Source organism: Streptomyces sp. NPDC033221 (assembly GCF_055577005.1).
This window is the reverse complement of sequence record NZ_JBVIQN010000015.1, coordinates 114,482-200,928: the sequence shown is the minus strand read 5'-3', so window position 1 is coordinate 200,928 and position 86,447 is coordinate 114,482. Positions and strand designations below refer to the sequence as shown.

77 protein-coding genes, 1 other RNA gene, 2 pseudogenes and 1 riboswitch are annotated in these 86,447 nt (G+C 73.0%); of the genes and pseudogenes, 42 read left to right on the top strand and 38 right to left on the bottom strand.

Annotated features, from left to right (window positions below):
• Positions 1–382: 382 nt before the first annotated feature.
• Positions 383–1,363, top strand: coding sequence for a helix-turn-helix domain-containing protein (locus ACZ53K_RS21575; protein ID WP_468838874.1), 981 nt, complete (start codon positions 383–385; stop codon positions 1,361–1,363).
• Positions 1,364–1,553: 190 nt separating this feature from the next.
• Entirely contained in the window at positions 1,554–2,039 is a 486-nt protein-coding gene (locus ACZ53K_RS21570; RefSeq protein WP_468838872.1) for a rhodanese-like domain-containing protein, read from the top strand.
• A 429-nt stretch (positions 2,040–2,468) separates the two neighbouring features.
• Here ACZ53K_RS21570 and rnpB read toward each other — a convergent pair.
• Positions 2,469–2,869, bottom strand: an RNA gene (gene rnpB, locus ACZ53K_RS21565) — RNase P RNA component class A.
• Positions 2,870–2,946: 77 nt separating this feature from the next.
• Here rnpB and ACZ53K_RS21560 point away from each other — a divergent pair.
• Positions 2,947–3,849, top strand: a complete 903-nt coding sequence (locus ACZ53K_RS21560; protein WP_468838870.1) for a MerR family transcriptional regulator — start codon at positions 2,947–2,949, stop codon at positions 3,847–3,849.
• On the top strand, positions 3,842–4,507 hold the full coding sequence (locus ACZ53K_RS21555; protein ID WP_468838867.1) for a hypothetical protein: 666 nt from the start codon (positions 3,842–3,844) through the stop codon (positions 4,505–4,507). Before ACZ53K_RS21560 ends, ACZ53K_RS21555 begins: the two co-directional genes overlap by 8 nt.
• Here ACZ53K_RS21555 and ACZ53K_RS21550 read toward each other — a convergent pair.
• On the bottom strand, positions 4,494–5,957 hold the full coding sequence (locus tag ACZ53K_RS21550; RefSeq protein WP_468838864.1) for an RNB domain-containing ribonuclease: 1,464 nt from the start codon (positions 5,955–5,957) through the stop codon (positions 4,494–4,496). The two genes, ACZ53K_RS21555 and ACZ53K_RS21550, sit on opposite strands and share 14 nt — an antisense overlap.
• Before the next feature lie 200 nt (positions 5,958–6,157).
• On the opposite strand from ACZ53K_RS21550, the gene yaaA reads away from it, so the two are divergent.
• Positions 6,158–6,955 carry a peroxide stress protein YaaA gene (gene yaaA / locus ACZ53K_RS21545; RefSeq protein ID WP_468838862.1) on the top strand — a complete coding sequence of 266 codons (798 nt, stop codon included), beginning with the start codon at positions 6,158–6,160 and terminating at the stop codon, positions 6,953–6,955.
• Between the two features lie 77 nt (positions 6,956–7,032).
• Complete coding sequence (locus ACZ53K_RS21540) at positions 7,033–7,677, top strand: bifunctional 4-hydroxy-2-oxoglutarate aldolase/2-dehydro-3-deoxy-phosphogluconate aldolase (protein WP_468838860.1); 645 nt, start codon at positions 7,033–7,035, stop codon at positions 7,675–7,677.
• A gap of 52 nt (positions 7,678–7,729) precedes the next feature.
• Here the strand turns inward: ACZ53K_RS21540 and ACZ53K_RS21535 are convergent, their stop codons facing one another.
• From ACZ53K_RS21535 to ACZ53K_RS21520, 4 genes are all read right to left on the bottom strand, one after another.
• Positions 7,730–9,781: an alkyl/aryl-sulfatase gene (locus ACZ53K_RS21535; protein ID WP_468838857.1), complete on the bottom strand. Its 2,052-nt coding sequence runs from the start codon at positions 9,779–9,781 to the stop codon at positions 7,730–7,732.
• A 373-nt stretch (positions 9,782–10,154) separates the two neighbouring features.
• Complete coding sequence (locus ACZ53K_RS21530) at positions 10,155–11,348, bottom strand: bifunctional RNase H/acid phosphatase (RefSeq protein WP_468838854.1); 1,194 nt, start codon at positions 11,346–11,348, stop codon at positions 10,155–10,157.
• Between the two features lie 3 nt (positions 11,349–11,351).
• Positions 11,352–12,095: a zinc ribbon domain-containing protein gene (locus tag ACZ53K_RS21525; RefSeq protein ID WP_468838897.1), complete on the bottom strand. Its 744-nt coding sequence runs from the start codon at positions 12,093–12,095 to the stop codon at positions 11,352–11,354.
• The gene (locus tag ACZ53K_RS21520) at positions 12,092–12,958 is read right to left on the bottom strand and encodes a Nif3-like dinuclear metal center hexameric protein (protein ID WP_468838851.1); all 867 of its coding nucleotides are present in this window, start codon (positions 12,956–12,958) and stop codon (positions 12,092–12,094) included. The genes ACZ53K_RS21525 and ACZ53K_RS21520 overlap by 4 nt, the downstream gene beginning before the upstream one ends.
• Before the next feature lie 297 nt (positions 12,959–13,255).
• Here ACZ53K_RS21520 and ACZ53K_RS21515 point away from each other — a divergent pair, with 297 nt between their 5' ends.
• Both ACZ53K_RS21515 and ACZ53K_RS21510 read left to right on the top strand, forming a co-directional pair.
• Positions 13,256–14,626 carry a hypothetical protein gene (locus ACZ53K_RS21515; protein ID WP_468838848.1) on the top strand — a complete coding sequence of 457 codons (1,371 nt, stop codon included), beginning with the start codon at positions 13,256–13,258 and terminating at the stop codon, positions 14,624–14,626.
• 150 nt (positions 14,627–14,776) lie between these two features.
• The gene (locus ACZ53K_RS21510) at positions 14,777–14,944 is read left to right on the top strand and encodes a hypothetical protein (protein ID WP_468838845.1); all 168 of its coding nucleotides are present in this window, start codon (positions 14,777–14,779) and stop codon (positions 14,942–14,944) included.
• 114 nt (positions 14,945–15,058) lie between these two features.
• Here ACZ53K_RS21510 and ACZ53K_RS21505 read toward each other — a convergent pair whose 3' ends face one another.
• Genes ACZ53K_RS21505 through ACZ53K_RS21495 form a run of 3 tightly spaced genes read right to left on the bottom strand, consistent with a single transcriptional unit; the run spans position 15,059 to position 18,078 of the window.
• Positions 15,059–16,012: a 3-oxoacyl-ACP reductase gene (locus ACZ53K_RS21505; RefSeq protein ID WP_468838842.1), complete on the bottom strand. Its 954-nt coding sequence runs from the start codon at positions 16,010–16,012 to the stop codon at positions 15,059–15,061.
• A gap of 55 nt (positions 16,013–16,067) precedes the next feature.
• Complete coding sequence (locus tag ACZ53K_RS21500; protein WP_468838839.1) at positions 16,068–17,153, bottom strand: Zn-dependent alcohol dehydrogenase; 1,086 nt, start codon at positions 17,151–17,153, stop codon at positions 16,068–16,070.
• A gap of 58 nt (positions 17,154–17,211) precedes the next feature.
• A complete protein-coding gene (locus tag ACZ53K_RS21495; RefSeq protein WP_468838837.1) occupies positions 17,212–18,078 on the bottom strand; it encodes a MaoC/PaaZ C-terminal domain-containing protein in 867 nt (288 codons plus the stop codon).
• Between the two features lie 378 nt (positions 18,079–18,456).
• On the opposite strand from ACZ53K_RS21495, the gene ACZ53K_RS21490 reads away from it, so the two are divergent.
• From ACZ53K_RS21490 to ACZ53K_RS21480, 3 genes are all read left to right on the top strand, one after another.
• Positions 18,457–19,776 carry a sensor histidine kinase gene (locus tag ACZ53K_RS21490; RefSeq protein WP_468838835.1) on the top strand — a complete coding sequence of 440 codons (1,320 nt, stop codon included), beginning with the start codon at positions 18,457–18,459 and terminating at the stop codon, positions 19,774–19,776.
• Between the two features lie 159 nt (positions 19,777–19,935).
• Entirely contained in the window at positions 19,936–21,333 is a 1,398-nt protein-coding gene (locus ACZ53K_RS21485) for a condensation domain-containing protein (protein ID WP_468838833.1), read from the top strand.
• A 90-nt stretch (positions 21,334–21,423) separates the two neighbouring features.
• Entirely contained in the window at positions 21,424–22,062 is a 639-nt protein-coding gene (locus ACZ53K_RS21480) for a response regulator (protein ID WP_468838831.1), read from the top strand.
• Positions 22,063–22,085: 23 nt separating this feature from the next.
• Here the strand turns inward: ACZ53K_RS21480 and gcvH are convergent, their stop codons facing one another.
• The 5 genes from gcvH to ACZ53K_RS21455 all read right to left on the bottom strand — a co-directional run bounded on the left by gcvH (position 22,086) and on the right by ACZ53K_RS21455 (position 28,432).
• Entirely contained in the window at positions 22,086–22,481 is a 396-nt protein-coding gene (gene gcvH / locus ACZ53K_RS21475) for a glycine cleavage system protein GcvH (RefSeq protein ID WP_468838829.1), read from the bottom strand.
• 64 nt (positions 22,482–22,545) lie between these two features.
• Positions 22,546–23,355 carry an SDR family NAD(P)-dependent oxidoreductase gene (locus ACZ53K_RS21470; RefSeq protein WP_468838827.1) on the bottom strand — a complete coding sequence of 270 codons (810 nt, stop codon included), beginning with the start codon at positions 23,353–23,355 and terminating at the stop codon, positions 22,546–22,548.
• Positions 23,348–24,796 carry an MFS transporter gene (locus tag ACZ53K_RS21465; protein WP_468838825.1) on the bottom strand — a complete coding sequence of 483 codons (1,449 nt, stop codon included), beginning with the start codon at positions 24,794–24,796 and terminating at the stop codon, positions 23,348–23,350. The genes ACZ53K_RS21470 and ACZ53K_RS21465 overlap by 8 nt, the downstream gene beginning before the upstream one ends.
• A 119-nt stretch (positions 24,797–24,915) precedes the next feature.
• Positions 24,916–26,112 carry a lipid-transfer protein gene (locus tag ACZ53K_RS21460; protein ID WP_468838823.1) on the bottom strand — a complete coding sequence of 399 codons (1,197 nt, stop codon included), beginning with the start codon at positions 26,110–26,112 and terminating at the stop codon, positions 24,916–24,918.
• A 55-nt stretch (positions 26,113–26,167) separates the two neighbouring features.
• Positions 26,168–28,432: an acyl-CoA dehydrogenase family protein gene (locus tag ACZ53K_RS21455; RefSeq protein ID WP_468838821.1), complete on the bottom strand. Its 2,265-nt coding sequence runs from the start codon at positions 28,430–28,432 to the stop codon at positions 26,168–26,170.
• Between the two features lie 244 nt (positions 28,433–28,676).
• Here ACZ53K_RS21455 and ACZ53K_RS21450 point away from each other — a divergent pair, with 244 nt between their 5' ends.
• From ACZ53K_RS21450 to ACZ53K_RS21435, 4 genes are all read left to right on the top strand, one after another.
• Positions 28,677–29,327 (top strand): class I SAM-dependent methyltransferase, encoded by a 651-nt coding sequence (locus tag ACZ53K_RS21450; protein WP_468838819.1) that lies wholly within the window; start codon positions 28,677–28,679, stop codon positions 29,325–29,327.
• Between the two features lie 21 nt (positions 29,328–29,348).
• A complete protein-coding gene (locus tag ACZ53K_RS21445) occupies positions 29,349–30,326 on the top strand; it encodes an N-acetylmuramoyl-L-alanine amidase (RefSeq protein WP_468838817.1) in 978 nt (325 codons plus the stop codon).
• 176 nt (positions 30,327–30,502) lie between these two features.
• On the top strand, positions 30,503–31,366 hold the full coding sequence (locus tag ACZ53K_RS21440; protein ID WP_468838815.1) for a hypothetical protein: 864 nt from the start codon (positions 30,503–30,505) through the stop codon (positions 31,364–31,366).
• Between the two features lie 198 nt (positions 31,367–31,564).
• A complete protein-coding gene (locus ACZ53K_RS21435; protein WP_468838813.1) occupies positions 31,565–32,575 on the top strand; it encodes an LLM class F420-dependent oxidoreductase in 1,011 nt (336 codons plus the stop codon).
• A gap of 24 nt (positions 32,576–32,599) precedes the next feature.
• Here the strand turns inward: ACZ53K_RS21435 and ACZ53K_RS21430 are convergent, their stop codons facing one another.
• Positions 32,600–33,403 (bottom strand): maleylpyruvate isomerase N-terminal domain-containing protein, encoded by an 804-nt coding sequence (locus tag ACZ53K_RS21430; protein ID WP_468838811.1) that lies wholly within the window; start codon positions 33,401–33,403, stop codon positions 32,600–32,602.
• A gap of 110 nt (positions 33,404–33,513) precedes the next feature.
• Here ACZ53K_RS21430 and ACZ53K_RS21425 point away from each other — a divergent pair, with 110 nt between their 5' ends.
• Positions 33,514–33,819 (top strand): hypothetical protein, encoded by a 306-nt coding sequence (locus ACZ53K_RS21425; RefSeq protein ID WP_468838809.1) that lies wholly within the window; start codon positions 33,514–33,516, stop codon positions 33,817–33,819.
• Between the two features lie 16 nt (positions 33,820–33,835).
• Here the strand turns inward: ACZ53K_RS21425 and ACZ53K_RS21420 are convergent, their stop codons facing one another.
• The 3 genes from ACZ53K_RS21420 to ACZ53K_RS21410 form a co-directional block, all read right to left on the bottom strand.
• Complete coding sequence (locus tag ACZ53K_RS21420) at positions 33,836–34,906, bottom strand: prenyltransferase/squalene oxidase repeat-containing protein (protein ID WP_468838807.1); 1,071 nt, start codon at positions 34,904–34,906, stop codon at positions 33,836–33,838.
• Positions 34,903–35,691: a class I SAM-dependent methyltransferase gene (locus ACZ53K_RS21415; RefSeq protein ID WP_468838805.1), complete on the bottom strand. Its 789-nt coding sequence runs from the start codon at positions 35,689–35,691 to the stop codon at positions 34,903–34,905. Before ACZ53K_RS21415 ends, ACZ53K_RS21420 begins: the two co-directional genes overlap by 4 nt.
• A gap of 103 nt (positions 35,692–35,794) precedes the next feature.
• Positions 35,795–37,204 (bottom strand): glycosyltransferase family 4 protein, encoded by a 1,410-nt coding sequence (locus tag ACZ53K_RS21410; RefSeq protein ID WP_468838803.1) that lies wholly within the window; start codon positions 37,202–37,204, stop codon positions 35,795–35,797.
• A gap of 285 nt (positions 37,205–37,489) precedes the next feature.
• Here ACZ53K_RS21410 and ACZ53K_RS21405 point away from each other — a divergent pair, with 285 nt between their 5' ends.
• Entirely contained in the window at positions 37,490–38,122 is a 633-nt protein-coding gene (locus ACZ53K_RS21405; protein ID WP_468838801.1) for a TetR family transcriptional regulator, read from the top strand.
• Between the two features lie 121 nt (positions 38,123–38,243).
• Positions 38,244–38,834: pseudogene (locus ACZ53K_RS21400) on the top strand (response regulator transcription factor); the annotation flags it as partial.
• On the opposite strand, the gene ACZ53K_RS21395 reads toward ACZ53K_RS21400, so the two are convergent.
• The 6 genes from ACZ53K_RS21395 to ACZ53K_RS21370 form a co-directional block, all read right to left on the bottom strand.
• Positions 38,760–40,625 (bottom strand): ATP-binding cassette domain-containing protein, encoded by a 1,866-nt coding sequence (locus ACZ53K_RS21395; RefSeq protein WP_468838799.1) that lies wholly within the window; start codon positions 40,623–40,625, stop codon positions 38,760–38,762. The pseudogene ACZ53K_RS21400 and the gene ACZ53K_RS21395 overlap by 75 nt on opposite strands.
• Positions 40,618–42,324, bottom strand: coding sequence for an ATP-binding cassette domain-containing protein (locus ACZ53K_RS21390; RefSeq protein WP_468838797.1), 1,707 nt, complete (start codon positions 42,322–42,324; stop codon positions 40,618–40,620). The genes ACZ53K_RS21395 and ACZ53K_RS21390 overlap by 8 nt, the downstream gene beginning before the upstream one ends.
• Positions 42,325–42,443: 119 nt before the next feature.
• Positions 42,444–42,560: a SapB/AmfS family lanthipeptide gene (locus ACZ53K_RS21385; protein ID WP_063726143.1), complete on the bottom strand. Its 117-nt coding sequence runs from the start codon at positions 42,558–42,560 to the stop codon at positions 42,444–42,446.
• Positions 42,561–42,701: 141 nt separating this feature from the next.
• Entirely contained in the window at positions 42,702–45,350 is a 2,649-nt protein-coding gene (gene lanKC, locus ACZ53K_RS21380; RefSeq protein WP_468838795.1) for a class III lanthionine synthetase LanKC, read from the bottom strand.
• A gap of 151 nt (positions 45,351–45,501) precedes the next feature.
• Positions 45,502–45,783 (bottom strand): ferredoxin, encoded by a 282-nt coding sequence (locus ACZ53K_RS21375; RefSeq protein WP_468838793.1) that lies wholly within the window; start codon positions 45,781–45,783, stop codon positions 45,502–45,504.
• Between the two features lie 8 nt (positions 45,784–45,791).
• Entirely contained in the window at positions 45,792–47,243 is a 1,452-nt protein-coding gene (locus ACZ53K_RS21370; protein ID WP_468838791.1) for an aldehyde dehydrogenase, read from the bottom strand.
• A gap of 159 nt (positions 47,244–47,402) precedes the next feature.
• On the opposite strand from ACZ53K_RS21370, the gene ACZ53K_RS21365 reads away from it, so the two are divergent.
• From ACZ53K_RS21365 to ACZ53K_RS21335, 7 genes are all read left to right on the top strand, one after another.
• A complete protein-coding gene (locus ACZ53K_RS21365) occupies positions 47,403–48,518 on the top strand; it encodes an MBL fold metallo-hydrolase (protein ID WP_468838789.1) in 1,116 nt (371 codons plus the stop codon).
• A 40-nt stretch (positions 48,519–48,558) separates the two neighbouring features.
• Positions 48,559–48,698: riboswitch (cobalamin riboswitch) on the top strand.
• A 285-nt stretch (positions 48,699–48,983) separates the two neighbouring features.
• Positions 48,984–50,324, top strand: coding sequence for a prenyltransferase/squalene oxidase repeat-containing protein (locus tag ACZ53K_RS21360; protein ID WP_468838787.1), 1,341 nt, complete (start codon positions 48,984–48,986; stop codon positions 50,322–50,324).
• Entirely contained in the window at positions 50,324–51,067 is a 744-nt protein-coding gene (locus ACZ53K_RS21355; RefSeq protein WP_468838785.1) for an SCO2322 family protein, read from the top strand. Before ACZ53K_RS21360 ends, ACZ53K_RS21355 begins: the two co-directional genes overlap by 1 nt.
• Positions 51,040–52,170 carry a CbiQ family ECF transporter T component gene (locus ACZ53K_RS21350; protein WP_468838782.1) on the top strand — a complete coding sequence of 377 codons (1,131 nt, stop codon included), beginning with the start codon at positions 51,040–51,042 and terminating at the stop codon, positions 52,168–52,170. Before ACZ53K_RS21355 ends, ACZ53K_RS21350 begins: the two co-directional genes overlap by 28 nt.
• Complete coding sequence (locus ACZ53K_RS21345) at positions 52,167–54,020, top strand: ABC transporter ATP-binding protein (RefSeq protein WP_468838780.1); 1,854 nt, start codon at positions 52,167–52,169, stop codon at positions 54,018–54,020. Before ACZ53K_RS21350 ends, ACZ53K_RS21345 begins: the two co-directional genes overlap by 4 nt.
• Positions 54,017–54,883, top strand: a complete 867-nt coding sequence (locus ACZ53K_RS21340) for an ECF transporter S component (RefSeq protein ID WP_468838778.1) — start codon at positions 54,017–54,019, stop codon at positions 54,881–54,883. The genes ACZ53K_RS21345 and ACZ53K_RS21340 overlap by 4 nt, the downstream gene beginning before the upstream one ends.
• A gap of 326 nt (positions 54,884–55,209) precedes the next feature.
• A complete protein-coding gene (locus ACZ53K_RS21335) occupies positions 55,210–55,650 on the top strand; it encodes an aggregation-promoting factor C-terminal-like domain-containing protein (RefSeq protein ID WP_468838775.1) in 441 nt (146 codons plus the stop codon).
• Positions 55,651–55,741: 91 nt separating this feature from the next.
• Here the strand turns inward: ACZ53K_RS21335 and ACZ53K_RS21330 are convergent, their stop codons facing one another.
• Positions 55,742–56,911 carry a steroid 3-ketoacyl-CoA thiolase gene (locus ACZ53K_RS21330; protein ID WP_468838773.1) on the bottom strand — a complete coding sequence of 390 codons (1,170 nt, stop codon included), beginning with the start codon at positions 56,909–56,911 and terminating at the stop codon, positions 55,742–55,744.
• A gap of 357 nt (positions 56,912–57,268) precedes the next feature.
• Here ACZ53K_RS21330 and ACZ53K_RS21325 point away from each other — a divergent pair, with 357 nt between their 5' ends.
• From ACZ53K_RS21325 to ACZ53K_RS21310, 4 genes are all read left to right on the top strand, one after another.
• A complete protein-coding gene (locus tag ACZ53K_RS21325) occupies positions 57,269–58,501 on the top strand; it encodes a cytochrome P450 (RefSeq protein ID WP_468838770.1) in 1,233 nt (410 codons plus the stop codon).
• A gap of 316 nt (positions 58,502–58,817) precedes the next feature.
• Complete coding sequence (locus tag ACZ53K_RS21320) at positions 58,818–59,438, top strand: DUF6230 family protein (RefSeq protein WP_468838767.1); 621 nt, start codon at positions 58,818–58,820, stop codon at positions 59,436–59,438.
• Positions 59,429–59,902: a DUF6114 domain-containing protein gene (locus ACZ53K_RS21315; RefSeq protein ID WP_468838765.1), complete on the top strand. Its 474-nt coding sequence runs from the start codon at positions 59,429–59,431 to the stop codon at positions 59,900–59,902. The genes ACZ53K_RS21320 and ACZ53K_RS21315 overlap by 10 nt, the downstream gene beginning before the upstream one ends.
• Before the next feature lie 301 nt (positions 59,903–60,203).
• The gene (locus ACZ53K_RS21310; protein WP_468838762.1) at positions 60,204–60,914 is read left to right on the top strand and encodes a hypothetical protein; all 711 of its coding nucleotides are present in this window, start codon (positions 60,204–60,206) and stop codon (positions 60,912–60,914) included.
• Positions 60,915–61,042: 128 nt separating this feature from the next.
• Here ACZ53K_RS21310 and ACZ53K_RS21305 read toward each other — a convergent pair whose 3' ends face one another.
• Positions 61,043–61,384, bottom strand: a complete 342-nt coding sequence (locus tag ACZ53K_RS21305) for a hypothetical protein (protein WP_468838759.1) — start codon at positions 61,382–61,384, stop codon at positions 61,043–61,045.
• Positions 61,381–62,994: pseudogene (gene ctaD / locus ACZ53K_RS21300) on the bottom strand (aa3-type cytochrome oxidase subunit I); the annotation flags it as partial. The pseudogene ctaD and the gene ACZ53K_RS21305, both read right to left, overlap by 4 nt.
• 93 nt (positions 62,995–63,087) lie before the next feature.
• Between ctaD and ACZ53K_RS21295 the strand changes: the two are divergent.
• Both ACZ53K_RS21295 and ACZ53K_RS21290 read left to right on the top strand, forming a co-directional pair.
• On the top strand, positions 63,088–63,810 hold the full coding sequence (locus tag ACZ53K_RS21295) for an RNA polymerase sigma factor (protein ID WP_468838756.1): 723 nt from the start codon (positions 63,088–63,090) through the stop codon (positions 63,808–63,810).
• Entirely contained in the window at positions 63,803–64,891 is a 1,089-nt protein-coding gene (locus ACZ53K_RS21290) for a CU044_5270 family protein (protein ID WP_468838753.1), read from the top strand. Before ACZ53K_RS21295 ends, ACZ53K_RS21290 begins: the two co-directional genes overlap by 8 nt.
• Before the next feature lie 42 nt (positions 64,892–64,933).
• Here ACZ53K_RS21290 and ACZ53K_RS21285 read toward each other — a convergent pair whose 3' ends face one another.
• On the bottom strand, positions 64,934–65,935 hold the full coding sequence (locus ACZ53K_RS21285) for an aldo/keto reductase (RefSeq protein WP_468838750.1): 1,002 nt from the start codon (positions 65,933–65,935) through the stop codon (positions 64,934–64,936).
• Between the two features lie 293 nt (positions 65,936–66,228).
• Positions 66,229–66,795 (bottom strand): superoxide dismutase family protein, encoded by a 567-nt coding sequence (locus ACZ53K_RS21280; protein WP_468838747.1) that lies wholly within the window; start codon positions 66,793–66,795, stop codon positions 66,229–66,231.
• A 490-nt stretch (positions 66,796–67,285) separates the two neighbouring features.
• Between ACZ53K_RS21280 and proP the strand changes: the two genes are divergently transcribed.
• Complete coding sequence (gene proP, locus ACZ53K_RS21275; protein ID WP_468838744.1) at positions 67,286–68,848, top strand: glycine betaine/L-proline transporter ProP; 1,563 nt, start codon at positions 67,286–67,288, stop codon at positions 68,846–68,848.
• Between the two features lie 120 nt (positions 68,849–68,968).
• On the opposite strand, the gene ACZ53K_RS21270 is transcribed toward proP, so the two are convergent.
• Positions 68,969–69,232: a hypothetical protein gene (locus ACZ53K_RS21270; RefSeq protein ID WP_468838741.1), complete on the bottom strand. Its 264-nt coding sequence runs from the start codon at positions 69,230–69,232 to the stop codon at positions 68,969–68,971.
• A gap of 229 nt (positions 69,233–69,461) precedes the next feature.
• Entirely contained in the window at positions 69,462–69,986 is a 525-nt protein-coding gene (locus tag ACZ53K_RS21265) for a nitroreductase family deazaflavin-dependent oxidoreductase (protein WP_468838738.1), read from the bottom strand.
• A gap of 120 nt (positions 69,987–70,106) precedes the next feature.
• Between ACZ53K_RS21265 and ACZ53K_RS21260 the strand changes: the two genes are divergently transcribed.
• Positions 70,107–70,613, top strand: a complete 507-nt coding sequence (locus ACZ53K_RS21260; RefSeq protein WP_468838735.1) for a DUF2000 family protein — start codon at positions 70,107–70,109, stop codon at positions 70,611–70,613.
• Positions 70,614–70,682: 69 nt separating this feature from the next.
• On the top strand, positions 70,683–71,012 hold the full coding sequence (locus tag ACZ53K_RS21255) for an antibiotic biosynthesis monooxygenase family protein (protein WP_468838733.1): 330 nt from the start codon (positions 70,683–70,685) through the stop codon (positions 71,010–71,012).
• Between the two features lie 78 nt (positions 71,013–71,090).
• Here ACZ53K_RS21255 and ACZ53K_RS21250 read toward each other — a convergent pair whose 3' ends face one another.
• Both ACZ53K_RS21250 and ACZ53K_RS21245 read right to left on the bottom strand, forming a co-directional pair.
• Positions 71,091–71,645 (bottom strand): hypothetical protein, encoded by a 555-nt coding sequence (locus tag ACZ53K_RS21250; RefSeq protein WP_468838730.1) that lies wholly within the window; start codon positions 71,643–71,645, stop codon positions 71,091–71,093.
• Entirely contained in the window at positions 71,642–72,391 is a 750-nt protein-coding gene (locus ACZ53K_RS21245) for a hypothetical protein (protein ID WP_468838727.1), read from the bottom strand. Before ACZ53K_RS21245 ends, ACZ53K_RS21250 begins: the two co-directional genes overlap by 4 nt.
• A gap of 218 nt (positions 72,392–72,609) precedes the next feature.
• Between ACZ53K_RS21245 and ACZ53K_RS21240 the strand changes: the two genes are divergently transcribed.
• Entirely contained in the window at positions 72,610–73,161 is a 552-nt protein-coding gene (locus tag ACZ53K_RS21240) for a GNAT family N-acetyltransferase (protein WP_468838725.1), read from the top strand.
• A gap of 42 nt (positions 73,162–73,203) precedes the next feature.
• Here the strand turns inward: ACZ53K_RS21240 and ACZ53K_RS21235 are convergent, their stop codons facing one another.
• A complete protein-coding gene (locus tag ACZ53K_RS21235) occupies positions 73,204–75,255 on the bottom strand; it encodes an MDR family MFS transporter (protein WP_468838722.1) in 2,052 nt (683 codons plus the stop codon).
• A 188-nt stretch (positions 75,256–75,443) separates the two neighbouring features.
• Between ACZ53K_RS21235 and ACZ53K_RS21230 the strand changes: the two genes are divergently transcribed.
• A complete protein-coding gene (locus ACZ53K_RS21230; RefSeq protein ID WP_468838719.1) occupies positions 75,444–76,529 on the top strand; it encodes a peptidoglycan-binding domain-containing protein in 1,086 nt (361 codons plus the stop codon).
• A 225-nt stretch (positions 76,530–76,754) separates the two neighbouring features.
• Positions 76,755–77,417 (top strand): HAD-IA family hydrolase, encoded by a 663-nt coding sequence (locus tag ACZ53K_RS21225; RefSeq protein ID WP_468838717.1) that lies wholly within the window; start codon positions 76,755–76,757, stop codon positions 77,415–77,417.
• A gap of 110 nt (positions 77,418–77,527) precedes the next feature.
• Here the strand turns inward: ACZ53K_RS21225 and ACZ53K_RS21220 are convergent, their stop codons facing one another.
• Positions 77,528–78,109 (bottom strand): TMEM165/GDT1 family protein, encoded by a 582-nt coding sequence (locus ACZ53K_RS21220; RefSeq protein ID WP_468838714.1) that lies wholly within the window; start codon positions 78,107–78,109, stop codon positions 77,528–77,530.
• Positions 78,110–78,349: 240 nt separating this feature from the next.
• Complete coding sequence (locus tag ACZ53K_RS21215; protein WP_468838712.1) at positions 78,350–79,108, bottom strand: ABC transporter permease; 759 nt, start codon at positions 79,106–79,108, stop codon at positions 78,350–78,352.
• Positions 79,109–79,361: 253 nt separating this feature from the next.
• Between ACZ53K_RS21215 and ACZ53K_RS21210 the strand changes: the two genes are divergently transcribed.
• From ACZ53K_RS21210 to ACZ53K_RS21200, 3 genes are all read left to right on the top strand, one after another.
• Positions 79,362–80,006, top strand: coding sequence for an HNH endonuclease family protein (locus tag ACZ53K_RS21210; protein ID WP_468838709.1), 645 nt, complete (start codon positions 79,362–79,364; stop codon positions 80,004–80,006).
• A 216-nt stretch (positions 80,007–80,222) separates the two neighbouring features.
• Positions 80,223–81,944: an alkaline phosphatase D family protein gene (locus ACZ53K_RS21205; RefSeq protein ID WP_468838706.1), complete on the top strand. Its 1,722-nt coding sequence runs from the start codon at positions 80,223–80,225 to the stop codon at positions 81,942–81,944.
• A gap of 202 nt (positions 81,945–82,146) precedes the next feature.
• On the top strand, positions 82,147–82,620 hold the full coding sequence (locus ACZ53K_RS21200) for a DoxX family protein (RefSeq protein ID WP_468838704.1): 474 nt from the start codon (positions 82,147–82,149) through the stop codon (positions 82,618–82,620).
• A gap of 95 nt (positions 82,621–82,715) precedes the next feature.
• On the opposite strand, the gene ACZ53K_RS21195 is transcribed toward ACZ53K_RS21200, so the two are convergent.
• Positions 82,716–83,465 carry a superoxide dismutase family protein gene (locus ACZ53K_RS21195; protein ID WP_468838701.1) on the bottom strand — a complete coding sequence of 250 codons (750 nt, stop codon included), beginning with the start codon at positions 83,463–83,465 and terminating at the stop codon, positions 82,716–82,718.
• 357 nt (positions 83,466–83,822) lie between these two features.
• Between ACZ53K_RS21195 and ACZ53K_RS21190 the strand changes: the two genes are divergently transcribed.
• Together ACZ53K_RS21190 and ACZ53K_RS21185 are read left to right on the top strand one after the other, a co-directional pair.
• The gene (locus tag ACZ53K_RS21190) at positions 83,823–84,527 is read left to right on the top strand and encodes a DedA family protein (RefSeq protein WP_468838894.1); all 705 of its coding nucleotides are present in this window, start codon (positions 83,823–83,825) and stop codon (positions 84,525–84,527) included.
• A 193-nt stretch (positions 84,528–84,720) separates the two neighbouring features.
• The gene (locus ACZ53K_RS21185) at positions 84,721–85,287 is read left to right on the top strand and encodes a GNAT family N-acetyltransferase (protein ID WP_468838698.1); all 567 of its coding nucleotides are present in this window, start codon (positions 84,721–84,723) and stop codon (positions 85,285–85,287) included.
• Between the two features lie 169 nt (positions 85,288–85,456).
• On the opposite strand, the gene ACZ53K_RS21180 is transcribed toward ACZ53K_RS21185, so the two are convergent.
• Entirely contained in the window at positions 85,457–86,410 is a 954-nt protein-coding gene (locus ACZ53K_RS21180) for a universal stress protein (RefSeq protein ID WP_468838695.1), read from the bottom strand.
• Positions 86,411–86,447: the final 37 nt, after the last annotated feature.

Below are 86,447 nucleotides of genomic sequence, written 5' to 3'. Positions count from 1 at the left end.
TCAGCCCACCACCCTGCGCATACCTCATGCAGACGGCATACCGCCGCGACCATCAACTGTCAGCCCCTGAGACACCACGCTTTGAAGGTCAGTAGTTCGGAGAAGTGCGCACCCGCGCCAACATCCTGGAAGCCCTGAACCGGGGCATCGGCCTGCGCGTCGGCATGGTCGACGTACTGCCGGGCCAACGGATTGCCGAGGGCCGCGCCGAACTGGAAGCCATGGGCGTTCGCCGGATCAAGACGCGGACTCGGGCGGCCCCCCTCGGCCGTCCGTGCAGGGCCGTCAGCCGACGGCCCCTGGTCGCTCGCGCGCCGAAGCGCTCCCCTCCGGCGCGGCCGGTGCGGTCTGGCCGGAAGCTGCTGATGGTTAACATCCAGCCATGGCGAAGACGCAGGTGGTGGCTGTACTGGCGTTCGACGGAATGGCGCCCTTCGAGCTGGGCGTGGTGGTGGAGGTCTTCGGCCTGTCCCGGCCCGAGCTGGGTGACCTGCCCTGGTACGAACTGCGGGTGTGCGCCGAGGAACCCGGCCGGGATCTGCGGGCGGTCGGCGGGTTCACGGTGCGCGCCGAGTACGGGCTCGACGCGCTGGCCGCGGCGGACACGGTCATCGTGCCGGGCGTGGCCGAGGCCGGGGCGGAGGTTTCGCCCGCCCTGGTGGAAGCACTGCTGCGGGCCCACGCGCGGGGAGCGCGCCTGGTCTCGATCTGCTCGGGGGCGTTCGCGCTGGCCGCGACCGGCCTGCTGGAGGGCCGGCGCGCCACCACCCACTGGCGCTACGCCCGCACGCTGGCCGAACGGCATCCCGGCGTCGAGGTGGACCCCGACGTGCTGTACGTCGACAACGGCGACGTCCTCACCAGTGCGGGCAGCGCGGCCGGTATCGACCTGTGCCTCTACCTGGTGCGGGCCGATCACGGTGCGGCCGTCGCCAACGCGGTGGCGCGCCGCTTCGTGGTTCCGCCGCACCGCGGGGGCGGACAGGCCCAGTTCATCGAGGCGGCGGTGGGAGAGATCAGCCCCGAGGACGACGGTGTCACGCGGAGCATGAACTGGGCGCTGCGCCATCTGCGCACCCCGCTGTCCGTGCCCACCCTGGCCCGGGCCGCGCGCATGTCGGAACGCTCGTACTCGCGGCACTTCACCCGCCGCAACGGCGTGAGCCCCATGCGCTGGGTCATCGCCCAGCGGGTGGCCGCCAGCCTGCCGCTGCTCGAATCCGGCGAGGGGACCGTGGACGAGGTCGCCGCCGCGGTCGGCTTCGACAGCACCGCGACGTACCGGCACCACTTCACCCGCCGGATGCGCACGACGCCGACGGCCTACCGCAAGACGTTCAGCCGCGTCCCCGCGCACTCATGAGGGTCACTCCGTACGACTGGCGGAATTTTGGCTGGCGGAATCTGGCTGGCGGAATCTTGGCGACCGCAGGCGGTCACGTCACTCGTGGGGCGGGTCCGGGGACCGGAGGATGGAGCCGCAGCCAGCCGGGGACACCCGGCACGGCCCCCGGAATCCTGTCCTCTGACCAGCAAGAACAAGAGGTGCCCCCATGCCTGCCACCGCTCCCGCCGATATCGCCGGCGCCGTCCTGAGCGTGCCCGCCGCCGCCCCGGCCGAGGCCGCCGCCCACTACACCGCCCGTCTCGCCTTCGAGGCGGACGTCTCCGACGTCCACGCCGATCTGGCATCCGGCGCACCCGGCGTCGTGGTGGTCGACACCCGCGACGATGCCGCCTGGGAGCAGGGCCGCATCCCCGGCGCCCTCCACATCCCCACCGCTCGGATCGCCGACCTGGCACCGCAGCTGATCGAGCCGGCCCAGACCGTGGTCACCTACTGCTGGGGCCCTGGCTGCAACGGCGCGACCCGCGCGGCGCTGGCCTTCGCCCACCTCGGCTATCAGGTCAAGGAAATGCTCGGCGGCTTCGAGTACTGGGTACGCGAGGGCTTCGCCTACGACTCCGCCACCGGTGCGGAGCAGCGCCCCGTCGACGACCTGACCGCCCCGCGCTCGGGTGTCTCCTGCGCGTGCTGAAGGACACCGCACGGCCGGACGGCGTGATCCGACCGGCCGTCGCGGCCGACCTGCCAAGGACAGGAAGCCGCCGGCTTGGCCCTCTCCGCTGTCCTGGTCAACATCTCCTCCAACAGCGCCCGGATGCGCACGCCGGGCCCGTCACCTTCCTCGCCTCACCACTGGCGTCCGGCCTGTCCGGTACGGACCTGCTGAGCGACGGCGGCTCCGTCAAAACCGTCTGACGCGACGGGCCGTCCGTTCTGCGATCCAGCAACGCCGGGCCAGACGGCTGGGGGCTCGATTCGTTCTCGGGTGAACCGGTGGCGGATGCTGCGCAAGGCCGACCAGCACCGCGAAGGGGGTAGTCGCACCCCGGACAGTCCGAAGCCGGAGGGCCCTCCGGTCTGGCGTTCTGCCAGGTCGGAGGGCCTTGTGACGGCTGGGCAGCGGACGAGTCGACCTATACGCCGGGTTTTGTCACCGAAGGGCCTTGCGGCCCGTCGGGAGACGGCCATCCATCTAGGGCTGCCGTTGCCGGCAGCCTCGTGCGGTCTACCCGCGGACTCGGGCGGGCAGCCCTCGGTCGTCCGCGCAGAAACACCGGGGTGTTTCCTCTTGACCTTGCTCCGGGTGGGGTTTACCTAGCCCTCCGAGTCACCTCGGAGGCTGGTGGTCTCTTACACCACCGTTTCACCCTTACCGAGGACCGGAGTCCTCGGCGGTTTGCTTTCTGTGGCACTGTCCCGCGGGTCACCCCGGGTGGGCGTTACCCACCACCCTGCCCTGTGGAGCCCGGACGTTCCTCGGGGGGATGCGGTGCATCCCCACGCGGCCGTCCGGCCGGCTCGTCCGCCGTGCGGACCATGGTACCTCCCGGCCGGCTGAGGCTTGACCTTGTCGTAGCGGCAACGTTTCTACTGGCCGTATGAGGATCGGAGAGCTCGCGGCGCTGGTCGGCGTCACCACCCGGACCGTACGGCACTACCACCACCTCGGACTGCTCCCGGAGCCCGAACGCAGGGCGAACCGGTACCGGGAGTACGGGCTGCGCGACGCGGTGATGCTGGCGCGGGTGCGGCGGCTGACGGAGCTGGGGATCGGGCTGGGCGAGGTGCGCGACGTGCTCGCGGACGACGCCGGGCGGGATCTGCAGGAGGTGCTCGCCGAGCTGGACGCGGACCTGGCGCGGCAGGAGGAGATCCGCGGCCGACGGGAGCGGCTCGGGGCGCTGCTGCGGGAGGTCCGGGAGAACGGGGAGCTGCCGTACGAGGGGCCGTACTCGGAGCAGCTGGCGGCGCTGGCCGGCGAGATGAAGCGGGTTTCCGCCGGGTTGCCGGGGCCGGAGCCCGCGATGGCGGTCAAAGAGCGGGAGTTCCTGTCGCTGCTGGAGACGGCTTCCGGGGAGGAGGGCGGGCAGCGGGTGATGTCGGTGATGAGCGACGCGCTCACGTCGCCGGGGGCCATGGAACGGGCTTACGAGGTCTACGCGTTGCTGGACGGGCTGACCGCGGCGGAACCCGGTGATCCGCGGGTGGAGGAGGCGGCCCGCGCCCTCGCCGCGAGCATCCCGGACGGGCTGAAGGCGGAGCTGCGCGGGCTGGAGGGCCTGGAGCGGGCGGAACCTGCGGGGCGTGGGGCGCGGGCGCCGGCCAAGTTCCTGGATTCGTACTTCGCGGACTTCGCGGGCTTCGCACCGGCGCAGGAGGAGGCCGTACGGCGGGCGATTTGTCTGGCGTTGGATCGCGGGGAGAGGGAGATGGAGGAGATGGGGGAGATGGAGGCGCAGGGTGGGGCTGGAGAAGGTGGAAGGGAGCGGGGGCATGGGTGAGGGGACCGTCGGGAGCGGGGCCGGAGCGGGGGCCGGGCGGCTGCTGCTGGCTCATGAAGGGCGGTGGATGGCCAGTCTGGGGCTGTGGGTGGCGCGGCGGCGGGACGGTGTGGGGGCCGGGGAGCGGGAGCTCGGGTACGCGCGGGCGCAGGCGCCGATGCTGTATGGATTCATGTTCGTGTGCGTCGTGGAGGCGGTCGGCGTCGCGTTTCTGCTCGCGAAGAATCCGGTCGCGCACTGGATCATGCTGGTGCTGGACGTCTACACGGTGCTGATGGTGGTGGGCCTCCAGGCCGCCGCCGTGACCCGGCCGCACGTCGTGGGGCCCCGCGGGCTGCGGGTCCGCGCCGGTGCGCGGATGGATGTGTGGATACCGCTGGAGCGGATCGCGTCCGTCCGTTACGACCTGCGTTTCCCCAAGACGGAGACGGCCGGGCGGGAGGCCCAGGAACGGAATGGGGTGCTGGAGCTGGCGGTGGCGGCGCAGACCTGTGTGACCGTTGAGCTGAGCGAGCCGGTCACCGCCGTGAAGCTGCTGGGGCAGCGATTGAAGGTCCGTACCGTGCGGTTCCACGCGGACGAGGGGCGGGAAGCGGTCGCCGCCATCAGGGAGCAGCTGGCGGCGGTGAAGGGGCAGGGCGTGGTCACACCGGTGTGAAGCGGACGGGGGCGTGGCCGGGGTCGGCTTCGGTGAGGCGGACCCGCAGGCTCCGGCCCAGCGGCAGCTCCGGGACCGCTTCGCCGCCGTCGACGCGGCCGATCACCGCCGGGTCGTCCAGGTGCACCGTGCCCCGGTCCGGCCGGGTGTCGTGGACATCGACCACGTACCCGTCGAAGACCTCGCCGAGCCGGTCCTGCATCAGGGCCGCCTCGACGAGGTCGACGCACTCCCGCTCGACCCGCCCGGCCCGGCGGCCGCCCTCCGTCATCTCGCCGGGCAGTGCGGGCAGTGCCGTACGGACCCAGTCCGGCGCTTCCTTGCCCGCCGCCGCGGCCAGGCACAGTTCGGCGCCGTAACGGTCGGCGAGGCGGCGCAGCGGTGCGGTGACGTGGGCGTACGGGGCGGCGACGGCGGCGTGCCGGGCGTGTTCCGGGGCGGGCGGATCGCCGTCGAAGACGGTGTAGCCGGCGCCGCGCAGCAGGGCCGTGCAGTCCTGGAGGAAGGCGGCGTGCGGGGCGCGGGAGGGGTCGAGGGTGCGGACGAGGGCGGCGTACGAGGTGTGGGGCGGCCAGTCGACGCCCAGGGCGCGGGCGGTGCGGCGCAGGCGGGCGACCGCGCCGTCCGGGGCGGTGGGGAGCGTACGCAGGACGCCGGTGCCGGAGGCGAGCATCAGCTCGGCCGCGGCCATGCCGGTGAGCAGGGAGATCTGGGCGTTCCAGGCGTCGGCGGGGCGGGGCGCGCGGTAGGCGAGGGTGTAGCCGTCCGGGTGCTCGATGATCTCCTGTTCGGGGACGTTGAGGGAGATGCCGCCGCGGGCGGCCTCCAGGTCTTCGCGCAGGCGGCCGATCGTGCGGAGGAGGGCCAGCGGCTCCTCGGCGGCGCCGGTGTCGATGGCGCGCTGTACGCCCTCGTAGTCCAGCCGGGCCCGCGAGCGGACGAGGGCGCGGCGCACGTCGGTCGAGCGCAGCGCGCCGTCCGCGTCGAGGTCGAGCCGCCACAGGACGGCGGGGCGGTCCTCGTCGGGCAGCAGGCTCGCGGCGCCCTCGCCGAGGACGGGCGGGTGCAGGGGGATGTGCCCGTCGGGGAAGTAGAGGGTCGTCACGCGGCGGTGCGCCTCGGCGTCCAGGGCGCCGCCGGGGGTGACGAAGGAGGCCACGTCGGCGATGGCGTAGTCGACGCGGAAGCCGCCGCCGGGGCGCCGGGACAGGTACATCGCCTGGTCGAGGTCCATGGAGCCGGGCGGGTCGACGGTGAACAGGGGGATGTCGGTCGCGTCGGTGGCGGCCGTGTCGGCGGGCGGGTGCGGCCAGCGCGCGGCACTGTCCGCCTCGGCCTGCGCGGACAGCGGAAAGGTCTGCGGGACGTCCAGCCGCGTCCGCAGCTCCCGCAGCGCGGCCCGCACGGGGGCCTCGGCTGCGGCGGTCACGCGGAGGTGGCGGCGGGGCATGTTTTTGAGCGTAGGGGGGTTGGGGGGCGGGGGCACGTCAGGGTGGGGAGGCGGGAGGGGGAGGGGGAGCGGCTCAGGGCCGGAGGCCCCTCGCAGTCGGGCCGCCCCGCCGCCCGGGCCGCCCGCCCACACCGTGCGGTCCGCCCCGGCCCGAACCGTAAAGTGGCGGGGCCAGTGCACAGAAGGGTAAGGAGAAGCGCGTGCTCGTGTTGTTGCCGCCGTCCGAAGGGAAGGCCGCGTCCGGGGGCGGGAAGCCGTTGGACCTGGGGGCGCTGTCGCTGCCCGGGCTGGGCCCGGCGCGGGAGGCGGTTCTCGAAGAGCTGGTCGGGCTGTGCGCGGCGGACGAGACGAAGGCGCAGGAGGTCCTGGGGCTGAGCGACGGTCTCCGGGGGGAGATCGCCAAGAACGCGGGGCTGCGCGAGGCCGGGACGCGGCCGGCCGGGGAGATCTACACGGGCGTGCTGTACGACGCGCTGGGGCTCGCGACGCTGGACGCGCAGGCGCGGCGGCGGGCCGAGTCGTCGCTGCTGGTGTTCTCGGGGCTGTGGGGCGCGGTACGGGTCGGCGACCGCATTCCGTCGTACCGCTGCTCGATGGGGGTCAGGCTGCCGGGTCTGGGCGCGCTGGGCGCGTACTGGCGTGCGCCGATGGCCGAGGTGCTGCCCGCGGCCGCCGGGGACGGGCTGGTCCTGGACCTGCGGTCGGCGGCGTATGCGACGGCCTGGAAGCCCAAGGGCGAGGTCGCGGGCCGTACGGCGACGGTGCGGGTGCTCCAGTCGAAGACCGTGGACGGTGTCGAGAAGCGGTCGGTGGTCAGCCACTTCAACAAGGCGACGAAGGGGCGGCTGGTCCGTGACCTGCTGACGGCGGGGCGCGCGCCGGAGGGCCCCGCGGAGCTGGTCGAGGCGCTGGGTGACCTCGGGTACGTGGTGGAGGCCGAGGCGCCGGCGAAGGCGGGCAAGGCGTGGGCGGTCGATGTGGTGGTGAAGGAGCTGTAGAAGGGCGAGAATCGACAGGCGTTGCAATATTTGCAACGATCGTTGCGGATGTTGAAGGACGGGCGCACTATGGGCCCGTGACTAGCGCTGCCCCCTCCCCCGCCGCCCCGCCCTCCGTGCTGGGCCTCGCCCCCGTGATCCCGGTCGTGGTCCTCGACGACGCGGCCGACGCCGTCCCGCTCGCCCGCGCGCTGGTGGCAGGCGGACTGCCCGCCATCGAGGTGACGCTGCGCACGGCGGCCGCCCCGGAGGCGATACGGGCCATCGCCGACGCGGTCCCGGAAGCGGTCGTCGGCGCCGGGACGGTCCTGACCCCCGGGCACGTGGACACGGCGGTCGCGGCGGGCGCCCGCTTCCTCGTCAGCCCGGGGTGGTCGCCGCGGCTGCTGGCCGCGATGAAGTCCTGCGGCCTGCCGTTCCTGCCGGGTGTCTCGACGGCGTCGGAGGTGGTGACGCTGCTCGACGAGGGCGTGACCGAGATGAAGTTCTTCCCCGCGGAGGCCGCGGGCGGCACGGCGTACCTGAAGTCCCTCGCCTCGCCGCTCCCCCACGCCCGGTTCTGTCCGACCGGCGGCATCGGCCTGAACTCGGCCCCCGACTACCTGGCGCTGCCGAACGTGGGCTGCGTGGGCGGTACGTGGATGCTGCCGGGCGACGCACTGCGCGCCAAGAACTGGGGACGGGTCGAGGAACTGGCCCGCGAGGCCGCGTCGTTGCGCTGAGGCGCTGAGGCGACCACGCGGCCGGGCGGGCGGGCGGGCGGGCGGGCGGATGCTACGGCGTGACGATCGGGAACGACGGGTCCGGCACCGTCAGGTAGCCGAAGACGGTGTCCGCCGCCGGCTGGTCGTCGACGCGGAGGTTGCCCGCCTTCACCGCCGCGTCGAAGTTCCGCTGGAACAGCGGGCCTTCGAGGAGGAGCGAGTCGAAGGCCGCCCTGGTCAGGATGATGGTGGCCTGCGGCTTGCCCGCGTACAGGTCCTTGCCGTCCACGTACACCAGGACGCCGTTGCGCAGTGTGGTGGTGCACTCCTGGCCGGTGTCCGTGAACTGCCACTGGAGGACGATCGCGGCGCGCTGTTCCCGTGCCGCCGCCGGCCCGTCCACGCTGCGGGCCATCGCCGCGAAGACCTGCTCCAGGGTCATGCTGCGGACCAGGTCGGGGGCGCCCTTGCTGGTGGGCTCCTGCGGGCCGTGGCGCAGTTCGTCCGCGCCGGTCAGGAAGAAGTTGCGCCACGGGCCGTTCCCGGCGCCGTAGCCGAGCTGGGTGAAGGCCTTTACCTGGAGGGCCTTGGCATCCTGCACGGCCTTTTCGGAGACGGTGGCGGGGTCGGCGAAGATGACGTGGTTGAGCAGTTCCACGACCCAGCGGTACGCGTCCGGGTCGCCCTCGTGCCCGTCGTACGTCTCTTGCGCCTTCCGTACGACGGCTTCGGCGCCGCCCATCGCCGCCACGTACCGCGTTCCGGCCTCCGTCGGCGGCAGGTTCCACAGGTGGGCGGGATTTCCGTCGAACCAGCCCATGTAACGCTGGTACACGGCCTTGAAGTTGTGGCTGAGCGAGCCGTAGTAGCCCTGGTTGTACCAGTGCTCGGCGAGACCGGCGGGGAGGTGCTGGAGTTTCTCGGCGATCTCGATGCCCGTGTATCCGCGGTTGATGAGCCGCAGCGTCTGGTCGTTGAGGTACGCGTACATGTCCCGCTGATTGCTGAGGAATTCAAGGATGCTCTCCTTACCCCAGCGCGGCCAGTGGTGCGAGGCGAATTCCACTTCGGTGTACTCGCCGAAGGTCTGGATCGCGTCGGTGAGGTATTTCGCCCAGGCGTGCGCGTCCCGTACCTGGGCGCCGCGCAGGCTGAGGATGTTGTGCAGGGTGTGGGTGGCGTTCTCGGCCATGCACAGGGCCCGGAGTTCGGGGAGGTAGATGTTCATCTCCGCGGGCGCCTCGGTGCCGGGCGTCAGCTGGAAGAGCAGCCGTACACCGTCGATGACGCGGCGGTGCAGCCCCGCCCGCCACGGAATGACGTCGGCGGGCGACCAGTCGTCGCTGGTGACGGCCTGGGCGCTGCCGATGTAGTCGGTCGGCGGCAGCAGGGTGACCTCGCCGGTGGAGACGGTCAGCCCCAGGCCCGAACCGACCTGCGCGTACGGGCTCTTGTCCAGTTCCGCCGCGTACATGTACCCGGCGCGGCGCTGCATCGCCGGGCCCGCGTAGACGTTCTCGCTGACGGCGTGCTCCAGGAACCCGTCGGGCGCGATGACCGGGAGGCCTGCGGGGATCTCGTCGTTGTGCTCGGCGAACAGGCCGCGGGCGCCGCCGAAGTGGTCGACGTGGCTGTGGGTGTAGATCAGCGCACGGATCGGGTTCCGGTTCCCGGTGCTCTCGCGGTACAGCTTCAGGGCCGCCTGCGCGGTCTCGTAGCAGGCCAGCGGGTCGATGACGATGATCCCGCCGTCTCCCTCGATGATCGTCATGTTGGACAGGTCGTAGCCGCGCACCTGGTGGACGGCCCTCCGCGCGTCGGAGACGACCTGGAACAGGCCGGCCGTCGCGGTGAGCATCCCCTGGCGCCACAGGCTCGGGTCGACCGTCGGAGGTGCCTGCTCCTCGCCGTCGGTGAGGAAGTCGTACGCGGCGAAGCTCCACACCTCCTTGCCGCTGTCCGACCGGGAGTAGACCGTCGGTACGTCCGGCACCGCCAGCAGCCCCCGCTGCGCGTCCTCGAAGTCCTGCGAACCGCGCTCCCGTAGGCGCTCCGCGGCCTTCCGGTTGGCTTCCGCCACGGACGGGGAAATCTCGACGGGTCCGGTGTACTCGCTGGGCATACCAACCTCCGTACAGGCATGCGGAATTCACGCATGCGGCGGGGAAAAGGCGCCGATCGCGCCCCGGTGTGCGAGCGACGTTAGGAAACCGGTGTGCGCGGTACAAGGAACCAAACAAGCCAGCCGCGCGATCCGGCGCCGCACCGGCGAAAAGCGCAGGAATCACGCCAGAAGGAAGGGCTGGAAAAGTGGGGAACCTCGACCGGAAACGGGCCGGAGAATCCTGACCGGTGATACGGAAACCCGCCCGCAGCCTTTGCGGGCGTACGGGCGGGCATACGGGCGGGCGTATGGGCCGGCGTACGTTCAGGCGTACGGGCGGGGACCGGAGCCCGGAACCGGAATCCCGGCCCCCGGCGGGCGCCCCGGTCCCTCAGCGCAGATGCGCCGTCTCGTTCAGCAGCCGTACCGACGCGTTCCCGTCGGTGTAGTACGCGACGGCCGACAGCGACGCGGCGGAGAGTTCCATACGGAACAGCGACTCCGGCGGGGCGCCGAGGGCCAGCCGTACCAGCGTCTTGACCGGGGTGACGTGGGTGACCACCAGCACCGTACGGCCCGCGTACCGGGCCAGCAGCTTGTCGCGGGAGAGGGCGACGCGGCGGGCGACGGAGGCGAACGACTCGCCGCCGGTGGGCGCGGCCTTGGCGGACCCGAGCCAGGCGGCGAGATCTTCGGGGTGGCGTTCCTGGACCTCGCCGAAGGTCAGACCCTCCCAGGCGCCGAAGTCGGTCTCCCGCAGGCCTTCCTCGACCCGTACGTCCAGGCCGAGGCGGGCCGCGACGGTCTCGGCCGTCTGCCGGCAGCGCTTGAGGGGCGAGCTGACGACGGCCTGGACGGTGCCGCGGGCGGCGAGCGCCGCGGCGACCGCTTCGGCCTGCCGGTGGCCGGCCCCGGACAGCTCCGGGTCGGAGCCGCCGCTGCCGGAGAACCGCTTCTGCGGGGTCAGCGCGGTCTCGCCGTGCCGCAGCAGGACGAGGGTGGTCGGCGCGCCCAGGTCGGCGGGCGCCCAGCCGGCCGGCGACACCTTCGGCGCGGTGTCCGGCCCGGCCTCCGCGGCTTCGGCCGCCGCGTCGGCCGCGCGGGCCGCTGCGCTGCGCGCGGGGCCGCCCGCGTCGAGTTCGGCGCGCGAGTCCCGCGGCTCCCACTGGCGGCCCGCCTTGCCCGCGTCCATCGCCTCGTTGGCGAGCCGGTCGGCGTGCTTGTTCCGCTCGCGCGGAATCCACTCGTACGTCACCTGCGAGGGCGGGAAGATGCTCCGCGCCTGTGCCGCCAGCGGCCGCATGTCCGGGTGCTTGATCTTCCAGCGGCCCGACATCTGCTCGACGACCAGCTTGGAGTCCATCCGGACCCGGATCTCCGCCTCCGGGTCCAGCGCGTGCGCGGCCCGCAGCCCGGCCAGCAGGCCGCGGTACTCGGCGACGTTGTTGGTCGCCGTGCCGATGTACTCGGCGGCCTCCGCGAGCGCCTGCCCGGTCTCCGGGTCGATGACGACCGCGCCGTAGCCCGCGGGCCCCGGGTTGCCCCGGGACCCGCCATCGGCCTCGACGATGAACGTACGGGACACGGACTACAGGCCCGAGTCGGGCGTGCGCACCAGGATGCGGCTGCAGTTCTCGCAGCGCACGACCTTGTCAGCGGGCGCGGTGCGCACGTCGTTCAGCTCGGTGATGTCCAGCTCCAGGCGGCAGCCCTCGCAGCGGCGCTGGAAGAGGCGGGCGGCACCGAGGCCGCCCTGCTTCTCGCGCAGCCGGTCGTAGAGCTTGAGCAGGTCGGCCGGGATGTCGGCAACGGTCAGCTCGCGCTCCTTGCGGACCGTGTCGGCCTCGGCGTCGATCTCGCCCCAGGCGGCGTCCCGGCGGGCGGTGGCGTCGCTGACCTTGGCCTGGACGGACTCCACGCGCCCGGTCAGCTCGGCGACCCGCTCCTGGGCGGACTCGCGGCGCTCCATGACCTCCAGGACGACGTCCTCCAGGTCGCCCTGGCGCTTGGCGAGGGAGGCGATCTCCTTCTGGAGGTTCTCCAGGTCCTTGGGTGAGGTGATGGCACCGGAGTCCAGGCGCTGCTGGTCGCGGGCGGCGCGCTGGCGCACCTGGTCCACGTCCTGCTCCGCCTTGGTCTGCTCGCGGGTGGTGTCGCTCTCCTCGGTCTGCGCGGCGACGAGCAGGTCGCGCTGCTGGGTGAGGTCGCCTTCCAGGGTCTGGATCTCGGCCAGCTCGGGGAGGTTCTTGCGCTTGTGCGCGAGCTGGCTGAGCCTCACGTCCAGGGCCTGGACGTCGAGGAGGCGGATCTGGTCGGCGGGCGCGGCGTTCAGCGGGGGGCTCCTGATGTATTCGTCGGGGTCGTGCGGGCGTCGGACGCCGCGTGGGCGGTCCAGGGGTCGGTGACCGTGCGCGACACGTGGGTGCGCAGGTTCCAGCCGTGCCGGTCGGAAATCTCGTCGAGCTGGGCCGCGGCCTGCTCGCACCAGGGCCACTCGGTGGCCCAGTGGGCGGCGTCCAGCAGCGCCAGCGGGCTCTTCTGGGTCGCCTCGGAGGCGGGGTGGTGGCGCAGGTCGGCGGTGAGGAACGCGTCCACACCGGCCGCCCGTACGTCGTCGAAGAGGCTGTCGCCGGAGCCGCCGGAGACGGCGACCGTGCGGATCGTACGGTCCGGGTCGCCGGCGATCCGGACGCCCTGCGCGGTGGCGGGCAGCCGGGCGGCGGCGTACGGGCCGAACTCCGCGAGCGTCATCGGGTGCGGCAGCTCGCAGATCCGGCCCAGGCCGCGGCGGCCGTGGGGGTCCGTGGCGTCCGGCACCAGCGGACGCAGGACGCGCAGGTCCAGGGCGCCGGCCAGGGCGTCGGAGACGCCGGGGTCGGCAGTGTCGGCGTTGGTGTGCGCGACGTGCAGCGCGATGTCGTTCTTGATCAGCGTGTGCACGACGCGGCCCTTGAAGGTGCCGGCCGCGACCGTGGTCGTACCGCGCAGGTAGAGCGGGTGGTGCGTGACCAGCAGGTCGGCGCCGATCCGGACCGCCTCGTCGGCGGTCTCCCGCACGGGGTCGACGGCGAACAGGACCCGGCGCACCTCGGCGTCCGGATCACCGCAGACCGTGCCGACGGCGTCCCACGATTCGGCCCGCTCGGGGGGCCAGAGGGCGTCGAGCGCGGCGAGGACTTCAGACAGTACGGGCACGGGTGGAAGGTTACCTCCCAGCCGTACCGGTATGCCGGGCCGCTTCGGGCGGCGGCCCGGCCGGGCGGGAGCGCCATGGCCACCGGGGCGTACGGCGGGCCCCCGGACCCCGGGGCGGCCCGGCGCCACGGCCGCTTCCACCGCCGCCCCCGCCCCGCTTCAGGAGGCACAAGCTCCCCCCACGTCTCAGGCGAACCGGACATCCGCCACTCATTTGCGTGAAGTGCCGCAACCTTCGCTGCTCGTTTGAGAGTGCGAAAACTAGCTTCGACCGCACTGACTGGAGGTGAGCACTCGATGACAGCCTGTGTCACCGAGGATGCCGCGACGCCGGACACCCGGCAGCACAGCGCGGCGCTGACGATCGCCGCCGACGGCTCCTACGCCGCCCGGCTCGCGCGGCACGAGAGCACCGGGAGCTGGTACCCCGAGCGCTGGACGCTGGCGGGGCCCGAGCCGTACACGGTCCCGCTGCCCGGCCGCCGACCGGAGGAGCCGGGCACCGGGCTGCTGCCCCTGGTGGACGGCCGGGTCCTGATCCGGCGCCGGGTCGCGGACCGGCACGCGCTCGGCCTGCTGTACCCGACCGGCCCCGGCACCGGCGAACTGCCGCTCGGCGCGGTGGAGGCCGCGGAGCTGACGCTGCTGCCGGCCGCGCCCTGCGGCGCGCGGGCGTACGCACTGGCGCCGGGCGGGCACTCCACCGTCCTGTGGCTGGTGCACGACGGACGGCAGTCCACCGTGCCCGGCCGGGCGCGCTCCGTGCCCGCCTGCGTCGCCGAGATCGAGGGGCGCTGCGCGGGCGGCGTCTGGCTGGACCGTACGGGCCGGCTGCTGGCCCTCGACCAGGAGCTGGGCGGGCGCACGAAGACGGTGGTGGTCGACCTGGAGCGCGGCGGCGAGGTCAGCCCGCTGCTCCAGATCACCGAGGAGAGCAACGACCGGCTGCTGCTGGCCGACCCGGACAGCGGCCTGCTGGTGCTGCGGTCGGACGCGGCCGGGCACGACCGGCTGGGCTGGGGCGTGCTGGGCAGCGCGCTGCCGGTGCGCTTCCCGGAGTGCCTGCGGCTGCCGGACGCCGCGCTCCGGCCGTTCGCCGTGCAGTCGGGCCAGGCGCTGGCGCCGGAGAGCAGTGCGGTGGCGTTCCGTATCGACGCGGCCGCCGGCACCTGGCTGGGCGTGTGGCGGCCCGCGGAACGCCGGCTGCGGCAGTTGCCGCCACCGCGTGGCTGGCTGGCGGGCACCGGGCTGTGGACGCCGGACGGCGAGCTGCGGCTGCCGTACGAGACGCCGGCGGTGCCGTGCGGGGTGGCCCGGCTGCCGGCGTCCGCCACGGGTGCGCCGTATCCGGAGGCCGAGCCGTGCGGTCCGTCCGCCGGGGCCGGGGGTGGTGCGGACGCGTCCGCCGCGCACGCTTCCGCCCTGGTTCTTCCCGCCGGGGACCGTACGTCCGCCGGCTTTCCGGTCAGAACCGCACGATGGGTACGAGTCCCCTCAACTCCCCCGTCGATGTACGTGCATACGCAGCCACCACCGCCCGCTGCCTCCACAGCATCCTCACAAGTGGAACCCGTGACCCAGGAACCGTACGGCGCGTCCGCGCATCCCTCTCCGTGCAGACCGGTGCCACTGCAACAGGCGCCGCTGGCGGCCCGGGAGGCCCGGTAGAGCAAGATCTTTCGCTTCGTTAGTATCGGGCGGGGGCTGCGCGGCCGGTCGGCCGGCCACCGACGGCAGGTGCCGCGGCACATCCCAGCTGCCGCTGGGAGAGGTCCCGACGCGTACAGCCGCAAGCGATCCGACGGAGTGACTCCTCTCATGTCCGAAGCCCGAACCGATACGACCCAGGCGCGCCCGCAGGACGCCGACCGGGCCGCCGCGGCGGCGGCAGGCGCCGGCAGGCACCGCGGTCCGGCCGCCTCGGAGGACGCCGACGCGTCCCCGAACGGCCGGCACCGCCGGAGCAAGCAGACGCAGGACGCCTGAGCCCCCCGGGGGGGGGACCGCCCCGGGCCGCGCCCCGCACGACGGCCGTGGCTCCCGTACTGCCCGGTCAGGGGTACGGAAGCCACGGCCGTCGCCGTGTCTGGTACCAGGGCCTCAGCGCCGCTTGAGGGCGAGCACCTCCGCCGCCGCGAACGTCTCCTCCGGCGGGCGTTCCGCGTAGTACGGCGTCAGTACGCCGTCCAGCTCCGCGTACGTGAACGCGTCCTTCGCGGTGTCGAACTGCGCGGCCACCCTGGGCCGTTCGACCACCGCGACCATCCCGCCGTGCACCACGAGCAGTTGACCGTTGACCCGCGCCGCCGCGGGCGAGGCCAGATAGCCGACCAGGGGCGCGACGTGCTCGGGGGCCAGCGCGTCGAGGGCCCCCTCCCCCGGCACTTCGAACCCGGCGAAGACGTCCTCGGTCATCCGCGTACGGGCGCGCGGGCAGATGGCGTTGGCGGTGACCCCGTACTTGGCCAGCGCGAGCGCCGACGACGTGGTGAGGCCGACGATGCCGCCCTTGGCCGCCGCATAGTTGGGCTGGCCCGCCGAGCCCGCGAGGAACGCCTCGGACGAGGTGTTGACGAGCCGCCCGTACACGGCGGCACCGGCGGCCTTGGAGCGCTCGCGCCAGTGGGCGGCGGCGAAGCGCGTGGTGTTGAAGTGACCCTTGAGGTGGACGCGGATCACCGAGTCCCACTCGTCCTCCGTCATGGAGAACACCATCCGGTCGCGCAGGATGCCCGCGTTGTTGACCAGGATGTCCAGCTTGCCCCAGCGGTCGACGGCCTGCTGGACCAGGCCGCGGGCCGTCTCGTGGTCGGCGACGTCACCGGCGTGCGCGACGGCCTCGCCGCCCGCCGCGCGGATCTCGGCGGCGGTCTCCTCGGCCGGGCCCGCCGACGCCGCGCCGGAGCCGTCCCGGCCGGGCCGGCCGTGGTCGTTGACGACGACGGCCGCGCCGAGCCGGGCGAGTTCCAGCGCCTCCGCCCGGCCCAGGCCGCGGCCCGCCCCGGTGACGATCGCGGTCAGGCCGTCGAGCGGCCGTTCGGTGGGAGCACTCACGTTCTCGGCTTCCTCTCGTCCGTCGGGGCCGGGCCGCCACACAGGGACGGCCGTCTCACATCTCGATGCACGTACGCAGGGCCGTACCGGTACGCATCTGCTCCAGCGCATCGTTGATCTCGGAGAGCCGGACCCGGTGGGTGATCAGCCCCGCCAGGTCGATCCGGCCCGCCCGCCACAGCGCGATCGCCCGCTCGTAGGAGCGCAGCGTGTCCTGGCCCCCGTACAGCGACGGCAGGATGCGCTTCTCGTCGAAGAACAGCTCGAACATGTTGACCTGGAAGTGGTCGTCCATCGCCCCGGCACCGACGATGCAGAGCGTGCCGCCGCGCCGTGTCGCCTCGTAGGCGGTGCGGGCGGTGGCGGACCTGCCGACCACCTCGAAGACATAGTCGAAGCCCTCGCCGCCGGTGATCCGCTGCCGCGCGTCGGCCAGCTCCTCCGGGGCCACCGCTTCGGTGGCCCCGAAGCGCAGCGCCGCCTCGCGCCGCGTGGCCACCGGGTCCACCGCGACGATCTGCGCCGCGCCGCACACCCGCGCGCCCTGCACGGCCGAGATGCCGACCCCGCCGCAGCCGATCACCGCGACCGACGCGCCGGGCGCCACCCGCGCGGTGTTCATCGCGGCCCCCAGCCCCGTCGTCACCCCGCATCCGATCAGCGCCGCGATCCCGTACGGCACATCGTCCGGGATCGGTACGGCGCAGTTGGCGGCGACCACCACCTCCTCGGCGAAGGTGCCGGTGCCCGCGAAGCCGAAGACGTCGGACGGGTCGGCGCCGGGCCGCCGGAAGTTGGGGGTGCCGGCGTTCATGAACCCGGCCAGGCACAGGTGCCGCTGACCGCGCTTGCAGGACGGACACGTACCGCAGGCGGGCAGCCAGCACATCAGCACCCGGTCCCCCGCCGCGAGCCCCTGGACGCCGTCCCCCACCTCCACGATCTCGCCCGCGCCCTCGTGCCCGGGGACGAACGGGGCGGGCTGCGGCAGCACCCCGCTCATCGCGGACAGGTCGGAGTGGCACAGCCCGGTCGCCCGGATGCGGATGCGCACCTTCCCCGGCCCGAACCCCACCGCCTCGACCCCGTCGAGGACTTCCAGCTTCTCCTGCCCTGTCTGGTGCTGTATCGCTGCGCGCATGGTGCGCTCCCTTCGCGGGGCGGCGGATCGGATGGCCGAGCGCTGGACGACGGGGCCCTCACCCGCCGTTCGGGACGGTGCCGACGACCGTGCCCGCCAGGACCGGCGCGTCCTCGCGGTCGGCCGCCGTGACCGACACCAGGACCCGCTCCGGCTCCTGCCACATGCGCACGCGCAGCGTCTCGCCGGGGAAGACCACCCCCGCGAACCGGGTCGTGTACGCGGCGACGCGCGCCACGTCGCCGTCCAGCACCTCGTCCACCACCGCCTTCAGCGTGATGCCGTAGGTGCACAGCCCGTGCAGGATCGGCCGGTCGAAGCCGGCCAGCTTGGCGAACTCGGGGTCGGCGTGCAGCGGGTTCCAGTCGCCGGACAGGCGGTAGAGCAGCGCCTGGTCCTCCCGTACGTGCCGCTCGACGGTACGGTCCGGCGCGCGCTCGGGAAGTTCCCGCCGGCCGGACGGGCCCCGCTCCCCGCCGAAGCCGCCCTCCCCCTTGACGAAGATCTGCGTGTCGCACGTCCACAGCGGCCCGTCGTCGTCGGCCGTCTCGGAGCGCAGCACGATGACCGCGGCCTTCCCCTTGTCGTACACGGCGGGCACGGTGGACGTCTGCACGGCCCGTCCCCGTACGGGCAGGGGCCGGTGCACGGTCATGGTCTGGCCGCCGTGCAGGACGGCGGCGAGGTCCACATCGATGCCGGGCGCGGACAGGCCGCCGGCCAGCGCCATGCCGCCGCCCGCCACCGTGGCGAAGCTGGGCAGCACGTGCAGGGCGCTCTCCAGGGTGTAGCGCAGCTCACCGGGGTCGATGGCGGGCACGCCGGCGCCGATGCCGAGGTGGTAGAGCAGGACGTCCTTCGGCTCCCAGGCGAGTTCGGTGGTCCGCGGCTCGGCGGAGGTGGCCTTGGCGGCGTCGATGGGCATGGGGCTGCTGCTCCTTCACCACGGTGTGAAGACCCCGGCCCGGCCGTCCGCACCGTCGGCCGTGCCGGGGTCGCCTGCGGTCGGCGGTGCGCGCCGGCGGTCCGGGCGGTGCGGGGACGGCAACCGGCCCGGCCTTCCCGTTCTAGAACGCGTTCTATCCGACGGCATCCATGTATAGCCGATCCGGCAGCAGCCCGGAACCCCTGACGGCCCGTCAGGCGGACGCGCCGCACCCACCCGCCCGGCTCCGTGACATTTGTCCACCCCGACCGCGTACATTCGCGTCTGCCGGAGCCGCCGACGGCGCCGGTAGCGTCGCGAGCAGGGCCGAGCAGAGCGCTGACAGCGGCGCGGAACAGGAAAGAGGCAGTACCGAACGTGCGCAGGAACCGGCAGACCGAACAGAACACCCAGGACGGGCGGGGCAGCGGGCGCGGCCCCGGCCGGCGGTCCCGCGCCTGCAAACCGGCCGCGCCGGGCTGGTCCGGCCTGCTCGACGTGCCCATCGAACCGCACCAGGGCGCCGGGACCGGGGAAAGCGGCGGACGCGGCCCCGCCAAGGGCGAGGGGCCGCGCGGCTACACCTTCCTGCCCTGGCTGCTGATGGGCGTCGGCGCACTGTCCAACATCATCAGCGGCAAGTCGCAGGACACCTGGCTGGCCGGCCTCGGCCTGCTCGCCTTCAACTCCATCTACATCTTCGTCGTCTTCTCGGCCTTCAACCCCCGCTACCGCGACTCTCGCGTCCCCGTGTACGGGCTCGCCGCCCTGACCGCCGTCACCTACGCCATCTCGATCACCTTCGGCCACGCCTGGCTGCTCTTCTTCCCGCTCCTGTCCCTGGCCTCCGGCGCGGTACGGACGATCCGCGGCAAGCCCCACTTCGTCCTGCTGCTCGTCCTCAGCGGCTCGGCGGGCATCATCGCGGGCCGGCGCTTCGGCGACCACTGGATGGCCGCCGCCATCGGCTACGGCACCTTCTTCTCCGGCATGGTCGCCGCCACCGTCATCAGCCTCTTCGACACCGTCAAACAGCTCGACGCGACCCGCGAGGAACTGGCCCGCACCGCCGTGGAGAAGGAGCGCCTGCGCTTCTCCCGCGACCTGCACGACCTGCTCGGCCACACCCTGTCGGTGATCGTGGTCAAGGCCGAGGCGGTACGGCGGCTCGCGCCGCGCGACCTCGACGCGGCGCTGGCCCAGGCCGCCGACATCGAGGCGGTGGGCCGCCAGGCGCTCACCGAGATCCGCGAAGCCGTCACCGGTTACCGCGAGGGCAGCCTGGGCACCGAGCTGGACCGCGCCCGCTCCGCCCTGGAGGCCGCCGGCATCGAACCCGTCGTCCGCGAGTCCGGCCCGCCGCTGCCCCCGCAGACCAGCGTGCTGCTCGGCTGGGTCGTACGCGAAGGCGTCACCAACACCGTCCGGCACAGCGGCGCGACCCGCTGCGAGATCGAGGTCCGCACCGACGCCGCCGGCGACCGCGCCCGCCTGACCATCACCGACGACGGCCACGGCCCCACCCCGTCCGCGATACCGCCCGCCACCGGCGGCACCGGCCTCAAGGGCCTCACCGAACGCCTGGCCACCGCCGGCGGCACGCTGGACACCGGGCCGGACGGGCGGCGCGGATTCCGGCTGGTGGCGGAGCTGCCGGTGGACCGGGACGAAAGCGGTCCGGAAGGCGCCGGAAGCTAGGAGCCCTTCCCGCGCACGGCTCAGCACGGCACCGTACTGCACCACAGCGCTCCGCCCCGCAACTTCGCCCTCAAGGGATAACTCCCGCCCCGTACGGGACAACCTCTAGGACACGCCCCGGCGGAGTCCCGGGGCCTACGAACGGAGAACCCCGTGCGCATGACCGACATCCAGCGTTGCGAGATCCGGCCCGGACGGCTCGTGGAATGGACGCTGCACCCGGAGGTCGTCGAGACCGCCATGAGCCTGCCGCACGACACCCGCCCGCCCGCGTACATCCAGGAGTCCCACGTCCGTACGGCGCGCTCGGTACGCCAGGACGGCCTGTTCGTACCGACCTGGCTCGGCACCGCCTTCGACCTGCCGGGCAAGGCCGACCTCGACGTCCTCCAGGAAGCACTGCGGACCTGGACGCTGCGGCACGAGACACTGCGCAGCGGATTCCGCTGGGCCGACGACGAGATGCGAAGATTCACGCTCGCCGCCGACGCCGTCGTGCTGCACCGCGCGGAGATCGGCGACTTCCCCGACGCGGCGGCGCTGACCCAGCATCTGCAGGATCGTTTCGACGCCGCGGCGGACGCGCTCAGCTGGCCGAACTTCATCTTCGCCGCGGTCGTCCGGGACGACAGCACGAGCGTCTACATGGCGTTCGACCACAGCAACGTCGACGCGTACTCGATCCAGCGCATCACCGCCGAGATCCACGAGCTCTACACGGCCGGCCTCGAAAGCCGCACCCTGGACACCGCCCCCGTCGCCAGCTACGTCGACTTCTGCGCGGCCGAACGCAGCAACGCCGACCAGGTCGACGACACCCACGAGATCGTCGCCCGCTGGCGCAAGTTCATCGCCCAGTGCGACGGGAAGCTGCCGAACTTCCCGCTGGACCTCGGCCTCGCCCCCGAAGGGCCGCTGCCCACCCAGAAGTTCCTGCACGAGATGCTCGTGGACGACACCGCGGCGGCGGCCTTCGAGGAGTACTGCCGCCCGTACGGCGGCAGCTTCATCGGCATCCTCGCGGCCACCGGCCTGATTGTCCGCGACCTCGGCGGCCGGCAGGTGTACCGCACCGTCGTGCCCTTCCACACCCGGGCGAAGTCCCAGTGGTCGGACTCCGTGGGCTGGTACGTGGGCGGCGCGCCGATCGAGATCCCGATAGGGCAGGCGGCGGACTTCGACAGCGCCATGCAGATGGTCCGGGTCTCCTTGCGGGAGAACCGGTCACTGTCCCGGATCCCGCTGGCCCGGGTGCTCCGGCTGCTGGGCTCGGACTTCCGGCCCACCTCCCCGGACCTGTACTCGATCGTCTCCTTCGTCGACGCGCGCGGCGTCCCGGGCTCCGAACAGTGGCAGCACCGCAAGGCGTACGGGCTGATCCGGGTCTCGTACGGCGACCAGGTGTGCGCGTGGATCACCCGGCTCCACGAGGGCCTGCAGTTCGCCGGCCGCTACCCGGACACCGAGGCCGCACACGACAGCCTGCGTCAGTACATCGAACGGCTGCGCGGACACATCCTCTCGGTGGCCCGGGAGAGCACCGCGGCGCGCGCCTGACGACCTGGGTCCGGGCGGGGCGGTTCCTCCGGGAGCCGCCCCGTCCGGCCGCGTACCCGGGCAGGGCACCGCGCTGACTAGGCTGGTGCCATGACCAACCCGGGCGGCGAGCAGGCCGAAGCGTGTGTGAAAGTCCTCCTCGCCGAGGACCAGGGCATGATGCGGGGCGCGCTCGCGCTGCTGCTCAACCTGGAGGACGACATGGAGGTCGTCGCCCAGGTGTCGGCCGGGGACGAGATCGTGCGGACGGCGCTGGAGGCGCGGCCGGACATCGCGCTGCTGGACATCGAGCTGCCGGGCCGCAGCGGGCTGGACGCCGCGGCGGAGCTGCGGGAGGCGCTGCCGTCCTGCAAGGTGCTGATCGTGACGACGTTCGGGCGGCCCGGCTATCTGCGCCGGGCGATGGAGGCCGGCGCGTCCGGGTTCCTGGTCAAGGACGGGCCGGTGGAGGACCTGGCGGCGGCGATCCGGCGGGTGCTGGCCGGGGAGCGGGTCATCGACCCGGGGCTGGCCGCCGCCGCGCTCAGCGCGGGGCCCAACCCGCTGACCCAGCGCGAGCGCGACGTCCTGACCGCGGCCGTGGACGGGGCGACCGTCGCCGACATCGCCGGGAAGCTGCACCTCTCACAGGCGACGGTGCGCAACTACCTCTCCGGCGCCATCGGCAAGACCGGCACCCGCAACCGCATGGAGGCGGCGCGCGCCGCCCGGCAGAACGGCTGGCTGTAGCCGCGACGGGACGCGGGCGGGGATCAGCCGCCCGCCTCCTCCTGGAGGTGGCTCTCGTAGCCCTTCGCGTCCAGCAGTCCGTCGAGTTCGGCCTGCCGGGTCAGACGGAGGACGATCAGCCAGCCCGCGCCGTACGGCTCGTCGTTGATCTGTTCCGGGGCGTCGTTGACGGTGTCGTTGACCACCAGGACCGTACCGGTCAGCGGTACGTAGACCTCGGTGACGGCCTTGACCGACTCCAGCGAGCCGAACGCGTCACCCGCCTCGAACCGCTCGCCCTGCTTGGGCAGTTCGGCGTAGACGATGTCGCCCAGCTGCCGCTGCGCGTGGTCGGTGATGCCGACGGTGACCTGATCGCCTCTGACCCGGACCCACTCGTGGTCCTTGGTGTACGAAAGATCCGCGGGGATGTTCGCCATGCCGCGGACGGTGCCACCGCACCCGGCCGGAGGGAAGGCTTCCGGCGCGGGGACCGGGCGGCGCTCACGTACGCAAGTGCGACGCCCCGTTGAGGTCCAGTACCGCGCCCGAGCTCCACTGGGCCTCGGGGGAGGCCAGCCACCGTACGGCTGCCGCGACCTCCTCCGGGGCCGCCACCCGGCCGTACGGGCTCTGCGCGCGGATCGCCGCGCCTTCGGGGCCGGTCAGGCGGTGGGCCACCCGGTCCGTGTCGATGAAACCGGGGGCCACGGAGGCCACCGCGATGCCGTACGGGGCGAGGGCGACGGCCAGCGACTGGCCCAGCGCGTGCACGGCGGCCTTGGTGGCGCCGTAGGCGGGGTGGTCGGGTTCGCCGCGGAAGGCGCCGCGGGAGCCGATGTTGACGATCCGGCCGCCGGTGCCCTGCGCGATCATCGCCTGGGCCACGCCGTGGCTGAGGTGGGCCGTACCGAGCAGGTTGACCGCGACATGCTGCTGCCAGGCGGCGGTCCACGCGTCGTACGGGGTGGTCGCGGGCGGGTGCGGGGTGTTCACGGCGGCGTTGTTGACCAGGACGTCGATGCCGCCGAGGGCCTCGACGGCCGCGCCCGCCAGGGCGGCGGCGCCGGACGGGTCGGCCAGGTCGGCGCCGAGCAGGACGTGGCCGCTGCCGGGCAGTGACGCGAGGGTTTCCTCGGCGTCCGCGCGCCGCGATCCGTAGTGCACCGCGACCCGGTCGCCGTGCTCGGCGAAGGCGTGGGCGACGGCCCGGCCGAGGCCGCGCGAGGCGCCGCTGACCAGGACGCGGCGGCCGGTGGCGGGAAAGGCGGGGAAGGGGGCGGTGACGGGCGCGGCGGGTGCGGGATCAGTCATGGTGGGCGTCCTCGGGGCGGCGCGGCAGGGCGAGCACCATCAGTAGCACGCTCGCCAGCAGGATGACCGTGCCGACCTGGAAGGCGAGGCCGTACCCGTCGGCCATCGCCGCCGGGCCGCCGTGGCCCGCCGCGATCCGGGTGGCCGCGACCGTGGACAGGATCGACAGGCCGAGCGCGCCGCCCATCTGCCGCGAGGTGTTGATCAGCCCGGAGACCAGGCCCTGGTCGGAGGGCGCGGCTCCGGAGGTGGCGATGGAGGCGACCGGGGTGGCGGTCAGGCCCGCGCCGAAGGCCATCAGGATGCCGGGGCCGAGCAGCGTGCCGAGGTAGGTGCCGTCGGCGCCCATCTGCCCCTGCCAGAACATGCCCGCCGCGGAGACCAGCGCGCCGGTGACGGCCAGGGACTTGGCGCCCACCCGGTTCATCAGGCGCGGCCCGATCTTGGAGCCGAGCACGATGCTCAGCGAGTGCGGGATGAAGGAGAGGCCGGCTTCGAGGGGCGTGTAGTCGAGGACGTTCTGCACGTAGAGGGAGAGGAAGTACCACATGGAGAACATCGCGGCGCCCGCCAGCACCATCGCGCTGTTCGCCGCGTACACCGAGCGCAGCCGGAAGAGCGAGAGCGGCATCAGCGGCGCCTTCGTACGGGCCTCGACGGCCACGAACACCAGGAGCACCAGCAGGCCCGCCAACAACGGCAGCAGCGCGCTCGCCGAGGTCCAGCCGTCCGACTCGGTCTGCACGATGCCGTACGCCACCAGCGCGAGGCCCGCCGTCACCAGGAGCGCGCCCGGAATGTCGAGCCGCCGCCCCGCGCCGCGCCGGCTCTCGGTGAGCCACAGCAGCGCGCCGGCCAGCACCAGCGCGCCGACGGGCACGTTGATCAGCAGCACCCAGCGCCACGTCAGATACTCCGTCAGCACGCCGCCGACCAGGCCGCCGACGGCGCCGCCGCCCGCGCCGACCGCGGTCCAGGTGGCGATGGCGCGGGTGCGCGCCGGGCCCGCGGGGAACGCGGTGGTCAGGATGGTGAGGGTGGCCGGCGACAGGATCGCCGCGCCGACGCCCTGGACCGTACGGGCCGCGATCAGGTGCCACGACTCCTGCGCCAGGCCGCCCGCCAGGCTGGCGACGGTGAACAGCGTGAGCCCCACCACGAATATTCGTTTACGCCCGAAGATGTCCGCCACCCGGCCGCCGAGCAGCATGAACCCGGCGAAGGTGATCACGTAGGCGTTGACGACCCACTGCAGCCCCAGCTCGCTGAGCCCGAGGCCGGTACGCATACTCGGCAGCGCGACATTGACGACCGAGACGTCCAGGACGACGAGGAACTGTCCGGCGCAGACCAGCAGCGTCACCAGCCAGCCGGGCGACGGGGTGCGGCGGGTGTTTTCGGGCAGCGTGGCGGGGGTGGCTGTCGGGGGCATGGGCTCCATAGTTGCAGCTGACACGCGTCAGCGGCATCGGAATATCGGACCGGAAGCCGCCGGTCACCGGTCCTAGGCCGAAGGGCCCGGGGCTCCGCCCGAAGCCCCCCTGCCCGTCACCGCGTCCGTCACCCCCTCCGCAGCAGCGTCACCACCGCCGCCCCGCCCAGCCCGATGTTGTGCGCCAGCCCGACGCGGGCCCCCGGCACCTGGCGGGCGCCCGCCGTGCCACGCAGCTGCCACACCAGTTCGGCGGTCTGTGCCAGGCCTGTCGCGCCGAGCGGGTGGCCCTTGGAGATCAGGCCGCCGGACGGGTTGACCACCCACCGGCCGCCGTGGGTCGTGGCGCCGTCCTCGGCCAGCTTGCCGGAACCGCCCTCCGCGCACATGCCCAGTGCCTCGTACGTCAGCAGTTCGTTGACCGAGAAGCAGTCGTGCAGCTCGATGACGTCCACGTCCTCGATGCCGAGTCCGCTCGCCTCGTACGCCTGCCGGGCGGCCGCCCAGGACATCGGGCGGCCGACGACGTCGATGCAGGACCCGGCTGCGAAGCTGTCCGGTGTGTCCGTGGTCATGGCCTGGGCGGCGATCTCCACCGCCCGGCCTTCCAGGCCGTGGTCGCGTACGAAGCGTGCGGAGGCGACGACGGCGGCGGCCGAGCCGTCGGAGGTCGGTGAGCACTGAAGCTTGGTCAGCGGCCGGTGGACGGTTCTGGCGGCGAGGATCTCTTCGACCGTGTACACATCCTGGAACTGGGCGTTCGGGTTGTCTGCCGAGTGCCGGTGGTTCTTCGCGCCGACCGCGGCGAGCTGCCGTTCCGTCGTGCCGTACCGGTCCATGTGCTCGCGCGCGGCGTTGCCGAAGATCTGGGCGGTGGGCGGGGTCATCTCGAAGCCGTGGGCGGCGGCCATCACACCGTAGTGGCGGGCCACCGGGGAGGTCGCGAAGTCGCCGCTGTCCGCGCCGCCGCCGAGCGCGCCGCGTTTCATCTTCTCGAAGCCCAGGGCCAGCACGCAGTCGTTGAGGCCGGAGGAGACGAACTGCCGGGCCATCATCAGCGCGGTGGCGCCGGTCGCGCAGTTGTTGTTGACGTTGTAGACGGGGATGCCGGTCAGGCCCAGTTCGTAGACGGCGCGCTGGCCGGCCGTGGAGGGCTGGTAGCAGTAGCCGACCGCGGCCTGCTCGATGTCGCCGTACGGGATTCCGGCGTCGGCGAGGGCCTTTCCGCCCGCTTCCTTCGCCATGTCCCAGTACTGCCACTCCCGGCTCTCCGGCTTCTCGAACTTCGTCATGCCCACGCCGATGATGTACGCCTTGCCGGTCATGTCCGTCCTCCTCGTCGGTGGCGCCCGGGGCCGGGCCGGCGGGCGCGGCTCGGGGTCAGATCAGCGGGCGCGGCTCGGGGTCCCTCGGCAGGCCGAGCAGCCGTTCCGCCACGACGTTCAGCTGCACCTGCGTCGTACCGCCCGCGATCGTCAGGCAGCGCGACATCAGGAAGCCGTGCAGGGCGCGTTCCGCCTCGCCCTCGCCGGTCGCGCCGTCCGGGCCGAGGAGTTCGAGTGCCAGCTCGGCGACCTTCTGCTGGTGTGTGGTCTGCACCAGCTTGCGGATGCTGGCACCGGCGCCCGGCTCCCGGCCCGCGACCTGCTGAAGGGTCGTCCGCAGACCGATGCAGGCCAGCGCGTGCGCCTCGGCGGCCAGCGCGCCCACCCGTTCGCGTACCGCGCCGTCCAGCCCGGCGGACCGTTCGATCAGCGCTTCGAGGCCGGTGTCGAAGGTCACCTGGTCGGCCATGTGGACGCGTTCGTTGCCGAGGGTGTGCCGGGCCACCTGCCAGCCGTCGTCCACCTCGCCCACCACCGCGTCCGCGGGCAGCAGTACGTCGTCGAAGTACACCTCGCTGAACAGCGCGTCGCCGGTGATCTCCCGCAGCGGCCGCACCTCGATACCGGGTGCCGACATGTCGACCAGGAAGAAGGTCAGACCCCGGTGCTTGGGCGCCTGCGGGTCCGTCCGCGCGAGCAGGATGCCGTACCCCGCCCACTGCGCCGCCGAGGTCCACACCTTCTGGCCGTTGACCCGCCAGCCGCCGTCCACCCGCTCGGCCCGGGTGCGCAGCGCCGCCAGGTCGGAACCGGCCTCCGGCTCGGAGAACAGCTGGCACCACAGCGTCTCGCCGCGGAGCGTCGGCAGCAGGTGGCGCTCCTTCTGCTCCGGGGTCCCGTAGGTGATCAGGGACGGTACGACCCAGGTGGCGATCCCCAGGCCGCTGACGCTGACGCCCGCGTCCCGCAGTTCCCGCTGGACGGCCAGCTGCTGTACGGGGCCGGCGCCCAGGCCGTACGGGGCGGGCAGGTGCGGCGCCGCGTACCCGGTGGGCGCCAGCTCGCGGCGTACCGCGCCGGGGTCCAAGCCGCGCACCTTCGCGATCACCTCACGGGCCTGCTCGCGGTACCGGTCCGCCTCCCGCGACCGCTCCGCCGGCAGGTCCATGCGCAGCTCGCGCCGGGCACCCCCGGCGCCGTACCCGGCCGCGCGCAGCCGGTGCCCGGTGCCGCTGCCCAGCAGCTGGCGGGCCACGGTCGCCCGCCGCAGGTACACATGCGCGTCGTGCTCCCAGGTGAAGCCGATGCCGCCGAGGACCTGGATGCAGTCCTTGGCGCAGGTGAAGGCGGCGTCCAGGGCCGTGGCGGCGGCCAGCGCGGCGACCAGGCCACGGGTCGCGGGCGCCTCGTCCGCCGCACGCGCCGCGTCCCACGCCAGGGCGCGGGCCTGCTCGACGCGTACGAGCATGTCCGCGCAGAGGTGCTTGACGGCCTGGAACTGGCCGATCGGCCGCCCGAACTGCTCCCGTACGGCGGCGTGCCCGGCAGCGGTGCGCAGCGACCGGTCCGCCGTGCCGCACGCCTCGGCGGCGAACAGGGCCGCGGCCAGGTCCTCTACGAGGGCGGAGTCGATGTCCAGCACCCGCGTGGACGGGACCGTGACGCCCTCGGCCGTCACGCGCGCGGTGGGGCGGGTCGGGTCGGCGGCGGACGGCACCTGTATGGAGAGGGTGTCGGCGTCGACGGCGAACCAGAGGGTGCGCGGCGGCACGTCGGCCGAGGCGGTGGGCGAGTCGGCGGGCGGGCCTGCGGGCGGGTTGTCGGGGGCGGCCGCTTGCGCCGCTTCCGCCGCCAGGATGATCAGGTCGGCGTCACCGCCGCCGAGGACGGGCGGCGCGGCGCCGTTCAGCACATACCCATCCGCCGTCCCGGCCGCCCGGAGCGTACCCGCACCGAGCGCCACCGCGCCGATGCGTTCGCCGGTGGCCAGGGCCCGCACCAGGTCCGGAGCGCCGCCGCGCCGCAGCAGTTCGGAGGCGAGCACGCTGGGCAGGTACGGGCCGGGCAGCGCGGCACGGCCGCCCTCCTCCAACACCACGGCCAGATCGAGCAGTTCGCCGCCGCCCCCGCCGCACTCCTCCGGCAGGTGCGGTCCGAGCAGGCCCATCGCGGCGAGCTCATCCCAGTACGCGGGGCGGCCGCGCCGGGCGGGCCCGGCGTCGAGCAGCTTGCGCAGCTCCTCCGGAGGCGCGGCCCGGGCCGCCCATCCCCGTACCGCCTCGGCCAGTTCCCCGTGCTCCGGTGTGATTCCGATGCCCATGCCGGGCAGACTAGAACACGTTCCAACCTGACGGTAGGTCAGACGGGCCCTCTCCCGGGGGCCGACAGGGTGGGCCGGAAGGACGGCCGCACCCCCATTCCGCACGCACGCCCGCCCCATTCCGCCGGGGCACTCGCACCGCCGCATTCGCCCCGGAATTCCGTACCCCATTCCGGCACGTACGATCCGTCGTTATGAGTCACCGCCGTACACCCGGTGACCGTACGACAGAGGAGGAATCCCCATGGCCGCCGCGAATACCCCCAAGCCGGAGATACTCGCCGCGTTTCAGGCGGCAAAGGGTTTCATGCCGCTCGACGAAGGACTGGCCCTTTACGCGGCCGCCCGCGAGGCGGCGGCACTGGGGCTGCCGCTCGTCGAGGTCGGCACCTATTGCGGGCGTTCCACGATTCTGCTCGCCGACGCCGCGCGCGCGGCGGGCGTGACGGCCGTCACCGTCGACCACCACCGCGGCAGCGAGGAGCAGCAGCCCGGCTGGGAGTACCACGACCCGACCGTGGTCGACCCCGAGGTCGGCCTGATGGACACCCTGCCCGCCTTCCGCCGCACGCTGCACGCGGCCGGGCTGGAGGACCACGTCGTCGCCCTGGTGGGCCGCTCCCCGCAGGCCGCCGCCCTCTGGGGCACCCCCGTCGGCCTGGTCTTCATCGACGGCGGCCACACCGACGAGCACGCCACCGCCGATTACGAGGGCTGGGCGCCACACGTCGCGCCCGGCGGGCTGCTCGTCATCCATGACGTCTTCGCCGACCCGGCGGACGGCGGCCAGGCCCCGTACCGCGTCTACCGCCGCGCCCTGGAATCCGGCGCCTTCACCGAAATGTCGGTACACGGATCGCTGCACGTCCTGCGTCGTACCGGCGAAGGGCACTGATCCCCCCACTACGATCGCGATGTGTCGAACGGCAGTACTTTCCCCCCGCGCCGCCGCTTCGGCGGCACCCTCGTCGTCGTCCTGGCCGCGCTGCTGGCCGCCTGCGCCGCGGGCTGGCTGATCTGGCGGTCCACGAGCGGCCCCGGCGGCGACAAGCCGCCCAAGGCCCTGCCCGCGGCGAGCCCCGACTCCCCCGGCGGCCCGCCCGGCAAGGACGGCACCCACGGCGGGGACGGCGCGGGCAGAGCGGACGGTGGGGACCCCGCGGGCGGCCGGAGCCACGACGGCAAGGGGGACGACGCCGGGCCCGGCGACCGCGCCGGCACCCGCCTCAAGGGCAAGGTCGTCCTCCTCGACCCCGGCCACAACCCCCGCAACCGCGACCACACCCGCGAGATCGCGCGCCAGGTGGACGTCGGCAACGCGCACAAGGAGTGCGACACCACCGGCACCTCCACCAACGACGGGTACGCCGAGGCGTCCTTCACCCTGGACGTGGCACGGCGCGCCCGTACCCTCCTCCAGGCCGAGGGCGCCAAGGTCGTCTTCACCCAGGACGGCGACCGCCCGTACGGCCCGTGCGTGGACGAGCGCGCCCGCGCCGGGAACGAGGCCAAGGCCGACGCCGCGGTGTCCGTACACGCCGACGGTGCGGGCGACGGCAACCGCGGCTTCCATGTGATCATGCCCGCACGCGTCACCGCGGGCGCGGCCGACACCTCCGCCATCGTCGGCCCCTCGCGGCAGCTCGGTGAGCACCTGGCGGGCCGCTTCGTGGCGGCCACCGGCAGCGCGCCGGCCAATTACCTCGGCGGCGGGACCGGGTTGGTCGTACGGTCCGACCTCGGCGGCCTCAACCTCTCCGCCATTCCCAAGGTGTTCCTGGAGTGCGGCAATATGCGGGACCCGAAGGACGCCGCGCAATTGACCGATCCGCAATGGCGGGAAAAGGCGGCCCGCGGGATCGCCGAGGGCATTACGGGCTTCCTGACCCGGTAGCGGCCGGCGCCGATACCGACTCGATACCTGACCGATACCGACAAGACGGCCCACAGGATCCGGCGGTAGGTTCCCCCTTACGATGGGGGGCCACCCCGTGCCTCGCCACGCGCCCACCAGCGCATACGGCAGCGACAGCGAAGACCAGAACACCGGAACCGACAAAGGACCCTTACGTGAACATCCGCTCCCTCACTAGAGGCGACGGCGTGGTGATCGGAGCAGCGGTGTTGCTGTTCATCGCCTCGTTCCTCGACATCAGCTCGTACGACGGATCGGACTGCACCGGCAGCTTCTGCCCGAAGCTCACGTCCACGAACGCCTGGGACTCGCTGTCCCTGCTGATGGGCATGTTCCTGGCCGGCGTGCTCGCGGCCGCCCTGATCATCGTGGCACGCGCCCTGCCGCAGCCGCTGAAGGTCGCCGGGCTCGACCTCGGACAGTTCGGCGTCGCGTGGACCGTGTTCGTCGCCTGGTTCGCCTTCTGGACGACCGTCAACAGCGGCGGCGCGGGCGCCGGCCTGATCCTCGGCCTGATCGCCGCGCTCGTCCTCGCGGGCGCGGCCGTGGCCACCCCGCTCGTACCCGCCCTCAAGGCCGGCCTCGTCCCCGCCCCGCGGCCGCAGACCCCGTCCCCGTACGGCGCGGCACCGGGCAGCCAGGGGTACGGCTACCCCGGCGCCCACCAGCAGCAGCCGGGCCACGGCGGATACGGCTACCCGGGCGCCCAGCAGCCCGGCCAGGGCCAGCCGCAGCCGGGGCAGGGCCAGCCCGGCCCGCAGTCGTTCGGCGGCCAGCAGCCCTCGCCGGCCGCCGCGCAGCAGCAGCCGGCGCCCGCCACGGACTTCGCGCCGTTCTGGTTCGCGGTGCCGGTGGCGCGTCCGCTGTACGGCGAGGACGGCGCGCCGACGCCGATCGCCGAACTGGCGCCCGGCACGTGGTACCTGGCCGTGGACCAGCGCGGCCAGGCGCTCATCGCCCAGACGCAGGACGGGCGCCGCGGCGTCCTCCAGGACACGACCGGCATCCAGCGCGGCTGACACCGCCCGCGCCGCCCGCACCACAGGGCCCCTCCCCCACCCAGGGCGAGGGGCCCTCGCCATACCTGCCCTTCTCCGCCCTTCCCCTCCCCCTCCCCACCTCCTACGCTGCCCCGACACGCCTGACGCAGCATCAGCCCAGCCACCCACGGCGGAACACCGGACCGACCCCACCGACCCCCAACGGAGGCCCTCCCCATGCGACTCGGTCTGGCACTCGGCTACTGGGGCCGCGGCCCCGACCCCCGGCACGTCGAGCTCGCCCAGGAGGCCGAACGGCTGGGCTACGACTCCGTATGGACCGCGGAAGCCTGGGGCTCCGACGCCTTCACCGCCCTCACCTGGATCGCCGCCCACACCACCCGGATAAAACTGGGCACCGCCATCGCCCAGATGGCCGCCCGCACCCCCACCGCCACCGCGATGCAGGCCCTCACCCTGGACCACCTCTCCGGCGGCCGGATGCTGCTCGGACTCGGCCTGTCGGGCCCGCAGGTGGTCGAAGGCTGGTACGGCCGCCCGTTCCCCGCGAGCCCGCTCACCGCCACCCGCGAGTACGTGGACATCGTCCGCCAGGTGCTGCGCCGGGAAGCCCCGGTGACCCTCGACGGCCGCTTCCACCCACTCCCCTACCGCGGCCCCGACAGCACCGGCCTCGGCAAAACCCTCAAACCCATCACTCACCCCCGCCGCTCCGGCCTCCCCGTCCTCCTGGGTGCCGAGGGCCCCAAGAACATCGCCCAGACCGCCCGCATCGCCGACGGCTGGCTCCCGCTCTACTGGTCCCCGTACCGCACCGACGCATACAAGTCAGCCCTCGCCGACGCCCCCGAAGGCTTCCTCGTCGCCCCCATGGCCCGCGCCCGGCTCTGCGACGACGTCGCCGAAGGCCTGCTCCCCGTCAAGGCCATGCTCGCCTTCTACATCGGCGGCATGGGCCACGCGGCCCGCAACTTCCACGCCGGCCTGATGGCCCGCATGGGCCACGAGGAAGCGGCCCACCGCATCCAGGACCTCTTCCTCCAGGGCCGCCGCGACGAAGCCGTCCAAGCCGTCCCCGACACCTTCGCCGACGGCATCTCCCTCATCGGCCCCCGCTCCCGGATAGCCGACCGCCTGGCGGCCTGGCGCGCGGGCCCGGTGACCGACCTGCTGGTCACGGCCCCGGACGTGACGACACTGCGGGTGCTGGCGGAGCTGAACAGCTAGAGCGAGGCCCTGTCGGGCCGTCCGTCAGGCGAACGTAGCCGCCGCCAGCCACTCCTCCAGGAATGCCCGGTCGCCGGTGACCTCGACGCCCGGGGTGTCGAGCGGGAGGCGGCGGTAGTAGACGCGGAGGAGGTCGGCGGCGGGGGCCTGGAGGGTGACGGTGGGGTGGTCGGGGGTGTGGTGGTAGGTGGGGGCGGGGGCGGTGAAGTCGAGGAGCCAGTCGGCGGGGATGTGCGGCGGGGTGTCGGTCGCGTGCAGGTGGAGGGTCCGGCCGGTGTTCATGAAGGCGCCGAGCTGGTGGTCGGGGCGGATGGCGCTGATCAGGCAGATCAGCTGTGTCCACTCCTCGATGGTGTCGGCGGCCATCTCGGGGGCGAGGGGGAAGTCGGCGCCCGTGGCGGCGACCGCGTCCGCCCGGTGGATGATCGTCTCGTGGACCATCCGCCGGGGCCAGAAGGCGGAGGTCTGTCCGGGTGCCCAGGACCAGATCGCGGCGTCGGGGCCCGCCTCGCGCATCGCCTCGGCGGCCAGGCGCGCGCCTTCGGCCAGCCAGGCGTCCAGGGCTGCCGGGTCGCCGGCCGGCGGGCCCGCGTGTTCCGGGACCGCTTCAAAGGGCAGCATCTCGGTGGCTCGCGTCCGTACGGTTTCGCCCGCCCAGCGGTACGCGCCGCCGACGTGGCGTACGAGGTCTTCCAGGGTCCATTCCGGACAGGTCGGTACGGGCGTCGTCAGGTCGGCGCCGCGTATGGCCTGCCGGAACCGGTCGCCTTCGGCGAGGACTTCGGCGCAGTAACGGTCGTGGTCGAATATGCCGGTCAAGGTCGTCATGGGGGCACAGTAATGGGTGGGGGGAGCGGCCCGCCTCCGGGTGTCGCGGTGAACGGGCCGCCGGCGAGGGGCAGTTGTTTATGGCGGGCTTATGCGGCTACCCGGCCGTCATGTCCAGGAGACACCGGTACGGAAACGGAAGCAGTCACGCGGCCAAGGCCGTCATCGTCATCGCGGACGTCATGGCCGTGATCCTCGGCCTGTGGATCGTGATGTATCTGCTCGACGCGAACCGCGCCAACGACCTGGTGCACTTCGTCCAGGGCGCGGCGCGGTGGCTGGCGGGCTGGTCCTACAACCTCTTCACCTTCGATGCCGCCTGGCTGCGGACCCTGCTGAACTACGGGCTGCCGGCGCTCGTGTATCTGTTCGTGGGGCACGCGCTGGCGGCCCGTATCCGGCGGATCGAGCACTGAGAGCCCTGCCCGGCGGTCAGCGGCAGCAGTCCGGGTCCAGCCCCGTCGGCAGGCGTTCGCCGCCGAAGACGGCCGTGGTGGCCTCGTCCCCGCCCAGCGCGGCCACGGCGAGCAGCATCGAGCCGGCGGTCCAGGAGGTCTGTTCCTCGGGCCAGACCGCGTCGTCGTCGAAGACGTAGCCGGTCCAGTACATGCCGTTGTCGGCGCGCAGGTGCTGGACCCATTTGAGGATCTGTACGGCGCGGTCCGATTCGCCCATCGCCCAGAGGGCGAGGGCCAGTTCGGCGCTCTCGCCGCCGGTGACCCACGGGTTGGGCAGCACGCAGCGTACACCGAGGCCGGGGACGACGAAGTCCTCCCAGGCGGCCTCGATGCGGTCCTTGGCGGCGGTGCCGCGCAGGGCGCCGCCGAGGACCGGGTAGTACCAGTCCATCGAGTAGCGCGCCTTGTCGAGGAAGCGCTCGGGGTGGTGCTGGATGGCGTGGCCGAGGCGCCCGAGGGCCAGTTCCCAGTCGGGCTGGGGCTCTTCGCGCTGTTCGGCGATGGCGAGCGCGCAGCGCAGCGCCTGGTAGACGGAGGAGGAGCCGGTCAGCAGGGCGTCGGTGACGGGGGTGCCGTCGTCCTCGCGCTTCCAGCCGATCTCGCCGCCGGGCTGCTGGAGTTCCAGGACGAACTCCATGGCCGCGTAGACGGCGGGCCACATGCGGTCGATGAAGGTGTCGTCGCCGGTGGACAGGTAGTGGTGCCAGACGCCGACGGCGAGGTAGGCGCAGAAGTTGGTCTCGCGGCCGCGGTCGGTGGGGGCGGTGGCGTCCCCGTCGGCGTAGGCCGCGTACCAGGAGCCGTCCGGGTTCTGGATCCGTGCGAGCCAGGCGTACGCGGCCTCGGCGCGCTCGTGCTCGCCGGCCGCGTCCAGGGCCATGGCGGCCTCGGTGTGGTCCCACGGGTCGAGGTGGTGGCCGCGGAACCAGGGGATGGCGCCGTCCTCGCGCTGGGTCGCCAGGATGCCGGCGACGGTGCGGGCCGCCTGTCCGGCGGTCAGCACTCCGGGCAGGACCAGGCGTTCGGTACGTCCCGGTGTGGTCACTTGGCGGCCCCGGCGGCGGCAGTGCCAGTGGCGGCGTCGGCGGTGGCGGCGTCCGACGCGTCCTGTGCCGGCAGGTGCGGCTTGGTGGCGTACGCGACGAAGCTCTTGCCGATGACCGGGTTGAGCAGCTGCTCGGCCATCCGCGTGGCCAGCGGCTTCTTCATGATGTCCCAGACCAGCAGCTTGTGGTACGCCTTGACCGGCAGCGCCTGGTCGTTGTCGACGCCGAAGGCGCACTTGAGCCACCAATAGGGGCTGTGCAGCCCGTGCGCGTGGTGGGTGCCGTACGGCTTCAGGCCCGCCTCGCGCATCCTGCCGAGGAGTTCGTCGGCCTTGTAGATGCGGATGTGGCCGCCCTCGACCTCGTGGTACTCGTCGCTGAGCGCCCAGCAGACCTTCTCCGGGCCGTAGCGCGGCACGGTCACCGCGATCCGCCCGCCGGGCCGCAGCACCCGCACCATCTCGGCGAGCACCCCCTTGTCGTCGGGGATGTGCTCCATGACCTCGGAGATGATGACGACGTCGAAGCTCTCGTCGGGGAAGGGCAGCGCCAGCGCGTCACCTTCCATGGCGGTGGCGGTGGCGCCCGCCGGTGCCTCCCCGGCCTCCTTCATCGCGGCGAACCACTTGGCGACCTCGCGGATCTCCTCGGCGTTCTGGTCGAGCGCCACGACCTGCGCGCCGCGCCGGTAGCACTCGAAGGCGTGCCGGCCCGCGCCGCAGCCCAGGTCCAGGACGCGGTCGCCCTGCGCCAGCGGGAATCGGGAAAAGTCGACGGTCAGCAAGGGCTCTCTGCTTTCGTCCTGGGGGTCCGCGGCAGCTACGGCCGACGGCGGCGGGTCATGGCGGTGGTCACGGTGGTGCGGGTCGGTGCCCGGCCGGGGCGCATCAGGCGCGGCCGGCCGGGGACGGTGCGGTGGCGGGCGCGGTCCCGCGGGCGGCGCGCCCGCTCCGGGACTGCACGGCGATGGCCTCCCGGTAGCGTTCGGCGGTGCCGATGGCGGCCTGGCGCCAGGTGAAGCGGGCGAGGACGCGTTCGCGTCCGGCGGCGCCGAGCCGGCGGCGCAGGGTGTCGTCGTCGAGCAGCCGGGTCAGTCCGGCGGCCAGCGCGTCCGCGTCGCCGGGCGGTACGGACAGGCAGGTCTCGCCGTCCGGTCCGGAGACCTCGGGGATGGCGCCGCCGGTGGTGGCCAGCAGCGGCGTACCGGTGGCCATGGCTTCGGCGGCGGGCAGCGAGAAGCCTTCGTAGAGGGAGGGGACGCAGGCGATCTGGGCGCCGCGGACCAGGTTGACGAGTTCGGCGTCGCTGATGCCCTTGACGAACTCGACGGCGTCGCCGAGGCCGTGCCGTGCGATGGCGGCGGCCACCGGCCCGTCGTCGGCGCGCTTGCCGACGACCACCAGGTGGGCCCGTGGGTTGCCGGTACGGACCTTGGCGAGGGCTTCGACCAGGTGGATCAGGCCCTTGAGGGGGACGTCGGCGCTGGAGGTGGTGACGATCCGGCCGGGGATCTCGGGGACCGACGGATCCGGCGAGAAGAGGTCGGTGTCGGCGCCGATGTGCACGACGTGGATACGGCCGTCGCGTACGCCGAGGTGGTCGACGATCTCCTGGCGGGAGGAGCCGGAGACGGTCAGCACCGACGGCAGGCGGCGGGCGACGCGCTTCTGCATGCGGGTGAAGCCGTACCAGCGGCGTACGGAGGCGCGGCGCTTCCAGCCGGTGGCGGCGTCCAGGTCGAGCTGCCGGTCGACGGTGATGGGGTGGTGGATGGTGGTGACCAGGGGCGCGCCGAGGTCGCCGAGCAGGCCGTAACCGAGGGTCTGGTTGTCGTGCACGACGTCGAAGTCGCCGCGGCGGGCGGCGAGGTGGCGGCGGGCGCGCAGCGAGAAGGTGAGCGGTTCGGGGAAGCCGCCGGTCCACATCGTGCCGACCTCGACGGCGTCGATCCAGTCCCGGTACTCGCCGCGTTTGGGCGTACGGAACGGGTCGGGCTGCCGGTAGAGGTCGAGGCTGGGCAGTTCGGTGAGGGTGATGCCGCCTCCGGTCTCCGTCCGGGGAGTGGCCACCTCGTCGAGGACGGGGTAGGGCTGGGCGCCGATCACTTCGACGGTGTGGCCGAGGCGGGCCAGTTCGCGGGAGAGGTGGCGGACGTAGACGCCCTGGCCGCCGCAGAACGGGTTGCCCTTGTAGGTCAGCAGGGCGATGCGCAGGGGGCGGTCACCGTCCGGCCCCGGGGAGGCGGCGGGGGCCTCGGCGGGGTGCGGCGCGGCTGCCTGGACGGCCTCGGCGGACACTCTCGGCCCCCTTCTCGCTGGACTTTCGCCGGAGCGTAACCGCTGGCGCTAATCTAGAACAAGTTTCAGTACGGTTCGGCCGCGGCCGGCCGGCGACCGTTCCGCGGGCCACGGCGACCGGCGGGCTACTGATCAGTTCAAGAAGCTTCGAATCTACCGGCCGGGAACCCGGCGAAAAGAGCCGCACCAGGTGATTCGCGCCACCACCGGCGCCCCTGCCATGCTGTGCCGATCGCATGACCGGTACGCGCCGCACCGCGGACGGACTGTCACGGAATGGGACATATGACTACGGACTCCACAGCGGCCGGAGCGGCGCTTCCCGCCAGTCCTCCCCTGACCGCGCGTCAGGAGGCCCGCCGCCGCCGCATCCTGCACGCCAGTGCCCGGCTGGCCAGCCGGGGCGGGTTCGACGCCGTGCAGATGCGCGAGGTCGCCGAGTCGTCCGATGTCGCGCTCGGCACCCTCTACCGGTACTTCCCCTCCAAGGTGCACCTGCTCGTGGCGACCATGCAGGACCAGTTGCAGCACATGCACGAGACACTGCGCAAGCGCCCTCCGACGGAGCGGGAGCCGGGCGCGCGGGTGGCGCAGACCCTGATGCGGGCCTTCCGGGCGCTCCAGCGCGAGCCGCATCTGGCGGACGCCATGGTGCGCGCCCTGACGTTCGCCGACCGTTCGGTGAGCCCGGAGGTGGACACCGTCTCCCGGCTCACCACGGCGATCATCCTGGACGCGATGGGTCTGGACGGCGCGCCGACGCCGGAGCAGTTGTCCGCCGTACGGGTCATCGAGCACACCTGGCACTCGGCGCTGATCACCTGGCTCTCCGGGCGCGCCTCGATCGCCCAGGTGAAGATCGATATCGAGACGGTCTGCCGGCTCATCGACCTCACCGCGCCCCGGCGCCGCACCTGACCGGAAAGCTACGAACGGGTAACCCCTATTGCGGCGCATTCGGGGCGCGCACAACCCCAACGCGCGCCCCCACGCCTCCGCTTGGCCAATTCTTCGGGTCCATGTCAGCGGCATTGCCGGTATGAATTCCGGGTACTCGCAACGGTGCCGGTACACGGGGGTCTGGAGGGGGACTGCAGTGATCCGGGTGCTACTCGTGCATGACATCTGTCTGTTCCGGTGGGCATTGGCGGAAGTGCTCGACCGGGAGAACGACATCGACGTCTCCGCCGCCACCACCCGAGACGCGACCGAACGGGTGCGCGCATTGCGCCCCGACGTCTGCGTGGTGGACGCGGAGAGCCCGGAGCCCACCGGGCAGGGCATATTGCGCAAGTTATCCAAACTCGCGAAAGGGAAGGGTCTGGGAAAGTCGCCGGCCCTGCTGGTGCTGGGCTCGGCACACCGGCCCGGTCCGCTGCGCCGGGCCTTCGAGGCGGACGCCCTCGGTTACGTCGACAAGGAAGCCTCACCGGTGCAGCTGACCACCGGAATACGGCAGGTGGCGGAGGGGAAACGGTTCATCGACGGCTCGCTGGGCTTCGGCTTCCTGCAGGCCGCCGACATCCCGCTGACCCGGCGCGAGCTGAGTGTGCTGTCACTGGCCGCCGAGGGCTCCTCGGTCTCGGAGATCGCCGGCGTCCTGCATCTGTCGACCGGGACCGTGCGCAACTACATGTCCGCCATCACCCGGAAGACGGGCGCCCGCAACCGCGTCGACGCCATCCGCATCTCGCGCGGGGAGGGCTGGCTGTAGGGGCGGGGCGGCCGGGGGCCCCTCGTGCGCCCACCCGCCCGCCAGCTCGCGGTAGAGCGCGGACCGCCGCAGCAGCTCGCCGTGCCGGCCCGTCCGTACGTGCGTCCCGTCCATCACCAGCACCCGGTCGGCCCGCAGCGCCGAGCTGATCCGGTGCGCGACGACGATCAGCGTGCCGCCGGGCCGGGCCGCGAAGGCGCGTTCGGCGCGGGCCTCGGCCTCCGGGTCGAGATGGCAGGTCGCCTCGTCCAGGACGATCAGCGGCGCGGGCGCCAGGTAGGCACGCACCAGGGCGAGCAACTGCCGCTCTCCCGCGGAGAGTTCGGCAGGGGCGAGGGCGGCGTCCGGCCCGCCCAGCCGGGTCAGCAGCGCGCTCGCGCCGATCTCCCCGGCGGCGGCCTCGATGTCCGCGTCGGTGCCCCGGCCGTCGGGGCACAGGTAGCGCAGGTTCTCCCGTACGGTGCCGGAGAACACGTACGCCTCCTGCGGTACGAGCACCCGGTCCGCGGTGGCGGGCCGGCGGGCCTCGCCGCTGTCGGGCTCCAGCATGCCCGCGACCAGCCCGGCGAGGGTGGACTTGCCGATGCCGCTCGGCCCGACGACGGCCAGGTGCCCGCCAACCGGCACGGTCAGGTCGAGGCCGCGCACCACCGGGTCGGCGTGCGGGCCGTACGCGAAGGTCACGCCGGTGAGTTCGACGGCGTGACCGTCGCGGGGCGTGCGGTGCGGCGGGGCGTCCGCCGGTTCGGTGACCGGCTGGGCGGTGAGGCGGCGCAGCACCACGCCCAGGCGGGTGCCGGCCGTGCCCAGCCCGTGCATCAGGCTCTGCAGCGCGGGCAGCAGCGACTGCGTGAGGTAGGCGAGGGCGCCCACCAGCGCGCCGGGTGTCACGCCCCGGCCGAGCAGCCAGGGCGCGGCGACCAGCAGCAGGACGATGGGCAGCCGGCCGCTGATCCCGAGGGCGAGCACCCGGATCATGCTCCAGCGGGCCAGGGCGCCGGACGCCCGCGCTTCGGCGTCGAACCGCTCGCCCGCCGCGGCGGCCACCGTCCGCTCCGCGCCCGCCGCGGTGATGTCGCGCAGCCCGCCGACCGCCGTCCCGGTCTCCGCCGCGATGGCCTCGTCCGCCGCGAGGAACGTCTCCTGCCGGCGGGCCATCGGCCGCAGCGCCCCGGCGAACAACGCCAGGCCGAGCACCAGCGGCGGCAGCACCAGCAGCAGGAGTACGGGGGCGAGCGAACAGAGTCCGACCAGCGCCCCGGCGGTGACGAAGACGAACGAGCGGGACACCAGCACCAGTCCGGCGAAGGTGTCGCGGGCGATCTCCACCTGGTGGGTCAGCCGGGAGACCGCCGCGCCGTCCGGGGCGTACAGCCCGCGGGTGACCACCTTGCGCACCAGGGTGTCGCGCAGCGGTTCCACCAGGTCGGCCACGGCCCCGTAGACCCGGGCCGTGCCGTACGCGCCGGCGCCGACGCAGACCGCCGCGGCGGCCAGCCAGGCCGCGCCGACGACCGGGGCGCCGCGCAGGAACCCGTCGTCGAGGGCGTGCGCGAGCGCGTACCCGAACAGGAAGGTCTGCGCGGACTCCACCAGCGACCAGCCCGCGAGCCGTCCCAGGACCGCGCGCCGCCGCTTGAGGAAGCGCAGTCCGGACCGCCGGAGGGGGGCTCCCGGGACGATCCCCCGCCGCTGGGCTTCAGACATGCGCGGTCTCCTTCGGGGCCGTGGCGAACAGCGCCCGGTATGCAGGCAGCTGCCACAGTTCGGCGTGGGGCGCAAGGGCGCGAATCCGCCCGTCGTCGAGCCAGGCCACCAGGTCGGCGCGGGCGGCGGTGGCGGCGCGGTGCGCGATGACGATGCGGGTGGCGGCCTTGACGTCGTGCAGCAGGGCGCGGGTGACGTTCAGTTCGGTGACGGTGTCCAGGCTGGACGTGGCGTCGTCGAGGATGAGCAGCCGCTCGGCGTGCGCGAACGCCCGGGCCAGGCCGAGGCGCTGCGTCTCGCCGCCGGACAGCGGGGCGTCGGCGCACGGCGTCGCGTAGCCGTCGGGCAGCCGGTGGATGAAGGGCGCGGCGCAGGCGGCTTCGGCGGCGGCCTCCACCTCCTCGCGCCCGGGGGCGTACGAGCCGAGGGCCAGGGTGTCGCGGAGGGTGGCGCCGATCAGGGCCGGGCGCTCGAAGGCGTAGCCGACCGCGCGGCGCAGGGCGTCGTGCGAGAGGTCGGGCAGCGGTACGTCGTCGAGGGTGATCATGCCGGAGTCGGGGTCGGCCAGCCGGCCGGCGACCGCGGCCAGGACGGACTTGCCGGTGCCGGAGCGGCCGACGACGGCGATCGAGGTGCCGCCGGGCACCGTCAGGTCCAGGCCGCGCAGCACGGCACGGTCGCCGCGCCGCACGGTGACGCCGTGCAGCTTCAGCGTGCCGCTGCCCGCGCCGAGCCGCCGCCTCCCGTAAGGCATCGCCGGTGTCTCCAGGGCCTCCGCGATGCGCCGGGCGGCGGCGCGGGCGTGCACCAGGCTGTTCAGCCGCCCGACGACCTGGCCGACCCCGGTGGCCAGTGCCGCGTACCGGGAAGCGGCGAGCAGCGCGCCGACGGTCAGCGCGCCCTGTGACAGCCGGACGCCCGCCACGCACAGCACGGCGATCTGGAGCAGCGGTACGAGCATGGCGGCCTGGGCCGTCGACCGCCCCAGGACGTGCCACATGCGGTGCCCGTGCCGGGCGAGTCCGGGCAGCGGGGCGAGGATGCGGGCGGCCTCGCGGTGCTGGGTGCCGGCGGCGGCGATGGTCCGGGTGCCGCCGACCGCTTCGACGAGGCGTCCCGCCATGTCGCCCTGGCTCTCCTGGTACCGCCCGACGCAGTCGCCGGTGTCGCGGGCGAAGGCGCGCAGCAGGAGGGCCAGCAGCGGCATCCCCAGGAGGAAGGCGACGGCGGTCCACACGTCCACGAGCGCGAGGGCGGCCAGCGCGCCGACCGGGGTGAGGACGGCGGCGAGTGAGGCGGCGACGGCGGTGGGGGCGGTACCGGCGTGGGTGGCGTTGCCGACGACGCGGGTGACCAGGTCGCCGGTCCCGTACCGCTCGGTGGCGCGCGGCCCGGCGGCGAGCAGGTGGTGGGTCAGGTGTCGTCGTACCCAGGCGGTGCCGCGGGCGTCGGTGGTGCCGGTGAGCAGCCCGTCGAGGGCGTCCAGCAGGACGATCAGGCAGGTCAGCACCGCGCAGGCGGTGAGCCAGCCGGCCGCGGGCCGGTGTTCGAGCAGCAGGTCGAGGGTGCGGCCGAGGGCGGCGGGCAGGGCCAGGCCGAGGCCGGACGAGGCGACGGTGAGCAGCAGGAGCGCGGTGGCGCGCAGGGCGCTGTGGCGCAGAGCGCTGGCCAGCAGCCGGTCGGCGGGGGTCACGGTCACAGCCTCTCCGACGGGGTGTGCGTGCGGCCCGCGCAGGGGCCGCACGCACGTCCGGATCACAAGTCCCGGATCTGGGCTACCGGTTCAGGCGTTCCGGCAGCGGTGTCCGACCGGTACGGTCAGAGACACAGGACGATGCTGGCCTCGCTCCAGCAGAGCAGCAGGCTGGCCTCGCTGCCGCCACCGCCGCCGCCGTGCTCCGGAGCGTCCATTGCCTGCAGGTCGAGAAGCGCCATGACACTTTCCTCTCACTATGGGGACGTTGTCGTGCTGGTGTTGCTGTGGTGCTGGTGTTGCGGGTGTTGCTGCGGTTCCGGGTGGCGGGTCTCCCCGTGGCACCCGGTGGTACGGCTCCGGCACGGCGGCCGGGGCCGGCTTCAGGGCCGCCGGGACTCCGGGGAGGGCGGCGGCGGGAGGAAGGGCAACTGGACGGGCCGGTCGTGCAGCGCGGCACCGAGGGCCAGCAGGCAGCCCGCCGTCCCGGTCGCCAGGTCCATCGACAGGCGCATCATCTGGTCGCCGGGGAAGGCGAGGTGCTTCTGGTAGGGCATGGCGTACCAGCCCAGGTAGGAAATCTGGGCCGCCAGCTCACCGTCCAGGTCGGCGCCCGGCGTGGTCGTGCGCGCCAGGTGCAGGACGCATCCCGCGCGGCCGCGGAAGAGGCCGGGCTGTGCGTAGAAGCGGGACCTGGCGGCGGGCAGGATCGCGGTCCGCGCCTCCTGGAACTCCTCGTCCGGCCGGTGCGCCAGATAGTCGTCCAGGACCGCCGCGATACCGACACTGCCGCCGCCGAGGTACGGCAGGGTCCGCCAGCCCTCGTCGACGACCAGGGTGCCGTTCTTGTTCCGTACGCAGCGGGCCAGGTCACGCCGGAGCGCCTCGGCCGCGAGGTCGAGCAGGCCCGGGTCGCCGGTCGTCTCGTACAGCCGCAGGAACAGCAGTGCGGGACCGCTCGCGCCGCGCAGCAGGCCGGCCCGCTTTCCGCAGGCGTCCAGCCGGTCGGCGGTGTGCCCGGCGGCCTCCAGGGCCCGGTCGCGCAGCTCCCGTTCGCCGCGGGTGCGGGCGAGGTGGTCGAGGGCCAGGCCGACGCCCGCCAGCCCGCCGTGCAGGTCGGGGGCGAGGCGGTGCCACTTCTCGGCGAGCACCCGCTCCATCAGTTCCAGGGCCCGCTCGGGGTGGCCCAGCCGGTCCAGTACGCAGGCGACGCCGGCCAGCCCGTCGTAGAAGCCCAGCGAGGTGCCGGGAGGAGGCGGGGCGGTCTGCCGCAACAACCACTCCTCGCCTTCCCCGTACCTCCCGGCACCGGTCTCGGCGAGCGCGTACAGGACGCCGGCGGCGCCGTACGCGATCCCCAGTCCGCCGCCGTCCGTGAACTGGGCGATGTCGCCGGGGAAGAGCCGGTCGGTGCGTTCGGGTGTGGCGGAGGCGAGGATGCCGGCGACCATCGCGTCGCGGCTGTGCGGCCAGTCGGCGGGTTCGGCGGGAAGGTAGGGCGTGGCGCCGGTACGCCGCTTCGCGGGCGGTGCCGTCGCGGGAGTCTGCGGCGCGGCCGAAGGCGTCGCCTGGGCCTTCGGCGGCCCCTGGATCACGTCCACCGCTTCGGCCAGGAACTCCGCCGGCACGTCGGGGAACTCGTGCGCCACGAGCTCGGCGAGGTGCGCGGCCTTGTCCCGGTCGATGACCAGCAGGGTGGTCATCGGCAGGAACAGCGCGAGGCGCAGACAGGCGAGCGCGTATCGGTCCACCTCGAAGCCGGTGCGGTCGGCGGGGGCGATGAAGCCGGGGTGGGCCAGCGTCTGCCGCTGTGCCTCGCCGGCCTCCGCGGCCGCCTCGAAGTCCAGGAGCCGCACGCTCTTCTCGTCCGGCGCGACCATGATGTTGAACATGTGCAGGTCGTTGAAGACGACGCCGCGGCGGTGCACGGCGGCCACCACGTCCTCGACCGCGGCGTGGATGCCCAGCGCCCACCGGGTGTATCCGGCCAGCGCGGACGGCTCCGGCGCCGGCCCCATCAGCGGGTGCCGCTCGGCGAAGAACGAGTTGAGGGTGCGCCCCTCCAGGAAGTCCATGACCAGGAAGCGGTGGTCGTCCAGGGTGAACCAGTCACGGACCTCCGGCGCGACGCCGAGTCCGGACAGCTTCTCCAGGGCGGCCCGTTCGCGCTCCAGGCGGGTGACGGCGTCGGCGCGGTCGGCGGCCAGTCCGGCGTACGGGCGGGCTTCCTTGAGCACCACCTTGTCGCCGGTGCGCCGGTCGCGGCCGAGGTAGACGCCGCCGCCGTTGGAGAAGTGCAGCGCCGACTCGATCTGGTACGGCAGGCCGGTGACGGTGGTGGAGTTGCGGGCGGCGAGCTGCGGGGCGAGGAAGTCCGGCAGCTCGATCCACTCCGGTACGTGGAACCGCGGCTCGCGCCGGTCGGGGACCAGCTTGCCGTCGGCGTTCTCGATCGCGCCGACCAGGTTGCCGTGCTCGTCGACGCAGTAGCGCCGGGTGAATCCGCCGTACCGCACGTAGAGGGGGCCGTCCTGCCAGCGCAGGTCACTGAGGATGTACGGGCCCGGCTCGCCGGCCAGCAGCGCGCCCAGCTCCCGCAGGACGGTGTGCAGCTGCCGCTCGTCCGACGGGTAGATGGTGGCGAACTTGCCGCTCCCGCCGCGGTCGGCGTACTTGGAGTTGCGCAGGTGCAGCGGGCGCGGCCCCGGCACGAACTTGAACGGGATCTGCCGGGCGACGCAGTAGTCCCACACCTGGGAGGCGAGCTTCTCGGCGTTGTCGGTGGCGGCCGAGACGTGGATCTTCCAGCCCTGCGGGGGCAGTCCGGGACGCGGCTGTCCTTCGGCGTCGACCGGATTGACGTGGAGCCAGTCCCCGGAGAGGAAACACCGCCACCCTTCGGGGACGGCGCGCTGCGCCGCTTCGTACAGAGGCCCGTGGCCCGATGCGGCTCCGGTCCCTGCGGACAGACGGTCCGGGGTCTCGTAGAAGAATCTGTCGGCGAGACAGTAAACCTCGTACCGCTTGTCCATCGTCTCCCCCCTCGGCGGCGTGGCACAGAGATTTCCACGCCGCCGGGGAGCGTTAACAGTCGCAGATGTCATGAGGTCCCCGTGAGAAGTTCACGGGTTACTGACGGTACGTACCGGTGGGCGCGGGCCTCGCACCCGTACCGCGCGGTGTTCACTCCTCGGGCGGGAAGACGGCCTCCCCCGTGACGGCGTCCGTCACGGTGATCGCTTCGACGGGGCAGCCCTCGGCCGCCGCGAGCACGTCGTCGGACGCGTCGCACTCGGGCCGTACGGGGTGTGACTGGCGGGCCGCGTCCAGCGCGAAGCCGCCGGGCGCGGTGGCCGCGCACAGGCCGGAGCCGATGCACGCCCCCCGGTCCACCTCCACGTGCCAGCGGGGCCCGTCCGGCCCGGCCCCCGCGCCCTTCCCGCCCTTGCCCGCCGTACCGCTCATACCGTCCCTCACCCCTCCGCCGGCAGATGGATCGTCTTGTGCTCCAGATACTCCCCGAAGCCCTCGGGGCCGAACTCCCGCCCGATGCCGGAGTTCTTGTAGCCGCCGAAGGGGCCCAGCATGTCGATGCTGAAGGTGTTCACGGAGAATGTGCCGGTCCGCACCCGCCGCGCGATGTCGATGCCGTGCGCGGTGTCCGCGGTCCACACCGAGCCGGACAGCCCGTACTCGGAGTCGTTCGCGATCCGGACCGCCTCGCCCTCGTCCTCGTACGGCAGCAGGCAGATCACCGGGCCGAAGATCTCCTCGCGGGCGATGCGCATGGCGTTGGACACCTCGCCGAACAGCGTCGGTTCCACGTACCAGCCGGTCTCCAGGCCCTTCGGCCGACCGCCGCCGGTGAGCACCTTCGCGCCCTCGCGCTGCCCGAGGGCTATGTAGTCCAGCGAACGCTGCTGCTGGCGCCGGGCGACCAGCGGGCCGACCTCGGTCGCCGGGTCCAGCGGATCGCCCACGCGCAGCGCGGACACGGCGGCGGCGAAGCGTTCGGCGATCTCGTCGTAGCGTTCGCGCGGCGCCAGGATGCGCGACTGCGCGATGCACGCCTGCCCGTTGACCAGGTAGGCGTACGGCACGATGCCCGCCACCGCGGCGTCCAGGTCGGCGTCCGGCAGGATCACGGCGGCCGACTTGCCGCCCAGCTCCAGCGTCACCCGCGTCAGGTTGCGCGCCGCGACCTCCATGACGCGCTTGCCCGCGGCGACCGACCCGGTGAAGGCCACCTTGTCCACATCCGGGTGCCCGACCAGGTACTCGCTCACCTCCCGGTCCGCCGGGAGGATGGACAGCACGCCCGGGGGCAGTCCGGCCTCGCTCGCGATGTCCGCCAGCAGATAGGCGTCCAGCGGCGTCTCGGGCGACACCTTGAGGACCACCGAGCAGCCGGCCAGCAGCGCGGGCGCCAGCTTGGCCGCCGCGGTGAACTGCGGCACGTTCCACGGCACCACGGCCGCCACCACGCCCACCGGCTCGCGCCGCACCAGCAGCGGCCCGAGCGCACCGGCCCGGCGCTCCTCGAACGGGAAGTCGCGGGCCACGGTGAGCGCCGCGTCCCACGCCATCATCGCGGCCAGCGCCTGCACCATCACGCCGGAGGTGTACGGGGTGCCGTTCTCGGCGCTGATGACCCCGGCGATCTCCTCGCTCCGTACGGCGAAGGCGTCCTTGATACGGGTGACCACCGCGATCCGCTCGGCGAGCGGCGCATCCGCCCACGCCCCGGAGCCGAAGGAGGCCCGGGCGGCGGAGACGGCCCGGTCCACATCGGTCCGCGAGGCGTGCGGCACCCGGCCGATGACCTGCTCGGTGTGCGGCGAGACCACCTCGATGGTGCCGCCGCCGGCCGGGTCGGCGAACTCGCCGCCTATGTAGAGCTGTCCGTACTCGACGAGTGCGCTCATGGCTGCCGCCTCCTGCGGGTCGACCGGTGGGTGCTCACGTACGGGGGCCGTGCGAAAAGTTTCTGACGCCGCATCAGGACTGATACCAGTTCTAGTTATGCTGGGCAATGCCCGGCACGGGGGGCGCGGCCCGTCCGCGCGGAAGCGGAGGTGCGGCGGATGACGGCAGCAGCCCGGACCGGGACGGCGGAGGGCGGGCCCCGGGTGACCGACCACCGGGGCGGCGTGTGGTCGATCGCCGTCCCCATACCGGACAACCCGCTCGGCCACACCCTCGTCCACCTCCTGGAGACCGGCAGCGGACCGGTCCTCGTGGACACCGGGTGGGACGACCCGGACGCCTGGGACACCCTGACCGCCGGAATCACCGCCTGCGGCTTCGAGGTCACCGACCTGTACGGCGTCCTCATCACGCACCACCACCCCGACCACCACGGTCTCTCCGCCCGCGTGCGGGAGGCGTCCGGCGCGTGGATCGCCATGCACGCGGCGGACACCGCCGTCGTACGCCGCACCCGGGAGGCCGAACCCGGCCGGTGGCTGGATTACCTGATCGCCAAGCTGACCGCGGCCGGCGCACCCGACAGCCACCTGGCACCCCTGCGCCGGGCGCGCGCCAAGGGTCAGGTACGCGACCTCCCCGGGCAGCGGGCCGCGCTGCCCGACCGCGAGATCGCCCCCGGCGCGCTCCTCGACCTGCCGGGCCGCCGGCTGCGCGCCGTCTGGACACCCGGTCACACGCCCGGCCATGTGTGCCTGCACCTGGAGGAGGAGCATCCGGCGCGGCGGCCCGGCCACGGCCGGCTCTTCTCCGGCGACCACCTGCTGCCGGGCATCAGCCCGCACATCGGGCTGTACGAGGACCCGGACGAGGCGTCGGGAGGGGCATCGGGAGCGGCCACGCCCGGCGATCCCCTCGGTGACTATCTGGCCTCCCTGGAACGCGTCGCCCGGCTCGCGCCCGCCGAAGTGCTCCCCGCCCACCAGCACGCCTTCACGGACGCGGCGGGCCGGGTACGCGAGCTGCTCGCCCACCACGAGGAGCGGCTCGCCGGGCTGCGCGCGCTGCTCGCCGTACCCCGCACACCGTGGCAGCTCGCCGAGGCCATGGAGTGGAACCGGCCGTGGGAGCGGATTCCGTACGGGTCGCGGACCATCGCGGTCTCGGAGGCGGAGGCGCATCTGCGGCGGCTGGTCCGGCTGGGGCTGGCGGAGGCGGTGCCGGGGTCCTCGGGGACGTCGGGGGCGGAGCCGGTCAGGTACCGGGCGGTGTGAGGGGCTGACGGGAGCCCCGGGCAGCCCGTGCCCGGGGCTCCCCCTACCCGCCGGTTAAGGTGTGCGAGACAATTTCATCTTGTGCCCGAACGGGGGAAGCCGGTGGAAATCCGGCGCTGACCCGCAACCGTGAATCGGGACGTACGGCACCGGCACACCGGCCGCCGCCGGGACCTCCGGCAGGTCCCGCGCCCGGCCGCCCGCACCGGGTTCCGTACGCCCGATGAGCCGGAGCACCCGCTGGGGCACGACCAAGGCTCCCGCCACCGCAAGGCCGCGCCTCCTCGCGCGGACGACCGGTGCGCGGCACCGTCGAGGTATGCGGAGCTGAGCCCGGTGCCACCGCGGCCGATCACGATCGGCGGGCGGCGGGGCGTCCGAGTGCGGCTGCGCACCCACCGCAGCATGCGCCACCGACCCACCGCAGACCCACCGCGGCGAACCGACCCGAGAGGCACCGACCCGATGGCCACCACGGCTTCCCAGGCTTCCCTGACTCCCAGGGCTCCCCTGGCCCCCACGGCTTCCACGGCCCCCACCTTCGCCGCCCTGGCGCGCCGCGCCGCCGCGGCGCTGGCCGGGGCCGCCGTGCTGTGCGCGGCCGGTGCCCCCGTGGCGGCCGCCGACTCCCCCGCGCCGGCCGCCAAGGCGTCGAAGCTGCCCGACGGGCTGTACGGCACCAAGGACCCGCAGTACGACGGCGTGTGGCGGCAGTCGCTGGCCCTCCTCGCGCAGCGCACCGTGGGCGTGCGCCCCTCGGTGACGGGCGTCGACTGGCTCGCCGGGCAGCAGTGCTCCGACGGCGCCTTCGGTGCCTACCGCGCCGACCCGGCCAAGGCGTGTGACGAGAAGACGATGCGGGACACCAACCAGACGGGTGCCGCGGTACAGGCGCTGGCCGCGCTCGGCGGGCACGACGACGTCGTACAGAAGGCCGTGAAGTGGCTGAAGTCGGTGCAGAACGACGACGGCGGCTGGCCGTCGATGGCCGGCTCCCCCAGCGACGCCAACTCCACCTCCGTGGTGATCGGCGCGCTCAAGGCGGCGGGCCAGAAGCCGGAATCCGTGCAGAAGGGCGGCAAGTCCCCGTACGACGCGCTGGTCGCCTTCCAGCTCGGCTGCGCTGCGAAGGAAGGGGAGCGCGGCGCGTTCGCCTTCCAGCCCAAGGACGGCGCGCTGGCCCCGAACGCGGACGCCACGGCCGCCGCCGTGCTCGGCGGGCTGGGTGACGGGTTCGTGGTGGACCCGGCGGGCAAGACCGCCGACAAGCCGGTCAAGCCGCTCGGCTGCGCCGAGGACAAGGACGCCGGGCGCGACCCGAAGCAGGCCGCCGAGGGCGGCGCCGCCTACCTGGTCTCGGTGCTCGACGCGAGCGGCCAGCACCTGAAGTCCGCGATGCCCGGCGCCGGGGACCAGCCCGACGTCGGCAACACCGCCGACACCGTCGTGGCGCTCGCCGCCGGCGGGCACGGTGCCGCCGCGCGGAAGCCGCTGCAGTGGCTGGAGAAGAACTCCGCGAACTGGGCCAAGGAGGCCGGCCCGGCCGCGTACGCGCAGCTGGTGCTCGCCGCGCACGCCGCGGGCGCCGACCCGCGCCACTTCGGCGGCGCCGACCTGGTCGCGCAGCTGAACGCCACCGGCCCCAAGCCCGCCGGCAGCTCCGCGCCGTCCGCCGCGCCCGAGAAGGACGCGCAGGACAAGGACGAGCAGGGCTCCGGCGTGTGGTGGATCTTCGGCATCGTGTTCGTCGCGTGCGTGGGCGTCGGCTTCCTGCTCAGCGGCCGCCGGAAGAAGAACGACCTCTGATGCAGCGCCCCCTGATGCGGCGGCCCCCGATGCGGCGTCCGCCGCGGTCCCGCTCCGCCCGCCTCCTCGGCGCCCTGGTCCTGGCCGGTACGGTCACGGGCCTGGGCGCGGCGCCCGCCCAGGCCCAGGAGTACCGCTACTGGTCCTTCTGGGACGGCCCCGCCGCCAACGCTCCCGCGTCCGGTGACGGCGGCTGGTCGTACGCGACCGAAGGGCCGGCCACCAGCCGCCCCCGGGACGGTGCCGTGACGGGCTTCCGCTTCACCGTCGGCTCCGACGCGGCGGCGGCCGGCAAGCCGCGTCACGCCGCGGACTTCGACGCGATCTGCGGGAAGACCCCTGCCCAGGACGGCAGGAAGCGCGTCGGTCTGGTCCTCGACTTCGGCACGAAGGCGGAGGCCGCGGCCGGGGAGAACCCGCCGCCGGTACGCACGGAGTGCGTACCGCTGCCCGAGGACGGCACGGCCGGTGACGCGCTGGCCGCCGTCGCGAAGCCGCTGCGGTACGACGCGAACGCGCTGCTGTGCGCGATCGCCGGATACCCGAAGGCAGGGTGCGCGGAGAAAGCGGGGCCGGGATCCGGTTCCGGTTCGGCCTCCGCCTCGCGGCAGCCCGGGGACTCCGAGGAGCAGGCGGACGAGGACGACTCGGGCGGCCCCTCCGCCGGACTGGTCACCGGCATCGCCGCCGTGGTCGTCCTGGGCACGGCGGCCGGGTGGCAGGCCCGCCGGCGCCGCCGGTGAGCGCCCGCGCCCCCCGCGCCACCCGCTCCACCGCGCTGCACGCCGGCGCCTGGTGGCTGTGGGCGCTGGGCCTGGCCGCCGCGGCGTCCCGGACGACCAATCCGCTGCTGCTGGCCCTGCTGATCGGTGTCGCCGGATACGTCGTCGCGGCGCGCCGCACGGACGCACCGTGGGCCCGTTCGTACGGCGCGTTCCTCAAGCTCGGCCTGCTGGTGATCGTCATCCGGCTGGTCTTCGCGTTCTTCCTCGGCTCCCCCATCCCCGGCACGCACACCCTGGTCACGCTGCCGGAAGTGCCGCTGCCCGAATGGGCGCGCGGCGTGCGCATCGGCGGGCGGGTCACCGTCGAAGGCATGCTCTTCGCCTTCCACGACGGGCTGAAGCTCGGCACCCTGCTGATCTGCGTGGGCGCCGCGAACGCGCTCGCCAGCCCGGCACGCCTGCTGAAGTCACTGCCGGGGGCGCTGTACGAGGCGGGCGTCGCGGTGGTCGTCGCCATGACGTTCGCGCCCAACCTCGTCGCCGACGTCCAGCGGCTGCGGGCCGCGCGCCGGCTGCGCGGCCGCCCGGACCGGGGCTTCAAGGCGCTCCTCCAGGTCGGGCTGCCGGTCCTGGAGGGCGCGCTGGAACGCTCGGTGTCGCTGGCCGCGGCGATGGACGCGCGCGGTTACGGCCGCACGGCCCAGGTACCGCCCGCCGTACGGCACACCACCACCGCACTGACCCTCGGCGGCCTGCTCGGGGTCTGCGCCGGTACATACGGGCTGCTGGCCGACACCGGCGCGGCCTACGGCCTGCCGGTGCTGCTCGCCGGACTGATCGCGGCCCTCGGCGGACTGTGGCTGGGCGGCCGCCGGTCCGTACGCAGCCGCTACCGTCCCGACCGGTGGGGCGTGCGCGCCTGGCTCGTGTCGGGCTCCGGCATCGCGGTGGCCGCCCTGATGATCTGGGCCAACTCCTACGACCCGGCCGCCCTGCACCCGCCCGCCGTCCCGCTCACCGCCCCCGCCCTCCCGCTGTGGCCCGCGGCCGGTGTCCTGGTGGGACTGCTCCCGGCATTCGTCGCGCCCCTGCCGCCGCACCCGAAGGAGTCCCCCCAGTGATCCGCTTCGACCAGGTGTCGGTCACCTACGGGGACGCCGCACAGCCCGCCGTCCAGGGCATCGACCTGACCGTGCCGGAAGGCGAACTGTGCCTGCTCGTCGGCCCTTCCGGCGTCGGCAAGTCCACCGTGCTGAACGCCGTCTGCGGCCTCGTGCCGCACTTCACCGGCGGCACCCTGCGCGGCCGCGTCACCGTGGCCGGCCGGGACACCCGCACCCACAAGCCGCGCGAACTGGCCGACGTCGTCGGCACCGTGGGCCAGGACCCGCTCGCCCACTTCGTCACCGACACCGTCGAGGACGAGCTGGCGTACGGCATGGAGTCACTGGGCCTGGCCCCGGACGTCATGCGGCGCCGCGTCGAGGAGACCCTCGACCTCCTCGGCCTCGCCGACCTGCGCGACCGCGCCATCACCACCCTCTCCGGCGGCCAGCAGCAGCGCGTCGCCATCGGCTCGGTGCTCACCACCCACCCCAAGGTGCTGGTCCTGGACGAGCCGACCTCCGCCCTGGACCCGGCCGCCGCCGAGGAGGTGCTCGCCGTACTGCAACGCCTGGTGCACGACCTGGGGACGACGGTCCTGCTGGCCGAACACCGCCTGGAGCGCGTCGTCCAGTACGCGGACCAGGTCATCCTGCTGCCCGCACCCGGCGCGCCCCCGGTCGTCGGCGCGCCCGCCGACATCATGGCCGTCTCCCCCGTCCACCCGCCGGTGGTGGCCCTGGGCCGGCTCGCCCACTGGTCGCCCCTGCCGCTGTCGGTACGCGACGCCCGCCGCAAGGCGTCGTCGCTGCGGGAGCGGCTGGCGGGGGTGGAGGCCGGGAGCGGCGCCGGGACGTCCGGTACCGGCGTCGGCATCAGCCCTGGCTCCGGCGTCGACTCCGGGTCCGGGCCCGGCCCGGAGGACGGTGGTTCCGCCCGTAAGCGCTTCGGACTGTGGCGCCGCCGCGAGGACCGCGGCCGGACGGGGGCGGCCGACGGGGCCGGGACGACGGCCGAGCCCGGACGTGCGTCTGCGCCCTCACCGGCACCGGGGGCACCGGTATTGGCTTCGGCTTCGGCAGCGGTGCCTGACGGCCCCGGGGGTCCGCTCGCCGCCGAGACCGTCGGGCTCTCCGTACGGCGCGGCCGGATCGACGCCCTGCACCGCGTCGGCCTGACCGTACGCGCCGGCGAGACGATCGCCCTCATGGGCCGCAACGGCGCGGGCAAGTCCACCCTGCTCAGCACCCTCGTCGGAATGCACGAGCCGGCCGCCGGCTCGGTACGCGTCGGCGGCGCGGCCCCGCACCGCACCGGCCCGCGCACCCTGCTGCGGCACGTCGGCCTCGTACCGCAGGAGCCGCGTGATCTCCTGTACGCGGACACCGTCGCCGCCGAGTGCGCCGCCGCCGACCACGACGCGGACGCCGCCCCCGGCACCTGCCGCGGCCTGGTCACCCGGCTGCTCCCGGACGTACTGGACGACACCCACCCGCGCGACCTCTCCGAAGGCCAGCGGCTCGCCCTCGCGCTGGCCGTCGTACTGACCGCCCGGCCGCCGCTGCTCCTGCTCGACGAGCCGACCCGCGGCCTGGACTACGCGGCCAAGGGCCGTCTCGTGGAGCTGCTGCGCGGGCTGGCCGCCGAGGGGCACGCGATCGTCCTGGCCACCCATGACGTCGAGCTGGCCGCCGAACTCGCCCACCGGGTCGTCATCCTCGCGGACGGCGAGGTCGTCGCGGACGGCCCGACCGCCGAGGTCGTCGTCTCCTCGCCCGCCTTCGCCCCGCAGGTCGCCAAGGTGCTCGCGCCGCTGCCGTGGCTCACCGTGCCCCAGGTCGCCCACGCCCTGGAGGCCACGGCATGACCCGTACGCTCCCCGCTCCGCCGGACCGGCAGGCGCGGGCCGTGCGGCTGGGCCCGCGGGCCGTCACCGCACTCGTCCTCATCTCCGCCGTCGGTGTGATGGCCTTCGGCTGGCCGCTGCTGGCCGACTCCGCGTCCGGTCTCGCGCACTCCAAGGACGCGCCGTGGCTGTTCGCGGCGCTGCTGCCGCTGCTGCTCGCCGTCGTGGTGGCCACCATCGCCGACACCTCGGCGTCGCACGCGGCGGGCGGCGCGCCCGGCCTGGACGCGAAGGCCATCGCCATGCTCGGCGTGCTGGCCGCCGCGGGCGCGGCGATGCGGCCGCTGGGCGCGGGCACCGCCGGCATCGAGCCGATGTTCTTCCTGATGGTGCTGTCCGGGCGGGTCCTAGGGCCGGGCTTCGGGTTCGTGCTCGGCTCGGTGTCGATGTTCGCCTCCGGGCTGCTGACCGGCGGCGTGGGGCCGTGGCTGCCGTTCCAGATGCTCTCGATGGGGTGGGTGGCGATGGGCGCGGGCCTGCTGCCGGGCCCGGACCGGCTGCGCGGCCGCCGCGAACTGGCCATGATCGCGGTGTACGGCGCGGTCTCCGCCGTCCTGTACGGCCTGGTCATGAACCTCCAGGGCTGGCCCTACATCGGCGGCATGGCCACCGGTGTCTCCTTCGTGCCGGGCGACCCGCTGCCCGACAACCTGGCCCGTTTCGTGGCCTACTGCCTGGCGACCTCCCTGGGCTGGGACCTGCCCCGGGCCCTGGTCACGGTCGTCCTCACCCTCACCCTGGGCGGCACCCTCCTCAAGGCCCTGCGCCGCGCCACCCGCCGCGCGGCGTTCGACGCACCGGCGACGTTCGACACCACACCGTAACGCCCGAGCCCGTAACGCCTGAGCTTCACCCTCACCCCTTACCTACCGGCCGCCCCCCCGCCTCCCCCTGTGACCCCACCCACAGGACTTCCGTCCCGTACGACCGCCTTTCGTAGACCCGGCCCTTCCGTCGATCCGCTCCCCCTCGGACTGGTACGGGCGGGACCTTGCACCTTTCGTGCGAGATCCACTAGTACGTACGGGGATTGCCAACCCGCCCGAGCACTTCCCATGGTGAATGTGTCGCCGAGAGCAGCGTGCTTCTTCCCCCCTGGCCCGCAGCCTCGGCGGCGCCACTCGCACCCCACCGGAAGGCTTCTTCTCCCGTGAGCGTCACCCCGTCCACGATCACCAGCCGTCTTGCCCTCCACAAGAAGGCCGTCGTCGCCGCCGGTGCCGTCGCCCTGGGTGCTTCGGCCTTCGCCGCCACGCCGGCCCAGGCCGCCGCTCCCGCGCAGGCCCCGTCCTCCGCGAGCGCGAGCGACGCCAAGGCCGCGGCGCACAAGCTGATCCCGGACCAGGCGCAGTACCAGTGCTTCAGCAACATCGTCGAGCGCGAGAGCGGCTGGGACCCGACCGCCACCAACCCGTCCAGCGGCGCCTACGGCCTCGTCCAGGCACAGCCGGGCTCGAAGATGGCCTCCGCGGGCTCGGACTGGAAGACCAACCCGGAGACCCAGATCAAGTGGGGTCTGGACTACATGAACTCCACCTACGGCAGCCCCTGTGACGCCTGGAACTTCTGGCAGTCCCACAACTGGTACTGAGCGGCCGACCCCCAGCAGCCGACCTCCCCCGAAGCGGCCGGCGCCTCCCCGGCGCCGGCCGCTTCCGCGTGCCTGCCCCCGCACCCCGCCCTCACAGCCGCTGAATGATCGTCCCCGTCGCCAATCCGCCGCCCGCGCACATCGTGATCAGCGCGAACTCCTTGTCCGTACGTTCCAGTTCGTGCAGCGCCGTGGTGATCAGCCGGGCGCCCGTGGCGCCGACCGGGTGGCCCAGGGCGATGGCGCCGCCGTTCACGTTGACCTTCGCCAGGTCCTGGTCGAAGACGCGTGCCCAGGACAGGACGACCGACGCGAACGCCTCGTTGATCTCGACCAGGTCGATGTCCTTGAGCGACATCCCGGCCTTGCCCAGCACGGCCCGGGTCGCGTCGATGGGTCCGTCGAGGTGGTAGTGGGGGTCGGCGCCGACCAGTGCCTGCGCGACGATGCGGGCCCGTGGCTTGAGTTTGAGCGCGCGGGCCATCCGCCTGGACGCCCACATCACCGCGCACGCGCCGTCCGAGATCTGCGAGCAGTTGCCTGCCGTGTGCACGGCGGTCGGCATGACCGGTTTGAGGCCGCCGAGCGCCTCCATGCTCGTGTCGCGCAAGCCCTCGTCGCGGTCCACGAGCCGCCACATGCCCTGTCCGGCGGCCTGTTCGTCCTCCGTCGTGGGCACCTGTACGGCGAATGTCTCGCGCTTGAAGCGTTCCTCGGCCCAGGCCGCCGCGGCCCGTTCCTGCGAGCGCAGTCCGAGCGCGTCGACGTCCTCGCGGGTCAGCCCGCGGTTGCGGGCGATGCGTTCGGCGGCCTCGAACTGGTTGGGGAGGTCCACGTTCCACTCGTCCGGCCAGGGCTTTCCGGGGCCGTGCTTGGAGCCGCTGCCCAGCGGCACCCGCGACATGGCCTCCACACCGCATCCGATGCCGATGTCGATGACGCCGCCCGCGACCATGTTGGCGACCATGTGGTTGGCCTGCTGGGAGGAGCCGCACTGGCAGTCCACGGTGGTGGCGGCGGTCTCGTACGGCAGGCCCATGGCCAGCCAGGCGGTGCGGGTGGGGTTCATGGACTGTTCGCCGGCGTGGGTGACCGTGCCGCCGACGATCTGTTCCACGCAGTCGGGCTGGATGCCGGTGCGGGCGAGGAGTTCGCGGTAGGTCTCGCCGAGGAGGTAGGCGGGGTGGAGGTTGGCGAGCGCGCCGCCGCGCTTGCCGATCGGGGTGCGTACGGCTTCCACGATGACGGGTTCCGCGGCCATGACTGACTCGTCCTCTCCTCACGCCCCGCAGGACGTCCCGGCACCCCCGACGACGGAACTGGTACGCGTTCTAGTTCCTCGGCCAGTCTCTTTGAGCCGCGGCCGGGGGCGCAAGGGTCCTGCACGGGCCTTCCGCCGCCAACGGACGTACTGTGTCAGCAGTTGACGGCCCGCACCCCCTTGCCACGTAGAGAACTCGTTACTACTTTCACCGCCATCAGCTGACGGCCCGTCAGGACCGCCGGTCGGCATCCGCACGACGACGAGCCGCCGGAAGCCCCGACCGGCAGCCGCGCGACGGCAGGCCGCCAGGACCCCGGACCGGCACCGGGCCGGACCAGAGCTGGAGTCGCCGAGATGCCATGTCCCGCGCTGCCCGACGGATTCGACTTCACCGACCCCGACATCTACCACCACCGCGTACCGCTGCCGGAGTTCGCCGAGCTGCGGCGCACCGCCCCCGTCTGGTGGAACGCCCAGCCGCACGGCGCCGCCGGCTTCGGCGACGACGGTTACTGGGTGGTGACCCGTCACGAGGACGTCAAGGAGGTCTCCACCCGGCCGGAGGTCTTCTCGGCGAACCTCAACACCTCGATCATCCGCTTCAACGCGGCCATGACCCGCGACAAGATCGACATGCAGAAGCTGATCATGCTGAACATGGACCCGCCGGAACACACCCGGGTCCGCCAGATCGTCCAGCGCGGCTTCACGCCCCGCGCGATCCGCGCCCTCGAAGGCGCCCTCCGCGACCGGGCGCGGGCCATCGTCGCCGGGGCCCGGCGCAAGGAGTCCGGGGACTTCGTCACCGACATCGCCTGTGAGCTGCCGCTCCAGGCCATCGCCGAGCTGATCGGCATCCCCCAGGAGGACCGGGCCCGGATCTTCGACTGGACGAACAAGATGGTCGCGTACGACGACCCCGAGCTGGCCATCACCGAGGAGGCCGGCAACACCGCGGCGGGGGAGCTGATCTCGTACGCGATGAACCTGGCGGCGGCCCGCAAAGAGTGCCCGGCCCGCGACATCGTCAGCCGGCTCGTCGCGGCGGAGGACGAGGGCAACCTGGCGTCGGACGAGTTCGGGTTCTTCGTCCTGCTGCTGGCCGTCGCGGGCAACGAGACGACGCGCAACGCGATCACCCACGGGATGCACGCGTTCCTGACCCACCCCGACCAGTGGGACCTGTACAAACGGGAGCGGCCCGGCACCGCGGCCGAGGAGATCGTGCGCTGGGCGACGCCCGTCGTCTCCTTCCAGCGCACCGCCACCCAGGACACCACCCTGGGCGGCGCGCGGATCGGCAAGGGCCAGCGCGTCGGCCTCTTCTACGCCTCCGCCAACCACGACCCGGAGGTCTTCGAGAACCCGGGGACGTTCGACATCACCCGCGACCCCAACCCCCACCTCGGGTTCGGCGGGGGCGGCCCGCACTTCTGCCTCGGCAAGTCGCTCGCCGTCCTGGAGATCGACCTGATCTTCCATGCCATCGCCGACGCCACGCCGGACATCTCGCCGGCGGGCACACCCCGCCGGCTGCGGTCGGCCTGGCTCAACGGGGTGAAGGAGCTGCAGGTCCGGTACGTGTAGGCCGTGCGGATCAGGTAGCCCGGGTGGCCCGCGCAGCCCGGGTGGCCCGTACGCGGCTCCGAGCCGGGCCGGCGGCGGCGCGTTCCGCCGACGGGCCGGGCCGCCGCGTCTCTTTTGCGTCTCCTGTGGTTCCTTCGGTCCTCAACCTTGCCAACGGCTACTGGCAGACTTACATTCAACTCGCCAGTAACACCGGCCAGTTCTTCACACCCTCCACGCAATCACCACGCGCCATCACCTTCTGGCCAGGTGCCCAGCACGTCCCCCCACATCTCTCGGCTGCGCGATCCACCGCACATCGAAGGGGACCACTCTCATGAAGGACGCACACGGCAGACACGTCACGGGGCGGGTCAGCTGGCGCAAGTTCGCCGTGCTGTCCGTCCCGGCCCTGGCCGGGACCGCCGCGCTGGCCATCGCCCTGGCCAACGGGGCGCTGGCGGCTTCGTTCGCCGTATCGGGACAGCAGTTCAAGGTGTCCGCCACCTCCCTCAAGGGCGACGGCTTCGCCCAGTACGGCGGCGTCGACCAGAACGCCAGGGGCGAGCTGCTGCCGGTGGCCGTGACCGCCATCAAGAAGGCCGAGCTGAAGAGCCTGTGCCAGTCGGTCGTCACCACCCTGCCGGTCATCGGCGACATCTCGCTCAACCTCACCGCGGGCCGGGGCAGCACGCCGGTCAAGGCGACCGACCTCTTCGTGGACGCCACCCAGCTCTCCGGCAACGCGGACTTCAACAACATCGAGATCGGCCGGGACGCCTCCACCCTCGACAAGGGTCCGGCGACCGCCCAGGGCATGCAGGACCTGTTCGCCCAGCAGGCCGACGACGTCAGCATCACCAACCTCAAGCAGACGGCCTGGGCCACCAACGCCGGTACCTTCCGGCTGGCCGGCCTGAGCATGAACATCTCCAAGGGCAAGAAGGAATGCTTCTGACCGGGCAGGGCCGCTGGCGGCGCGGGCGGGCGGCCTGGCGGCGCTGGCGCAAGGGCCGCCCCTTCTGGGGCGGGCTGGCGGCCGTCGTCGCCGGTGCGGAGATCTGCGCCCTCCCGCTCGCGCCGCTGAAGGTCATGCTTCAGCAGGGCATCGCCGGGATCCCGTCCGTTCTGATGGGCCTGGTCATGATCCTGATGGGCCTGTCCGCGTGGTTCGCGCCGCACTACCGGGGGCTGGCCGGCATCCTCACCGTCCTGGTCGCCACCGCCGCGCTGGTGATGTCCAACCTCGGCGGCTTCCTGTTCGGCACGATCGTCGGCATCCTCGGCGGTGGCATGATCTTCGCCTGGCAGCCGCGCCCGCTGCCGGACCCGGAGCCGCATCCGGGTACGGGCCCGGGGCCGGCGCCGGAGCCCTCCGACGGCGAGCCGTCCGCACCGCCCCGCGCCCAGCCGCAGAGCTGACCCGGCCGCACGGCAGGACCGTCGTACGCGTACGGCAGTGCTTCCGTACGCGTGCGACGGCGCCCCCGGACGGGTTCGGCGGCGCCTCCGTATGCGTACGAAGGCGCTGCCGTACGCATACGAAGGCATCCGCCGCCCCGCGCGGGCACCGCTGCCGCTCCCCGGAACCGCGGCCGACCGCCGCACCCCCATGATCCGCAGGTGTTCGCAGGCACCTGCGTAGCCCCGCAAGCACCAGGGGCTCCATCAGCACAACCAGCACCACCGCCCCACCAACACCGCTCGCAGAAGGAGATTCGCGATGACGCACAGACCCGCACGCTCTCGCGCACATCACCCCGTCGCCCGGCGGCCGCGCGCCCTGCTCGCCGCCGGTACGGGGATCCTCGCGACCGCGTCCCTCACCCTGGCCCTGACCGGCTCGGCCACCGCCCAGCCCACCGGAGCCCCGCTCCCCGAAGGTCCGACCACCGTCACACCGGCCGGTCACACCTACGCCGCCACGCTCAGCGGCAAGGCCACCTTCAAGGCCGGTTCGGTGACCGTGACCTGCACCGTCTCGAACGCCAGCGGCCAGGTCCCGGACGCCCCGGACAACTCCAACGCCTCCGGCCCGGTCAGCAACGGCATCTCGGCGCCCACCTACACCTCGTGCACCACCAGCATGCCGGGCGTCAGCGCCACCATCCAGACGTCCGGCGCCTGGGGCGTCACCATGCAGAACGGCGCGCCGAGCACCGCCGGGCTGACCATCCCGACCGGCGGTTTCGTCCTCAGGACCAGCGGTCTGGCCAGTTGTACGGTGACGGCCGCCCCGACCGGCGCGGCGACGGTGACCGGTGCCTGGGCGAACGGCGCGCCGTCCACCCTGACCTTCACCAATGCCTCGGTGCCGGTCAAGGTCGTCGGCGGCTTCGGCTGCCCGACCAGCGCGACGACGTCGGCGTTCAACGCCGTCTACAAGGTCGCCGACACCACCGACCCGGCGTCGCAGATCACCGTCACCGGCTGACGGCCGGTTTCCGGCCGGAGCGCGGTCCCCGACCGACGCCCGGCCCGGTTCCCGGCTGACGGCCGGGAGGCGCCCGACGGCCGCCCCCTCAGCCGCGGGCGCCCCCGGCCGTCGTCAGTCCGTTGCCCTCACCCGCCGGTGAGGGCAACGGCGGCCGCCACCAGCACCGCGGCGGCGGCCAGGCAGCCCGTCACCAGCCGTCGCCGCAACACCCGGTACACGCCCTCGTATTCGGCGCGCAGTTCTCCGCTGCGTGCCGCGATCCGCCGCAGATACGCGCGGGAGAATTCCAGCTGGTCGGCCTGGTACTGCCGCTCGACCGCCTCCTGCTGCGCACGGGTCAGCCACGGCAGCCGGGCGCTGAATTCGCGGGCCCGGGTGCGTGCGCGGTCCTTCTCGGCCTCCCAGAGCAGATATCCCTCGATCTCGTTGATCGCCTCGGCCGTGCTCACCGGCGTACCGCCGCTCATACCAGCGCACCTCGTTCCTTTTCAGGGTTCAGCCCGGGCGCGCCGACCCCGGGGTGGTGCAGGTCGAATGCCGGGGATTCGGAGCGGATACGCGGCAGGGCGGTGAAGTTGTGGCGGGGCGGCGGACAGGAGGTCGCCCACTCCAGTGAACGTCCCCAGCCCCACGGATCGTCGACGGTGACCTTTTCCCCGTACTTCGCGGTCTTCCAGACGTTGTAGAGGAACGGCAGTATCGACAGGCCGAGCAGGAACGAGGCGATCGTCGAGATCGTGTTCAGCGTCGTGAAGCCGTCGGCGGCGAGATAGTCGGGGATGCGGCGCAGCATTCCTTCGGCACCCAGCCAGTGCTGGACGAGGAAGGTGCCGTGGAAGCCGGCGAACAGCGTCCAGAACGTGATTTTCCCGAGCCGTTCGTCGAGCATCTTTCCGGTGAACTTGGGCCACCAGAAGTGGAATCCGGCGAACATCGCGAAGACGACCGTGCCGAAGATGACGTAGTGGAAGTGGGCGACGACGAAGTACGAGTCGGTGACGTGGAAGTCCATCGGCGGTGATGCCAGGATCACGCCGGTCAGGCCGCCGAAGGTGAAGGTGATCAGGAAGCCGACCGCCCACAGCATCGGCGTCTCGAAGGAGAGGCTGCCCTGCCACATCGTGCCGATCCAGTTGAAGAACTTCACGCCCGTCGGCACCGCGATCAGGAACGTCATGAACGAGAAGAACGGCAGCAGGACGCCGCCCGTCGCGTACATGTGGTGGGCCCATACGGTGACGGACAGGCCCGCGATGGAGATCGTGGCGGCGATCAGCCCGATGTAGCCGAACATCGGTTTCCGGGCGAAGACCGGGATGACCTCGGAAATGATGCCGAAGAACGGCAGCGCGATGATGTACACCTCAGGGTGCCCGAAGAACCAGAAGAGGTGCTGCCACAGCAGTGCGCCGCCGTTGGCCGCGTCGAAGACGTGCGCTCCGAATTTACGGTCCGCCTCCAGGGCGAAGAGCGCCGCCGCCAGTACCGGGAAGGCGAGCAGGACCAGTACGCCGGTCAGCAGCACGTTCCAGGTGAAAATGGGCATCCGGAACATCGTCATGCCGGGCGCGCGCATACAGATGATCGTGGTGATGAAATTGACCGCGCCCAGGATCGTACCGAAGCCGGACAGCGCCAGACCCATGATCCACATATCGCCGCCGATTCCCGGGGAATGCACGGAGTCGGAGAGCGGCGCATAGGCGAACCAGCCGAAGTCGGCGGCCCCCTGCGGGGTGAGGAATCCGCCGACCGCGATCAGCGAGCCGAAGAGGTAGAGCCAGTACGCGAACATGTTCAGCCGGGGAAAGGCGACGTCGGGGGCGCCGATCTGCAGCGGCATGATCCAGTTCGCGAAGCCGGAGAACAGCGGCGTCGCGAACATCAGCAGCATGATCGTGCCGTGCATCGTGAACGCCTGGTTGAACTGCTCGTTCGACAGGAGCTGGTGGCCCGGCCTGGCCAGCTCGGCGCGCATCAGCAGGGCCAGCAGGCCGCCGACGCAGAAGAACGCGAACGAGGTGATCAGGTACAGCGTGCCGATGGTCTTGTGGTCGGTGGTCGTCAGCCACTTCACGGGGGACTTCATGCACCGTAGGTGTCCGGGGCCGCCGGAAACTTCACCGCGGAAGGGTGTGAAGATCGCAGGTGTGCCGGACACCAACAGATCATGAGCAAGGAAGCAGCCGCCGAGGACGGCCCCGGCGGAGACTCTGGCGCGGCCCTCGACAAGGACGTCGACGCAGCCTTCGCCGGCGCCTATCGCGCGCACTACTGGGCGGTCAGCCGCTTCGTCGCCCGCCGGCTGGACAGCGGGCAGGCGGACGACGTCGAGGAGGTGGTGGCGGAGGTCTTCTCCATAGCCTGGCGGCGGCGCGCCGAACTGCCGCCGTCGCCGCTGCCCTGGCTGTACGGCGTCGCCCGCAACTGCCTGTCGAACACGGTGCGCGGCTTCGGCCGCTACCGGCGCCTGCTGCACCGCCTCGGCAACCACGAGGCCGCGCACCGCCGCCAGACCGTGGACAGCCCCGACACGGAACGGCCGGGCTCCTGGGTGCACGACGCCCTGGACCGCCTCTCCCCCGCCGACCAGGAAGTGCTGCGCCTGACGGCCTGGGAGGAACTGACCCTCCAGGAACTGGCCGTCACCCTCGACTGCAGCCAGAGCGCCGCGGCGATGCGGCTGCACCGGGCGCGCAACCGCCTCCGTACGCAGATAGACCGCCTCCGCCCGAAGGGGGCGCCGGAACCCGGCCCGGAGCGCGAACCGGACCACACACCACACCGCGTCCCCCCTCCCCCACCCCGCCCGCGCGCACGCCGTACGACCGCACACCCGCCCCTGACCGCTCCCGCGGTGCCGACCCGAGCCGGAGGCCGCAGCCTTGACTGACGAACTGGAGCTGCTGCGGCAGGCCGACCCCGTCCCCTCCGACGAGGGTCCCTGGCGCGACCGGCCGCTCGACGCCCGCGCGGAGCACCGGCTGGCCGCGCTGATGAGCGCCGGCACACCGTCTTCCACGCCGGCGCGTGCCACCGAGCACGCCCCCGCGCCCGCCTCCCGGACCCACCGCCCGCGCCGCACCCGCCGCCTGCTCATCGGCGCCACCGCCGCCTCGGCCGCCGCGATCGCGGCCCTCACCCTCACCTTCTCCGGCGTCGGTACGGCACCGGCGGCGGCCTCCCCCACCGCACTCGTCGTCCAGCCGGACGCCCCGGCCCTCCCGCTGGACGAGGTCGCGCGCCGGGCGGAGGCGTACGCCCGCGCCCTGCGCGACGCCCCCAAGCCGCACCGGGGCAGCCACCTCCAGAGCTGGTACCTGAGCATGCAGACGGGCCCCGACGCCAAGCCGCCGGTCACCGTGCCCGAGGAGCGCATCACCCGCTGGAACCCGGACGGCAGCGGCTCCGAACTCGTCGTCGCCACCGACCCCCGGCACCCCGGCCGCCCGGTGATCAACGACGCCGACGGCGCATGGCGCACCGTCAACGACGGCAAGGTCCTGCACCGCAAGACGTACCCGGCGGGCACCCGCCTGGACGACCCGGTCACCGGCGACGGCACGCTGCCCGCCCGGCCGCCCGCCGACCCCGACGACCTGCGCTCCTACCTGTCCACCTTCTACAGCGGCGCCGGCACCGAGACGCAGCCGCTGCTCATGGCCCTCTCCTCCTACCTCCAGGAGTGGACGCCGGGCCCGCGCGAGTCGGCGGCGCTGGCCCGGATGCTGTCCCGTACGAAGGACCTCCGCCCGGCCGGACAGGTCATCGACCGCCTCGGCCGGCGCGGCCAGGCGTACGCATACCGCGGCACGGACGCGTCGAAGGGGTCCATGGACGGCACCCTGCAGCTGGTCATCCTCGATCCGGAGACCGGCCGGCTCCTGGGCATGGAGACGACGTTCACGAAGGACGTCCCCGACTTCAAGATCAAGTCGGGTGATGTGCTGTCGTACGAGGCGTGGATGCCGTGAGGTGAGGGCGGGCGGGTGCCCTGGCGAGTCCGCGCCCGCCCTTCAGTGACCGAGCCGGTCCAGGGCCTGCTGCGGGTAGCGCGCGCCCGCCACGGCGTCGGCGGGTACCGCCGCGCGCAGCCGGTCCGCCTGCTCGGCGGTGAGTGTCAGTCCGGCCGCGGCGGCGTTCTCCGCCACGTAGCGCGCCCGCTTCGTACCGGGGATCGGCACGATGTCCTCGCCCTGCGCCAGCAGCCAGGCGAGGGCGGCGCGCGCCGGGGGTACCCCGATCTCGTCGGCGATGCGGCGCACCGCGCGGACGAGCGTGAGGTTGCGTTCCATGTTCCCGTCGGTGAAACGCGGCCAGCGGCGCCGGTTGTCGTCCTCGCCCAGCTCCTCGCGCGAGGCGAGCGCGCCCGCGAGCATCCCGCGCCCGAGGGGCGAGTACGCCACCACCGTGACGCCCAGTTCGCGGCAGGTGGCGAGCAGTTCGCCCTCGACCACGTCCCGGGTGAACAGCGAGTACTCCACCTGTACGGCGCTGATGGGGTGTACGGCGTGCGCCCGGCGCAGCGTCTGCGGGCTGACCTCCGACAGGCCCAGGTGGCGCGCCTTCCCCGCCGTGACCAGCTCCGCCATCGCGCCGACGGTCTCCTCGACCGGTACGGCCGGGTCGCGGCGGTGGGCGTAGTAAAGGTCGACGTACTCGACGCCGAGCCTGCGCAACGAGGCGTCGCAGGCGACCGGTACGTACGCGGGCGAGGTGTCCACGGTGTCGACCCGCCCGGTCACGGGGTCGTGCCGCAGCCCGAACTTCGTCGCGAGGACCGTCGCGTCACGCTTGCCCCGGCCGCGCAGCCAGCCCCCGACGAACTCCTCGTTCGCGCCGCGCCCGTACGCGTCGGCCGTGTCGAGAAACGTCACGCCCAGTTCGGCGGCCCGGTCCAGCGCCCGGCGTGCTTCCGCCGGATCGGCCGGCCCGTAGGCGACGGACATGCCCATGCATCCCAGCCCGACCGCGGAAACACCGGGCCCTCCAGGGCCGCCCAGGCGCCGGTACCTCACAGGTTTCCTCCAGGATGCGTCCGATCAACGCCGCCGAACCATGAGGATCAGCGCGGCAGCCTGCGAGTGATCGTAACGAAGCGAATCGAAGCGAAACGAAGTGAACTGAAACGGAAGCTGTCGGATGAGCCACGGCCGGGCCCGTCTTGTCCGCGCCGCCGAGCACGGCACGCGCGTACGCCGCCGAGTGGCAGGGCGCGGCCGGATCGCCGATGCTTGACGGGCGCGACGATCCAGCGGCGCGGCAGTGGGGCAGGCAGCCCGCCGCCGCGCCGCCCGCATACCGGCGGATCTCAGGCCAGCGGTACGTTGACGCAGGCCAGGCGGGCGCCCGCGGTTCCCGCATGGCCCGGTTCGGTGTGCGTCCGGTGTTCGTGGACGACCACGGAGCGGGCTTCTCCGTGGCGGACGTGCCAGTTGACCTTGGCGGACGAGGCGCCGTCGCCGTCCTCGTCCGTCTTCAGGTCGAGCCACACCTCGTTGCGCGGGTTGGCGTAGGCGGGGTCGGTGGAGGGCTGAACGGGGTCGGGGACGTTCTGGTAGTGCGGGCCGGAGTCGGCCGGTTTGGGCCCGCACGGCTTGGTGTGGACATGGGCACCGTACGTACGGTCCGGGACCAGGCCGGCCAGGCGCAGTCCGACGACCGTACGGCCGTGCCCCGCGGGCCCGTACCGCTTCTCCACGACCGTGACCCGGCTGCCCTCGGGCACCAGGACCGGGTCGTAGGTGACGGCCTCACCCGTCGGTGACGAGGTGAAGTGGGCGCGGACGGTCACGCTGGTGCACTGCACTCCCATGGATGGCGCGGCGGCCGGCGCCATCGCCAGTGACGCGGTCAGCACTGCCGTAGCGATAGACATGCGAGGCACCTTCGCGCCCCGGCGCGCCGACCGGAACCGGGTATTCGGTCAGGCGGGGTGTACGGGGACGTTATGGACCGGAGGATGGGGACGGAATTCGCGGGGCACACGAAGGCGATCCGCGAGCGCTCCATGAGCTGTCCGCGAGCCGGCGCGAGCGATCCGCGAAGGCTCTGAAGTGGGCCGGGTGAATACCGCGAAAATTGTTCGGCGTGGTCTGCATACATCCGTGCGGAGTGGGCAGGGTCAGGTCCGTGCCGTGCATATGTGGCGCACAACAGGGCAATTCGGTTGCGATGATCGCAGCGAGATGGATCACATCCATAAAGGCCGGATAAAGACCCTCCGGGTGCCGCTTCCCCTGGCAGGAGCAGGGATGCGCGCTGTTGCGCTGTCGGCCGTGCACTGTCCGTGATGAGCCACTCTGCCCCTATGGTCGACCTTTGCCCGTCACGCCATGGCGGGCCGGACCCGCCACCGCGGGTGTTCCATGCAGTCGTCCCAGAGAGCGCAGGCGAGCGAGCACGTGCCGACGCAGTCACCCGTCGCACCGCGGACCCGTACCGGTGGTCCCGTACCCGATCCGGCCGAGCCGGAAAAACCGGAGAAGCGGGGGCAGGGCGGCGGCGATGTCACCGTCGTCGAGCCGTCCATGGTCAAGCGGGCCGTCACGGCAGCCGCCGTCGGCAACGCGATGGAGTGGTTCGACTTCGGCGTCTACAGCTACATCGCGGTCACGCTCGGACAGGTCTTCTTCCCGTCCGGCAACCCGACCGCGCAGTTGCTGTCGACGTTCGGCACCTTCGCCGCGGCCTTCCTCGTCCGCCCCATCGGCGGCATGGTCTTCGGGCCGCTCGGTGACCGTATCGGGCGGCAGAAGATCCTCGCCATCACCATGATCATGATGGCGGCGGGCACCTTCGCGATCGGCCTGATCCCCTCGTACGCCTCCATCGGCGTCGGGGCCCCGATCCTCCTGCTGGTCGCCCGTCTGGTGCAGGGCTTCTCCACCGGCGGCGAGTACGGCGGTGCCTCGACCTTCATCGCCGAGTACGCGCCCGACAAGAAGCGCGGCTTCATGGGCAGCTGGCTGGAGTTCGGCACGCTCGCCGGTTACGTCGGCGGCGCCGGTCTGGTCACGCTGCTGACCTACCTCTTCCGCCACGACCACGACGCGCTGCTCTCCTGGGGCTGGCGCATCCCGTTCCTGGTCGCGGGCCCGATGGGCATCATCGGCCTCTACCTGCGGATGCGGCTGGAGGAGACCCCGGCGTTCGCGCAGCTGGAAGCGGAGGCGCGGACCAAGGAGAAGGAGCGCCGGGAGGCCGAGAAGAGGATCGGCCTGCGCGAGATGATCTTCGGTCAGTGGCGCGCGATGCTGCTCTGCGTCGGCCTGGTCCTGGTCTTCAACGTCACCGACTACATGCTGCTGTCGTACATGCCCAGCTACCTGACCTCGGAGCTGAAGTACGACGAGACGCACGGACTGCTGGTCGTGCTCGCGGTCATGGTCGTGATGATGTGCGTGCAGCCCTTCGCGGGCCGGCTCACCGACCGCTTCGGGCGCCGCCCGGTCATCGCGACCGGCTGCGTCGGCTTCCTGGTGCTGTCCGTACCGTCGCTGCTGCTCATCCGGCAGGGTTCGCTGGCCGGCATCGCGCTGGGCATGGCCGTACTGGGCCTGCTGCTGGTGTGCTTCACGTCCACCATGCCGTCCACGCTGCCCGCGCTGTTCCCGACGAAGGTGCGCTACGGCTCGCTGTCCATCGGCTTTAACGTCTCGGTCTCCGTCTTCGGCGGTACGACTCCGCTGATGGTGACCGCGCTGATCGGCGCCACGGGCAACAAGATGATGCCCGCGTTCTACATGATGGCCGCCGCCGTGGTCGGCGGGATCGCCGTCCTGCTGATGTCGGAGAGCGCGCGCAAGCCGCTGCCCGGCTCGCCCCCGGCGGTCGAGACGGAGTCGGAGGCGCGCGCGCTGCGCAAGGCCGCGGCGTCGAAGCCCGCCGCGGGCAAGAAGCGGCGCGTGGCCGCGGAGACGCCTGCCTGACCCGGCCGGTCCACGAGCCCCCGGTCACCTGACCCCACGACGCCTGTGCGCGAGGACTTCTCCGTCCTCGCGCACAGGCGTTTCCGGTGCCGGCGGCGTCCGTGCAGCGCGTCCGGTACCTCAGGTGTCGCTCGGGCGGTACGGACGCTCCCACCCGCCGTTGTCACACGTACGCCCCGACGGGTCCTTCTGGCCGTGCGCGTAGACGCCCTCCCCCGAGGTCGCCCCGGACGGCGAGGGGAAGAAGCTGGTGTACGCGACACGGCAGCTCTCACCGCGCGCCGCACGGTCGTGCGCGGGACAGGCCGACGCGACGGGAACGGCGGCCAGGACGGCGCCGGCCGCGGAGACCGTCACCACCGCGGCACGGGTGAACTTCCGCATGGGGATCAAGAGGTTCCCTTTCGTCACCGGGCCGCGCCCTCGCGCGTCCCGGTGGCCATGCTGGCGGGAAACCACCGCCCGGACCCGGCCACACTCCGGCGCCCCGGCGGCTGCAACTCCAACAGCCGACACAGCCATTACCGCCGGACCGCCACCCCGTTGAACCCCTGGCCCGTCACTGCTCCACGAGCGCGGCACTGCTCCACGAGCGCGGCACTGCTCCACGGGCTCACTGCTCCACGAGCCGTACGAACGGTATGTTCTCCCCCGCCTGCCGGTAGCCCTCGACCGTGCCGTCGACCTCGAACCCCATGTACGCGGTCAACTGCCTGGCCGCCTTCGGGTGCTTCGGCGCGTACCGCGCCATGACCCGGCCGCCCTCCTCGGCGGGAAGGAAGTTCGCGACGACGGCACACCGTCTGCGGCCGACCTGGATGGTGGCCCTGGGCTGCGCCTGGAGGTTGCGATACCACTGCGCTCCCGGACCGAAGCCGGAGGCCAGCGTCCACGTACGGGCCTGCCGGTCGTACGCCACCACCTCCAGGACAACCCGCCGGGTCTTGCCCGACGTACGGCCGAGGTGCTCCAGAAGCAGCAGCCGCTTGCCGAAGAGGCCACCGAGGCCGAGCCGGTAGAGGTGGATCGGAGCACGGAAGGCAAGCCGTTTCCAGCCGGTCGGCCGCGCCGGCCTGTTGACCCGCCGCGCCGCCCGCGGCTTCTCCGACGGCCCCTGTCCCGCTTCTGAGTTCGACATACTCCGACGTTAGCCCCGACCACCGACAACGGGAGTGCGGCAACCGGCCGAGCCGGTTCGCCGCGTCCCGCGCGCACCAGCGTTCAAGACGGCATTCCGCTTGCGGGCCAGACTCGCCCCATGAGCACCGACACCGACCTGACTGCCGGAACACCTGCCGGAACGCCTTCCGGAATACCTGCCGAGGAAGCCACCGGGGAAGCCGCCGGAGCAGCCGACCGTTTCCCCACCAAGATCGCCATCGTGGTCCGCGAAGACCTCGCCACCTGGCAGAAGCTGAACGTGACGGCCTTCCTGGCGAGCGGCATCGCCCACGCGTCCGACGACATCATGGGCAAGCGGTACGAGGACGGTTCGGCCAACGACTACCTGGCGCTGCTGCGGGAGCCGGTCCTGTGCTTCGCCGCCGACTCCGCCGGCCTGGCCCGTACCCACACCCGCGCCCTCTCCCGGGAGTTGCCCACCGCGCTCTACACGGCGGACATGTTCACCACCGGCAACGACGACGACAACCGCGCGGTGGTACGCGCCGTCCCTGTCGCCTGCCTCGACCTCGTCGGCCTGGCGGTCTACGGCCCACGGAAGGTCGTCGACAAGGTGATCAAGGGGCTGAAGCTGCACGGCTGAGAGCCGTCAACGGCGCGGCAGGTGGCCCTGGCCGCCATTCGCCGGACGGTATGGGGCACGATGTTCGGTATGAGCATCGTGAAGATCAATGTGCTGACCGTACCCGCCGAACAGCGGGAGGTGCTGGAGAAGCGCTTCGGAGCGCGGGCCGGTGCCGTCGAGTCGTCGGACGGCTTCGAATGGTTCGAGCTGCTGCGCCCGGTGGAGGGCACCGACCAGTACCTCGTGTACACCCGCTGGCGTGACGAGGAGTCGTTCCAGGCCTGGATGGAGGGGCCGATGAAGGCCGCGCACCAGGGCGGCGGTGGCGCGGAGGACGGCGAGCGGCCCAAGCCGGCCGCTTCCGGGTCCACGCTGTGGTCGTTCGAGGTCGTGCAGCAGGCGAGCCCGAAGAAGTAGGACCGTACGAGGTACGCACCGCGAGCGGCGGACCGGCCGACCCTCTTCGGTCGCCGGTCCGCCGATTCGCGCGCGGCCTCAGAAGTCGAGCAGCCGCTGGGCGGTCTCCCGGTAGTGGCGCAGGGCGACGCGCAGCTGTTCGGTGTCGGTGCCGCCCTGTTCCCAGGACGTGTGCAGGGCGCGGCGGCGGGCGGCCAGGGCCTCCGGGAGGAGGGCGGCCAGCTCTTCGTAGATGCTGTCGGCTTCCTCTACTGCCTCACGGGGGCGGTCGACGAAGCCGTTGACGGCGTGGTCGAGCCGCTGCCGCAGCTTGTCCCGGGCGTCGGCGGGCAGCAGGGGCTCGGAGGCTCCCGTACGGCCGTGGCCGGGCGTTTCGGTCGCCGGGGCGGACGAGGGAGCGTCGGGCGTGCCCGCGGGGTAGTCGGTTTCGGTGCCGGGCAGGCCCGCGTACGCACCGGGTACGGACTCGGTGGCGCCCGACGTGGCGGTGGGCGGCGGCGCGGTCGGCTGCTGCCCGCTGCGGTGGCCTTCGTACGCCGCGGCTCCGCGCTCCGGGGGTGGCATCCCCTCGCTCGCCGCGCGCTCGCGGGGCGTCTCGACGGGACCGGTTCCGCGTTCGTCGAAGGTGCTCATCGCGCACCGCCTTCCGCGGTGTCGTGCCCGTGGCCGCGGCCGTGCGTCCAGGGAGAACGCATCCGGTCGCCGAGCCGCCGGGCGGTGGGCTTGTGGTGCCGGGGGCCGTGGTGACCGGCCGCCGGGTCGTGACCGTCGTGCGACGGGTCGCCGCGGCCGTGGTCGCGGGGGCCGTGCGAGGCGGAGCGGCCCGATCCGGCGTCGAGCAGTTCGGTGAACAGGGCGCGCGCGTACACCACGGCGGCGCGCAGTTCCTCCGTGCCGGCGGCGTTCTCGGGCCGGTTGTTGCGGGCGCGTACGGCCGTCTCGTGGGCCTTGCGGTAATCGTGGACGCCGTGCGCGTGGTGGACGGAGAGCGCGTCGGTCTGCTCGTCGTAGGTGTCCGCCGGGTAGCCGCGCTCGCGGGCGAGCCGGCCGATCAGCAGGTCGGCCTCGACGACGGCCTGTTCGGGCTCGTCGACGAACTGCCGCTGTACGGCCTCCCACCGCTCCTCGTACTGCAGGCGCAGCTCGGCGGTGAGCGGCAGCGGACGGAAGGCGCCGTGCCGGTCCAGCCGCTGGTTCAGTTCGCGTTCGGCGGCCACGGTGTCGCCGTCGTGTACGGCGACGGCTCGTTCGTACTCGGGGCCGAATCGTTTGCGCAGTCCTCTGCTGCCGCTGCGGGCGACCTTGGCGCGGGCCATGAGGACGAGAGCGGCGATCACCAGGAGCGCCACGACAGGGACGATGATCAAGGTGATGGACATACAGGGCGGGTTGCCCCGCCGCCGGAGGCCAAACCCCGCCTGGTGACGGGCGGGTTGGAGGCGGGTTGGAGGCCGATTGGGGTCCGGCCGGGGGCCGGTTAGGGGCCTGCGGGGCGCGGCGGAGGGGGGCGGCGGGGCCGTACGGTGCGGGACCGGCCGGTGACACGACGGGCGATATTCGCGGGCAGCGGTCCGCCCTGTAGCGGCACAATGCGGCCATGACCGACGCCGCCATGACCGATGCCGCCACCAGGACCATGCCCGGGGCCTGGCAGCTCTCGGTCGAGCCCGACGACTCGCCCGCCGCCACGGCCTTGTTCCGTGAGTATTACACCGAGGTCGCGCAGCGCTATCACACCCTGCACGGACATCCGAGGATCACGCCCGAGGAGATCGACGAGGGCGTGGCGGAGTACCCGGTCGGCCAACTGGTGCCGCCGACGGGCGTGTTGTTCGTCGTCCGGCAGGCGGGCGAGGCCGCCGGGTGCGCCGGGCTGCTGCTCATCGACGGCGGGCGTACGGCGGAACTGAAGCGGGTGTTCGTCCGCGAGCCGTGGCGCGGGCGGGGCGCGGCGGGCGTGCTGATGCGCGCCGTCGAGCGGCGGGCGGCGGAACTGGGCACCGAGCGCCTCCGGTTGGACACCCGGCGGGATCTGACCGAGGCGGTCGCGATGTACCGCGCGTACGGGTACGGGGAGATTCCCGCGTACAAGGAGGACCGGTACGCGGAGCTGTTCTTCGAGAAGCGGGTGGTGGGCGGGGGCGCATAGCGCGGCGCCGCTTTGTGGGGCGGTTCCGGCACGGCCCCCGGTTCAGCGCGGCGCCGCCGGTGGCGGACGTCTGCGGGCGTCGCCGTTGTGCGGGCTCTCCGCGTCCGAGCCGCACAGTTCCGCCGACAGCTCGTCGACCAGCTTCGTGAGATCGGTCGGCCGGTCCTCGGTCCACCAGTCGCCGAGGAGTTCGGCCAGCGAAGCGCGGCGGGCGGCGGCCAGCCGTTCGGTGACCGCGCGGCCCTTGTCGGTGAGGACCAGCGGCAGCCCTTCCCGTACGGCCAGCCCGCGCTCCTCGATCTGCCGGGTCGCCTCGGCGATCACCCGGAACGGCACGATGCTGCGTTCGGAGAGCAGCGCGGGCTCCACCGAGCCATAACGGTTGATGCGCAGCAGCATCCAGCTCGCCGCGGGCTTGAGGTCCAGCCCGGCCTGCTCGGTGATCCGCTCGTAGACCGCCTTGCGGCCCTCCAGGCTGCCCAGTTTGGACAGCGCGCGGCAGACCTCCTCGTACGAGGAACGGTGCACGGGGTTCGAGGAGAGCACCTCGGACGTGTCGGGCGCGGTGACGCCGCGGCGCAGCGGCTCCTCGCGGAGGAACCAGGCCAGGACGAAGGCGACCAGTACGACCGGGACCGCGTACAGGAAGACGTCGGTGATGGAGGTCGCGTAGGCGTCGAGCACGCCGGACGCGGCGTCGGGAGGCAGCTGCCCGACCGTCCGCGGGTCCTCGGCGATTCCGGACGGGTCGGTGCCGGGCGGCAGCTGCTTGCCGGCGAGGGCGTCGGCGATCCGGGGCCCCAGCTTGTTGGCGAAGACCGTGCCGAAGATGGAGACGCCGAAGGAGGAGCCGATCGAGCGGAAGAACGTGGCGCCCGAGGTGGCGACGCCGAGATCCTCGTAGGCGACGGCGTTCTGCACGATGAGGACGAGGACCTGCATGACCAGGCCCAGCCCGAAGCCGAAGACGAAGAAGTACAGGCTCATCACGGCGACGCCGCTGGACGGGCCGAGCTGGTGCAGGAGCAGCAGGCCGACGGCCGTGACGGCGGTGCCGGCGATGGGAAAGACCTTGTAGTGCCCGGTACGGCTGACGAGTTGCCCGGACGCCGTCGAGGACAGCAGCATGCCGATGACCATCGGCAGCATGTGCACCCCGGACATGGTCGGCGAGACGCCCTGCACCACCTGGAGGAAGGTCGGCAGGTACGTCATCGAGCCGAACATCGCGAAACCGATGACGAAGCCGATGACCGCGGTGAGGGTGAAGGAGCGCAGGCGGAACAGGCGGAGCGGCAGCACCGGTTCGGCGGCCCGGCGCTCGACGGCGACGAACACCGCCAGCAGGACCAGGCCGAGCGCCCCCAGGCCGATGATCTGCCAGGAGCCCCAGCCGTAGCTGACGCCGCCGAGCGACGTCATCAGCACGAAGCACGCGGCCACCGCGGCGATGAGGAGGGTGCCGGGGTAGTCGATGCGGTGCGGGGTGCGGCGGACCGGGATGTGCAGCACCGCGGCGATGACGGCCAGCGCGACGATGCCGATGGGCAGGTTGATGTAGAAGACCCAGCGCCAGCTGAGATGGTCCACGAACAGGCCGCCGAGCAGCGGCCCGAGCACGCTCGTCGCGCCGAAGACCGCGCCGAACAGGCCCTGGTAGCGGCCCCGGTCCCGGGGCGGCACGATGTCGCCGACGATCGCCATCGACAGCACGATCAGACCGCCGCCGCCCAGGCCCTGGACGGCGCGGAACGCGATCAGCTGCGGCATGTCCTGCGCGATGCCGCACAGCGCGGACCCGATCAGGAAGATCACGATGGCGGTCTGGAACAGCCGCTTGCGCCCGTACTGGTCGCCGAGCTTGCCCCACAGCGGGGTCGCGGCGGTCGAGGCCAGCAGATACGCGGTGACCACCCAGGACAGATGGTCCAGGCCGCCGAGATCGCTGACGATGGTGGGCAGCGCGGTGGCGACGATGGTCTGGTCGAGTGCCGCGATGAGCAGCCCGAGCAGCAGCGCGCCGATCGCGACGAGGACCGTCCGCCGGGACTGCCCCTCGCCGGGGACGGCCGGAGCGCCGGTGTCCTGCGCCATGAGCGTCTCTCTTCGTGCGGGTCTCTTCGAGCGGGCGGGGTCGGACTTTCTTCCATCCTGATCGTTTCGGTGGGATACGGCCTGCTGAGAGCCGTGGGGCCCGGTGGCTCCCGGATGCTCCCTGTGCAGGAAGGGGCCAGACCGGGATAATCACTGACCGATCGAGGGCTTCAGGAGGGGGAACGCTCGTGACGGCGCAGACCTGCCCGCACTGCTCGGCACCCGCGCGCGACGACGGCCGGACGAGGTGCCTGTGCGAGGCGGCCGGCGCCGCGGACTTCGATCCGCTGCGGGTACGCCCGTACGTGCCGCTGCCGGAAGGGGCGGACGCCACCGGCGCGGCGGCGGACTCGACGGCGGAGCTGATGCGGCCCGATCCGCGTCCCGCCCCGCGCTTCGGCTCCCGTACGGTGCCGCCGGCCGGGTCGCGGACGGGGGCTCGCGCCGGATCCCGCGCGGGACCGCGCTCCGGAGGGCGGGCGGATGCGGACGCCGGAGGACGGACCGGCTCCCGCGTCGGTCCGCACGCCGGTCCGCTCGATGGGCTGCCCGCCGGGGCGGAAGCGGGCGCGGCGGGCGGGATGCGACCCGGCGCGCACGCGGACGTACACGCGGACGCGCGGGCCGGGGCGGACTCCGGTACGTACGACGTGTCCCGCCGCCGCAGGAAGCAGGCGGCCCTGGCCGCCATGGCGGTCTCCGCGGCGTCCCTGGCCGCGGGCGCGGTACTGCTCAGCGGCGCCCTGCTGTCCGACACGGACCAGGACCGCGCCCTGCCGGACAACCACCGGCACATGCCCAGCGCCGCCCGGCCGTCCGGCAGCGGCGACGACAGCCCGGGAGGCGGCGGCCCCGGCCGCCGCGCCGCGCCGCCGGCCGCCGTCCCCACACCGGGGCCGCACCGGGTGACCAGGGCCCAGCCGCCGCCCGGCCCGTCGGGCACGCCGTCCCCGTCGTCCAGCCCGTCGTCGGCCTCGGGCACGGCCACGGCGTCCGGCAGCATCACCAGCGCCCCGGAGAGCCGGACGCCGAGCAGGCCGCCGGACGGGCCGATCGTGCTGCGGGAGGGAGCCAGCGGGCCGGAGGTCGTGGAGCTGCAGCGGCGGCTGGAGCAGGTGGCCACGTACCCGGGCCCGGAGGACGGCCGCTTCAGCAGTGCCGTACGCGAAGCCGTCGCCGCCTTTCAGCGGTTCTACGGGCTGCGACAGGACCCGGCAGGGGTCTACGGGGTGCAGACCCGCCGGTCGCTGGAGGCCCGTACGGTCGAACCGTGAGGCGGGGGCGGGCCGCCGGGCAGGAGCCCGCCGAGGCGGGGGCGGGCCACCGGACACGAGCCTGCCGAGGTGGATCCCGGCCACCGGGCACGGGCTTGCCGAGGGGGCGGTTGGCCTCGAACGGGGTGTTCTTTGTATCGTGTAGGAACAAAGTGGTTCCGCCCGCACTCCCTGACCGGCGGGCGGAGCCGCTTGACTCTTTCCTCAGCGCCCAGGAGCCCGCCGATGCCGGCAACCACCCCGCTCATAGCCCGCGCCCTGCTGCTGGACATGGACAGCACGATCGTGAACTCCGAGGCCGTGGTCGAGCGCTGCTGGCGCCGCTGGGCCGCCGAGCAGGGCCTGGACGCGACCGAGGTACTCAAGGTGGTGCACGGCCGGCAGGGCTGGGCCACGATGGCGGCGCTGCTCCCCGACCGCCCGATGGAGCTGAACCACGCGGACAACCGGCGGATGCTGGAGCAGGAGACCGCCGACGTGGACGGCGTCGTGCCGGTGCCCGGCGCGCCCGCCTTCATGGACGCGCTCGCCCGGCTGCCGCACGCGCTGGTGACCTCCGCCGACATCGCCCTCTCCGACGCCCGCATGGGCGCGGCCGGGCTGCCGATGCCGGCCGTACGGATCACCGCCGAGTCGGTCAGCGCCAGCAAGCCGGACCCCGAGGGCTTCCTCAAGGGCGCGGCCGAGCTGGGGTACGCGCCCGAGGACTGTGTGGTCTTCGAGGACTCCGAGGCGGGTATCGCGGCCGGGCGCGCGGCGGGGATGCGCGTGGTCGGCGTCGGCGAGCGGGCCGGGGCCTTCGGTCCCGACGTCCACGTACGCGATCTGGAGCAGGTCCGGGTCGAGGCGCTCGCGGACGGATCGATCGCGCTGCACATCGACGCCTGATCCTCGGCACCCGAAGACCGACGACGGCCGCTCACCGACGGCTGACCAGGACCGACGGCTGACCAGGCGGGAGACTCGGGGCGGGCCACCGGCCCGCCCCGAGTCCGTTTTCACCCCACGATCGCCTCGTACAGGCTGAACCCCGCCAGCAGCACCATCACCGCGGCCGCCACCTTCGTGATCAGCTTCAGCGGTACGTACTTCATGAGCGTGCGGCCGCCGAGGATGCCCAGGCCCGCCACCGCCCACAGGGCCAGCACGGCGCCGACGCCCACCGAGACCGGGTCGTCGTAGCGGGCGGCGAGGTTCGCGGTCATGATCTGGGTCAGGTCGCCGAACTCGGCGACCAGGATCATCATGAAGCCCGCCCCGGAGACCTTCCAGAAGCTCTGGTCGGCGGGCTTCCTGACCTCCTCCTCGTCGTCGTCCTTCTTGAAGAGCAGGACCGCCGCGCCCGCGAGGAAGAGCACGCCGACGACCGCCTGGACGAGGCGGTGCGGGAGCAGGGACAGCACGCTGCCCGCGGCGATGGCGAGCGCGACGTGTACGGCGAAGGCCGCGGCGACGCCGGCGAACACGTACGAGGCGCGGTAGCGGGTGCCGAGCATCAGCCCGGCCAGGGCGGTCTTGTCCGGCAGCTCGGCCAGGAAAACGACGCCGAAGACGACGGCGGCGACGGTGAAACTGAACACGGGGTGTCTTACCTCGATCGGTCGGGCCGCACCGAGGGGCCCGGAAAAGGGGTCGCTTCGGCACGGCAGCGTCTCTTGCGCAGACGTGCGTCTGCGCAAACACTGCGGCCGAAGGTCTCGCTGGCGCGGCAGGGACACCGGTCACCTGCCACGCTCCGGGCGCCGGCCCACCGCGGGCGGCCTGTCACCTGGGCGGTGGCGGCCGACGGGCGGGCAGTATGTCGACGGTCCGGCGAAGAGCTACTCCCCTTCTGCTGCGGTCAAGGGTACGCGGTGCAGCCGCCCGCGGGCCACCAGCTCCAGTACCACCGCCACGGCCGCGGCCTGTACGGCGAGCAGCGCGACCAGCACGAACATCTGCACCGCGCCCGCCTGAACGGGTGACGCGCCGCCCAGCAGCATCCCGACGAAGGCGCCGGGGAGCGTGACGAGCCCCACGGTGCGGGTCTGGTCCAGGCCCGGCAGCAGCGCGTCGGACGCGGCCGGACGGGCGACCTCCATCCGGGCTTCCCGGTCGAGCAGCCCGAGCGCCAGCCCCGCCTCCACCTCCCCGTGCCGCGTCTCCAGCTCGTCCAGGGCCCGCCGCCCGCCGAGGACGGTGGCGGTGAGGGCGCCGCCGATCAGGATGCCGGCGACGGGGATGAGGGTGATGCCGCGCGGCGGGACCAGGCCGGTCAGCAGCAGGGCGCCGACGACCGGTACGACCCCGGCGGCGAGGGGCGCGGCCGCCCACCACCAGGTGCGGTTCGGGGTGAGGCGGCGGCCGGCGGTCCGGACGGCCACCGTGAACATCAGTACGAGGAAGCAGAGCAGCCAGGGCAGGGACCGTACGACCCAGCCGATGAGGTACGAGACGGCGGCGAGCTGGAGGGCGGCGCGCAGACCGGCGAGGGCGACGGCCCGCGCGTGGCCGAGGCGGGCGAGCGCGACGGCGGCCACGGCGGCGGCGAGCAGGACGGCGAGGACGACCCCGAAGGTGGCGTTGACCGGCAGCAGCACGCGCTCACTGTAGGGCGGGGGCGCAGCCGCGGAGCGCGTACGCCACGGCGGAGTCCGGCGCTCCGGAAGGGGCGCACGCGCCCGCGCGAGCCACATTCCGGCCCGCCGGGGCCGGGTGACGTGTTGTCAACCCCTTGAACTGACGTGGGCATGTCGTCACTCTGTTACCTGGAGCCCGCCCGGTGGTAACCCCACGGCGCCACCCTGGGCTCCGTCCCGCACCTCAACTTCCCCCCACTTACAGGGAGTTTCGATGCCCAAGGTCTACGCGCGTCGCCTGTCGGTCGCCGCCGGCTCCGCCGCCGCCCTCGCCTGCACGCTGGTGCTCGGCACCCAGAGCGCCCAGGCCGCGCCGCCCACCCCGCCGGACGCCGCCACGGCCCGTACGTACCTCGCCCAGCTCAAGGAAGCACCCCAGGGCTCGCAGGACGGTTACAGCCGCGACAAGTTCCCGCACTGGTCCGACCAGGGCAAGAACTGCAACACCCGCGAGGTCGTGCTCAAGCGGGACGGCGAGAACGTGCAGACCGACGGCAAGTGCGCCCCGACCAGCGGCACCTGGAAGTCGGCCTACGACGACGGCGTGTGGACCAAGGCGTCCGACGTGGACATCGACCACGTCGTACCGCTGTCGGAGGCGTGGAAGTCCGGCGCCTCGAAGTGGACGACCGAGCGCCGTGGGCAGCTGGCCAACGACCTCACCCACTCGCAGCTGATCGCCGTCACCGACAACGTGAACCAGGAGAAGGGCGACAAGGACCCGGCCAAGTGGCTGCCGCCGAAGACCTCGTACCACTGCACGTACGCGCGGATGTGGGTGTCGGTGAAGCACGAGTACGGGATGACGGCCGACTCGGCGGAGAAGGCGGCGCTGAAGAAGATCCTGGACCGCTGCTGAAGGCTGCCGAGGGCCGCGGACGCCGCGGACACCACTGAGGAATGGTTACTGCCGAACTCGGCCTGACCGGCCCGTGACCGGGTGACGCAACCATACGACCGGATGGCTCCGTCTTTCTCCGTGAGGAGGCCGGAGCTGTCCCGTCGCCCTGCGATCTGCTCCTATCCTCTGAGCACACACGTACGGGCACCGGCCCGTACGAGGGGAGGATCGCCGATGGCCGGGCTGCTCTTGGGGCCGCTGCTGCGGTACGTGGACGAGATCAGCGCGACGGTGTGGGTCGAGACCGACCGGCCGTGCGAAGTGCACGTCCGCTGCGAGAACGGCGCCGGCGGTGCCGAGCGCACCTGGCAAGTGGCCGGACACCATTACGCGCTGGTACCCGTCGCCGGACTGACGCCGTCCAGCGAGACCCCGTACCGGGTCCTGCTGGACGGCGAACAGGTCTGGCCGCCGCCCGACAGCCGCTTCCCGCAGAGCACGATCCACACACCGGCCGCCCCGGGCGGCGATCCGGCGGACCAGCATCTGCGGGTCGCGTTCGGCTCCTGCCGCTGGGCCGCGCCGCCCGCCGACTCGCACGACCCGGTGGGCCCGGACGCTTTGGACACCCTCGCCGCCGCGCTCGCCGCCGACCCGGCGCGCCAACGCCCGGACGTACTGCTCCTGCTGGGCGACCAGGTGTACGCCGACCAGACCTCGGACGCGACCGCCCGGCTGCTCGCCGCCCGCCGCGACACCTCCGAGCCGCCCTGGAAACAGGTCGCGGACTATGAGGAGTACACCCATCTCTACGCCGAGTCCTGGCTCGACCCGGAGGTGCGCTGGCTGCTGTCCACCGTCCCCAGCTGCATGATCTTCGACGATCACGACGTCATAGACGACTGGAACACCTCCGCCGCCTGGCAGACCCGGATGCGGGCGACCTCCTGGTGGCGGGAGCGGGTGCTGGGCGGCCTGATGTCGTACTGGGTGTACCAGCACCTGGGCAACCTCTCCCCCGCCGAACTGGAGAAGGACGAGCTGTACGCCCGGGTGCGCGCGCTTCCGGACGGCACGGACCTGGTACGGGAGTTCGCTGCGGCGGCCGACGCCGACCCGGGCTGCGCGCGCTGGAGTTACCGCCGCGACTTCGGCCGCGTACGGCTGGTCATGGTCGACACCCGCGCCACCCGCGTCCTGGACGAGGAACGGCGGGCGATGCTCGATCCGGCCGAGGCGGAGTGGCTGCGCGAACAGATGCTGGCCGACCACGGCGCGTACGACCACCTGCTGGTCGGCAGTTCGCTGCCCTGGCTGCTGCCGAACCTGATCCACGACGCGGAGGGCTGGAACGCCGCACTGTGCGCCGGGGCGCGCGGCGCGCGCTGGGCGCGCCGGAGCGAGTCGCTGCGGCAGCGGGCCGACCTGGAGCACTGGGCGGCGTTCCCGGAGTCCTTCAACGCGCTCACCGACCTGCTGGTCGAGGCCGGTTCGGGCGAGGCGGCACCGGCGACGGTGTGCGTGCTGTCCGGCGACGTGCACCACGCGTACGTGGCCGAGCCGCACTGGCACGACGGTTCCGCGCCCACCGGCCGCATACTCCAGCTGACCTGCTCGCCCGTGCACAACAGCATCCCCGCCACCATGCGGGCCGGCTTCCGCTTCGGGTGGAGTCGGCTCGGTCGCCGGCTGGGCCACGCGCTGACCCGGCACGCCCGGCTGCACCGGCCGCCGATCGGCTGGCGCCGCACGGGAGGACCGTGGTTCGGCAATCAGCTGATGACCCTCTCACTGAATGGGCGCACGGCACGGCTGCGGCTGGATCAGGCACAGCGCGAGAAGGGCGCGCGGGGAGAGCGGGCCGGGCAGGGCGGCGGGGCGCGGCTGACCTGCGCGTGGGACGAGGTGCTCACCACGGGCCACCGGACGGACGGCGACGGCGAGGGGTCGCGTTAGCGGAACCGGTCACGGGGGGGGACGCGGACACTGCTCGACGCGTCATGGGCATGGCGGATCCGACGAAGGTGGCAGCTTCTTGCCATGACCCTTTTCGGACAACGGCCGGATGTGGCCAGATGTTGAACTTGCAAGTACCGTTTAGGTCTCCCTAACCTTTCAGCTTGTCGGTTCCCGTCCCCGAAACCGCAGGAGTCCCTTCATGTCCGCTCACTCTCCGGTGACCGAGTTCACCGAACGATTCAAGCCGCAAGCCCTCTCGCTCTTCCGTATCGTCACCGGTCTGCTCTTCGCCTGCCATGGCGCGTCCTCGCTGTTCGGCGTCCTCGGCGGCGCGATGGGCAAGGGCCTGACCGTGCCCGCGGGCAGCTGGCCCGGCTGGTACGCGGCCGTCATCCAGCTCGTCGGCGGCGTCCTGGTGATGCTGGGCCTCGGCACCCGCGCCGCCGCCTTCATCAGCTCCGGCTCCATGGCGTACGCGTACTTCTCCGCGCACGCGGGCCAGTCGCTGTGGCCGCTCCAGAACGGCGGCGAGCTGTCCGCGCTGTTCTGCTGGGCGTTCTTCCTGATCGTCTTCACCGGCCCCGGCGTCTGGTCGCTGGACCGCCTGTTCTTCGGCGCACGGCGGTCGGCCGAGGCCACGGCCGGCGCCCGGCGCGAGCCGAGCGCGGTCTGACGGCGGGCCGGCGACGCCGCCGGCTGCCACCCGGCGATGAGCGGCGGCCCCGGTATGCACCGGGGGCCGCCGCTCATTCATACGGACCGCCGCGGTCAGAAGAGCTTCGACAGGACGCCCGCGACGGCCTTCCCGGCTTCCTTCGACTGGTTGAACGGCACCGAGTAGCACGCCACCACGCGGCCGGCGGTCCCCGCCACACCGGCCCCGGTGGCGGTCCGCCGCTCGTGGATCACCACGGACCGCGCCTCGCCGGAACGGAAGCGCCAGGGATGCCGGGACGCGGCAGTGCCCTCACCGCGCCCGTCGGTCGTGAAGTCCAGCCAGACCTCGTTCTTGGGGTTGGCGTACGCCGGGTCGACGGACGGCGTACGCGGGTCCTTGCGGTGCTGGTAGTGCGGTCCCGAGCTGTCCGGGCGGGCGCCGCAGGTCCCCGTGTGGACGTGCGCCCCGTAGGTGCGCTTCGCCACCAGGCCGGCCACCCTGAGACCGACCCGGGTCCGCTTGCTGTCGGCGCGCTCGTTGACCGTGACGCGGGAGTTCACGGGCACCAGCTTCGGGTCGTACGTCACCGCCCTGCTCAGCATCGCGCCGTCCGGGCGGGTGAACTGCGCCGCGATGGTGACGGAGTACTCCTGGTCGACGGCGGTCTTCGTGACCTTGTCGCCGTCCGCCGCCACGGCCGCCGGCGCGAGCAGGAGCGTGCCCGCCGTGGCGAGGACCGCCACGGAGGCGCCCGCCGCCTTGGCGGCCGTCCTCGTCCGCGCCGCCCCGGTCCGCGCCACGGCAGTGCCGGACCGGCCGCCGCGCACGGCTTGGGCCCCGCTCGCGGTCGGCCGTGCCACGCTTACCGGCGCCGCCGACGACTCCCTGGACGCCCGTGAACCCGCGCCCGGCCCCCTCTCCGCCCCCGCCTTCATCTCCGCCTTCGTCCCCGACTCCATCCCTGTCTCCATCCCTGTCTCCATTCGTCTGCCGTTCCGCTCCGGAGCGCCCTGTCTACGCGCTTCACAAGGCACTTATATCGGCACATAACATGCCCAAAGCCGCGCTCTTTTGCGCCACGACCGAAGCAGACGGGTGACAGTGACGCCCGAGGCCGTTCTTCCGGGGTGTGAAGCCAACAACACCGTGCGCCCCGGAACGTCACTGCGGCCACGCCAGGCGTACGCTGTATGGCGGTACAGCCGCCCCAGCCGCCGATGCGACGTCGCGGCAGGGGTTCGGATCAGGAGAAGGACGTGTGGGAAAACCTGGGGTCGTTGAGCGGCACCCCTTGGGTCTACGCGATCGTCGGTCTCTCCGTACTCCTCGACGTCTTCGTGCCGATCCTGCCGAGCGGCGTTCTGGTGATCACCGCCGCCACCACGGCCGCGGGCACCCGCACCGCGGCCGGCGCGGTGGGCGTCTCCACCACCGTGCGCGGCGACGTCGACATCGCCGAGATGCTGGCCCTGGTGCTGTGCGCCGCGACCGCCTCGGTGCTCGGCGACATGGTCGCCTACCGGCTCGCCTGGCGCGGCGGCGACCGGTTCGACCGCGCCATCTCCCGCTCCCGCCGCCTGACCGCGGCGCAGGAACGCCTCGGCGCGGCACTGACGAAGGGCGGCGGCGGCATCGTCGTCCTGGCCCGCTTCGCGCCCGCCGGACGCTCGGTGGTCAGCCTGGGCGCGGGCGTCGCCCACCGTACGGTCCGGGAGTTCCTGCCGTGGTCCGCGCTGGCCGGGCTGGCCTGGGCCGCGTACGGCGTGTGCCTGGGCTGGGTGGGCGGCCAGTGGCTGGGCGCGTCGTGGATCAGCGCCGCGATGTCGGTGTTCGCGCTGTTCGCCGCCGGGTCCGCGGCCGTCTTCCTGATGCGCAGGCCGGAGCGCCGGGCAGCGGCGTTCCCGGCGCCGGGAACGGACTGAGCTCGGGCGTCCGGGTACGTGAGCGCCCGGACGGCTGAAGTGGCCGGGCGCCGGTCACGGGCGGTGACCGCGAACCATGTGCCTTGACCGGCGGCTACCGGTCACTAACCGGCCGACCGGATTCCGCCCTGAGGGGCGTGGGGCGGCGGGAAACCGCGGGCGGATTGTCAGACCCCGATGCGACCATGTGGGCATGAACGACTGGCAGTGCCGCCCCGAGACCCCCGAGGACATCCCGGCCGTCCGCCGGGTCAGCCTCGCCGCCTTCGAGACCTCCGGCGAGGCCGACCTCGTGGACGCGCTGCGGCGTGACCCGGCGGCCTGGCTGCCGGGCCTTTCTTACGTGGCCGAGCCCGCCGGGCCCGCCGACCGCGAAGCGGCGTCCGTGTCCGCCGCCGCGGCCGCCGCGCCCGGCATGACACCGGTCGTCGCGCACGCACTGCTCACCCGCTGTCACATATCCGGCGAACCGGCCGTCGCGCTGGCGCCCTGCGCCGTGCTGCCCGAGCACCACAAGCAGGGCGCGGGCAGCGCCGTCATCCGGGCCCTGCTGGACGCTGCCAGGGCCGCCGGCGAGCGGACGGCCGTCGTGCTGGGACACCCGCCGTACTACCCCAGGTTCGGTTTCGAGCCCGCCTCCCGCTTCGGCATCCTGCCGCCCCAGGACTGGCCGGACGAAGCGTTCCTGGCCCTGTCCCTGGACGGCAGCACACCGCCGCGCGGCACGGTGCGCTATCCGGAGGCGTTCGGCATCGCCTGAGGAAACCTGAGGAAACCTGAGGAAAGGGGCCGAGTGGATCGGACGGCGGCTGGCGCGAGGAGCCGGATGGTTCGGGCGGCCGGCACGGGAAGCCGAGCAGCCCGGGCAGCCGGCACGGGAAGCCGAGCGCTTCGGACGGAGGCCGGCGCGAGGGCTCCGGTTGTGCGCCCTACTTCCCGTCCGCTTCCGCTTCCGCTTCCGCGTCCCTTCCGGTGCTCCGCTCCGACTCCTCCGGCACGACCGCGATCGGGCATACGGCGTGCAGCAGTACGGCGTGGGCGACCGAGCCCAGCCGGCGGCCGACCGGCAGGCGCCTGCGGTGCCGGGCGACCACGACCAGATCGCTGCTCCTGGACGCCTCGACGAGCTGCCCGGCCGCGTCCGCGCTCCGCAGTTCGACCGTCACGGCCACCTCGGGGTGCCGCTGGCGGTGCGGTGCGAGGGTCCGCGTCACCTGCTCGGCCAGCGCGCTCTCGTACTCCTGCTGGGTGCCCTCGTAGGCCGCCACGTATTCGAAGGACGGCGGCGTCAGCATCGGCCACGCATAGCCGGAGACGACCTTGAGGCGCGCGTCGCGGCGGCTCGCCTCGGCGAAGGCGAAGCCGATCGCGCCCGGTTCGTCCGAGGAAGCGTCGACGCCCAGGGTGACCTGCGACAGGGTGGGGCGGACGACCTCACCGTCCGGACCGAGTTCGGCGCCGGCGCGGTCCGGGCGCGGTACGACCACCACGGGCCCTTCCGCATGCGCCGCGCACGCCATGCCGTTCGAGCCGAGCAGCAGGCTGGCGAAGCCGCCGCGCCCGCGCGAGCCGAGCACGAGCAGCTGCGCCTCGGCCCCGAGGGCGGGCAGCAGCGTGTCGGTGAGCCCGCTGAGACTGCGGAATTCGATGCCCGGCAGACCGGCTGTGTCGGCCTGCCCGTCCAGCGTCTTGCGCAGTTCGTCCAGGACCGGGTCGCCGATGCCGGACTCGGCCGCCGCGCGGCCCTCCGAGGTGACATACGGCCAGACGTGCACGATCTGGAGCGGCGCGGAGCGCAGCCGGGCCGCCTCGATCGCCCAGCGCAGCGCCCGCTCGCTGTCGGGAGATCCGTCCACCGCGACAATGACCGGCAGGGTGTCCATGTACGCCTCCATGCGACCAACAGCGTGTGCTATGCCC

What these genes read in the sequence shown, in the direction of transcription:
- ACZ53K_RS21535 (WP_468838857.1), bottom strand. Translation starts at nt 9,781, where the DNA reads ATGCCCAGCGAGTACACCGGACCCGTCGAGATTTCCCCGTCCGTGGCG.
- ACZ53K_RS21280 (WP_468838747.1), bottom strand. Translation starts at nt 66,795, where the DNA reads ATGTCTATCGCTACGGCAGTGCTGACCGCGTCACTGGCGATGGCGCCG.
- ACZ53K_RS21405 (WP_468838801.1), top strand. Translation starts at nt 37,490, where the DNA reads ATGACTACGGACTCCACAGCGGCCGGAGCGGCGCTTCCCGCCAGTCCT.
- ACZ53K_RS21190 (WP_468838894.1), top strand. Translation starts at nt 83,823, where the DNA reads ATGCGACGTCGCGGCAGGGGTTCGGATCAGGAGAAGGACGTGTGGGAA.
- ACZ53K_RS21210 (WP_468838709.1), top strand. Translation starts at nt 79,362, where the DNA reads ATGCCCAAGGTCTACGCGCGTCGCCTGTCGGTCGCCGCCGGCTCCGCC.
- ACZ53K_RS21315 (WP_468838765.1), top strand. Translation starts at nt 59,429, where the DNA reads ATGCTTCTGACCGGGCAGGGCCGCTGGCGGCGCGGGCGGGCGGCCTGG.
- ACZ53K_RS21355 (WP_468838785.1), top strand. Translation starts at nt 50,324, where the DNA reads ATGCAGCGCCCCCTGATGCGGCGGCCCCCGATGCGGCGTCCGCCGCGG.
- ACZ53K_RS21260 (WP_468838735.1), top strand. Translation starts at nt 70,107, where the DNA reads ATGAGCACCGACACCGACCTGACTGCCGGAACACCTGCCGGAACGCCT.
- ACZ53K_RS21575 (WP_468838874.1), top strand. Translation starts at nt 383, where the DNA reads ATGGCGAAGACGCAGGTGGTGGCTGTACTGGCGTTCGACGGAATGGCG.
- ACZ53K_RS21205 (WP_468838706.1), top strand. Translation starts at nt 80,223, where the DNA reads ATGGCCGGGCTGCTCTTGGGGCCGCTGCTGCGGTACGTGGACGAGATC.
- ACZ53K_RS21555 (WP_468838867.1), top strand. Translation starts at nt 3,842, where the DNA reads ATGGGTGAGGGGACCGTCGGGAGCGGGGCCGGAGCGGGGGCCGGGCGG.
- ACZ53K_RS21320 (WP_468838767.1), top strand. Translation starts at nt 58,818, where the DNA reads ATGAAGGACGCACACGGCAGACACGTCACGGGGCGGGTCAGCTGGCGC.
- ACZ53K_RS21480 (WP_468838831.1), top strand. Translation starts at nt 21,424, where the DNA reads ATGACCAACCCGGGCGGCGAGCAGGCCGAAGCGTGTGTGAAAGTCCTC.
- ACZ53K_RS21360 (WP_468838787.1), top strand. Translation starts at nt 48,984, where the DNA reads ATGGCCACCACGGCTTCCCAGGCTTCCCTGACTCCCAGGGCTCCCCTG.
- ACZ53K_RS21470 (WP_468838827.1), bottom strand. Translation starts at nt 23,355, where the DNA reads ATGACTGATCCCGCACCCGCCGCGCCCGTCACCGCCCCCTTCCCCGCC.
- ACZ53K_RS21270 (WP_468838741.1), bottom strand. Translation starts at nt 69,232, where the DNA reads ATGCGGAAGTTCACCCGTGCCGCGGTGGTGACGGTCTCCGCGGCCGGC.
- ACZ53K_RS21245 (WP_468838727.1), bottom strand. Translation starts at nt 72,391, where the DNA reads ATGTCCATCACCTTGATCATCGTCCCTGTCGTGGCGCTCCTGGTGATC.
- lanKC (WP_468838795.1), bottom strand. Translation starts at nt 45,350, where the DNA reads ATGGACAAGCGGTACGAGGTTTACTGTCTCGCCGACAGATTCTTCTAC.
- ACZ53K_RS21370 (WP_468838791.1), bottom strand. Translation starts at nt 47,243, where the DNA reads ATGAGCGCACTCGTCGAGTACGGACAGCTCTACATAGGCGGCGAGTTC.
- ACZ53K_RS21305 (WP_468838759.1), bottom strand. Translation starts at nt 61,384, where the DNA reads ATGAGCGGCGGTACGCCGGTGAGCACGGCCGAGGCGATCAACGAGATC.
- ACZ53K_RS21430 (WP_468838811.1), bottom strand. Translation starts at nt 33,403, where the DNA reads ATGACGACCTTGACCGGCATATTCGACCACGACCGTTACTGCGCCGAA.
- ACZ53K_RS21450 (WP_468838819.1), top strand. Translation starts at nt 28,677, where the DNA reads ATGGCCGCCGCGAATACCCCCAAGCCGGAGATACTCGCCGCGTTTCAG.
- ACZ53K_RS21570 (WP_468838872.1), top strand. Translation starts at nt 1,554, where the DNA reads ATGCCTGCCACCGCTCCCGCCGATATCGCCGGCGCCGTCCTGAGCGTG.
- ACZ53K_RS21330 (WP_468838773.1), bottom strand. Translation starts at nt 56,911, where the DNA reads ATGGCCGCGGAACCCGTCATCGTGGAAGCCGTACGCACCCCGATCGGC.
- ACZ53K_RS21365 (WP_468838789.1), top strand. Translation starts at nt 47,403, where the DNA reads ATGACGGCAGCAGCCCGGACCGGGACGGCGGAGGGCGGGCCCCGGGTG.
- ACZ53K_RS21325 (WP_468838770.1), top strand. Translation starts at nt 57,269, where the DNA reads ATGCCATGTCCCGCGCTGCCCGACGGATTCGACTTCACCGACCCCGAC.
- ACZ53K_RS21180 (WP_468838695.1), bottom strand. Translation starts at nt 86,410, where the DNA reads ATGGACACCCTGCCGGTCATTGTCGCGGTGGACGGATCTCCCGACAGC.
- proP (WP_468838744.1), top strand. Translation starts at nt 67,286, where the DNA reads ATGCAGTCGTCCCAGAGAGCGCAGGCGAGCGAGCACGTGCCGACGCAG.
- ACZ53K_RS21250 (WP_468838730.1), bottom strand. Translation starts at nt 71,645, where the DNA reads ATGAGCACCTTCGACGAACGCGGAACCGGTCCCGTCGAGACGCCCCGC.
- ACZ53K_RS21295 (WP_468838756.1), top strand. Translation starts at nt 63,088, where the DNA reads ATGAGCAAGGAAGCAGCCGCCGAGGACGGCCCCGGCGGAGACTCTGGC.
- ACZ53K_RS21435 (WP_468838813.1), top strand. Translation starts at nt 31,565, where the DNA reads ATGCGACTCGGTCTGGCACTCGGCTACTGGGGCCGCGGCCCCGACCCC.
- ACZ53K_RS21460 (WP_468838823.1), bottom strand. Translation starts at nt 26,112, where the DNA reads ATGACCGGCAAGGCGTACATCATCGGCGTGGGCATGACGAAGTTCGAG.
- ACZ53K_RS21395 (WP_468838799.1), bottom strand. Translation starts at nt 40,625, where the DNA reads ATGTCTGAAGCCCAGCGGCGGGGGATCGTCCCGGGAGCCCCCCTCCGG.
- ACZ53K_RS21310 (WP_468838762.1), top strand. Translation starts at nt 60,204, where the DNA reads ATGACGCACAGACCCGCACGCTCTCGCGCACATCACCCCGTCGCCCGG.
- ACZ53K_RS21550 (WP_468838864.1), bottom strand. Translation starts at nt 5,957, where the DNA reads ATGCCCCGCCGCCACCTCCGCGTGACCGCCGCAGCCGAGGCCCCCGTG.
- ACZ53K_RS21185 (WP_468838698.1), top strand. Translation starts at nt 84,721, where the DNA reads ATGAACGACTGGCAGTGCCGCCCCGAGACCCCCGAGGACATCCCGGCC.
- ACZ53K_RS21425 (WP_468838809.1), top strand. Translation starts at nt 33,514, where the DNA reads ATGTCCAGGAGACACCGGTACGGAAACGGAAGCAGTCACGCGGCCAAG.
- ACZ53K_RS21375 (WP_468838793.1), bottom strand. Translation starts at nt 45,783, where the DNA reads ATGAGCGGTACGGCGGGCAAGGGCGGGAAGGGCGCGGGGGCCGGGCCG.
- gcvH (WP_468838829.1), bottom strand. Translation starts at nt 22,481, where the DNA reads ATGGCGAACATCCCCGCGGATCTTTCGTACACCAAGGACCACGAGTGG.
- ACZ53K_RS21560 (WP_468838870.1), top strand. Translation starts at nt 2,947, where the DNA reads ATGAGGATCGGAGAGCTCGCGGCGCTGGTCGGCGTCACCACCCGGACC.
- ACZ53K_RS21265 (WP_468838738.1), bottom strand. Translation starts at nt 69,986, where the DNA reads ATGTCGAACTCAGAAGCGGGACAGGGGCCGTCGGAGAAGCCGCGGGCG.
- ACZ53K_RS21500 (WP_468838839.1), bottom strand. Translation starts at nt 17,153, where the DNA reads ATGCGCGCAGCGATACAGCACCAGACAGGGCAGGAGAAGCTGGAAGTC.
- ACZ53K_RS21200 (WP_468838704.1), top strand. Translation starts at nt 82,147, where the DNA reads ATGTCCGCTCACTCTCCGGTGACCGAGTTCACCGAACGATTCAAGCCG.
- ACZ53K_RS21515 (WP_468838848.1), top strand. Translation starts at nt 13,256, where the DNA reads ATGACAGCCTGTGTCACCGAGGATGCCGCGACGCCGGACACCCGGCAG.
- ACZ53K_RS21225 (WP_468838717.1), top strand. Translation starts at nt 76,755, where the DNA reads ATGCCGGCAACCACCCCGCTCATAGCCCGCGCCCTGCTGCTGGACATG.
- ACZ53K_RS21385 (WP_063726143.1), bottom strand. Translation starts at nt 42,560, where the DNA reads ATGGCGCTTCTCGACCTGCAGGCAATGGACGCTCCGGAGCACGGCGGC.
- ACZ53K_RS21340 (WP_468838778.1), top strand. Translation starts at nt 54,017, where the DNA reads ATGACCCGTACGCTCCCCGCTCCGCCGGACCGGCAGGCGCGGGCCGTG.
- ACZ53K_RS21240 (WP_468838725.1), top strand. Translation starts at nt 72,610, where the DNA reads ATGACCGACGCCGCCATGACCGATGCCGCCACCAGGACCATGCCCGGG.
- ACZ53K_RS21510 (WP_468838845.1), top strand. Translation starts at nt 14,777, where the DNA reads ATGTCCGAAGCCCGAACCGATACGACCCAGGCGCGCCCGCAGGACGCC.
- ACZ53K_RS21455 (WP_468838821.1), bottom strand. Translation starts at nt 28,432, where the DNA reads ATGGGCATCGGAATCACACCGGAGCACGGGGAACTGGCCGAGGCGGTA.
- ACZ53K_RS21235 (WP_468838722.1), bottom strand. Translation starts at nt 75,255, where the DNA reads ATGGCGCAGGACACCGGCGCTCCGGCCGTCCCCGGCGAGGGGCAGTCC.
- ACZ53K_RS21465 (WP_468838825.1), bottom strand. Translation starts at nt 24,796, where the DNA reads ATGGAGCCCATGCCCCCGACAGCCACCCCCGCCACGCTGCCCGAAAAC.
- ACZ53K_RS21495 (WP_468838837.1), bottom strand. Translation starts at nt 18,078, where the DNA reads ATGCCCATCGACGCCGCCAAGGCCACCTCCGCCGAGCCGCGGACCACC.
- ACZ53K_RS21255 (WP_468838733.1), top strand. Translation starts at nt 70,683, where the DNA reads ATGAGCATCGTGAAGATCAATGTGCTGACCGTACCCGCCGAACAGCGG.
- ACZ53K_RS21485 (WP_468838833.1), top strand. Translation starts at nt 19,936, where the DNA reads ATGACCGACATCCAGCGTTGCGAGATCCGGCCCGGACGGCTCGTGGAA.